The organism is Rahnella sp. CFA14(1/10), assembly GCF_004195095.1.
GTDB classification, from domain to species: domain Bacteria; phylum Pseudomonadota; class Gammaproteobacteria; order Enterobacterales; family Enterobacteriaceae; genus Rahnella; species Rahnella perminowiae.
On sequence record NZ_SEWS01000009.1, the window covers coordinates 1 to 115,343 of the forward strand.

A 115,343-nucleotide genomic window follows, 5' to 3' on the forward strand; every position below is an offset into this window, starting at 1 on the left:
CCACATTCGGCACTGAATTATCTGACGCCATCAGAGTTTGCAGCACGGTGGCGAAATGGAAAATGTGAAGGTAAACAAACCGACATTACTAACTGACGGTTGTATCTAATCCTGGGGGCAGGTCACATGAGTTACATCGGAATAGAAGACTTCAGCAATTTGCCGGAGCGGGGATGTTCCAGCCTCAAAAAGTTCGAGGTACATCCCATCACGGATGACATCGCTTCCACGGGTTAGGTTGTATTGGATCTTAGCCATAAATTTAATTTTCCATTTTTCCAATTAATGAAGCCTCTGTTCGAGCGCAATAAAACGTAAAATATGCACCAGAAGGTAACTTGCACAGATCCGCAAAGAGCGAGATATAGTCATTCGCACCCTGAGAATTACACTTTGAAGTGATTCAGGGTATGCGCTTACTGCTTACGAATATTGAGCGAGAATCATGCGATGATCGCCGCTTTTCTTTCGAGCCAGTAGGTGCTCCACGTTCGCTAACGAATACTCAGGGCATGCAGATAAACTGCTGGCTATATTTCTTTCGAAGAGCGTGGAATGCATACCAATCCCCGGTAAGAGGAGTTGGTTATGATTGCGATAGATCAGTTTGCTGCTCATGTTGGTCTGGACTGGGCGGATAAAAAACACGATGTCTGTGTTCAGTTTAAAAACGGTGAACGCGTATTCGATGTGATTGAACATACAGCAGAAGCGCTTGATGCCTGGCTCAACGCGTTGCACAAACAGGTGAAAGGCAAAATAGCTATCGCCCTTGAGCTGAAGAAGGGCCCCGTGGTATATGCTCTTCAAAAATATCCGTTTATCACCGTTTTCCCCGTCCACGCTTTGTCACTGGCTCGTTACCGGCAAGCCTTTTCGCCCAGCGGCGCTAAAGATGATCCGCAGGATGCCGAGTTAGCATTAGAGTTAATGCTACGCTATCCCCAAAAGATAAAAGCCATTGAACCCGACAATGCGGATATCCGGTTACTCCAGCAACTGGTTGAGCAGCGCCGACTGCTGGTCGAAGACAAGCGTCGCTTTGTAAATCGGCTCATCAACACGCTTAAACAGTATTACCCTCAGCCACTGGAGTGGTTCTCACATCGGGGTAGCTTACTATTGTGTGAGCTGATTATCCGGTGGCCCAGTCTGCAACAACTGAAACGCGCCAGGCGCGACACGATCCGCAACTTTCTGAATGCCAAAGGCGGTCGCACAATAGCCCTTACCGAGCAGCGTGTAGCGAGTATTGATAACGCGATCCCATTGACGACAGACCCGAGTGTTATAGAGGCTAATGCTTTGATGGCAACCGCACTGGCGACACAAATTAAAGTCGTGAGTGAAATCATCAAAACCTATGACGAACGAATCGAAACGCTGTTTGACACATTGCCAGATGCGGGGCTGTTCAAATCACTTCCGGGCATGGGCCCACGTATGCTTGCTGCACTGGGTGATAACCGAGACCGGTTTAACAGCGCTGAAGAAATTCAAAACTACGCAGGTATTGCACCGGTGACAGAACGAAGTGGCCAGAAATCCTGGGTTCACTGGCGATGGCAATGTGCGAAGTTCGTCAGGCAGACCTTTGTTGAATGGGCTGCCAAGACGGTTAACTCATCATACTGGGCCAAATTGTATTATCAGGGGCAGCGAGAAAAGGGAAAATCTCATCAATCCGCGATCCGGGCTCTGGCATTCAAATGGCTAAGGATCATTTACCACTGCTGGAAGACCAGAATCCGCTATGACGAAGCGAAATATTTGCTGGCACTGGAAGAGCGAAAATCGCCCTTACTGATGCCGTAAAAAACTTGTCGAATGTCTCAGGGCGTGAAGCGGAAGTTAACTCGCCGCTGACGATGATAGAGGTTTGTTGTGAATTTATTCGGTTGAAGATATAGCTAAATTACTAGGTGACTGCAGATACTATGAATTGTGCACAGTATCAATAAATTTTATAAAAAATTACCGCGTAGTATTGAATTACTACGTTGTTATGCCAGAATTTCATTAACTAGATTTTCTATTACAATACTACGCAGTGTAAGGATTAGCATGAGAACATTTACCCTTGCTATTTGCACACTTCTTTTTGCTTGCACAAACCCTTATCCTGTATCCGTACCTAAGCCAGGTAACTATCATGGTATTACTTTAAATGCAGACTACGATGCACTTGTAAAAAATGTACACGACTACGGTGAAGAACTGAGTCAAAAGTCACATAAATTACAGTCTCAGAAATATGCCTATACTGATTTTGGCTACCTTGGTTCAATTGTGTCAGTTATTGCCGCAGCAAGCGGTACTTTAACGACTGCATTATATAGCGGAGGTGCTGCTGTTGGAGGAGGAATGGCTGCTCAGCACTATAATTATGACTCCCAGATTCAAAATTATAGTGTAGCAAGGAAAAAAGTTCAGTGCATATACCGAAAGCTTAATGAAAGAACTGTGAATGAATCTTTGTTAATAAAGTTTGATACCCATAGCGATATCGCCAGGATTCTAACCCCTTCTATTAATAATGCTTTGGATGATATTTATTTTGAACTTGATAGTAAACAATCTTCTATCGATCTTAAAACGCCTGATTTAAAGCTTTTAGCTGATGCATTCTCTAAACAAAAAGAAATATCCCCAAAAATAGCCAGCCTTAACAACGGACCATTACCTATTAATAACTATGAGAATAAGTCAAAAAATGAAGAGGATAAAATAATTCTTGCTCAAAATATACAAATGGCAGTATCTATATGTAAGATTTTAGGTGATGCCCCGCAGGGGGAGTAGAAGATTCATGTTTAGTTTAATTTTTGTGTTTTATTTTGTAAGATTAAAAGAGTGGTTTTTAAATCGATATTTTCACTTGAAAGACATGTCCATAATTTAATTTTTTCAATCATTTTTACGAGATATACACCCAAGGGCATGGAAATTATTTTCATGGATTTTATGACGGCCAGTGTGAAAAATAGCAATCATTCCATAAAACTAAATATTAGGAGCGTAAAATGAAACAGGTGATTAATCAAAAATGGTCAAATGGATATGATAATAAAAACGCACCAACAGTTGAGGTGTTAGACAATAGTCATATATTAATCATTTCCGACGCTGAAATTATTGATCCAAAATTTGGCACTTTACAGACAAGCCTAAGTCATGAAAATGGGTGGAAAGATAAAGGAAAGTTTGTCAATGCTCGAATTATACCCTATTTTGTACTTCCTAGTAATTGGTTTAAGGTTACTGGAATTAAGATTTCGCTAGGTGACATTGCAAGGCTGAGTTATAAAAACGCCTCCATCTATGCTATTTATGCAGATACTGGACCAAAAGAAATCATCGGTGAGGCATCGATCTCTGCAGTCGAATCTCTTGGCGTTAACCCTTGGGGAAAGAATGGAAAAATAGTTAGCGGGATAGATTATGGAGTCAGTTATGAAATTATTAAAAATTCTGCAAATCTCGAGATAACTGTAAACTTCGAAACAATACAGTCTTATGGCAAAGAATTATTTGGTGAAAAAACAAATTTAATTTCAACAAGCGAATCATTGAAATTAGATAACATTTTATCCAATCAAAAAAATGGGAAGGCAGAAACCTTTGTCTCATTCTTTTCTTCCAATTATGGTGATGTTAGGGATGAAGTTTTGAGGTGGTTCGCCCCTATAAATAACGGTAGCCCTACCCACAATGGTTGTGTTGCACATTTAGTTAGCTGTCTGAAGTTGTGCAATTTTCCATATCCTGATTTGGATTCCCCTGCCGCCGTCAATGTCGACTATTTTTCAGAATGGGCTGTTGCCAATAATTGGTCGCGTATAGACGATCGTAGCAATATGGAACTAGGAGATATTTGTATAAGTGGACCTAAATCAGAGCCGCATGAATTTGATCATGCTTATTGCTTTGTAGCATTTGCTGACTCTGGCTATGCGTACGTATTACATAACCAAAATGTTGGAATTGCAAAGCGCTCACTTGATGGTGTTGGATGTGGGGTATGGCGCTACGCACTTCGGATGCCGTAGGCCTTGGTTCATCATGTCCGCTTTTGGCACAAAGCGGTCAGATTGAACTCACAGCGAAGAGCGGATATCGCTACTCATAGTAAAACCGGCATCGTTAGCAGATCAGTGGTTTTGAGAACATCAAAGCATTTTTACAGTGTTATCTAACCAGGCGGGAAGATTTTCTCTGTACCCGTTGAGATAGAAATGAAAATCATTTTTCTGCCGTTCATTAAGCAGTACGACTACCTCAGTAACAATCCATGCTTTGGCAATTGCTATTTCTTTAGCCAAATCATTAGGCTTAGAAAGGCAAGATATACAGTTATAGCGATCTGCAAATTCAATAAATTTTTGTACAGAGCCCATTCTCTTTATTTGTCGGAAGCTCTCTAAGAGCGGGCTGTTCGGATGACAGGAATATTCAGATTTCAAGCGCAGTAAGGATTACGGCTTCCATTTTTTCCGGGGTGGAGATCGGAGCAAAACGCTTGAGCGGTTTGCCGTCGCGTCCGATCAGGAACTTAGTGAAGTTCCACTTGATCCGTCCACCCAGCACGCCGGGCAATTCGTTTTTCAGATACCTAAACACAGGGTGCGTAGCAGTTCCGTTGACCTCCACTTTCTCAAACATCGGGAAGCTCACTCCGTAGTTAATGTGACAAGTCTGTGCGATTTCGTCGGCACCGCCGGGTTCCTGCTTACCGAACTGGTTGCAGGGAAAACCGAGCACCATCAGCCCCTGTGCAGCATACTTCTTGTAGAGCGCTTCAAGGCCTGCGTATTGTGGTGTGAAGCCACAATGGCTGGCGGTATTCACCACCACAACCAGCTTGCCAGCGTAGTCGGCCATAGAGATAAGCTGACCACCCAGACTGGTGGCGGTAAGTTGATGAAAGGTGGTCATGTCGGGATCCTCAGAACACATTTGCAAAGTCGAACGAAAAGAATAACAAACAGGCGACCTTTAACCTGCTCGCCATCGGTTAACACACCATGATGATAGCCAGCCGTGTCCGCTTCTGGTAAAGCGCTACTGAAGCAACACCAAGGGACTGCAATGAGCAATGAGCGAGGAGCTGGTTTGGTTTATTAAAACGAATGTCTGCGCTTCCACTCATTTACAACATCACCCAAAGTTTTTGGATCATCATTACGTATCCACATCATAAATTCACGATCGAATCGAAAATCTTCACCACACTCCTTAATCATGAAACGACGAACGTTTTGTGTATTTTTATAGTTTTTATCAATGCTGGTGGTACTGGTCAGTGATGAGCTATGCCAATCGGTTTTCAATTTACTCACTCCTAAGATGAAAAGGTTGACTAGAAATTAAGATACTCACTGGCATAAGATGCCGAAATTTTGCGATAGCGTTGCATCGATCGGTTGAACTCACAGCAAGGAGCCGGTCAGGAACCGCTGCCCGCAAAACCAGTGCCAGCGGGGCATCCCGGCACTCTGTAGATCTCAGATATCACCTGCCTCGTTGCGTCTTCGATCGTTCCTTCATTACGGCATAAAACCCAGCCCTGATGTGCAATTTCTCGCTCGAACGCTTCGGTACAAGCGACATGCTCTTCCAGCTTATGAATCACCGTACTACTCAGCCCGCGTGTTCGGGCTGCGGCTCTCGCCCATGAAATATCAGGCGCAGTTACAACCCCGACATGCAGGTCTGGCACTCGCACGTTTCGTTCCATATTAAGCTGTAAAATCTGTGCGAATGGAACCCTGCGGCGAAACGCAGCATCCGACGGGTACCAGCGATCCATCAAGATAATGCTGTCAGGTGGCTGCTTAGTCAGAACGTGCCGGGAAATCCAGGCACGGCTGTCAGCAAAGCGCTCACAAATCTCCAGTTCCAAATCCAGGGTGGGATTTCTGACGAACCTGTTCACGAGGGCCATTGTTTCCCCCCTGCTGGGATCGCTTTTTTTCTCGCAAAGTCGGATCACCTTCTTGTTGTCTGCCCTGAGTACTTTCGTAATGGCTTCCAGCAGTGTGGTTTTACCGGCTCCCTTCGGCCCGTCCAGAGAAACAAACACCTGACGGCTCATTCTTTAAATGACGATTGATATGCGGTTGTTGTAAAGCTTGAATCTGACAAAAGCATCGTACTTCCTTCGTATGTACAGCTGCTCACCCTCTCCGCTCGCCGGAGCCGCTTAATGCGTCAGCGCGAGCCCTATGGAGGGCTTTTATAAACAGACACTGATGAACATTCAAGCAATGTTTCTCACTGGATAGGTTCAGGATCATATTGCTGGCGATAAAGAAGCACGTGACCTGCCTGACAGGCTGGGAAAGCCAAAAGGCCCGCTTAAGTTGCCTTAGGCGAGCCTTTTAAAATTTAGCTCATCGGACTGGGATTACCCTGGATATGAACTGAATGATACATAAGCCGAATATGAGTGTTGGTCAGCCAGGCTTTTTTCTATCGGTATAAATATCAGGTCGGGTAATTGTCCATGCATAGTTTTCCCGATTTACGGGCTCGTAGCCAAACTTTTCATAAAGCCAGGGTGCTGTTGTTGTGAACAGCATGATCCTCCGAAGCTGCCCGAACACAGGGTGATTATGTATGCATTCCATAACCCATCTTCCCAGCCCTTCTCCATGATATTCTTCAAGAATATACACATCGCAAAGATAAGCAAATGTAGCATAATCGGTTATCAGGCGAGCGAAACCTATCTGGATTTCATTATGATAAACGCCAAAGTTAAGGCTGTTTTCTATTGATGCGAAGACAATATCCAGATGAATACCTTTAGCCCAGGTGGACCTTGTCAGATACCGGTGGATAGCCTGTACATCCAGTTTTTCTCTGTCTGTACTTACCAGGTAGTCATTCTTATGCCATTCATGTTTCTCTGAAATACTCACTTTAATTCCTGTCTCAGGGATTTAGGGAAATCTGGCTTTATCATTCGATGGAATAATTATACTGCCTGAATCGCTCCGGGTTAGCCGGACCTCAATCTGTTTTTCATAATGGAAACTTGTTGTCAACCTATTATATTTAGGATCCACGAGCAAAGGCTTTACCTATAGATGGCGCGCAGGTCTGTCTGTGATAACAGGTTATCACTGTGGATATGAAGAGGCGTTAATCTGCCGCGCCGTTTTGCTCCTTCAGGAATACATTTAGCAGTAAGTCCTCTCTGTCACGTAAGGCGAGAAGCTCCAGCCCAAGCGGAAAGCCTTGTTCGTCAAATCCTACGGGAAAAGTCAGCGCAGGTGTCCCGCTGGTCGCTGCAAACAAGGCGTTGCTGCCCGTTTGAGTTTCTCCGTGTTTGACCGGCGGATGACGCATGACCGGATAGGCGAGAAGATTGATATCGTGGTCGGCAAACAAGGCTTTCAGTAAATTATAGAAATCACGTTGCCGCTGCTGTACACCACGATATTCAGGGCTATTTGTCCCGGCGTGCTCTGCACGCGCCCTGAATACGGCGTCAAGTTGCGGATGGTGAATATTGGCGGCCACGATTTCCTGAAGCGATGTAAAACTGGCCTGCGGTCTGGCACTCAAAAATGCGTTTAATGACTCTGCAAACTCGTAAGCGATAATATTGGCCGCCTCAGCGAGCGAATCTAAAGAGGTAACACCGACCGTTACGACTTCGGCACCGATATTCTGCACAGCGGCCCGCATTTTATTTCTGCTCGTGTCGCTGATATCGTTAAAAGCACTGTCAAGCCAGCCAATACGTAATTTTTCCCCCCGGGGCGGGAAACTTTTACCCGTCATAACTTCAGTCACCCACCGCAAATCTTTGGCATGGCGTACCAGCGGGCCAGCAATATCCTGTGTTGGAGACAACGGCACAATGCCTGCCATCGTAACGCTGCCCCGTGTCGGCCGCAGGCCATAAAGCAGATTAAAAGCGGCAGGAATTCGCACCGACCCTGCTGTATCCGTACCGACAGCAAAGGGAACATAACCTGCTGCGACTGCGACCGCGGAACCACTGCTTGAGCCGCCAGGGTTATAGCCCGGTCGGTAGGCGTTATGGGTATAACCGCTCAGTGATGAGGCGCCCGTAATGCCAGCCGCCAGTTCATGCATGGCCGTTTTACCCAACAGGATTGCCCCTTCTTCACGCAGACGTTTCACCAGAGGTGCATCATGGTCCGCAATAATCCCCAGCAGCGCTTTTGATCCCGCCGTTGTCGGCCATCCTGCAACATCAATATTGTCTTTAACCAGCAGAGGGATACCTTCCAGCCTGCCGCAGGGATGGCCGCGCCGCCGTTTTTCATCGCTCGCGATGGCAGCCTGTCTTGCCTCATCAGCATAGAGCCAGGTAATGGCGTTCAGGGCGGGCTCGCGCTCAGCAATAATCGCCAGTGCAAACTCCGTCAACGCCGCTGCACAAGTCTCACCATGCTGCAATTTTTGCAGTAATTCAGTGACGGATGCTTTTGCATAATCCTCTTGTCGGAACATTATTCTTCCTCCGGCGTTTGCCACTGATAACGCTGACTCCCGTCATACCTGACCCTGCCGAAAGAAGCACCTGCAAAGTGCGAACTGAACCAGATTGCCTGATGCTCTAATGCCCAGTCGATTGCTTTACGGCGTGAAAGGGATGCCTGCGGTTTATTTTCGCAGAAAACCGAATTCCAATGCGGATGTTCAAACTGCACTTCATGGTGCATCAGATCCCCGGTAAATATGGCGTGCTGTTGGTCTGAAACCAGGAGTAAAGAGCCATGGTCATCACTGTGACCGGGCGTTGGCATATAGCGCAAGACGCCGGAAAATAACGGCGACTGTTCAATGTCGATAGCATCCAGCTGGCCGCTTTTTATCAGCGGCAGAATGCTGTCGCGATACAGCTCCTGCCTGCCAGGATCGGCCTGACACTTCGCGAGCTCCCGGGCCGAACAAACATAACGTGCATGTGGAAAAAGGGGCTGCCACTCGCCTTCATTCCAATGCGTATTCCAGCCAACGTGATCGGTATGGATATGCGTCATTAACACTAACGAGACCTGTTCCGCAGCGATCCCGGTCTGTTTCAGACGTTCAAGATAATCGCTGTTAAGATGGTCAAATAAAGGGATGCCCCCTCTGTTCCTGCCATTTCCCGTCGCCGTATCTATCAGGATGATATCTTTCGGGGTTTTCACCAGCCAGCTATGAATGGAAAGCCCGACCGCAGCATCTTCAGGATAATTTATCATCTCATCAATATGGTCGGGAAATAGCTGCCTCAGGGGAAAGGAAGTTGTTTGTTCCGTTATTTTCTCAACCTGACATTGCCCTACGGTTATTCTCATTTATTCCTCCACTTCATTACATCGCCGCGAATGCCTGGCGGCTTGTCCGCTCAGAATGAGAGAACTATACTCACGCTTCGTGAATTAATTAAATTGATTAAAATAATGACCCTCATTAATCCAAATGATTTTAGTCGCATAGATCTTAATTTACTCGTGGTGCTCATCGTGATGTATGAAGAGCGCAACGTCACCCAGGCTGCACACAGGCTGCACCTTGGACAACCAGCAGTGAGTGCAGCCCTCAGGCGGTTGCGCAGCATGTTTAACGAAGCGTTATTTGTGAGAACGACTCAGGGCATGATGCCTACGCCAAGGACCTGCGAGCTAATACAAGCGCTGACGCCCCTGATGGCACAATTACAGGCCGTGGTTCTCAATCCACCCCGCTTTAATCCGGAAAAGGATAAGTTAACCTTCCATATCGGTATGAGCGACTGGATTGAGCACTGGCTGATGCCGGATCTGCTGGCCGGGATTATGCGCGAAGCCCCACAGGTTTCGATCAATGCTGTGGCCACTGATCCGTGGAAGGTGGTGAGTGCGCTTGAGCAGAACAAGGTCGATTTATCCATCACTGTCGGGCAGGAAACATCTCGTGATTTGCGGCGGGAAAAGCTCACGTGTGCCGGATTTAAAACGCTCTGGGACCCAAGACAAATCGACATAACCAAACCGCTGACGGTTGCGGAATTCGTTCATTATGAACACTTGCTGATTTCCTACCGGGGGGCCAGTCAGAGTGCGATGGACAGTAGCCTGGAAAAAGCAGGGGTAGCACGGAGAGTACGCTATGTTTCCAGCCACTTTTCCACATTGCCGCTCATGCTCAGTCAGATGCCCTTGTTCGCCACGGTCCCCATGATGCTGGTAGATGACTGGTGCCGGCGGTATGGTTTCCAGTCAGACTCTGTGCCGGTACATATGCCGCCCTTTGAACTCGCCCTGTTATGGCATCGCAATCGTGACAGTGATGCTGCAACCCTGTGGATGCTAAATAAAATTCGTCAGCTAATTGCGAAAAAATTATCTGTTATCCGCTGATCGTTGCCAGAGTGCAGCTTACCGGGCTGGCGGGTACCAGAAGCTGACAGCAACGGGCAGGTTACACTGTTCGCTTATACGTATAATAAATCACACTGAGATTATTCTTATAAAAAATTCCCAACTGTGAAGATAATTTAATGATGAATTAACGATTGCGGCAATACCTGTCAATCAGGATTGTTACCGCCCCACTCAAAATGACATCGTCATTTTATTTACCCGCAGGATAAGGTCTGGCGTTCCGGTCATTTCGGGAGAAAGAGACAATATATGAAAGTTCATCATCTTAATTGCGGGTGTATGTGCCCGGTAGGTGGCGCACTATTTGATGGTTTCAGTAAAGGTATTTATGCGCATCTGGTCTGCCATTGTCTGCTTATAGAAACTGACCGGGACGGACTGGTACTGGTAGATACAGGGTTCGGGCGGGATGATATCCGTCAGCCGGAAAAACGGCTGTCGGGCTTTTTCCGGCTGATGAATAATATTCAAAAACGGGAGACGCTGACCGCCCGTTCACGCATAGAGGCGCTGGGGTTCAGCGCAGAGGATGTCCGTCACATTATCCTTACACATCTTGATTTTGACCATGCGGGCGGGCTGACGGACTTCCCTGCTGCGCGCATACATTTACTGCAAACTGAAATCGATACTGCACAGCAGCGACACAGCTGGCTGGCCCGTGAGCGCTACCGGCCCGGCCAGTGGAGCGGTATGTCTGGCTGGACAGGCTATCAATGCCGGGGAGAAAAATGGTACGGCTTCGAGGCGGTTACGGCTCTGCAAGGATTGCCACCGGAAATCCTGCTGGTGCCGCTGGCGGGTCATACGCGGGGGCATGCAGGCATTGCCGTAAGCCAGCCGCAAGGCTGGCTGCTGCATGGGGGTGATGCCTGGTTCTATCGGGGCGAAATGGACCTGCAAACGCCCCGCTGTACACCCGGCCTGCGTTTTTACCAGTGGATGATGGCGGTGGATAACGGAGCCCGACATCGTACCCAACAGCAATTACGGGAACTGTTTAGCCGCTATAATCAAGAAATTACTTTCTTTTGCAGCCATGACGCCAGAGAATTAAATGCCTTCATCTCAGACGGAGAAACTAATTAACTCCGCTGCATTTATTTTGCCATTCAGGAGGATTGTTTTTTCTGATACCTTCTGCCACGGAAATACTCTTCAAGGTAAGGAAGAAGCTCAAACAAAATTATGCCTGAAAAAATCACAACGATATAAGTAACGGGTAAAGGATCGGCACGCAACCGTATATCAAAACTCCCCGCCGCGTCGTTAAGGCCCATAAGGGCAAGGAATTCATTCCAGTATCGGGAAATAATTAATAACAGTGCCATCAGAGGGAGCATTTCCAGGAAACTGTGAATATGTTGTTCTACTGGCGTAACCTTACGGGCGCTGACCGCATAACTTACATCCCACAAAGCGGTTATTTCATGCAGAAAAAACATCACTATCATAAAGGCAATGATCAGCGCATTGACGTCGAGGAATAAAGCGGCGAGCAGGGGTAAACCCATCTCCAGAAACATCAGAATATGAATCCAGGTTTCTTTTACACCCGTTGTTCGCTCGATCCCCGTCGCACGGTGACATAGCCAGTCGCAAAAACCAGCCGCCAGCCAGACAGGCAGAATGAACCAGAGCAGTATAATCAATTGCGGATCGGTGTTATGCATATTCCTTTCCCGTCGTTATCCGGATAATCAATTACAAGCTTAGTACAGAACTAAATGGCGTAAACTCACCCACTTTCATCGTCAAAAAACTGAGCGGACTCTGCCTTCGTGATTAAAAAATCATCTCAGTAAGGTTGAAGAAAAATGGGTATTTTACTCCCGTTTTTCTTCACCTTATCGATCCGCTGATTCTCATCCGCAGATGCTTATACCAGTACCTGCCTTTACTGAGATGGCTGATTGTCAGGACGTATCCTGAACCAGATGGCATACATTGCCGGCAGGAACACCAGTGTAATGATGGTGCCGCCAAACGTCCCGCCAATCAGGGTATAGGCCAGCGTGCCCCAGAATACCGAGTGCGTCAGCGGGATAAAGGCCAGAATAGCTGCCATCGCCGTCAGCAACACCGGTCGGGCCCGCTGCACCGTCGCCTCCACCACCGCATCGAATGGCGCCAGCCCTTCCTGTTCATTGTGATGGATCTGCCCTATCAGAATCAGGGTGTTACGCATCAGAATGCCCGACAGCGCGATTAAGCCTACCAGCGCATTGATGCCAAACGGCTGGTTGAAAAGCAGCAGCGTGGGCACCACGCCAACCAGCCCCAGTGGCGCGGTGAGGAATACCATCACCATGGCCGACATCGACCGTACCTGCAGAATAATGATCAACAACGTCATGGCAATCATGATAGGAAACAGCGGTGCCATCGCCTGGGTGGCTTTTCCGGATTCTTCAATCGACCCCGCCTGCTCAATGCGGTAACCCGCCGGAAGCTTATCAATGACCGGCTGCAAGGCTTTGGTCATTGCAGTGGAGACATCCGGCGGCTGCAGGTTTTCGGCAATATCCCCCCGCACGGTAATGGTCGGCGTACGATCGCGACGGCGCAGAACAGGATCTTCCATTTGCACCTCAACTTCACCGATCTGAGACAACGGAATGCGCTGACCGGAAGAACCTACTAAGGTAAAGCCCGCTATTTTTGCCGGGTCGAGCCGGATATCTCCCGCCGCGCGCCCCATGACCTGCACCGAACGGATATCTTCACGCACCGAGGTGATCGGAACGCCTGAAAGCAGGAACTGAAGCTGCTGCGCGACCGCATTCGATGTCAGCCCCACCGCCTGCAGGCGGTCCTGATTGAGCGTGAAATGCAGCGCCGGCACCCGTGGTCCCCAGTCGGTGTTGACGGTCCTCATCATCGGGCTGGCCTGCATCACCTTTTCGACCTGGTCTGCAATTTCACGCAGCCTGGTGGGATCCGGCCCCATGACCCGGTAGGCCACCGGATAAGGAGAATACGGACCAAACACCAGCTGGGTCACGCGCACGCGCGCCTCCGGTGCCAGCCCACCGGCCGCCGCTTCACGCAGTCTGAACTTGAGCGCCTCGCGTGCTTCCTGACTGTCCGTCAGCACGACAATTTTCGCAAACGACGGATCGGGCAGCTCAGGCGCCATGGCCAGATAAAAACGTGGTGACCCTTGCCCGATGTAGGACGTAATGATTTTTGCCTCTTTCTGCTTTCTCAGCCAGGCTTCAATTTTGGCCGTGGTGGCACTGGTCTGCTCAATCGCGGTGCCATAAGGCATCTGCACTTCAACCAGTACCTCCGGGCGATCGGAGGTCGGGAAAAATTGTTTTTTCACCAGCCCCATGCCAAGGATAGCGACCGTAAATATGGCAATAACGGTACCGGCGACTATCCACTTGCGCGCGATGACACGGGTCAGTAGCCGGCGAAAACGGTTGTAATGACGGGTGTTGTAAATCGCCGCATGCCCGCCCTCTACCGTTTTGATTTTCGGCAGCATTTTCACGCCCAGATAAGGCGTAAACACCACCGCCACGACCCAGGAAGCAATCAGGGCAATACCGACAATCCAGAACATATTGCTGGTGTATTCACCGGCGGTGGACTGGGCAAAACCGTTGGGCATAAAACCGACGGCGGTGACCAGCGTACCGGCGAGCATCGGTGCCGCCGTGTGACTCCAGGCATAGGCGGAGGCTTTGATGCGGTCGTAGCCTTCTTCCATTTTCACCACCATCATTTCGATGGCGATGATGGCATCATCGACCAGCAACCCGAGCGCCAGGATCAGCGAGCCCAGGGTAATGCGGTCAAAGTTTTTGCCGGAAGCCTCCATCACCACGAAGACGATCGCCAGCGTTAACGGCACCGCTGCGGCCACCACCACGCCCACGCGCCACCCCATACTGACGAAGCAGACCACCATCACCACCAGCAGCGCGACAAAGAATTTGATCATGAACTCATCAACGGCGGAGCTGATATTGACTGACTGATCCGTGACCTTGGTCAGGGTCATGCCCAGCGGCATACCCTCATTGATTTTGGCCGTTTCCGCATCCAGCGCCTTACCCAGATCCAGACCGTTCCAGCCGTCCCGCATAACGATGCCCAGCAGCAGCGCCGGTTCACCCTGATTGCGGATCATGAAGGTCGCCGGGTCCTCATAACCACGTTCAACCGTTGCTATGTCAGAAAGCTGCAGGGTTCTGCCCTGAACAACGATGGGCGTTTGGCGGATTTTCTCCAGTTTGTCGAAGGCGCCATCCAGGCGGATAAAGACCTGCGGCCCGTGGGTATCAATCGAACCGGCAGGCGTCAGGACGTTCTGGCTGTTAAGGGCGGAGAAAATATCCTGAGGCGAAATGCCCAGCGTGGCCAGCCGGTCATGTGAGAACGAGACAAAGATACGTTCAGCCTGTTCACCGATGATATTGACCTTTTTGACCCCCGGCACATGCAGAATTTGCTGGCGCAACGCTTCCGCATCGCGAACCAGCAGCCGCTGTGGCTCCCCTTTCGCCTTCAGCGCAAAGAGCGCAAAGGTCACGTCGGAGAATTCATCATTGACCATCGGCCCGATGACGCCTGCGGGCAGGTTTTTAGCCTCATCGCCCAGCTTTTTACGCGCCTGATAGAATTCTTCCTGCACCTGTGAAGGTGGCGTACTGTCCTGCAGTGACAGCATGGTAAAAGCCAGTCCGGGACGTGTGTAGGTCTCACTCCGGTCATACCACTTCAGTTCCTGCATACGCTTTTCAAGCGGTTCAGCCACCTGATCCTGCATCTCCTGCGCGGTGGCACCCGGCCAGGCGGAGATAATCGTCATCTGCTTGACGGTAAACGGCGGGTCTTCAGCCCGCCCCAGTTCGAAAAAGGAGAGAATGCCCGCGACCGTAATCAGGATAATAAGAAACAGGGTAATTGAGCGCTCGCGCACGGCAAGCGCTGAAAGGTTGAACCGCCCCCCGCTCATGGCTGGCTCCCGGCGACGCTGGCATCGCTCTGTTCAGCCATGCGTACGGTCTCACCTTCATGCAGCAGATGCGCACCCAGCGCGACCACCTGTTCACCCGGCTTAAGGAAACCGGTCACCCTCGCCGCATCGTCACCCAATCCCTGTACCTGAACGGACCGCCATGACACTTTGGCGGGCTTACCCGAAATCTCCCAGACACCCGGCCCCTTGCCAGGATCGTAGAGGGCCGCTAAAGGCACCTGCATCACCTGATCCGGTAATTTATCGTCTGCAATATGCAGCGTAACGGTGGATCCCAGCGGCGCATTTGCCAGTGCGCCCTCAAGCACATATCTCGCCTCGAAGGTGCGTGTTACCGGATCCGCCGCATCGGAAAGGAGCCGCAGTTTCGCAGGGACTGTCTGCTTACCGGTACCGTACAACGTGGCCTGCGCCTCGCTTCCGGCCGCCGGGCGTAACGTCTCGGGCAACTGCACGATGGCTTCGCGCAGCCCTGCCCTGGCCAGCCGGACCACAGGCTGCCCGGCACTGACCACCTGACCGGGTTCAGCCAGCGTCTCCATGACCACGCCGTCGGCATCGGCCAGCAGTACGGCGTAACCCGTCGCATTTTGCGCCACATTGGCCTGTGCCTGAGCCGCGCTGAGTTCAGCTTTGGCCGTGTCGGCGGCGGCCTTTATCTGATCGTAAGCCGATGCCGATACGGCGCCGGCCGCGACCAGACCGCGATAGCGCACCTCGTCGTCAGTCGTTTGTTTTGCACGGGCCCGCGCAGCCGCGACGGCCTGTTGCTGAGCCTGCGCCTGCAGGCTCAGGTCAACCGGATCCAGACGCATCAATGGCTGGCCGCGTTTGACGGTCTGACCGGTGTCGACCAGACGTTCAAGAATTTTGCCCTGCACTCTGAAACCCAGGTCGCTTTGAATCCGGGCGACAACAACGCCGGTAAATGCGCGGGAGGCACCGGCAGCACTGACTACGGTCGCAGACCTGACCAGAGGAGGCTGAGTACGGGGATCGTCGGTACCGGAAGAGTCACCGCAGCCCGCAAGGGCAAGCGGCAACAGGCAAACAGCAAAGGTGGCAGGATTAAGCCTGAGCATGGGTTCCCTTATTGATTTAACAGGACAGTAACCGCATTTTCAGACTAGTGACCAATAATGTCAATAGTCACCATTCAGGGTGACAGACTTCTCAGTATCAGCGAGGACAGAAGCGCAGCCGCTGCCGGTGCCGTTTCCAGATTGTATTGCAACTGCACCGGGCTGATGTAAGGTCGCATGACCAGATATATCGCATGCGCCGCCTCGTCCAGCGGCGTTTTTCGCTCAAACTCCCCGCTCTGCCGCCCTTCAACAATGATGTCCTCAATCAGCTGTCGCAACCGTTCTTCATGGGCTTCTGCCGACGGCCACTTATCACGCGCCGCGACGGCGGCAATGTCGTAAAGCCTGCGATCGTGAAAAAACAAATCACTGCCGGCTTCCGTCAGTGCCCGGAATAAACGCCGCAATTTTTCGGAGGCCGACGGGGCATCTGCAATCGCTGAATTGACAATCGCCATGATCATCGCCAGCCGGTTGCTGCAGATCACCTCACCGATCGCCTGCTTAGAGTCGAAAAATTTGTAGATATAAGATTTTGAAAATCCTATAGATTTAGCCAGCTCGGACACCGTGGTTTTCTCATAGCCAAAATGCCCGAAATGCTCGGTGGCCGCATCAACAACCTGATCGCGGACGCTGTGATCCGAAGGCCCCCGCGGGGGATGTACATTTGTCTGTTTAGTCATTTTTCCAGCTTAGCTCAATTGAGCCCTGATTGACAACGAGTGACCATTTGGTAATGTAGTCACACTTCAAAACTCACTCAAGGTATATCAATGTTCCCCCTACGTACTCTTGCGCTGGTGGTGAGCACCGGCTTGCTGGCGGGTTGCGCCGTCGGTCCGGATTATCATCGCCCGGCGGTGTCACTTCCGGAACACTATCAGACTCAGCCTGCCCTCCGGGAGAGAAGCGTATCCCCACCCGCCAGTTTTACCGTCTGGTGGAACGGCTTTGCCGATCCCCTGCTGAGTCAGTTCGTTTCGGACGCCCTCGCGCAGAATCTCGATCTGGCGCAGGCCACTGCCCGGATGAACCAGTCCCGCGCCGGACTGGGCGCGGCCACAGCAGCGCTGTTGCCCTCAGGGAACATCAGCGGACAAGCGGCACGCGCGTATCAGTCAGCCGAAACCCCGCTGGGTCAGGTTCTCAGCGCAACGCCGGATTATAATCGCTACGGCAATAGCTATGAAACCGATCTTAACGCAAGCTGGGAGATTGATGTTTTTGGCGGGCTGCGACGCGGTCGCCAGGCTGCGCTGGCTGACTATCAGGCCTCTGAAGCGGGCGTCGCCGCGACCCGCCTTGCTGTCGCCGCTCAGACTGCCGATATCTATATTACCCTGCGCGGATTACAGGCCCGTCTGGCCATCGCGGATAAACAGGTCAGCACGCAACAGGAACTGCTGGAAAAGGTACAGCTCCTGAACGCTAAAGGACTCGCGCCGGCGTATCAGGTTCGCCAGACCGAAGGGGAACTGGCACAGGTTGAGGCCACCGTACCGGTTCTGCGCACGGGGATAGATGCGGCCATGAATGCATTAGACGTTATGCTCGGCACGCCGCCCGGCACCCACCGGGCTGAGTTAGCGTTGCCGGGGGCCATACCGCAGGTACCCCAGATAACCTCAACGGGTACACCCGCCGACCTGTTGCGCCGCAGACCCGATATTATCGTGGCGGAACGTCATCTCGCCGCCTCAAGTGCGCGTATCGGCGTGGCCGTCAGTGAGTATTATCCGAAGTTTTCACTCACGGCACTGCTCGGCAGTGCAACGGCAGTCTCAGGCAACAACCTGTTCTCCGGCGGTGCCAGCCAGTCGGCCGGCGTGCTGGGGCTGCGCTGGCGGCTCTTTGATTTTGGTCGCATCAATGCTCAGATAGAGCAGGCGAAGGGCCAGGAACAGGAGGCGCTCGCGGCCTATCGCCTGTCGGTATTACGCGCGACTGAAGATGTCGAGAATGCCTTCTCCGCCCTGGTCAATCGTGAAACACAGACAGCCACGCTGACCCGGGGAGAATCTGCCCTGGCCAGCGCCCGCCAGTCATCTTTTATCGCTTACCGGCAGGGAACGGCCAGCCTGATGGACGTCCTTCACAATGATGAGACCCTGTTACAGGCTTCCGATGCCAGAGCGCAGGCCCAGACAGAATCCGCACGCGCCGCTGTCGCGACGTTCAGGGCGCTCGGCGGGGGCTGGCAGCCGCCCGGTTAACAGATAAGGGTTCATCAGGTTGCTTATTTATCAACCCATGACGGGCAGAGGCCATCCCGGTCAGAAGAACTCAAGACAGAAAAGCCCGCTTACAGACATCTGAGCGGGCTTTTTGCTTTCACGATTGAAACCGGGCACCGGCGGCAAATCAGGATATGTCAGTCAAACCTGACCATGTCCTTAAAAATCAGCTGCCCCCAGTGCTTTCCGCGTGCCTGTACAAGCAATCCGCCCTGTGAAAGACCGCCCAGTTTGACCGGTGAGAATCCGAGAGTTTCGGCAAGCACACCCACTTTATCAGCTGCATCCTCATCGTCGCTCGCCAGAAAAACGACTCGTCTGCCACCCTGTACCGCCGGATCCTGGCCGAGGACACCTGCGCCCAAATGATTAAAGCCCTTGACCAGTTTTCCTCCCGTGAAAGCCTGCGCGACTACGCAGGAGGAAGGCTGGTCACCCAGTTGCTCAGGAGGAATGCCGTAGGCATTGGTGACATCAATGATGATCTTTCCCTTCCAGTCCGCTAGCACCTTCGCGACATCCGGGTGAGACTCGAAACGGACAGCCAAAAAGAGGATGTCTGCCCTGACGGCGTCCGTCAATTTTTGGGCAATGATCCCCGGTCCGATCGCGGCGGCATCGGCTGCAAAACTTTCAGGGTCGCGTGTGGTCGCCACGGATACGTCGATACCGCTGCGGGCAAATGCCCTGGCAAGGGCCTGTCCAATCTGGCCGAAGCCAATAATGGCGTATGTCATATTTACTCCTTTGGTGAATACAGTCTGGCCCGCTCCGGTTGATCGAATCGAACAGCCAGGCGTGGTATATCAGAGTTGCGCCAGGCCGCCATCAACGGCGACCTCGCTGGCTGTCATGAAACTGCTGTCCGGCGAGGCAAGAAAGGCCGCCACCGCGCCGATCTCTGCAGGTTCGGCCATGCGCTGGAGCGGCGTCATCGCGGCGAACGCTTTCTGCCCCTCCTCTCCCAGTGCGTCCCTGGCAAGTTCGGTCGCGGTGGCGCCTGGCGAGAGTACATTTACCCGGATACCGGTTCCCTTCAGATCTTCCGCCCAGCTCCGCGCGAGGTTTCGTACCGCCGCCTTGCTCGCGCTGTAGGCGCTGAATGCCGGGGCACCGGTGGTGCCGGCGCTTGAACCGGTCAGGATAACTGAACCCCCCGGGCCCATCAGCGGCAGTGCCTTCTGTACCGTAAAGATCGTACCCTTGACGTTAGTCTCGAAGGTTTCGTCAATATGCTCCGCGGTGAGCTGGCCAAGCGGAAGCGGTCCTCCTGCACCGGCATTGGCGAAAACAATGTCGAGCGTTCCGCGTTCGGCCCGCACGGCGGCATAAAGCCGATCAAGGTCAGCCTCATCGGAAACCGAGCCTTTCACCCCGCGGGCATGACTGCCAAGTTCCGCCACTGCGGCGTCAAGCTTTTCCTGCCGGCGGCCGAAGATGAAGACGAAAGCGCCCTCTTCAATGAAGCGTTTTGCTGCGGCAAAGCCGATGCCGGTCGCGCCGCCGGTGATCACGGCAGTTTTTCCATTCAGTCTGTTCATGTCATGAATCCTTCTGGTGAGTGGTACGCAAGCAGTAAGCAGCTTGCTTGCGGGCCAGTGTGCGACCGTGGTAACCTGTGGTCAAGTATGCACCTTTTGGTAACCACCTAAAATGACAACACAATTTCAAACTGAAATTTGCGGCACCGGCTGCGGGCTGAACACAACACTGCGTATCATCTCGGGCAAGTGGAAGCCGCTGGTTCTTTTTTTTCTGCGCGACGGGCCGAAGCGTTATGGTGAGCTCAGGCGTTTGATAGCCGGCGTCAGCAATAAGGTGCTGATCCAGCAACTGAAGGATCTTGAGGCTGATCAGGTACTGGCAAGGACTGATTATCAGGAAATCCCGCCGCGCGTTGACTACGCACTGACCCCGCTCGGTCGCAGTCTGGCCGAAGCCATCATGCCGCTGTGTGCCTGGGGAACGGCGAATAGTGAAGAAATGGCCAGCATCTATGCCAGCCGCGATCCTTCCCCCCTGAAGGATGCGGAAAGTCTCTGAGCCGGACTGCCTTTAATTAGTCGGATTTTCTGGATTGTCTATTCGGCGTTGGGGTGCTTATTTCAAGGGGATTAATGTCTAGACTCAGCTTTCTGACAGAAACCTAAGGAGCACACCATGGCAGACCATTCTATCAAAGGCAAAATTGTGATCATCGCGGGCGGGGCTAAGAATCTCGGCGGACTGATCGCCCGCGACTTAGCCGCTCAGGGGGCGAAAGCCATCGCCATTCATTATAACAGCACCTCCTCAAAGACAGATGCCGATGAAACCCTGGCCGCCATCGAAGCCGCAGGTGCGCAGGCTGTGGCATTTCAGGCCGATCTGACGACCGCTGCCGCCGTCGAAAAACTCTTTGCCGATACCATTGCCGCCATTGGCAAGCCGGATATCGCGATCAACACCGTGGGCAAAGTTCTCAAAAAACCCATAGCGGAAATAAGCGAAACTGAATACGACGAAATGGCAGCCGTAAACGCGAAAACCGCCTTCTTCTTCCTCAAAGAAGCCGGTAAAAATCTCAACGATAACGGTAAAATCTGCACGGTCGTCACCTCGCTTCTTGGTGCCTATACGCCGTATTATGCCGCTTACGCGGGCACGAAAGCCCCGGTAGAGCATTACACACGGGCGGCTTCCAAAGAATTTGGCGAGCTTGGTATTTCGGTCACGGCAGTAGGACCGGGCCCGATGGATACACCTTTCTTTTATCCTGCAGAAGGCGCTGATGCTGTGGCGTATCATAAAACTGCAGCCGCGCTCTCTCCTTTCAGCAAAACGGGACTGACCGGTATTGAAGATGTGGTGCCTTTTATCCGTCATCTGGTGAGCGAAGGATGGTGGATCACCGGCCAGACAATATTGATTAACGGCGGCTACACCACTAAATAGCCGGTGGCATGCGCATATCGTACTGAAACAAAGAGGGGGATATTCCGTGGATCAGGGAATATCCCCCCTCTGCCGGGGATACACAGCAATAGCGATTTTTAGCCTATAAAACAACGAGACAGGAAAGATGGACAGGTTCAACCAATATCGCATCTTCGCGCAGGTAGCAGACATGGGAAGCTTTGTCCGGGCCGCCGGCGCACTCTCTGTGCCGCGAGCCTCCGTTTCTGCCGCCATCCAGCAATTAGAGTCGCAACTGGGGGTAAGACTGTTGCACCGTACCACCCGCACGGTGCGGCTGACGGCTGACGGGGAGCTGTTACTCGAACGTATACGCCCTTTACTGGCAGAAGTGGAGGATATCGACCAGTCATTTCAGCTCAGTCAGCACCAGGTTTCAGGGAAGCTTACCATCGATGTGCCGAGCCGCATTGCCCGACGCCTGATTGCTCCGGCTCTGCCGGAATTATTGCGATGCCACCCCCGGTTACAACTGGTCCTCGGGTCATCGGACAAGGCAATCGATCTGGTCCAGGATGGTGTGGATTGCGCCATTCGTGTGGGCGTATTGCATGACAGCAGCCTGGTCGTTCGTACCCTGGGACACATCACCCTCATCAACTGCGCCAGCCCTGCCTATCTGAGCGAACACGGACTCCCCTCCCAGCCGGACGATCTTGCCGGAGGGCATCAGGCAATCGGTTATATTTCATCCAAAACGGGTAAAGAGTTGCTATGGGAGTATCAGTCAAAGGACGGCCACATACACAGTGTCAGTATCCCCAACCAGGTTACGGTGAACACTGCAGAAAGCTATATTGCCTGCTGCCTGGCAGGTCTTGGGCTGATACAAATCCCCCGCTTCGATGTGCAACATCTGCTGGCGACCGGGGATTTGGTGGAGGTCATGCCAGATTACCGGGCGGCTTCCATGCCGGTATCCTTTATCTATCCGCATCGCCGTCAGCGCTCCCGGAGGCTGGCTGTCTTCCATTCATGGTTTGAGATACTGATACACCCCCATCTGGATAATTGAACCATCCCGTTTCATGCTATAAACGCTCCGTTTTACTTTATATTCATGTTGGAACTGATTATTCGCCGACCGGCGCTTTACAATGCTTTCTTGATGAAACATACGTGGATAAATAAATACCGCCCCCTAATAAACAACATATTATCAGATAGCCCGTCAGCGCCATCTCCAGAGACCCATGATCCATCATTACGCTCAGGGAGAACGGGAGCCAGTTACCGACATACCCCACGATATAGAGCAGATTTATTATGTGTACCCGCTGACGCTGTCTGGCCACCCTATTGACGATGGTTGCCGCACCGACCAGTATGGCCCCGTAGGCGAAGCCTTCCAGCATGACTGAAATGAACAAAAGCCCGGGACTTATTGCATAAACACTCATAAGTGCGAGTAAGACAGCTGCAAGCTGGGCAGTAACGCCTGTTCTTAGCGATGAATAGTGGTGCCTCTTTCTCATTATTAACTGGGTGATACCCGCCACAACCAGAAACGCAGAGAGTGAGTAGCTCACCCGTTGCACGCTGGTAATATGGAAATAGCTATGTGCCAGAGTGGGGCCCTGGGACATAAACGTAGAGGCCATGGCCCATGAAAGAAATATGGCCATGCAGCACACGGTAACGTCTCGCAAAGTAAGCCCCGGTGTCTGAACCGTGATTTTTTTCGATACATTCAGTACGGGGGGAGGCTTTTATTTATCTGTAAACGATTATTCCAGACTCCGGCCACAGACATTACCACCAGAATAAGAAGGATAATGTAAGGGGCTTTAAGGGTATAAAAATGATGATGTACGATATTCCCTGTGACTAATGGTCCGATAGCCTGCCCCAAAATTAATGAAGCTGCGGCAGTCAGTGCCGCCGTGTTACTGACCTCCGTATCGAATGTTTTAATCAATGACCGGTTAATATATGCCATTAAAATACCGGAACCCAATCCGGTTATAAATCGGGCAGAAATAAGCATGAGAATATTATCTGCAAACATCATAAGAATCGCTGAAAGCAGTACACACCCCAAACCTGCATATATCGGTCTGGTATATAACTCAGCCCTGATATTAACTTTAGCCGTCAATAATAATGCGAACAGAACGCCGGCGGCGTATACGCCAAATACTGTCATTATTTGTGACGCACTGAATCCATATAAACGAATGTATACGGGATACAGAGGAGTAGGCAAACTGCTGCTGAGCATGCCGGAAAAAAAGGCCAGTGCCAGCCCTGCCCGTGATGATTGTCTGTCTGACATAGTAATTTCTGCTATTTGTGATGAATGGATACATTCTGTGAAAGTGAACAAAACGGTACCATAAACCCTCAGGCAGGGGATTCGGGGCGCAGGCAAACCCACTGTGAATCCGGTTCACAGGAGATAAAGGAAGAGGGAGAAACAACGAATGCCAGGCGGACCGGCAGGTTCCTCAGAGACGCCACGGATGCCGGGCTATCTGTTTTTCCATGAATTCAATAAAACAGCGGATACGCGGGCTGAGATGCTGCCTTTGCGCGTAAATGACATAAAGAGGTTCCCTGAGCGGAGACCGGAATGCCTCCAGAAGCGGAATTAACCGCCCCTCTTTCACATCCTGGTGGATGTGAAAGTCTGCCAGCCGGACGATTCCTTCCCCCCGGATGGCCAGATCACGAAGCAAATCACCCTGCGACAGTGAGGCAACGGGTTTGACCGGGAAGATAAGACTTTGCTGGCCTTCGGCGAACACCCAGTGATTCCAGTGGCTTTCAAAATTAAAGTGAAAACAGCGGTGGTCGATCAGTTCGCGCGGATGAGCAGGTGCGCCGTATTTTTCAATATAGGCAGGCGACGCACAGATAACCCACTGGCTCTCACCGATACGACGGGCAATGCGGGAAGAACTGGCCAACACTCCCCCATATATGGCCAGATCCAGACCTTTATCAAAGTCGTCACGGTAAACCGGCCCCGTTTCAATATCTACGCGTAAAGCCGGGTAAGCCTCTATAAAAGCAGGCAACCACGGCAGTATCTGATAGCGGGCAAAGGTGTTCATGGTCCGGATTTTAAGTTGCCCGCGGATACGGTTTGGCATGTTCTCAGCCAGCGAGTCCGCCCCGGCCATTGCATCCACCACGGCGCGGGCACTCTTCAGATAAACCTGCCCCTCTTCTGTCAGTGTTAACGTCCTCGTTCCACGAAAGAAAAGTCTGACCTGCAACCGGGTCTCCAGCCGTCTGATGAGTTTGCTCATCGCTGAAGGGGTCAGCCCGTTTGCCCGCGCAGCGGCAGAAAAGTTGCCGTATTCATAGGCCCATATGAATGCCAGTAGCTGATTGTAATTATCCATCTTGTCCCAGTTACCGATGTGATCCTTTTGAACTGCCGGGGAAAACGAAACTACCACATCAAATCATCAGGCACTTTGAAATCAGCATAAGGATCTTCTTCATCCTGCTCTTCCTGACTCAGCGCACTGTTTAATACAATACTGCTGGCATCGCGCTGGGCAATCTTATCCGCCACGCTGGCAGGAATAATGGCGTACTGACTCTCGCCGCTGCCATCAGCAACCAGACGCGCGATGGCGAGACGGCCGCTAATCAGCTGAGACTGCGTGGCCTTATCCACCACCATTTTTTTAATCAGGTTATTATCGGTAAAGTTAAAATCTATATTCCCTTTTGGAATGAGAATTTTATTCATTTCAATCAGTTGCTTCACCTGAGCTTTATATTCTTTCGATAACGCGGCCTGTTTTTGTTGTTCGCTCAGTTGCTTATCACGCTCCATCTGCGCTTTTTTATTTTCTTCCACCGCTTCTCTTGCCTCACGCGCCTGAACACGTGATTTTTTCGCCGTTCTCTGGACTTTGGCCATTTTTTTACTGGTCACTAATCCCGCTTTCAGCAGTTGTTCTTGTAAGGAGAGTTTTGTCATTTTCGTTTCTAAACCGGTTGAATAATGCGGGGGATTATAACCGTAATTCCTGAGGCTATACAGGTTACAGCACCTTTTCATCTTCCGGCCGGACGTCGGCGGTTCTTTCTGTGGCGGCGTCAGTCTTATTTTTCTCTCAAGTTATGCCGGAAATTGCCGATACCTTTTCAGTTCTACGCCCGGATCAGTTCCTTTTATGTTGTACCGAACAGGAGAGCAAAATGGATGTATCGCAAATTGCATCGCTGGCAACCAGCCTCAATAGCCTGGATACCAGTAATCAGGTGAACAATATCCTGCTGAAAAAGTCACTGGATACTCAGCAGACGGCAGTAGCCAGTATGATTGATTCGATCCCGCAGTTGCCTGCTAACCCGGCGATCGGACGCAATATCAATACCACTGCCTGACCGGCGATCGGTTGTTGAACTTTGCCCAATAAAAAAGCCCGCCGGAGCACACCAGGCGGGCTTATTGCTTTTATATGCCTTTATCCCTTCGCGAAATTGGCCTGAATACGCTGTTGCAGATAATCTTCAGCGCTGATGGCCGGATATTTGGCCTGCGGCCCCAGAATTTCGACATCTTTGTTGGCCTGGCAGAAAAACGCCAGGCTGTAGCGCGCGCCCTGATATTCACCGGGCAGCGGACTTCTGACCCGGTGGAAATTTGACGGCAACTGATCGTCGCTCCAGCGCATCAGCATATCGCCGATATTGCAGGTGATCACGTCTTCACGCGGTTCGATACTGGTCCACTGCTGGCTTTCGCGATCCTTGCCCGGACACACCTGCAAGCCGCCCTGACCGGGACGCTGGAAGAGCAGCGTCAGGCAGTCGAAATCGGTGTGCGCACCGGCACGCCACATCCCCTGCTCTGATTGTTCAGTAGCGTAGTAATGCAGCATGCGCAGTGTACTCTGATAGGTTGGCTGATAAGGATCATGTGCCTGTTCGAAAAAGTGCTCCGGAAAACCCAGCCTCAGCGCAAAACAAGACAGCAATTTCATGCCCAGTTGCCAGCACTGTGATTCAAAACTCAGCATGGTATGTTTAAACGCAGGCAGTTCCTGTTCGTCTGGCCACAGCGAAGCCATCAGCGGCCGGGTAATCTGATAAGATTCCTTTTGATCCGGCGTTTTGGTTGACGGACGCACCTGAGATTTATTTTCCCAACCGGCGTTACGCGCCAGAGGATACTGAGCTTTCACGTCCTCAGGCAGCGCAAAAAAATCCTCTGTCATGCTGAATGCCTGGCGGATATCGTCCAGTGCGATACCGTGATTACTCACCTGAAAGAAACCGATTTCCACGGCGGCCAGCCAGAGTTCATCGGCAATTTCGCTTTTCCGGTTTTCGAAATCTGCAAGATCAATGCAGCGAACTTCACGGGCAAACGTCTCTTCGCCCATCGCGCCCATTCCCGCTTCTTTTTCCAGTTCCTGTAAGGCATAGCCTGATGTTGATGTGGATTGTGTCATGATTTTTATCCTTCTGAATCAATAAGGTTAGCCCGCAGCACGCTGTTGCAGGATACGAACGGCAGACATGGCCTCATGGCGCATTGCCTCCAGGTCAAGCCCGGGGATGACATCGTTTTCGACGATAACGCGGCCGTTGACCATCAGCGCCTTAAGGGACGCCCGGCCGCCGCAGGCCACCGGCCCGATGGCCATGTCATGCAGGCCGAAGTAACGCGGGTCATCCAGCCGGTAAATGGCGATATCAGCCTGCATGCCCACCTGCACGGTGCCGCTCCGTTGCAGTCCGAGGATTTGTGCCCCGCCCGCGCTGCCCCAGCGCACCACGTCTTCAATGGAAGCGGCGTCACCGCCCCCCTCAAACGTTCCGCCGTCATAGCGCGGTTTCGCCAGCATGCCTTTTCTGGCGCGCTGTAAAAGCCACGCAGCATGTGCTTCACTTTGCATATCTGCGGCCTCGTTTGATGCCGCGCCGTCCACCCCCAGCGAAACCGGAACACCCGCCTGTTCCAGCGCCAGCAGGTCAGCAATGCCGCTGCCCAGACGCCCGTTGCTTTGCGGACAATGCGCAATACCGGTGCGGGTTTGTCCCAGCAGCGTAATCTCCTGCGGCAATAACTTCACCAGATGCGCGAACCACACGTCATCGCCCAGCCAGTCATGTTCCGCGCAAAACTGTACCGGCGTCATGTTGAATTTCTCGCGTGCCGCATCGAGATAATCCACGGTTTCTGACAAATGACTGTGCAGCCGGATACCTAAACGGCGTGCCAGTTTCGCCATTTCGCGCAACTGCGCACCGGGTGCCGAATGCAGCAACGTGGTCGGTGCCATCACCACGCGGCGCAGCGATGTCGGTTCAGGGTCGTGATAGCGGTCAACCAGCCGCTCCATGTCCGCCATGTAATGGTCGAAGCTTTCCGGACGCAATGCCTGCGGCAAATCCTGCTCAATCGCCCGCCCCTGCGTTGCCCCGCCCCGGCACAATACAATGCGCATGCCCAGCGCCTCTCCCTCACTGAACAAAATGTCCGAGGTATCAAACGGCATATCCGGCCAGTAGAGATAATTGTGATCCGCCACGGTGGTGCAGCCTGAACGCAGCAGTTCGGTCAGGCCGATACGCACGGCGAGGCGAAAGGTGGATTCGTCAAACGTGGCGCGAAAACGGTAAGGCGTGGCACTTAACCACGCGGTCAGACTTTTGTTCAGCCCCTGCGGCTCGCCTTTGAGCAATGACTGAAACAGATGATGGTGAGTATTGACCCAGGCCGGATAGACCACGCAGTCACGCGCCTCAATCAGCCGTTCGTCGGGCAACGGGGTCAGAGTACCGATCGCCTGGATCACGCCATTACGGACACGGATATCCGGTCCGGCGTGACGCGCGTCTTCTCCCGGCAGACCGGTCAGGATGGCGTGCGCATTTTTAATCAGCAATGAACAGGATGACATCGCAACGCTCCTCAAGGTTTAACCTGCATGTGCTCAACAAACTCAGTGGTATACGCCTGCTTCCAGTCGGTATCCGCATTCAGCAGTTTGGCACTCACCATGAAATCACGGGTTTTTTGCCAGCGGGCCTGTGTCATGGTGCCCCAGCCCTGTGTCGTCGCATCACCACCGTCAATCAGATGATGTGCTTTGATTTGCTCAACGCCCCAGTCCAGCAGGTCGTCGGTCATTTTCGGATTGTCTTTTTTGATCAGCGCATTGCCCGGTGCCGGGTTTTGCAGATAACTCACCCAGCCTTCCATCGAGGCGCGCACAAATTTCGCCATCGCGTCTTTACGGCTACTGATGAGGTCCGGACGGGTGATCAGAATCCCGCCGTAAGGCGGATAGCCGTGCTCCGAGAAAAGGAAGAAATTGGATTTCACCCCGGCCTTCTGCGCCTGAAACACTTCAGAGCTGACGTACGCCTGCTGCGCCACATTTTCGTCAGCAACAAACGGCTGAATATTGAAGGTATAGGGGCGAACCTGCGCATCGCTGAGCTGATAGCGCGCCCTGAGCCACGGCCACCAGGTGGATTGACCGGAACTGGACACCAAAATGGTTTTATCTTTCAGGCCATCAAGGGAGGTGACGGAGGCATGGGTCAGTAAACCCTGCGGGTCGTACTGAAAGGGAGCAGCGATCGCTTTGGCCTGAAAACCGCGCTGCACGGATTCGAGCAACTGGAGGTCATAACCGATGATCACATCAGCGCGTTTCGACAACAGAAGCTGCATGCCGTTGATCTGCGGGCCGCCTGACTGAATACTGACATCCAGCCCGTAACGTTTGTAGAGACCGGTCGCCAGCGCCTGATAATATCCGCCCTGCTCGGCCTGGGCGTACCAGGAGGTCAGTAAGGCGATTTTCTCATCTGCCTGTGCCGCCAGGGAAAATGATCCCAGAACCAGCGTGCTCAGTACACAGCAAGACAGGGGAATGCGGGATATAGACTTCATTGCTCCTCTCCTAATCATCGCCGGAGGGAGGATAAGCACATGCGGCTCAGCCCCCCTGACCGGCTCAAAATAAACCGCGAAATGGTTGCTGAGCAATGTCCCGCGCCGTTGCCTGCGCTGACCGCTTCTACTCACATTGATCTATACAAAAAGGATGCCAACTTCGCCGATGCGCTTCCCCGAGGCTTTGTGAGGGGATCGGGCCTGCGGAGCCTGCAACCTTTGATTCATCGCAGAGCGCGGAGCACCAGAACAGTGCATATCATTGCCGGTTGCGCCCCGGGGTCTGGATCTGACTGAACAACATCTCCAGCTGTTTGAGCATCATTGAGGCGGCCAGGGAAAGTTGTCTGGCCGGCGCAACGCACAAGGAGAGCGTGAAAGCTTTTAACTGAGGATCGGTCAGCGGAATAAACTGCAACTCGTGGCTGTGCACCTCATCCATAATATCGAGCCAGCACAGGATACCGATGCCGATTTTTTCTTTTATCAGCGAGCGGATCATATGGATGTTATTCGATACCGCAACTTCATGGACCCTATCGCCATTGATATTCATCAGCGCCTGAACCGGCTCAGCCAGCATCAGCGGCGCTGAGGGCAGGATAAACGGATATTCCATGCACTGATTAAACCGTATACCGCTTCTGCCCCCGAGCGGATGCCCTTTCGGCACCACTACGCCCAAATCGATTTCGGCAAAAGCCCGCACCTGCAACTCACGGGAACTTTGCGGATTCAGCATCAGTCCGAAGTCGGCATCACCTGACATCAGCGCCTGCTGAATATCCACGTTGTTCATGGTCGTCAGTGTGAAGGAGATGTTCGGATAATCGAGATGGACCTTTTTCAGCATCGATGAGAAAAACTGCCGGTTAATGGCATCGATGGTGGCAATCCGCACATGGCCCCGCCGTAATCCCCGCAAGTCGTCGAGCTGTTCGCAGACGCGGGAGAAATCCTTTTTCCAGTTATTGGCCGCATGCAGCAACAGCTCACCGGCCGCCGTCAGCCGCAATCCGGTGGGATGACGCTCAAACAGCGGCATGGCTAATTCTTTTTCAACCCGCAATATCTGCCGGTCAATCGACGATGCGGCAACATGCAGGGTTTCGGATGCCTTACGGAACGATCCCTGGCGGGCAACCTCAGTGAAGTACAGCAAAAACCGGGAGAATGCGAACATAATGAGTGCTCTCTTTTATGCAACGGGACGTGCGAATCAAAGCGCTGGACGCAACAGCTTTATAACAATAACGTAGCTTTCATTGCAACGGGAACAATCGTTTCACTGCTTATCCGCCTGACCCGGTGCGGCAATGCGCATCAGGCAGCGGATGATGCGGCGAACACATTGACGCCGTTTTTTATCAATGATCCATCAGCACAAGTACGGTAAATGACGATGAAAGATGCCGGATTAATCCCTGTTACCATTAAAACTGTCGATGTCAACGGTGTCGGGAATATGTCCTTACACCTGGTTGCGCAGCAAGGAAGCCGGTTACCGGCTTATTTACCGGGCGCTCACATTGACGTTTTTATTCCGCAACTGGGGCCGCGACAATATTCTTTATGCAGTGAACACAATGACGGGGAATATTATGAGATCTGCGTAAAACTGGCGGAACCTTCCACCGGCGGTTCGCACTTTATTCATCATCATTTCGCCCCCGGTGATCACCTGACAATTTCGGCACCGCGCAATCATTTCCCGCTGCCACAGGCCGGGCGATATTTACTGTTTGCCGGCGGAATCGGCATCACCCCACTGCTGGCAATGGCGGAAAAAATCACGCAGCAACAGATTGAATTTGAACTGCATTATTATCTCTCCGACACTGAAAAGGCGGCGTTTCTGCCGCGCTTAACCCGGCCTGCATTAGCACAGCATGTATTTTTGCATGACAGCAGCGCAAACGATTCCCTGCGCCACAATACGCCGCTGAGTTTGTGTCATCCGGAAGAGAATACGCAAGTGCTGGCCTGCGGCCCGGACGGCTTTATTGAGCGCCTTAAAGATATTATGCGCACGCATCACTGGCAGGAAAATCAATTATCTTTTGAGCGTTTCAGTAATACGAATCTGAATAATGAAACAGACAGTCAGCCATTTCATATTCAGCTGGGTTCCGGCGGGCCGCGTTATTTAGTCGGCCCGCGACAGACCATTGCGGAAGTCTTATTAAGCGCCGGCGTCGATATTATGCTGTCGTGCGAACAGGGTATTTGCGGTTCCTGTATTACTGACGTGATCGACGGTATTCCCGATCACCGTGACTGCGTACTGACTGAAGAGGAGAAAGCGGAGAACACGCAGATAACACTGTGCTGTTCGCGTGCCAAAAGTCCTGTTCTGATCCTCGACCTGTAATGTTAACGCGGAGCCTTATGATGCATATTCCCCCTCCCGCTTCGGCACTTAACGGTATTGCCAACGTTCGCCTCCCCGCATGGCTGCTGCCGGGGAACTGGCCTGTGAAAAATGGCGAGCCGGTCACGGCAGATATGCGCTTTCAGGCGGGCAAAATTTCATCACTGATGCCCGCCGCTCCGTCTCAGGACGATCTGTGGAATGTGCACGGTACGCTGGCGTTACCGGGGCTGATTGAACCCCATGCGCATCTCGATAAAACCTTCACCCTTGCCCGCAGCCGCCCGGCAAAACCCGGTCTGCTGGCAGCCATTGAAACCCTGCATCAGGATCGTCAGCACTGGACGGCGGCAGACCTTCGCCGGCGTGCCGGCAAGGGGCTGGCCTGGGCGGCCGCAAACGGTGTGACCCGTTTGCGCACCCACATTGACTGGTTCGACGTGGTTCCCCCGCTGGCCTGGCTTGAGCTGGCCGGGATGGCCCCTGCGGATATCACGCTGGAACGGGTGGCGCTGGTACCGCTGAGCTTTTTCGCGGATGCCGAAGCGGCTGACCGCATTGCCTGCGCGGTTGCACAAAGCGGAAAAGACTGCCTGCTGGGCGGATTTATCCACTCTTCAAACTGGGATCCGGCGGCGATGACCAACCTGATGCGCAGTGCCTCACGCTGGCAACTGAATCTGGATTTACATATTGATGAGGAGCTTTCGCCGGTGGCGCATGGCCTGAGCTGGCTGGCGCGTTACCTTTCAGATAATGAATTATCAGAGCATGCCTTCAGCGGCCATATCTGTTGCAGCCACGGCTGCGCACTGGCCTCGGGCAGTGACCAACAGGCGCAGGATGTGCTGAGTTTGCTGGCGGCGCAGCGCGTCACGCTGATTGCACTGCCGATGACCAATCTGCTGTTACAGGACGCCGTTACGGGCCGCACGCCGCGCCAGCGCGGCATTACCCTGATTAAAGAAGCGCAAGCCTCGGGCATTCCGCTGCTGCTCGGCTGCGATAACGTGCAGGACGCTTTTTGTCCGGCAGGCAGCTATGACCCGCTGGATACGCTGAGCTGCGCCCTGTTCGCGCTTCAGCTGGAAAACGTCTTTGACCAGCAGTCACGGCTGATTTGTGATATCGCCGCACTGACCGGTGATATTCAGCCGGATCTGCCACTCGCACCCGGCAGCGATGCCAGTCTGGTGCTCTTCCCGGGCAGCGACAGCATCACCTGGCCTTTACACAGTCCGGCCCGCCTGGTTATCCGCCACGGCAGGCTAACCCATCAGCGCACCTGGAATCAGGAGTTATCCCATGAGTCTTGACGCGGGAGCGGGCAAACCGCTCGCCAGATATGCCGCATGGCGTCGTGCCGGCGATTTCATCTTTCTCTCCGGCATTATTCCCGTCAATCCGCAGACGGCGACCATCGTGCGCGGTTTTCAGGATATCCCCGCCGAAGCACGCCTGCTACTGGGCGAAACCGGCGAATTCTCGACCGATGCCAAACAGGGGCCGGTTCTGGCGCAGAGCTGGTATGTGCTCGAAAGCATCCGCCACACGATTGAAGAGGCTGGCGGACAAATGAGCGATGTGATCAAGCTGGTGCAATATTTTCGCAATCTCGATCACTTCCCGTATTACAGCCGGGTGAGAAAACTCTTTTACACCGGGGAACCGCCGGTCTCCACCGTGGTGCAGGTCAGTGAAATGCTGCCAAACGCCGACGTGCTGATTGAAGTGGAAGCTACCGCCTGGTTGCCCCTGTCCCGCTAACCCCATAATTTCCGACTCAGAGGTACAGCATGATTAACGGTTATATTCCCGCAGCACGTTTTCTTCCTTTCCTGAGCTGGACGGCGATTGCTGCCCTGCCCGACAAAGCCAATACCGTGATCGTCTTGCCAACCGGTGCAATCGAGCAACACGGTCCGCATCTGCCGTGTTCGGTTGACAGTGTCATCTCCTCCGGCGTGGCAGGTCATGCGCTGGCGCGGCTGCCAGAGACGATCCCGGCTTATGCTATTCCTCCCGTCACGTATGGCAAATCTGACGAACATCTGAATTTCCCCGGTACCCTGACCCTGACCGGTGACACACTTTTGCAAACCATTTTAGAAATTGCCGAATCCCTTTACCGCGCCGGATTCCGCAAACTCTTAATGATCAACGGTCACGGCGGCCAACCACAGGTGTTGCAAATGGCATCGCGGGAAATGCGTCTGCGTCACGGCGACATGATCATGATCCCTCACGATGTGTTCCGCGTACCCAGCGTGGAAAATCAGTTCCTCAGCGCACAGGAGCAGAAGATGGCGATGCATGCCGGTCACAGCGAAACCGCAGTCATGCTGGCGCTGGCACCGGAATGCGTCCACCTCGAACAGGCGGTCGCCAATTATCCGCCGGAGTTCCCGTGTCCGACACTGTCATCAGGTCGCCCTGCCGCTGCCTGGGCTTCTTATGATTTTGGTCCGAGTGGCGTCATTGGCGATCCGACCGGCGCGACCGCTGAACAGGGTCAGGCCATTCTCGATTCACTGGCGGCAAGCTGGGCGCAGGCAATCACCGAAATCCACCACATGCAATGGAAAGTCCGCAGCGAACCGACCTGGGGAAAACACCACTGGAACGGTTTTGTGCAAACCAGCTTCACCCCTCCTTCGTCTTCTTGTGTCTCTAAATAAGGGAATTCTTATGATGAAAATACGGCGTAAACCGGCTTACACCCTGCTGGCCCTGTTGCTGGCCGGAGTTTCCGCTTCAGTCATGGCGGAAGAAAAATTCACCTTCCTGACGAACTGGTACGCGCAGGCGGAGCACGGCGGTTTTTACGAGGCGCAGGCCAAAGGGTTGTACAAAACCGCCGGTCTGGATGTCAGCATTAAAATGGGCGGCCCGCAGGTCAACGTCATGCAACTGATGGCCGCCGGACAGGCTGACTGCACACTCGGCGACAACGGCCAGGCGCTGGAAACCTGGCAGGCCGGGGTGCATGCGGTAACGGTAGCGACGGTGTTCCAGCACTCGCCGACGGTGTTTATCAGCCATGACAAAGTGGAAAAAGGTCAGGAACTGAAAGACAAAACCTTCCTGCTGGCCACCGAGGCTTATACCTCTTTCTGGCCGTGGGCGAAGAGTGAACTGGGACTGGCCAGCGCAAAAATCCGTCCGTACACCTTTAGCGTACAGCCCTTCCTCGCGGACAATAATCTGGTGCAACAGGGTTATGTCACCTCCGAGCCTTTCTCCGTTGAAAAAGGCGGCAAACCGTTTTACGTCTACATGCTCAGCGACTGGGGTTATCCGCCGTACGGCAACTCTGTTATCTGTATGGCCGACACTGTTAAAAAACGCCCGGCTGCGGTGGCTGCTTTCGTGAAAGCCTCGATGCAGGGCTGGAAAGACTATTTGCAGGATCCGACCGCAGGTAATGCACTGATCACCCAGGCCAATCCGCGCATGGGTGCCGACCAGATTGCCTTCGGCATTGCACAAATGAAGAAATATGAGCTGGTGACCGGCGGCGATGCACAAACCGGCGGTATCGGTATCATCACTGAACCACGGCTGAAAAAAACCTGGGACATGCTGGTGAAAAACAAGCTGATTGACGCGGATAAAGTGCCGTTTGAGCAGACGTTTACCCTCGATATGATCAAAGACGCGAAGGTTATGCCATGAATTCAGCCCCTAAACTGACCGTGATGAGCGATGTCCGCTCAGCCAATCCTCCGCCTGTACCCGCCATTGACGTGCTGTCGGCGGAGAAAATCTACAGCAACGGCACGCGCGCCCTTTTGCCGGTCAATCTGACCATTAATGAGGGTGAATTCGTCACCCTGCTCGGTCCGTCGGGCTGTGGCAAAAGTACGCTGTTGAAAATGGTTGCCGGACTGACGGAACCCAGCGACGGAAAACTGATGCTGTGGCGGCGCGACAGTCGTGAAAAAACCCAAGTGCCGCTGTCTTTTGTCTTCCAGGAAGCCACACTGATGCCCTGGAGCAATGTGCAGAACAACGTGCGCCTGCCGCTGGATCTCGCGGGCGTGCCGCGTGCCGAAGCCAATACCCGCGTCAGTGAAGCGCTGGAACTGGTGGGGCTGGGTAAATTTGCCCACGTTCTGCCGCGCGAGTTGTCGGGCGGCATGCAGATGCGCGTTTCGATTGCCCGCGGGCTGGTGACGCGTCCGAAACTGCTGCTGATGGATGAACCCTTTGGCGCACTCGACGAAATCACCCGCAACAAGCTCGACAGCGACCTGCTGCGCCTGTGGCGGGAACAGGGTCTGACGGTGGTGTTTGTCACGCACTCGATTCATGAAGCGGTATTTCTGTCGCAGCGGGTGATCATGATGGCCGCCCGGCCGGGACGCGTGGTAGAAGATATCGCCATTACCGAACCCTTCCCGCGCAACGAAGATTTCCGCGTCAGCCCCGCGTTTTCACGCTATGCGAAACAGTTGCAGGACAGTCTGCTGCAAGCCAGCCAATCGGGTATGGAGTAACAGTATGCAAACTCAAAAATCCACTCCGTGGATCAATAACCCAACATTTCGTAAAGTCCTGTATCCGGCTGTCGTGGCCGTCGTGGTGATTATGCTGTGGCAGGGCTGGGTGAGTTATTTCAAAATCCCGCAGTTTCTGGTGCCTTCGCCAGTGGTGATGCTGGAAAGCCTGTGGACTAATTTCGGCTCGCTGACGATGTCGCTGCTGTTTACGCTGAAAATCACCCTGATCTCGTTTCTACTGTCGATAGTGATCGGCGCGGCGGTGGCGTTCGTGCTGGTGCAAAACCGCTTTGTTGAAACCGCGCTGTTCCCATACATCGTGTTCCTGCAGGTGACGCCGATTGTGGCTATTGCGCCGCTGATCATCATCTGGGTCAAAGACACCACGCTGTCGCTGGTGGTGTGTTCGACGCTGATGGCGGTATTCCCGATCATTTCCAATACCACGCAGGGGTTGCGCAGCGTGTCACCGGGTTTGCTGAGTTATTTTCAGCTGAACCGCGCCAGCCGTTTACAAATCCTGATCCGTTTACGCATTCCTTCTGCCCTGCCGTATTTTTTCGGTGCGCTGCGCATTTCCAGCGGCCTGTCGCTGATTGGTGCGGTGGTCGCGGAATTTGTTGCCGGTACCGGCGGCAATAACACCGGCCTGGCCTACCAGATATTGCAGGCGGGATACCAGCTGGACATCCCGCTGATGTTTGCCGCCCTGCTGCTCATTTCGCTTACCGGAATTGCGCTGTTTGGCGTGATGTCGTGGATTTCGAGACGAGCCCTGAGCGCCTGGCATGAAAGCGAAGCCGTGCAATCTCATTAACCTCATTCATTTTTAGGCAGGAAGAATATGGACAATGAACAACGTCAGAATGCGCTTGCCCTGATTCAGCAGGCGCTCCCTGATCTCGACTGGACGTTGCAGGCCCCCAAGGTCAAACGCCTTTCGCGCGATTTTCACTGGTTCAGTCCGGTGCTGAAGCGGCAACTGGAAGACAAACAGGCTGATGCCGTGGTCAGGCCGCGCAGCGAAGAAGAGCTGCGTTTACTGGTAAAAGCCTGTGTCAGGCACCGGTTACCGCTGATTTTGCGCGGCGGCGCGACCGGTAACTACGGCCAGCTGGTACCGCTGGAAGGCGGAATTCTGGTGGATATGACCGGCTTTAATCAGGTCTGTGAACTGGGTAACGGCGTGGTGCGTGCCCAGGCAGGGATCCGTCTGGCTGAAATTGAAACCCTGACCCGTCCGGCAGGCTGGGAACTGCGCTGCATGCCCTCAACGTACCGGCTCGCCAGTCTGGGCGGGTTGTATGGCGGCGGTTTCGGCGGTATCGGCTCAATCAACTACGGCCCGCTCGGCGCGCCGGGCAATGTGCTCAGCGTTAAAGTCATGACCATGGAAGCCGAACCGCGCATTCTGCACGTCCCTGCGCCGCAGGCGCTGCTGCTGCATCACGCTTACGGCAGCAACGGGATTGTGCTTGAGGTGGAACTGGCGCTGGCACCGGTTCATCAGTGGATCGAACGGCTGGACGTGTTCGACGATTTTACCGATGCGCTGGATTACGCCAACGCCTTTGCCCGCTCACCGGGGCTGGTCAAACGCCAGCTGGCGCTTTTTGCCGCGCCAATCCCGTCATACTTCAGCCATCTGAACGGACATTATCGGGCCAGCCAGCACGCGGTGATCAGCGTGATTGCGCAGGAAAGCGAAGGTTTTTGTGCCCATCTGCTGAAGAAGTACCGCGGCCACAGCGCCGTGCGCCAGTCCGCCGGTGAAGCCCGCGAGGCTAATGCGTCTCTGATGGAATATTGCTGGAACCACACCACACTTCATGCGCTGAAAATCGACAGCACCCTGACCTATTTGCAGACGGCGTTTAATTATTCGAATTATCGCCAGCAGATTATCGACATGGCGAATTTATTTGGCGATGAAGTTATTTCGCATATTGAGTTCCTGCGTGACAATGACGGAAATATCACCGCCAGCGGTTTACAAATAGTACGTTATTCCACCGAAGAAAGATTGAACGAAATAATGACAATCTTCCGTAATAATGACGTAAAAATAAATAACCCGCATGTTTATCACATTGAAGATGGCAAACAAGGCGAAATTAAACCTGACGTCGTTTCGGTTAAAAACTGCCTTGATCCTAATGGATTACTCAACCCCGGCAAGCTGCGTGGCTGGGATGTCCGCGACACTCTGACATTAGATAACAATCCTCTTTTATTGACTGACCGGTAAAAATAACTATTAGCCACCCGGCCTGTAAACAGACGGAGTGGCAACCGTTGCGTGCGCCCTCATAAAAACCATTACCGGCAGTTTTTCTGCCGGACAAAATCTATTACATTTTGACAGGATGGCATTAATGAAAAATAACACATTCAGCTTTGCGCTGAAGCTGAGCGCTATTGTCATTTCACAAGCGCTGCTAATAAACCACGCTGTTGCGGCCATACCGGTCACGAGTGGCTGCAGCACAGACGCGGCGGATTCCCTGACCGAAATGTTCACCTGCGGATCGGTCAGCGGCAGCCTGCGTACCTTATATTATTCCACTCACAACGCGTACTTCATACCGGGCTATTCTCAGGACACGGTGAGCTACGGCGGCAGCGTGAAATATGCCACGGCGGAATATTACGGCCTGAGTCTGGGCGTCAGCGGTATTCTTCAGCGCGGAATTTCACACAACGACGACCATCTGATCACCGAACTGGGCTCTAACCAGACCGGCGTGGGCGAAGCTTATCTGAGTTACCACTATCAGGACTTCCGCATCACCGCCGGGGATCAGCGTATTAATATTCCGTTCATCGGCGACTATGACTGGCGCATTACGCCGATCCTGTTCCGGGGTATCGACAGCAGCTACGGTGACAGTGACAACTTCCTGCACGCCACCAAAATTACCCGTTACAAACCCTGGGGCGACGACCAGTTCCTTAACACCACCGCTTATACCGACGCCGACGGCACCACCAACGGCATGTGGGGGATTGGCGGCGGTCGTGCCCTTAAGTTTGATAATCAAAAACTGAACAGTCAGTTGTGGTACGAGGAGTATCACAACTACACCAAAATGGTGTACGCGGACAGTTTCCTGTCGTGGACTGACAGCCCTTCCCAGCCGAAAATCGGCATTCAATTTATTCGTGGTGTCAGCGAAGGCAAAGCGCTGGCGGGCGATGTGAACAGCACCAGCTACGGCGGGCAGTTCGCGATGAATTTCACGCAGGCATTAAAATGGTCGCTCAATTACAACCATATCGCGGCCAATGGCGATGCTTACGGCAACGGCGCACTGGTGACGCCTTACGCGCACAATACCTCTTCCGGCCCGTACTTTGCGCAACCGTTCTTCACCAGCACGCAGGATCTGGGCAGCGGTAACGCCTATTCCACCGACCTGAACTGGAGCGCCACGGACAGCATCTCGCTGGGCAGCCGTTACTCGTTTATGGATCTCACGCCAGCCAAAGGCGCATCGAGCAGCAATCAGTCTGAATATCTGGTGTACGGCACGTATAACTTTGGCGGTGTGCTGAAAGGCCTGAGCATAACAGATTTTGCCGGTGTGCAGACGACGTCTACCTCCGGCAAAGACTTCTGGCAGAACCGACTGGCGCTGGAATACGATTTTTAACGACACATCAGTTCCCGCATACATCAAAGAAAAGCCCGCCGGAGAAGACTCAGGCGGGCTATTTGCTTTCAAACTGCCAGTTCACATCAGAAGTCAGATCAGAGCTCGAATCTGTCGAGATCCATCACTTTGCTCCAGGCCGCGACAAAGTCTTTCACGAATTTCTCTTTGGCGTCACTGCTGGCGTAAACCTCAGCGTTGGCACGTAATACGGCATTCGAGCCAAACACCAGATCGGCACGCGTGGCAGCAAACCTGACTTCTCCGCTGACACGATCCCGCCCTTCGAAACGTTCACCGGATCCGTCAGTGGCTTTCCATTCGGTGCGCATATCCAGAAGATTCACGAAGAAATCGGTGTTCAGTTCACCGGTTTTTTCAGAGAAGACCCCGAGATTACTGCCGTCGTAGTTTGCCCCCAGCGCACGTAATCCGCCGACCAGCACCGTTAATTCCGGCACCGTCAGGGTCAGTTGTTGCGCCTTGTCGATCAGCAGATTTTCAGTCGATGCATTGGCTGAATCACTGCGGTAGTTGCGGAAACCGTCTGCTTTCGGCTTCAGCAATTCGAACGACTCACTGTCCGTCTGATCCTGACGCGCATCCACCCGGCCCGGCGTGAAAGGCACTTCAATATCAATATTTGCAGCTTTCGCCGCCTTTTCAACACCCACCACACCGGCCAGAACGATCACATCCGCCAGAGACATTTTCTGCAATGACTGCTGGATGGATTCCAGTGCAGGCAATACGCGGGCGGCAATGGCGTTAACCTCCCAGTCTCTTTGTGGCCGCAGTGCCAGACGCGCACCGTTCGCGCCGCCGCGTTTATCACCGCCACGGAAGGTAGACGCCGACGCCCACGCCACCGAGACCAGTTCGCTGACGCTCAGGCCGGAAGCGGCGATTTTTTCTTTCAGCTGCGCGATATCGGCAACCGTCGGGTGATATACCGGAACCGGCAGCGGATCCTGCCAGATTAAATCTTCTTTTGGCACTTCCGGGCCGATATAACGCGCTTTCGGCCCCATATCGCGGTGGGTCAGCTTATACCATGCACGGGCAAAGGCTTCGTTGAAAGCCTGCGGATCACCGAGGAAACGACGCGATATTTTTTCAAACTCCGGATCAAAACGCAGGGTCAGATCGGTCACCAGCATGGTCGGTTTGCGTTTTTTCGTCGCGTCGAACGGGTCAGGAATGATATCCGGCGCATCGGCAGCTTCAAACTGAATCGCTCCGGCCGGGCTGCGGGTCTGCACCCATTCATATTTGAACAGGTTTTCGAAGAAGTAATTGCTCCACTGCGTCGGGGTTTGCGACCAGATCACCTCCAGACCTGAGGTGATGGCATCCGCACCGGCACCGGTTCCGTGACGGTTTGCCCAACCCAGACCTTGTGATTCAATCGGTGCAGTTTCAGGGTCAACGCCCACATTGCTGGCATCGGCTGCGCCGTGGGTTTTACCCAGCGTGTGCCCCCCGGCGATTAACGCGACAATCTCTTCATCGTTCATGCCCATATTGCCGAAAGTGGCACGGATAGCCGGGGCCGCTGACGCCGGATCACCACTGTGATTCGGACCTTCGGGGTTGACGTAAATCAGCCCCATTTCCGTTGCGCCCAGCGGCGATTTAGCCAGTTCTTCAGGATGACGGTGTTCCAGCCAGGTGGTTTCGTCACCCCAGTTGATGTCCAGATCCGGTTCCCAGACGTCTTCACGCCCGGCGCCAAAACCAAAGGTGCGGAAACCGGCGTTTTCCAGCGCGACGTTCCCCGCCAGAATATACAAGTCGGCCCAGGAAATTTTCTGGCCGTATTTTTGTTTCACCGGCCATAACAGGCGACGCGCTTTATCCAGACTGACGTTGTCCGGCCAGGAGTTGAGTGGTGCGAAACGTTGCTGGCCGCGGCCTGAACCGCCGCGTCCGTCAACGGAGCGATACGTTCCGGCGCTGTGCCACGCCAGACGGATGAAAAGACCGATATAGCTGCCCCAGTCGGCTGGCCACCAGGGCTGTGACGCCGTGAGCACCCCTTTGAGGTCGGCTTTCAGTGAGGAGTAATCTAATTTGGCAAATTCTTTACGATAATCAAAGGATTCGCCCAACGGGTTTGAGCGATTTGAGTGCTGATTCAGCAGGTCAACCCTGAGCTGGTTGGGCCACCAGTCACGATTATTTGTCCCGCCACCTGACGCTTTATTGGTGTTGCCTTCATGAAAAGGGCATTTGCCAGCACCGGCTTCTCTGTTTGCTTCAACAATCGGCTTTGCGTCTTTTGCTTCTTCATCAATAGAACTGCTCATGCTCACACTCCTGTTATGTAGTCTCATTGCTACTCTATACGCAGATTAAAAACCGTCACATCTGTATCACCCTATATCTTTGATAGTTGTTCCCTTCGGAATCCGGCGCTATTTCTGCGCGTTTTCATAACAACATTATTTCATCCCTGATGATAGGGTAGCCATGTCACAACAGGGGTTTATCTGTCTGGATCTCAAAATGCAAAAAGCCCGCCGGAGTTTCCTCAGACGGGCCTGGGGTTTTTAAAACTTTCTTCTGCAGTTACTCACGCCAGCCCATTTCAGGGGCCACATATTTGAGGATCGACTCAATCACATGCACGTTGTAATCCACACCAAGCTGATTAGGAACGGTCAGCAATAAGGTATCGGCTTCGGCGATCGCTTCATCCTGTTTCAGCAGTGTGATCAGCCGGTCCGGTGTCGCGGCATAGCTGCGGCCGAAAACAGCGCGGGTTTTCTCATCGAGGAACCCGACTTTATCGCCGTCATCGCCGCTGCCACCAAAATACGCGCGGTCGCGGTCATCCATCAGGGCAAAAATACTGCGACTGACGGAGACACGCGGTGTGCGCTCATGCCCCGCCTCCGCCCAGGCCTTGCGGTAAGCACGAATTTGCTGCGCCTGCTGAATATGGAACGCCTCGCCGGTTTCATCATCTTTCAGCGTGGAACTTTGCAGGTTCATGCCCAGTTTCGCCGCCCAGACTGCGGTGGCATTCGACCCCGCGCCCCACCAGATACGTTCACGCAGCCCTTCTGAATACGGCTCAGGGCGTAACAAACCCGGCGGATTGGCAAACATCGGTTGCGGATTCGGTTTCGCAAAACCTTCGCCACGCAGTACATCCAGCAGTTTTTCTGTATGACGGCGCGCCATATCGGCTTCCGTTTCGCCTTCTTCCGGCTGATAACCAAAATAGCGCCAGCCGTCAATGACCTGCTCCGGAGAGCCACGGCTGATACCCAGTTGTAAACGCCCCCCGGAAATCAGATCCGCCGCGCTGGCGCTTTCCGCCATATACAGCGGATTTTCATAACGCATATCGATAACGCCGGTACCGATCTCAATCTTGCGGGTTTTCGCGCCGATGGCGGCCAGCAACGGAAAAGGCGATGCCAGCTGGCGCGCAAAATGATGCACCCGGAAATACGCACCATCGGCGCCCAGTTCTTCGGCAGCGACCGCCAGATCGATAGATTGCAATAAGGCATCAGCCGCCGAGCGCGTGCCCGACTGGGGTGACGGTGTCCAGTGTCCAAATGATAAAAATCCAATCTTTTTCATCGCGTCTTCATCCTCATAATCCGTGAACCGATGCGCTGTCTCTGTCATGCAGGACAGGGCGTAGTGATGGGTTTACTTTACGCGACTCAGGATGAGAATAAATATCATTTGTTTAACATAAAGATTCAGTTTATTTGATTAACCACTGCGAGGCTGGCAGATTTTGGTATCCCAACAATCACCAGCCGGAGCGCATTAAACTTCAGCATACGGGGAAGCTATCAGGTTTATTTCCTTTCACTAAAATAGAGCGCAGGCGTGCAACTGACAGACTTCTTAAACATGGTGATAAACGCATTGACTGACTCATAGCCTAATTCATGAGCCACATTTTGCACGGACTCACCGCTGGCAAGCCCCCGCAGCGCAATAATCAAATGAAGTTGCTGACGCCAGCGTCCGAACGAAAGGCCGGTTTCACGCACCATCAGTCGCGCCAGGGATCGTTCACTTAATGCCAGACGTCTGGCCCACTCATTGAGCGTACTCCGGTCCTGCGGATGACTGACCAGCGTTTCGGCCATCGCCTGTATTTTGGGATGTGCAGAGACCGGCAAATTAAAATTCTGCCGGGGCATATTAACCAGTTCATCAAGCGTGACCCGGGCCAGCCTCGCGGCATGGCTGTCCGGCGGATAGTCATTATCTTCCCTGACCAGACGATTCATCAGTTCGCGGATAAGGGGCGAAACAGCAAATGTGCAGCATTGCTCCGGCAGTGCGGCCGCGCCCGGCTCAATAAACAAATAGCTCAGGTGCGCATTCCAGGTTGCTCTCGCACTATGCGCAATGCCGCCGGGGATCCATACGCCGCAGTAAGGCGGCACAATCCATATCTCATTTTCGGCCCGGCACGTTACCGCGCCGTAGAGGGCAAGAATTAACTGTCCCTTGCGATGCGTATGAACCGGCACCTCCGCTTCGTACTCGGTAAAATCAAGCAGGCGTGCTACTGCCGCACAGCGAGTGGAATCGGGATCAAAAAGAGAAGTCACATCACGGGAAGCATTCATATTGGCAGGATTTAGGTATTTTTTGGCAGTATACTGCATTTCCTCTGCTGAGTAATCTGGCAATAATTGCCGGTATGCGCAAATGAATTTTTTGCCACCACCGCTTGCCAGGGACCATTACTCTCATGTTCAACCCGTTACGCAGGGTCTTCCCCTCCTCCTCTCTTCTTAACGATGCGAATGCGTTGTTATATTCAGCCAAGACGTTTACCGCCGCCATGCTGGCATATTACATCGCGTTGTCTATCGGTCTGGAAAGGCCTTCCTGGTCCATTATTACTGTCTATATTGTTTCGCAGACCTCTGTCGGCGCCTCACTTAGCCGGAGCATTTATCGCCTGGCCGGGACGATAGCCGGAGCAACGATGACGGTGGTGATTGTGCCTGTTTTTGTCAACACCCCGATAATTTGCAGCCTGGTCCTCACCGGCTGGATAACAATTTGTCTTTATTTTTCGCAGCTTGATCGCACACCCCGCGCTTATGCCTTTGTGCTGGCAGGCTACACGGCGAGCCTTATCGGCTTTCCTGCCGTGTTCGGGCCCGGTGCAATTTTTGACATCGCCATCACCCGGGTACAGGAGATCATGATCGGGATACTGTGCGCCAGTGTGATCCACCGGTATGTCATACCAAAACGCATTACCGGTCTTTTTAACAGCACACTCTCGGCAACGCAGCGTGATGCCCGCCGGCTGGTGGCTGAAACGCTGCAAAGAGCATCAGGCGGGAAAGAAAAACAGCTTCAACTTGCGCTGACGTTACAGTCTCTTGAGGGGGTGGGTCACCATCTGCCCTATGACTTCGCTATCTCAAAACCATCCCGTAAAGCCCGCCAGTTAATACATGACAGATTGTCGCGGCTTTTGGTCCTCAGTAACCAACTGCATGATTACCTGCAGGTATTAAAAACCTTACCTGAAGAGATTACGACACTGGTCAGTGAGATCACGGCGTGGCTCACCTGTGACGATCCCGCCGCACGTAAAGCCGGTGCCGAAACGCTACTGCAACGTTGCGTGTGGTTGCAACAACGGTCATGTACGGACGAATTAAAGGTAGAAACAGAACTTCACGTTAATTTTGTCAACCGCCTGCACGAGACCATCATGCTTTTGCAGCAATGCGAACAGCTTTCTCATGCCATCCTTTCCGCGAAGTCTGAGCACCTGGCTGATGACGCCCGGAATGCCAAAGGTTACGTTTATCACCGGGATCACTTTACCGCCGCGCGCGCCGCGCTGGGGGCATTTGCAATCATCTTCAGCGGCTGTCTGCTGTGGATTTACTCCGCATGGCCCGACGGCGCCACAGCCGTATCAATTCTCGGCGTCTGCTGCACATTATTTGGCAGCTTCGACACCCCGGCGCCTCATATCGTTAAGTATATTGCAGGCTCCGTCTACGGGGTCATTATCAGCCTGCTTTATAGCTTCGTCCTGCTCCCTCAGGTGACCGGGTTTACTGTGCTGGTTGCCGTACTTGCCCCTGCCTATTTGCTGGCCGGTTCCCTGCAGGCCAGGCCACCCACCACATTCATGGCCATGGGCATCACCTTAACGCTGCCTGTATTGTCTGAATTAGGCGCCCGCTACAGTGGTGATTTTGCCGCTGCAATAAACACGTCGGTCGCCTTATTTGCCGCAACCGGTTATGCCGTGATCAGCATGAGTTTATTACAGACCGTACAGGCGGATTCTGCTATCCGTCGCCTGCTGGACCGATGCCGACGGGATATCCGGTCCCGCGCAAAAGGTCTGTCATCCGTTCATGATGTGGCCTGGGTGAACCTGATGATAGATCGGACCGCACTGATCCTGCCCCGGCTGCGGCGTAGTAATCAGGCGGCCGACCAGGTGCTTAACCGTCTGCTGAATTACCTCAATATCGGCCTTGCGGTGACGTATTTACGACGCTCACTGAATCAGCTGGAAGGGGAAACCGCCTTACAGGTGAATCACCTTCTCAACCTGCTGGCCCGTGGTGCACAACCCAGTGAATTGCAAAACAGTATTAGCAAGATACTCGCCATGAACGCTCAGGTTTCACATCAACCAGCGCACGCGCTTATTGAACATATTATTGACCTGCACTGTGCGTTAAAAAACTTTACGCAAGAGAGGGATAAGGAACAGGCACATGATGACTGATATTAATATTGGTGGCGTCTTTTTACCTGGCTTATTAGTCATGGCTTTGGTGGCATTCTCCGGCACGATTTTAATCACTCCTTTTTTAGCTTTCAGCCGGTTTTACCGGCGTTTGCCCTGCCGGCCGCTCATTGATTTTACGACTTTTATCATTATTTTCGCCTTGTTAATGCAGGCTCTGAACGCGTTAGGATTATTAGTATGAAGCCATTTTTTTCTCTCTTAGCCCGTTATGTGTTTACCTTAAGCGCCGTCATTGCCGCAGCCATTATTGCGTTCATGATGTGGAAGCATTATGCACAAACCCCCTGGACGCGTGATGGTCGTGTACGGGCAGAGGTGGTGCAAATCACGCCGGATGTGTCCGGGCCGGTAAGCTATGTCGCCGTAACCGATAATCAACGGGTTAACCGCGGAGATATTCTTTACTCCATCGATCCGCAATGGTTAAAACTGGCGGTGATCAGCGCACAGGCTGAGGTTGACGCGAAGCGAAATGAAATGCAGATGCGTCAGGATGCGGCCAGACGGCGCAGTCAGATTAGCGGGGTTATCTCTAAAGAGGATATACAAAATACCCGCAGTGCGGCGGGCGTAGCGACGGCTGAATATCAGGGAGCACTGGCCGCGCTGGAACTGGCGCAGCTCAATCTTTCCCGCGCGACCATTCGTTCTCCGGCCGACGGTTACGTCACGCATCTGAGACTGCGGCCCGGAGATTATGCCAGCGCAGGAGTCACAAAAGTTGCCGTTATTGATGCCAGCAGCTTCTGGGTTGTGGGCTATTTTGAGGAAACCAAAATGCAGCATATTCATGTGGGTAGCGCGGCAAAAATCGTGCTGATGGGATATAAACCTGCACTGACAGGCCACGTGGAAAGCCTGGGGCGCGGAATAGATGATAGCAATGACGCGCCCGGCAATCAGGGCCTTCCCGACGTAGAGCCCACATTCAGTTGGGTGCGGCTTGCCCAGCGTGTGCCGGTGCGCATCCATATTGATAAACTGCCAGCAGGGGTCGAATTAGTGGCCGGTATGACCGCCAGTATCGCCATCACCCCGACAAAGCCTGCGGATGTGGAAACAGAGCGTATCGCGCTGTTGTCTTCTGACCGGTGAATATCGGGATAACACATTTGTCAGAAAAACCGGCGGCAGGATGGCATTCATCCTGCCGCCGGATAACACATCTACTCTGCCCGGGATATTAACGGTGCAGGCGTAGCATACTGGAGACAGACGATAGCGCAGAGATAAGACAGGCCAGCCCGAAGACATAGACGGCGAACTGTGCCCCCGCATGTCCCGTCAGTCCGTTCAACAGGGCAATAACCATGGCGACCAGTGCCGCGCCAATAGATTGCCCCGCTGTTCTGGCGGTGGACAAGACGCCCGAGGCGGTTACCGTTCGGTTCGATGCCACATTCGAGAACATCTCTTTGTTGTTCGGCGGCAGGAATAATCCATAACCTATCCCGCACACTGCCACACGCCAGAGAAAATCATTCACCGTCGCAGCCTCCGGTAACAGAGCCAGAGAACCTAATCCCAGGCTAAAAATCACCACGCCGACTGTCGATATCTGGGTAGGATTTAAACGATTGGACAACCGGCCAGCCACCGGGGCACAGATTGCAACGGCCACCGGCCAGGGTGTAAAGATAAACGCCGATTCCAATACCGAATAGTGATAGGCGTGCTGCAGTACAAAAGGCAACCCCACCAACGCCATTCCCTGTGCCACAAACATTGAAACGGAAGAGATCACCGCGAAGGTATACCGCCGGGAACGGAATATATCGGGAGGCAGCAACGGGCTCTTTGAACGCGTCTGCACGTTGACGAAGATGGCCAGCAGCACCACTGATGCGACGCCGCAAAGCATCAGCAGGCGGCTGTCCCAGCGCCCGATTTGATCGACAGCGATAACCATCAGACCCAGGGCTGCGGCTGAGGTGACAGCACCTCCCCAGTCGAAGCCTTTTTCTTTCTCCGTATCAACGCCCAAAGAGATAAGCGAGAACACAATGGCCAGTGCGCCCAGCGGGAGATTAATGTAGAACAGCCACGGCCAGTCCAGATAAGAGATGATCAGGCCGCCTAACGCAGGGCCAATCGCCGTACCCACCGCAAATGCCAGTGCATTCAGCCCTAAAATAGTTCCCAGCGCATGTGGCGGAAAGATAACCCGGTAAAGACCCAGTCCGACGCTTATCATAACCGCATAACTCACCCCCTGGAGTATGCGCATGGTAACCAGCATGCCGAAGGTCGGGGAGAGGCTACAACCCAGCGATGCCAGCGTAAACAGCACCATGCCTGCGGTGTAAAAGCGCCGCTCCCCTATCCTCGAACCCAGCGATGCACAGATCAACATGGTTGCAGCGCTGGCCACCTGATAGCCGTTGGTAACCCAGATGATAGATGCTGAATCTACCTGTAAAGCCCCGGCAATAGAGGGCAAGGAGATATTGACGATGGAACTGTCCAGCGCCGCCATAATCACGCCAATTAAAATGGCCGCAGCCGCCAGATAGCGCCTCGGGGTCTCAAATCCTTGTTCTAAGGGACTACTGCTTACCAATGACATATCCTTAACGTCCTATAGTGAATGGGAATTACGCGCAGAGGCTTTCAGCCCCGGCATCCGGCCCTTCGAGGTAGGCCAGCAAACCCAGCATCAGCACTTCTTCCGGGCTGGCCACGACGGGAGACCGCGGGACTTTCCAGGGTTGTTTACTGCCGTTAATACGGATACTTCGCAGGAAACAATAGGTCGTGAGAACATAGAAGCGGTTGCGCATACTTTCTCCCATCAGCGGCAGCAGACCGGAAATACCGCCTAACTCCGGGATCTCGCTAAGAATGCTGCCATAGTCTGACTTCGCCAGCACGAACATCAGGGCATCAGGCATCGGTACTATTTTCACAGCATCCTTTACCTCTGCCGCAAGCTCATGCCAAAACGAAAAGGCAAAGCGGGAAAAACCGAAAAGCGGATCGAGTCCCCGTACCGAGAAATCAGGGTCAATAAAGCGGGTCTGAGCATGTTCTTCGTTATAAAGCACATTACCAAAGTGGAAATTGAAATGGGCTTTTTCAACTGATTTGAACTCTTCGGTCCGGGCCAGCGCCAGCGACTTTTCAAACACTTCCCGTGCGGTAATGCTAAAGGGTGCGCCGTTAAGCAAAACAGGTTTTTCAAACAGTTCATGTGCGAAACGCGTGCCTTCCCACTCTTCCAGGAGTCGGGCTGGCATATCGTGGGTCATCGCCGACGGGGTCTCTGATTCCAGGCTGATCGCTTTCTGTACGTTTTCCAGTGCGTTTCTCACGATCACCCTGCGTTCAGCAAGCGACCGCTGGTCGTCAAAGACAATTTTGGACAACGGCAGGGAATCCATCTTCTCAAGAATATAAAATTGCCGCCCGGCAGCCAGCCCGTCATGTAAGACCGGGACCATCAGTTCCGGGTAAATATCATGCAATGCGCGTATCTGATCGACTTCAGCTTTCAGTTTGCCATTGAACATTTCGGACATAGCCGTCTTCACCACAAAGCCTGAACTCAGAAAATCCACTGTATGAGAGCTTGTCATTTTTCAATCCCCTGGAAAGTTGCCAATGGCAGGCCAAGCGCGATGCTACGCGCGACGGCACGCACAACAGCGCTATAGCCGACGGTGTTGTTAACAAACGACTGGATGATGACCTCACTCAACCCCTGGCCCGCCAGGTAGGCCGGCCGGAGAATAAGCAAGTGATTGTGATCAGAGAGAATCGTTGAGCACCTGCGCTCGAAAGCATACGCCCGGCTTCCCAGAGGCGACCGGGATGCCCTGACAACATGAGGGTGGGTCCCGCTCACCCGCTCAATTGCCGCCTCAATGATATCCGGGGTTAATGCCCCCTCATCCCGGACGATGAAACGGTTAATCTGATAGCCAGGTGCGTGCACAGGGGCACGTAATGAAACGGTATTCACTAACGGTGCCCAGGGCATAACCTTGTCCTGACTCATGGCTATTTGTGAGAAGCTCGGGCGGAGATTGTCGCGTGCATCCTGCAGACGGCCCTCAAACGAGCGGGTGCCAAGTACGCCGTTTGGCGTATCGGGATGCACGATATCGGTTTCAACCGACAGAATATGCGAGGTGTTGCAACTGATGGTTCTCAGTGCTTCGGTTAATACGCGCAATGAAGCATGCATCCCGTTGGTCTGACAGGACCCGAGGCAATACAGGCCAGAATCGACCACCTGACGATGTAGGGTACTGATATCATCACGGGTCAGATCCTCCAGACAACCATAGATACTCGGCAACTCGTTTGCCTCTGCAACCCCCAGCACCACATCAGCGAGTTCTTGCATATTGCGTGCTACAGGGCTGTTCTTGTCCATATCCAGCTTGCTGGTCGCGATAAAACCCATGTCAAAACGGCCAGCCTGCGGGGGAAGCTCACGGGCAAGATCGCCAAAGAAAAAGCGGACCTCGCGGCCGTCAATTTGCAGGGTATCGCTGTTGATAATCTGGATATGGGCCTGCACACCAGGGAGCGCCATCGCCAGACGAGCAACGATGCCATCTATCGGACGCAGTTCAGGATAATGTTTATCTAAAGAAGGAGGATTCGTGACGACAGTCTGAATGATAAAACCATCCTTCGCCGGATCGTTCTGAATCAGCAAATTCGCACCAATTTCCGCTCCGCAGCCCACCAATATTGCTTTTTTCACTTCATCACCTCGCATTAAATGAATATAGGTAAGTGTTTTTGATGCGACCTAATCCCAGGAGAACATTTTCAGGAGGTCAGTGACGGACATAGCATCAAGCTTCGATGCCGAAATCAGGGTGTCGGCCAGAATACGGGACCGGTCACGCAGCGGACTCTGCGAAAGATTCTGATGGAATTTCGTCAGCAGTGCTTCGAAACACTCTTCACGGCGACGAACATGGCCCAGCGGATATTCAATGGTTTCAACGATTTCTTCGCTCATTCCATGGCACTTCACAAAGAGCGTATTAGGGATGGCGCGTTTATCCGGGTCGTAGTAGCTCCCGGTAAAGGAAGGACGTTCAGTGCAGGTAATTTTCAATCGCAGCGCATCAAGCTGAGGATCGCTGGCGAGCGGTTCGTGGAAATCCTTAATGGTCAGGTTTCCGGTCTGGAGGCCTACCGCAACCATGTACTGGAGACAGTGATCGCGATCGGCGGCGTTATTAAGCGGCCCTGATTTATCAATGATCTGCATCGCCGGTCGGGTTGTTTCGACCCGCACATACTCGATACTCTCAGGTGTAAACCCGGCGGCCAGTATCCGTTCCCGGAGGTTAATGGCCGCTTCGACAGCCGTCTGGGCATGGTACTCCGCAGGATTGGGGACTTTGAACAGGATATTCTTAATGACAAAATCTGACAGATTACGCGACAGATTGAAGGGTTTGCCTCTCAAAACAGCATCATTGAATCCCCACCGGCTGACCGTCAGCGCCGTCGGATATCCCATCTCGCCGGTTTGTGCGAACAATGCCAGCTGCAGACCACGCGCCGTCGCATCCCCGGCGGCCCATGATTTACGCGTCCCCGCATTGGGCGCATGCCGGTAGGTTCTGAGAGAATGACCGTCGATAATCGCGTTGGACAGCGCATTCAGGGCCTGGTCTTTTGACAGGCCCAGGAGCTGAGCTGAGGCAATGGCAGAAGCCACTTTAACCAACACGACATGGTCAATACCCAGCTCGTTGAAACAGTTCGACAGGCACAACACACCGTGGATCTCGTAGGCACGAATCATTGTATTCAGGACGGCGTTCATATCCGTGGGTGTCTGATTACCACCACGCAGACTGTGCCATGCCGCCGCTGCCAGAATAGCCCCCAGATTATCAGACGGGTGCCCCCACTCTTGCGCGAGCCAGGTATCATTGAACTCCAGCCAGCGAATCATCGAACCCAGATGAAAGGCCGCCTCTATCGGTCCCAGTCTGAGCCCGGTACCGGCAACCGGAACCCCCTCCCGGCTCTTGCTGAACTGAGCGCTGCCCATTAGCCTCATACAATCAAGGTCAGCAGAGGCGGCAATGGCGCAACCTATCGAATCCAACAGGCAAAAACGTGCCAGACGTAAAGTCTCATTATCAAAGGTTGCCTGCTCATAGGCGTAGTCAACCAGTTCAGTCATTACTTTATCAAACTCTGCGTGCGCCATATTTCACCCTCCGGAAACTAAAATGAATTTTCTTAAATACACCCAGCTGAGATTGGGTAATATATATATTCAAATAATAGAAATAGACAAGCAGTTGATTTATATGAAGTTACATGACTTCACTTCTAAAATCGTAATTGGCATGACAATAAAAGACCAGCGAATAAAATCGAGGCACTCATCGAAAGTATTGATACCCTGAAAAAATGCCTGTTGCGGATGACTGATTGTTCGGGGAAATGTGCATGAGTTACAGAGCAGAAAAATAAGCACAGTCTGTTGTTGTAATTCGTAATTCAGAATTAATGTCTGCCCGGAGGGTAATAATACTGACACGTCTCCTGAACTGGCCAGACAGAGCCTGTGGTGGTATCCCGGCGCGCGGGTGTTTAAAACATAGTGACAAAATCATTAATACAGAATATAAATAATTGTTGTGACGGTGAACTAATTTTTAGCATGAGGTCTCAAATGAAGCTAAGTGAACTTCTTGCGTTCGTGACAGTCGTGGAGACAGGGAACATAACCCAGGCAGCCGAGCGTCTGAATCGCGTGCAATCGAGTATTTCCCACCGGATCAGGAGCCTGGAGGATAATCTGGATGTCACCCTGTTAGACCGGAAAACTGATGGTTGCTCACTGACGGCACAAGGTCAGATACTTTATGACTACGCCCTTAAAATATTGAACCTGGCGGATGATTGTAAAAACAACCTTTCCCACTCCAAAAATAGCCAGCTGAATATACGTATTGGCATAATTGAATGTTTACCCCCCTATATTGTCAGCTCGCTCATCGATCTGGGGCATGATTTGGGCTGGAACATAGACATTTCGATAGGTAATACTCTCAGCTTACTCAATGCCTTTGACCAAAATGAATTCGATGCAGTAATAATCGGTGCGGGTTTTTCAAACACCCAGCATTCACGCTCAATATTACTCTCCAGCGAACTGGTTATTATTACCGAAAAAGATTACCCAACCATTAAAGACATCTCCAGCCTTGACGGCGAAGTTTTTTTGCTCAGCAGTAAAAAATGTGCAACCACGACCCGCAATTATAATACTCTTTTTAATGAAGGGAATATCACACCCAAACGGGTTGTGGAATGCGGATCATATCCCGTGCTGTTCTCCAGCATTGCCGCCGGTAAAGGCGTATCTTTAGTTTTACGCTGTTCGATCAGTGGCGAGGTACAAAATAAGATTAAAATTCACGAACTCAGTGGTCAGTTCAATGATTTCAAGATAGAGCTTGTTTATCGTACAGATTCACCTTATCTGGATAGCACAAAATTCCGGGGCATAATGACCTCACTTTTTCAGGATCCCCGGCTGCACAACATCGGCTATTAAGGCATCTGTTATTAAGGCATGGGTAGTAAGCCCTTAGGCGTTCCCCTTTTCAGTAAAACCCCTCATCAAATACAATCGGGAGAGCATATGACTGATATATGCTCTCCCATTCAGTAAGCAGACTTTCCCGACGCATCCTGTTCTGACAACGAAAGGAAGCATACTCTATTTACGTTATGCAGATTTACGCAGAACGACTAACGACCTGGTACGACATTTCTCCAGAATTAACTTCATCATGGGTACTTCAAAGTATTTATATAAAAAGGAGGCACAGGAGACAGATAACACTAGCGCAACGGCGATAAGTGCAATCCCTTCCGGCAAGCTAAACTTTCTTCCTGCCGTGAGGTTCAAAAAATAAAAAAGCACTAAAAAATGAACCATATAAAATGAATAAGATATCTCCCCTAACCATACAGACATTTTAGTGTTCAACCATGTATTTCGGTTTTTTAAATCATCACCCGCAATTGAAACGATTAACAAGCTAACGGGGATAATGAATACCACACTCATACTAAACTGGTATGGGATATACATAGATCCCAAGTAACTGGCGGCAAGCAGGGCAAACGAAGCCGTTTTCGACAGCACCAGCATGCGCCCGTGCATCATAAGCCGCGCTGCAAACATACCGGCCAGAAATTCAAATATGCGTGAGGGAGGAAAAATATATGAAACCCAAAAATGTTGCTGCGAAATCGGAAACGCCCCCATCATCTTATTCGGCTCAACCCACAGGTAAATGTACGTTTGAACCAACAAGGATCCTGCCGTTACAATCGTTAAACCGAGCAGATCGAATTTTTTAGGTATTGTCTTCATTACTCTAAAAAGATAAGGGAAAGAAAGATAAAACATCGCTTCTATACACAGAGACCAACTGGGTCTGTTACCCACAAAAAAATAATGCACATCATCAACCCAGGTATTCAGTAACAGAAGGTTTGATGACCATAATTTATATTGATATATGCTCATAGCACCAATAACGAACGCCACGGCCCAGGTCAGACAGTGCGTGGGATAAATCTTCGCAAAACGCCGCAGGTAAAAATCCCCCACGGTGTCGTTATCTTTTGCAGACCACACCATGATGAATCCGCTCAGTATGAAGAAATAAGAAACGCCAAGCCAACCCGCTTTGCCTACGATAACCGTAAAAATATGCTGTATGGTGGGATCTGAAAAGGGTGCGAGATCGCTGGGTAATGATGAGTGAAATAAAAAGACTAATAAAGCAGCCCAGAATCTGCTTCCGGTAAGCGATGGAAGTTTGGGCTGGGAGGGTAATTTCTCCGCCGTGACCGACTGACTCCCATCCTGTTCATTTACATCAGTGCGAATAGCATCAATATTTATTTCTCTGTTGATTGCAGGATTCATTTTGCTCCCCCCCGAGGATAGTATTTTAAACCTGAGAATTTATTCAGTAGCATAGCGACAATGTTACACAGTAAAAAAATTAATAACGGCAAAGCAACTTAAGCAGAGCCAGACAGGTTGCCCCATTTAATCGTTGCGCTGCCGGTCAGGAAATACATTATTTACAGAGCAGAATGTTCTGATAATAGCTTTTAATTAATTGAAACCGACGATCCCATATCCGGATTCACGTTTTTCAATATAACCGAATCCTTGCTCGCCAAAATGCATACCGCCGACAAGAATTCTTTCCGAGCTCACCTTCTCCAGCATGTGGGAACGGATCTCTGCCGCCATGTGAGGATCGTAGTCAAAGGCGATCGCAACTTCCGGTTTTAGCAGTTGAATATGGGGGAAATGAACAATGTCCCCCCAGATTAATACGCTACCTTTGCTACCTTCAATCCGGTAACCCGTATGCCCCGGCGTATGTCCCTTTAGCGGGATCGCAAAAACACCAGGAAATACCTCGCCATGATCGATGAGACGAAGATTTTTCTGATACTTTTTGAATATACTTCGCGCCAGCAGGAAATTACCTTTTACGCGGTCACTGACGGCTGCGAAATTCTCATCATCTTGCAGATAATTGAATTCATCGCTGTTTATCACCAGTTCAGCATTAACAAATACAGCGTCGCCTTCTGCGGTGAGCAATCCACCGATATGATCGGGATGGGCATGGGTGAGAAGTACAGCGTCAATATTGTCAGGTTGTATCCCCAACCGGTCCAGATTGGCAATCAGCCTGCCCCCCCATCCCTTAACTCCCCCTGCTCCGCTATCAATAAGAATATTTTTATCCTGCCGGCGGATTAAGAAGGTATTAATATGAACCGCATTGAGTTCACTGATTTTCGCACTGCGCTGAATGGTTTTGCACTCTTCCTCGTCCACATTTGAAAGCATCCCGAAGTCGACGTGCAGATAGCCATCGCTAACCGCAGTAACCGATATATCGCCGAGATCTCTTGTTGGAAAACTAACATTCATAATCTGTTCCTTAGTTCTTTGCATAAATATTACCTGCTTCAAAAGAGAAACAGCGAATTCTTGCTGTGACTCCTGTTTTCTCCTTAATTAATAAATCAACCTGATGCATGAATTCATCCAACACGGGCACGGTTCGGAAAACTTCCTGCCTTAGTTTTGCTTCAAAATAGACCGGCGTACCGAAACCTATCTCTGCGGTGAGGTAGCTGATGTGAATATTATTTTCTTTCGCTTTCAGAATCTCTTTGGCAAGACGGGTTAAGGTGGTTGAAAATTCAGCAAAAACCCCGGCATCTAACCGGTGACTGGCTGAGGTATAGAGAGTAATGCTGGGCATATGACATCGACTCCTTCGGCGAGTTATTTAGGCAGTCAGAGAGCCTTATACTGTTCTGACAGGGGATAATCGCATGCTTTTTATGACATCGGGATTAGCCACCGTGCCCGTGTCCGAAGCCCCCCGGCGGAGTTGATCAATTAACTCTATGCCACTCGTGACCTTCCCAAAAGCCGTGTAGTTCTGGTCTAAAAAACCTGCTCTGGCGGAGGTAATGAAAAACTGATGGCTGGCACTGTGCGGATACCGTGATCTGGCCATGCCGAGGGTACCGCGTTCAAAAGGCATGCGGTTAAACTCTGCGGCCAGCGCCGGTAATCTCCGGTAATCCAGACCAGGATCTTTTATCGGGTCACCCGTTTGTGCCATAAAACCTTCTATAACCCGGCTAAACGGCATGCCGTCATAAAATCTGGCCTCTACCAGCGATTTTATGCGTTCAACATGCCCGGGTGCCAAATCAGGAAATAAACGGATGCTCACTGTTCCATTCGCCAGTTGCATCTCGATAACATCCCTCTGTGCCATAACCCCTTTTAACGCAGCCGGAAGTATTACAGCACCTGCGCACAATCCCAGGCTTCCACCAATAAATAACCGACGATTCATAGGATTTACTCCGTTCGCGCTTCAGATTTTTTCATCATCTGCCCTGCAAAATTGACTCATTAACGACGCCCGTGCGCCCCTGACCCGCGCTGAATACCTGCTCCGGGTGTTAATGCGTATTCTTGTTCTCAATGAACGAGATGATTTCATCAGTGAGCGCTTCGGGTTGCTCAAAATTCGGTAAATGGGCTGCGCCGGGTATGATATGCAATGGGGCGTTGCGCTTTTCAGCCAGACGTTGCGCGTAGTCCTGGGGCGTAAGCTGATCTTCACTCCCTCTCACCACCACAGCCCTTACCCCCGGAATATCCATATCTGTCAGATCGGTATCAGCGATGGCGTAGGAACAACCTGCGAAAGCTTCAACCGTTGTCCGACGCAACATCTGCTTCAGGCCGTCTGCGTCTGGCGTATCGATAAATTTCGGTGTCACCCATTTACTTAAAATCCCCATCTCAAGGTGTTCAACACCGTGGTGAAAGACATCTTCAGCCCGTGCCCGCCAGAGCGAAGGCGGAGCGGCATTCACCAGTGCCGTATCGACAATAATCATTCCCTGTACTCGTTTGGGTATCTTGAATCCAATCCATTGCGCAATTGTTCCGCCGATTGAAACCCCGGCAACATAGAACTGATCGATTTGGAGATGATCGAGTGCCGCCACGACATCGTCGGCCAAATCTGCCATGGTAAATCGCAAAGAATCGACCGCGCTTAATCCGTGCCCGCGGATATCCAGGCGGATCACACGATAACGTTCCGTCAGACGCGGCATTTGCAAATCCCACAAGTGCAAATCCGTTCCCAAAGAATGCAGAAGTACCAACGCAGGCGCTTTTTCTGAACCCTGCACATCGACGTGCTGAGTTAATTTAAGTGGCCGGATAAACATTTAATACTCCCTATTCTTTTTCAGCTTCATGGAAATAAACATTCCCGTTACGATGGCAAACCTTAAACACGCTGCTAACGTTATTAATAGAACAATTGCTATCTTTGCTCTAATGGATAATTTCGATGCGACTATCGAAATTGTAGATACGAGGCGGATAATATTAATTTTGAAATGTGTAAGGACTTCGGGGCAGCTATTTCAATGGGTGTGCTTAAAGCCCGCGCGCGTAAAAATTTAAGCGGCGGTTTCTGATGATTAATTCTGTCCATAAAAAAACCCGCACAACGGGCGGGCTTTGGCAGTTACAGGCTCAGGAGCGGATTACACATGTGCGATTTTCTTCGCCTCCAGCGCTTTATGAATAGCCGCTTCCAGCTCGTTGATTTCGAACTTCGCCACATAACCGTCAGCACCCACTTTACGCACGTGATCTTCATTGGCGCTGCCGGATAAGGAGGAATGAATAATGACCGGGATATTTTTCAGGAATTCATCACGCTTGATATTGAGCGTCAGGGTAAAGCCATCCATTTCCGGCATTTCCAGATCCGTTAATACGAAGGAAATTTTATCGGCAATGGGCAGTCCCTGGGCTTTGCATTCTTCAGCCATTTTACGGATTTTATTCCAGGCTTCCAGACCGGTGACATGCATCTGCGCCGGGATTTCCATCATGTTAAGCCCTTTCTCCAGCATCTGACGGGCGACTTTAGAATCTTCGGCCACGATCGCCACCGTGCCCGGCTTGAGTTTAAATGCGCTGGTTTTCTTTTTATCCATGTCGATATTACTGTTCGGAATAATGTCATGGAGGATTTGTTCAACGTCGAGCACCAGCGCCAGACGGTTACTGGATTTATCGTTATCCAGACGCGCAATACTGGTGATGTTACGGCTTTTCACACCCGCCTCGGCAGCCAGCACCTGACTCCATTCAAGACGCACAATGTCATCAACGGATTCCACCGCAAACGCCTGGGTACTGCGTGCATATTCGGTGACCAGCAGAATGTTCAGGCCGGTTTTGGGCACACAACCGACCACAGCAGGCAGGTCGATGACCGGAATGATTTCGCCACGGATGTTGGCCATACCCATCATCGGGGAGGCCATACCCGCCGCTTTAGTCAGCGTGGGCATCGGCACGATTTCGCGCAATTTAAAGACGTTGATACCAAAAAGCTCAGATTGCTCGTCATCCGGCGATGTCCCCAGACGGAACAGCAAAAGCTCAAACCGGTTTGATGAAGTGAGATTGGTTCTCTCATCAATTTCTTTCTGAAAATTATCCATACTTTCCCCATGCCTGTCGTTATTCGTTTTTGATTGTGTTCGCGCGGTGCGTCATTCGGAAAATAAGGAATTCCATTCTCTTTGTTCTCAGAGGGACGTTCTTTTTATCGGCCGGTCAGGGGTAATTCTTTATAGCGGGGAAAAAATTGAAGTAAAGCACCCGGTATCACGAAAATACCGGGCAGGAACGGTCAGCCGCCGATTTTCACCAGCGTCCGGCCCTGGATTTTATTGTTCAGGAAATCGGCTGCAACAGCCGGAGCTTGTTCCAGCGTAATTTCCGTCGCAGCCTGCTGATAAAAATCGTCCGGCAGCGTATTCAGTAAACGCTCCCAGACGGCAGCGCGACGTTCAGCGGGAACTGAAACCGAATCCACCCCCTGCAAACGCACATTGCGCAGAATAAACGGCATCACGGTGGTCGGCAGGTTGAAGCCCCCCGCCAGACCGCAGGCCGCCACGCAGCCGCCGTAATTGGTTTGCGCCAGCAGTTTTGCCAGCACCTTGTCGCCGACGGTATCCACCGCGCCGGCCCAGAGTTGTTTTTCCAGCGGACGGGTTTCGGCAAAATCATCACGGGAGAGGATTTCGCCGGCACCCAGTTTACGCAGATAATCATGTGTAGATCCACGCCCCGTCACGGCCGCCACGGTGTAACCGAGCGTATGCAACAAGGCCACCGCCGTACTGCCGACGCCGCCGCTGGCACCGGTCACCACTACGGTGCCGCTTTCCGGTGTCACGCCCGCCTCTTCCAGCGCCATGACGCACAGCATGGCGGTAAACCCGGCGGTGCCGATGATCATGGCATTGCGCGCAGCCAGACCTTCCGGCAGGGCGACCAGCCAGTCACCTTTAACACAAGCCTGCTCAGCCAGACCGCCCCAGTGCGTTTCGCCGACGCCCCAGCCGGTCAGAATGACAGATTGTCCGACGGAGAAACGCGGGTCGTTGCTGCGGCTGACATGGCCGGCGAAATCAATACCCGGCACCATCGGAAACTGCCGGATGATTTTACCTTTACCGGTGATGGCCAGGGCATCTTTGTAATTCAGCCCTGACCAGCTGATATCCACCCGCACATCGCCTGCCGCCATATCCGGCAGCGCAATCTCTTTCACTTCGGCCAGCGTGGCCTTATCTTGTTGTTCCAGGACCAATGCTTTCATTTTCTTCCCTTTATATTTCAGGTGATTTGAGTTTTTTGTCGTGAGGTATGCGATGACTCACGTAATGATTGCAGGTGCTATTTTTAGATTCAGGATTGAACAGGTGACACAAGGGTATGACGGAAATACGCCCAGAACTGATCCAGCGGCCCGGCCGAGCGAAACAGTTTTGCCCGCATCACCGCCCCTTCCCAGCCGGACCAGAAAATCTGTGCCAGTGACGCGGTCGGCATGGTTGATACGATATCGCCCGCCTGACGGGCTTCTTCCAGGCAGAGGGCGATACGACTTTCCCAGTCATACAAAATCGTTTTGAGTTTCTGCAAAAAATCATCCGGCAGCTGCGGGGATTCCTGCAATAAATTACCGACCAGACAGCCACGCCTGAACTCAAACTTCGCCATTGCCTGACCGGCATGCGTCACAAATGCGTCAATGCGTTGCAGCGGTGACAATTCAGTGCTGAGCAGAAACTTGTCGAGTTTGTGGGCGAAAAAAGCGCCGTAAGCCGTCAGCACGGCCATGCCGAAATCCTGCTTATTTTTGAAATAGTGATAGAACGAGCCTTTCGGCACGGCGATGTTTTTGATCACCGCCTCGATGCCTGCCGACAGGTAACCCGTTTCTGTGATCACTTCCAGCCCCGAACGGATAAGGGCTTCGCGCGTATCCTCAAACTCCCGGGCCGTTCTCGGCGGACGTCCGCGGCGCGGTTTGAGTGGCACCTCAGGTACAGGGGAAAACGCACTACACATGATTTAGACCGATCGTTTTTTAATTGCGAAAAGCCTACGCCTAATTTTTTATGCCGGCAAGCCTGCCGCGGTTGCCGAACCGTAAAAACCTGCCCGTCCGTCAGCCCTGCAAAGCAAAAAGCCCGCTCGGGGCTACCGTGGCGGGCCTGGGAAAAACCTTAGTATGTTGTAACTATTTTTCGCTCACTGTTTCACGCCGGGTTTCATGCACGCTGTAACGGTTGGCCGGGAACGGAATATTCAGACGCTCGCGCAGCGTCGGAGCCTGTGAGGGATGCCAGTAACCCCGCGCTTCCAGCACCGGCAATACCAGACGGGTAATGTCATCCAGCGCTTCGGTCAGTACCGGCCCGCTGATGATAAATCCGCTGGCACCGCCCTCTTCCACCCAGCGGATCAGACGGTCGGCGACCTGTTCCGGCGTGCCAAAGAATTCACCACGCGGCAAGGTGGTCTGATACGCGATTTCCCGCAACGTCAGGTTTTCCTCACGCGCCAGTTTCTTGATACTGTCGGTGGTGGAGCGGAAGGTGTTTTGCCCTAAATCACCCAGTTCAGGGAACGGGCCGTCCGGCGGATACTGGCTGAAATCATGGTGATCGAAGAATCGTCCGAGATAGGCCAGCGCATCGTCGAGAGACAACAGTGACAACAGATATTGATATTTGGCCTCAGCTTCCTCTTCAGTTCTGCCGACAACCGGGCTGATCCCCGGGAAAATACCCACCGGATGGCGGCCATTTTTGCTGACCTGTTCCTGTAATTTTGCCGCATACTCCTGCGCTTCTTCCAGCGTACGGGCGTTAGTGAAAACGGCATCGGCAGATTTACCGGCCAGTGCGATACCGGCATCCGACGCGCCGGCCTGGAAAATCACCGGCTGACCTTGTGGCGAACGCTGAATATTCAGCGGGCCTTCCACCGAGAAAAACTGCCCCTGATGATTCAGTCTATGCAGCTTCGCCGCGTCGAAAAACACACCGCTTTCACGGTCGCGCACAAAAGCGTCGTCTTCCCATGAGTCCCACAGCCCCTGCACAACGCTGATATATTCTTCCGCAATCTGGTAGCGCAGCGCATGTTCAGGATGATCTTTACCGAAGTTTTTCGCCGAACCGGCCAGCGGTGAGGTCACCACGTTCCAGCCCGCCCGCCCCTGACTGATATTGTCTATCGAAGCCAACTGACGTGCGACGGTAAACGGATCGCTGTACGAGGTCGAAATAGTCCCCGCCAGCCCGATGCTGTGGGTCGCGGAGGCCAGCGCTGACAGCAAGGCCACCGGTTCGAAACGGTTGAGGAAATGGGGCAGCGATTTTTCGTTAATGTGCAGGCCGTCGGCCACGAACAGGAAATCAAAACCGGCTGCTTCCGCACGCAGGGCTAAATCACGGAAATACGGGAAATTGACACTGGCATCTGCCGGCGCTTTTTCGTGACGCCACGAGTTCATATGCCCCCCGGCACCGTGCAACATCAGACCCAGCTTGATACTTTTTGATTGGCTCATGAAATCTCCTTACCGCTGGCCAGCCAGCAATTCGATGGACTTCAGCCGCGCACCGGCTTCAGTCAGTGGAGTGTGAATGACAAATTCGTTCACGCACAGGCGGCGCTGAATATCGCGCAGTTGCTGATGGATGTCGCCGGGTGTGCCGTGCAGTATGCTGATTTGCTGCTGTTCGATATGGTATTGCGTCGCGCCGGACTGGCGCACAAAGGCTTCAGCCTGTTCGCGGGAACCGACCGTGACGTGCCGGTCGCCCACCGTGACACGAAAATTATGTCGCCCGGCCACCCGCTCAGCAGCCTGCTCCCGGGTTTCCGCCGCCAGCGCAGCCAGACTGACCAGCGCCTGCCCTTGTCCGGCCGAATATTCATGGAAAGCCAGCACGGATTCTGTCATCACCTCAGCGGAAGCATTGATAAAACCGGCGAAGACAAAGTTCCAGCCCAGCGACGCCGCCAGACGGGCGCTCTCTTTGCTGGCACCGAGTAAAAACCGCTGCGGTGCAACCGGCGGACGCGGCAACGCACGGGCTTCAGTGCCCGCCAGATGGTCATCCAGATGGGTCAGATAATGCGTCAGTTGTTGTAACTGGGCGGGGAAACCGGGAGCTGATTCAGCCGGGGCATGGGCGCGCAACGCTTTGGTCGACAGCGGTAAACCGCCGGGCGCTTTGCCGATGCCGATATCCACACGATCCGGCGCCAGCGATGATAAAAGATGAAAATTCTCCGCCACTTTATACGGACTATAATGTTGCAGCATCACCCCGCCTGAACCTATCCGCAGCCGGGAGGTATGTGCCAGCAACCAGGCGATCAGCACTTCCGGCGAGCTGCCCGCCAGTTTTTCAGTATCGTGGTGTTCCGACACCCATAAGCGGTGATAGCCCAGCTTTTCTGCTGCCAGCGCAAAATTCAGCGTCGCGTCTAGCGCCTGCGCAGCCGTCTGCCCGTCGTTGATCGGGCTTTGATCTAATAAACTCAGTCGGTAATTCACCTGCGCATCCCTTTTTATCCGTTGTGATAAAAAAGAGTTCCACGAAATAAGGTTAAAGCTAAATAATAAAATCACGTTTCTATAGTCAGTATTTTGCTATGCAGGCCACTGTGCAAAACGACTATAAATTATAGCGACTGAGTATTTCGTTATTCCCGCTGGCCTGACTAGCATGAAATGAATGGCTCCATCTGTTTAACTCTCTCTGTTCAGACAATAAGGTTATTTCGCCATGAGCATTTCACTTGCACAAGAAACACAAAATATTTCATCCGGCACCCCGTCCGGATTATCCGGATTAGAAGAAAAACTCATCGCTTACCGTCGTGAATTACACCAGCATCCTGAATTATCCAATCAGGAGTTTGTGACAACACAAAAGATTACCCAATGGCTGAATGCCGCCGGGATCCGCATTTTATCGCTCGGGCTGAAAACCGGCGTTGTGGCTGAAATCGGGCCGGAACAGGGACCCGTTGTGGCCCTGCGCGGGGACATTGATGCCCTGCCGATTGAAGAAGCCTCCGGCGTGACGTTCAGTTCGCAGCAACCCGGTGTAATGCACGCCTGTGGCCACGATTTCCATACCTCAGTTATCCTCGGTGCGGCATATTTGCTCAAGGCGCGTGAACAGACCTTACCCGGACGCGTACGGCTGTTTTTCCAGCCCGCTGAGGAACGCTTTGGCGGTGCATCGCAGCTGATTAAAGCCGGTGCGCTGGAAAACGTTGATGCGATTTTTGGCCTCCATAATGCGCCTGAACTGCCGGTCGGTACCTTCGCGACCAAAGGGGGAGCATTCTATGCCAACGTGGATCGCTTTCAGATAACCGTGACCGGTAAAGGCGCACACGCCGCACATCCGGAAGAAGGCACCGACAGCATTGTCACCGCCAGCCATATCGTGACCGCGCTGCAAACGGTGGTCAGCCGCAACGTCAGCGCACAGGACGCGGCGGTGGTCAGCGTCACCCGCATTGAAGGCGGCAATACCTGGAACGTCTTACCCCAAACCGTCGAACTGGAAGGCACGGTGCGCACCTACAGCAGCGAGATCCGCGAATACCTTCCGCAGCGCATCCGCAAAGTCATCACCGGCGTAGCCGATGCGCTGGGCGCGCAGGCGGAATTGCACTGGTATGCCGGGCCACCGGCGGTGGTGAATACGCCGCGCTGGGCAGAGTTTGCTTTACAGGCCGCCGCAGAATTTGGCTATGACGCGCAGGTGGCGCAGGCACAAATGGGCGGAGAAGATTTTGCTTTTTATCTGCATCATGTGCCGGGTGCGTTTGTCAGCATCGGCTCTGCCAGTCACTTCGGCTTGCATCATCCGCAATTTAACCCGGATGAATCGGCTATTTACCCGGCCGCAAATTATTTCCAGCAACTGGCGGAAAAAGCGCTGGTGGAATTAGCCGGAGAGTAACCATTTCATTCCTGATTTTATTTTCTCACGCCCGGATATTCCGGGCATTTTCCGTGGAAAATTTCCGTCGCGAGGCATTTCTATTTTATCTCTTTGATTATTTAATTTTGTTCTTTTACATCCCGGCAACACTCGGGAATAGTGAAAACGTCACCTCACGGTTCTCACTCCATAAAATAAGATTGCAGGATAAAAAATAATAATGATGATGAAGCATAGCGCAACCCTTACAGCGACCGCCATCGCGGCAATATTAAGTTTTTCATCAGCCGCATACGCCGCACCGGGTATTGATCTGGTTGCCAATGAAACGCCGGTAAATACACCCAAAAGCCCGGAGGCTGTGGCGAAAATCCCGGCCAATTTTAAGTTTGTTGAACCGGGCACGCTGACCGTTGCACTGGCCGTGCTCGGCAGCGCACCGCCGTTCGGGCTGTACGCCCGTGATAATAAAACTGTGATCGGCAGCGAGGCGGATATTGCCCGTCTGGTCGCCGACGGTTTAGGCCTGAAACTTAAAGTGGTTCCGGCTTCCTGGGAGGACTGGCCGCTGGGCGTGACTTCCGGCAAATACGATGCGGCAATCTACAACATCACGGTCACCAAAGATCGCAAAACCAAATTTGATTTCGCTACTTACCGCGAAGATACCCTCGGTTTTTATGTGAAAAGTGACAGCAAAATCACCTCCATTAAATCCGCACCCGATATCGCCGGTAAACGCATTATTGTCGGCTCAGGCACCAATCAGGAAGCCGTGTTGCTGGCATGGGACAAAGAGAATCAGGCCAAAGGCTTACCGGCGCTGAAACCGCTGTATGTCACCGATGACGCTGCCGCGACGCTGGCGATCCAGTCCGGCCGGGCTGACGCGACGTTCGGCCCGAACGTGACCGGCGCGTATAAATCCCTGCTGACCGGCAAAACCAAACTGGTCGGCACCGTGCCTGGCGGCTGGCCGAAGACTGCCAATATCGCCGTCACGCTGAAAAAAGGGAATGGTCTGGTGGATGCCGTACAGGCGTCGCTGAACAGCGCCATTGCCAGCGGGGCTTACATCAAAGTGCTGGATCGCTGGGGTGAAAGCGTCGAGAAGATCGATCACTCTGAAATTAACCCGCCGGGACTGGGCGACTGATCAGGAGCAGAAACGATGAGCGAAGATATTTTCATTCAGACCGTGCCGGAAGACCCGCTGATTGCACCGGTCATCGACGGATTATTCGGTGAATACCGTGAACGCTACGGCGATTTCTTTTCGAGCCAGCCGCCGGAAGATGACAGTGTTTTTTCCGCCCCCGATGGTGCCTTCATTGTTCTGCTGAGAAACGGCGAGCCCGTTGCGATGGGCGCGTATAAACGCTACGACGAACAGACCGCCGAGCTAAAACGCATCTGGACGCACCGCGCGCTGCGCCGTCAGGGACTGGCGCAAAAAATCCTGCATGAACTGGAACGGCGTGCTGCCGCGTATGGTTACCGGCGGGTCTTTCTGACCACCGGATTCCGCCAGCCTGAAGCGGTCGGATTGTATCTGTCACACGGTTACCAGCCGCAATTCGATACCCGTCTCGACCCGGAAGTCTATTCCCGGCCGCCGTATGACGGGCGACTGCCGTTTACCAAAACACTGAAAGCGCAGGTGCCGGTCACCTCATCTGCGACATAACGACAAGGGAACTCCATGAGCGAAAATACCCCTTCAACTGTGAATCATCCGCCGCTGAAAGTGGTACCGGCGCGCTATCCGTGGCGACTGGCCGGTGCGGTATTTTCGGCATTTATTCTCTTAGGTATCATCCAGTCAATCGCCACGAATTCCCGCTGGGAATGGGGCGTATTTCGCCAGTGGTTTTTTGATCCGGTGATCTTGTCCGGGCTTGGAAAAACCCTGTTGCTGACACTGCTGGGCACGCTGTTCGGCGTGATTTTCGGCACCGCACTGGCCCTCGCCCGTCTGTCTAAATCTTATTTGCTCAATGCGCTGGCCTGGGGGTATATCTGGCTGTTCCGTTCATTGCCGCTGCTGCTGGTGCTGATCATTCTCTACAACTTTTCCTATCTCTACGACAACCTTTCGCTCGGCATTCCGTTCACCACGGTTTCCTTTTTCAGCACCCCGACGGTTAATTTGCTGGATCAGTTTTCCGTCGCCGTGCTAGGCCTTTCCCTGGTGCAATCAGCCTATACCGCAGAGATCATTCGTGGCGGGATTTTGGGCGTAGAACACGGCCAGCACGAAGCCGCCGCCGCGCTGGGATTACCGGCCTACCGCCGCACATTTCGCATTATTTTGCCGCAGGCTTTGCGTTCAATTCTGCCAACCGGTTTTAACGAAGTGATCAGCCTGGCGAAAGGCACATCGATTGTTTACGTCCTGTCGATGCCGGAACTGTTTTACACCGTGCAGGTGATTTACAACCGCACGCAACAGGTGATCCCGTTGCTGATGGTCGCTACCGTCTGGTATCTGCTGATCACCACCGTGCTGTCGGTTTTACAGTATTACGTCGAACGTTATTTCTCCCGCGGCACTGTGCGCCAGGTCGCTCCAACCCCCTTGCAGCGCCTGCGTCAGTGGCGCGTCGCCCGTTCTTAATAAAGGGAAAGCACTATGTCTGAAGCCTTTGATTTATTCGTTAACCGCCCAAGGGAAGCCCCGGTTGAACAGCTGTTCCCGCGCAAACCTCAGGCAGCCACCGTCGGGCGTATAGAGATCAATAATCTGAGCAAGTACTACGGCGCGCACAAAGCGCTGGATAACGTCAGTCTGAGCATTGAACCCGGCACCGTGACCGTGATCCTCGGCCCGTCCGGTTCGGGAAAATCGACACTGTTGCGCACGATTAATCATCTTGAGCGCGTCGACGAAGGTTTTATTCAGATCGATGGTGACTACATTGGTTACCGCCGCAAAGGCGATACACTGTATGAGCTGAAAGAGCGCGCCATCCTCAGGCAACGCAGACACGTCGGTTATGTATTCCAGAATTTCAATTTATTCCCGCATATGACGGTGCTGGATAACATCATCGAAGCGCCGGTAGTTCACGGCCTGATGAGTCGCAAAGACGCCATCATCCGCGCCGGTGAACTGCTCGACACCGTCGGCCTGCGTGAGAAAGCCCACGCCTGGCCGCGTCATTTGTCCGGCGGACAGCAACAACGTATCGCCATTGCCCGCGCGCTGGCGCTGAATCCTAAAGTCATGCTGTTTGATGAACCGACATCGGCGCTCGACCCTGAACTGGTCGGCGAAGTGCTGGATGTAATTAAGAAACTGGCGCAATCAGGCGTAACACTGGTGGTCGTTACTCATGAAATCGGCTTCGCGCGCCAGGTCGCGGATCAGGTGGTATTTATGGTCGATGGTCGCGTCGTTGAAAGCGGCGCTGCCGAACAGGTGCTGGAACGGCCGGTTCACGCCAGAACCCAGGCTTTCCTGGAGAAGGTGCTTTAGCTGCCACACACATGTGACAAAGGTTTTGCTTTACTCCTTCCCCGGCAAACACTGCGCGATTTTGTTTTTGCTCCTTCCCCTCTCACGAAGGGAAGGAGTGTGGGTTTGATGGCAACTCATACAATTACACCACCATTAATACCCCACCCCAACCCTCCCTTTCGCAGGGGAGGGAGCTTTGCGGCTGTCGCTGTAGCGCGCCAAACAAATCGTGACACATTGTCATGTGAAATTAGATCGCGAATTGTCCCCCCTATTTTCCCCGTTTACCAAACGTCATTTTGGAATACACTTCATTCCTAAATTTCATACTTCGTTTTGTGGCACAGATCACATCTTAATTGTATGATGAATACATTATTCAACTGGGTGAAACACCATGGGCACCTCAATCTCTCTGGCATTCCAATATATCCGGGCGTTTATTCTGATTTATCTCTGTTTATTCGCCGGGAATGCGATTTCATCTCTGTTACCGCTCACCATTCCCGGCAGCATCATCGGCATGCTGATCCTGTTTGGTCTGCTTTCCACACAAATTTTGCCGTTCAAATGGGTTAAACCGGGCTGCAATATTCTGATCCGCTATATGGCGTTGCTGTTCGTGCCTATCGGGGTCGGGGTCATGAATTATTATGCGCAACTGCGCACGCAGTTCGGGCCGCTGGTGGTGTCATGCCTGGTCAGTACCCTGGTGGTGTTGCTGGTTGTCGCCTATTGCTCCCACTATATCCATGGGGAACGCGGTGTGGTGACGGATAAAGGGGAGGATAAAAATGATTGATATTTTGTGGTCGCTGCCGCTGACGCTGGTGGTTTTTTTCGCCACCCGCAAATTAGCCACCAGGCTTAAAATGCCCCTGCTCAACCCGTTGCTGATGTCGATGGTGGTGATTATTCCGCTGTTGCTGATCACCCATATCCCTTACGCACGTTATTTCGCAGGCAGCAAGATCCTCAATGACCTGCTGCAACCCGCTGTCGTGGCGCTGGCTTTCCCGCTGTACGAACAGCTGCATCAGATCCGTGCCCGCTGGAAATCCATCATCAGCATCTGCTTTATCGGCAGTGTGGTAGCGATGGTGACGGGGACCGCGATTGCATTATGGATGGGTGCAACGCCAGAAATTGCCGCATCGGTATTACCGAAATCGGTCACCACACCGATTGCAATGGCCACCGCGCAGTCGATTAATGGCATTCCGGCCATCAGCGCCGTATGCGTGATTTTCGTCGGGATCCTCGGCGCGGTCTTTGGACACACGCTGTTGAATATTCTGAAGATCACCACCAAGGCCTCACGCGGACTGGCGATGGGCACCGCATCACATGCACTGGGCACCGCCCGTTGTGCAGAAATGGATTATCAGGAAGGCGCATTCAGCTCACTGGCGCTGGTGATTTGCGGGATTATTACTTCCCTGCTCGCACCTTTTCTGTTCCCCGTATTACTGGTCATATTTGGCTAAACAGTTTGGCGGCGGCTGTGTTTGCCCCTGTAAAATAAAATGCCCTGCCCGCAAGCAAGCAGGGCATTTTATTAACCTTCGTTCTTATCAGGTACGGGATTTCCCCCGGCAGCAGGCACACTGATGCGCACCGGCCGGGCTTTTTTAACCTCAGCGTTCGCCACCGGTGCCAGTAGCTTGTCAGGGCTACAATCGCGGATAACCTTTCCGTTCTTCATCACCAGTACACGATCAAAATACTTCAGCAGGTAACGTCGGTGAGTGACCATTAACAGCGTTTTTCCCGCAACAAAATGCTCCAGATTGTCAAAAATTCGCTGTTCCGTTTGTTCATCCAGACAGGACGTCGGTTCATCCCACAAAAAAACTTTCGCATCACTGCTCAGGCTGCGTGCCAGCAGTAATTGCTGATTTTGTCCTGATGAAAGATTCTTCGCCATAAAGCTGATGGGATAACGTAATCCCATCGGATGTTGCAGCACGAAATTACAGTTTGTCACGCCCAGCGCCTGCACGGTTTTCTTACGATCTTCACCGCTCTTTAGGGCGAAGTTACTTTCCACCGATCCTGTAAATAACGCATCGTGAGTGGTGATAACACTGATGAAACGCGAGAAAAAATGCTGGGCAAGATGCCGGGTGTTGTAACCGTCGTACATGACGCTGCCTTGTAAAGGCATACTGAATCCTGAAAGCAGTGAGATCAGCGAACTTTTGCCTGAACCGCATTCCCCGATAATGGCGACCCGCTGTCCGGCAGGAATATCCAGGGTAATGTTTTCAAGTATCACCGGCAGCTGAGGATCATACTGGTAGCTGGCCCCTTTCAGGGAAATATGCCCTTCACAATGTGAGAGTGATTGTAAGACCTCACGGGGGGCTGTATTTTCAGGGACAAACATTTTCAGCAGATCGGTGATGGTTTTATTAGTGGTAAATATCGATAATAAAGTCGATGAAAAACCTGAAATAATACCCGACATACGCCCCGAAACGATGACGGAAGAAACAATCGCACCCGTGGTGATTTCCCCTTTCGTCACCAGGAAGAAGGCAAACAACATGAGCAGGATCTGGTTAAGGCTTGAGAGTGTAGATAACGCAGACTGATAATAAACGTTTACTTTGCGGATCTGTAAACTGAGCCAGGACTGCTGATCGGCATTATTAACCCAGTCCCGCATCAGGTTCCGGTTATTCAATGTGTGGATCATTCTTAATGCATAGAGTGTTTCCGTAATGAACATATTCCGGTTACTTTGGCCTTCTTTCACACGTTCCATCAGGACATTGGTGTAGCGGAAATTAACATAAGCCAGCCCCAGTGAAATCAGCATAATTGTGATCGGAATTAACACCAACAGCCCCAGGTTGATATAGATAACTATCACAAAGACAATAAATAAAGGTGCATCGGCCACGCGCTGAAAAACCGAGTTAAGTAGCACAGGTTTTATTTTTTGAAATTCAGTCCATAGAACAAATGCTGAAGACATAGACGTGTTTTTTTTATCGCCGTAAAGCAGCGCCTCGAGAAAGGAAACATCGATATCAATATCTTCCCTGCGGGAAACTATCGACTGATAAATGTCACGCGAGGATTTGAGCAGAAACTCAAAGATAATGAACACCAGCACGATGCCTGCCACTCCGAAGAGAGATGCGTTCGATGAGCCTGGCACGAGTTTGTCATAATAGAGATTACTGAAAACAGGAATTGTCAGCGCAAACATCGCCATAAACAATGAGGAGATAAAATATTTTGAGTAAAATATTTTATTATTTTTAAGGCCATTTTTTAAAATCTGGCTGATGCGAATGGAATCAACCACCTCACTGATCGGCTGCAATGAGAACGCCGACATCTGCTGGAGTGCAGAACGTTCTATTTCAATCTGTCCAATATCATTTTGCATATTGACCAGTTTAAGTTTGTTATCGATACAACCAACACAAATGAGCCACTGCATTTCAGCCGTCAGCAGCAAAAGCGGCATGCTTTCATTAAGCAAATCATCTGGCTGGCTAAATTGCACTGCAGAAACTGACAACCCTAATGAAAGGAAATAATTTTTAATTTGTGTGTCATGTTCAACATCATTTTTATGATATTCGGTCAGTGATATTTCTTTATCACCTTCTCTTATTTCAATTTTAGCGCCATAGTTTCGCGCAATATACGTTAATGCACCGGACAGCCCTAAATCATACTGTTCAAATTCAGCTTTCATGGTTTGTTACTCAAAAAACCTCTGCTGTACCCACAGCAGAGGCATGTTAATTACGGGTGATCGACCTGCTGATCATCATGTGTCGTATTATCAATAGGTGTGATTGTCATTATTTCAGCACTCATGACTGCAGCAGCCTGATCATGACTTACTGAATCGTTTGTATCGCTTTCAGGTTCATCCTGCATCGTTGCCATGAGCAGAGCCGACGACGTATCGACGGTAACGCTGTACTCGATCTGTTGTGTGTTACCGGCCTTGTCCACAATGCCCAATTGCAGTGAGTGCGTACCATCGGCAATGTCACTCATCTGTAATGACCAGTCCCCTTGTTCATCCACCTGAATATGGATGGCTTCACCGCCATCAATGCTCGCCGATACCGTCGCCCCGGCTTCACCCTGTCCGGCAATGTCGAGCGTATGACTTTCACTGCGCCATTCATCAGGCTGATCGCCTTCATTGTTAACCAGCCGGGCGTCAAAAGTGTCAATCTGCGTATCGATAATGAAATCAAAAGGTTCGCTGTGGCTAACGTTGCCTGCTACATCGGTCGTTGTTATCACTAATTGATACTCACCGTCTGTCAGAGGCTCAGGTGGCGTAAAGCTCCACTCGCCGTCATCACTTTTAAGCGCATCATAGTTGTTACCATTAACGTTAACCGTCACGCTGTCGGCATCGGCATCAACGTCAGTCAAAATAAAGCCTGGCGTGTTGTCATTCACAATATGATCACCGCCGGTATCGGATTCCATCGCTGCCACAGGCACCGAGAGCGACTGGTCAACCGTCAGTTCAGTCACGGTGGTCTGACTGTTGCCCGCGTCATCCGTCACCGTGACCGTTACCGGCCAGGTGCCTTCTGGCAGCGCATCCGGCAACGTCAGGCTCCACCCGCCTTCTTCCCCCTGCACCGTGTTATAGGTCTGGCTGTTGATGGTCACGATAACCTGCGTAACATCCGCATCAATGTCCTGCAACACCAGTGTCGGTGTCGCGTTATTGGTGAGCATATCGCCCACGCTACCCGTGTCAGACATTCCGTCCAGCACCATCTCCGGTAATGACAGAGAGTGATCAATCTCCAGTATCACTGTCGCAGACTGGCTGTTACCGGCGGCATCCGTTGCGGTGACCATGACGGACCAGCGGCCTTCCGGCAGCGGTTCGGTAAATGTCAGGCTCCAGATGCCCTGACCACTTTGTACCGCGTTATAACTCTGTCCGTTTAGCGTGACCACAACCTGGGTGACATCACTTTCGATGTTTTGCAGCAACAGCGTCGGCGTAGTGTTGCTGGTGATCATGTCGCCGATAATGCCACTGTCGGAGGCAATATCCAGCGTCAGGGCTGGCACCGCACGCATCTCATCAAAAGTCACGTCCGGGCTGATGTTACCCACCGCATCTTCAGCATGGAGGGTTACTTTCCCGCCATCAGGATAATTAAACACCGTGCTCCAGTTGCCGTTGCTGTCCGCAGTGACGCTGGCGATAACCTTCCCTGTTTCATCTTCAACCACTAACTTACTGCCCGCTTCAGCAGTCCCGGACATGACCCACAGACCACTGCCGTCAATAAAGGCCGAGGTATCAACCACCGGCACAGCCGGTGCCTGGGTATCAATGGTGACATCGTGACTGATGATTTGGGTATTGCCTGCGGGATCTTCAATTTTAAAGCTCAGGGAATAATTCCCGTCAGCCAGCGAGGTCGGCTCCATTGCCCATGTGCCATCGGCCGCAACCATCACGGAAGCAACCGCTACACCCGCCAGGAACACAGTCACCGTCGAGCCAGCCTCACCGCGACCAAAGAAGGTAACGTTTTGGTTGTTCAGCGCCCATTTGTCAGCGGTGGTGGATTTATTGTCTTCAACATTGACGCTGAATGCGTCAATGCGGGTATCAACAACAATCACCATGCTGGTTTCTTTCCCATTACCGGCTTTGTCGGTCGAATTGAATTTAATATTCAGTTCACCATCCTGAAGCACCATTTTATTGATGCTGGCCGTCCAGTTGCCATCTTCCCCGACCCAGAACTGATTAACCGTTAACCCGTTCACCGTAATACTCAGGTAACTTCCGGCTTCGGCCTTCCCGGTCAGGGTGGCGTTGGTGGTGATATCCGTCAGATAAGTCACGTCCCCGACGGTGATTGTCTCAACAGGCTGACCGTTGATCGTCGTCAACACGATTGGCGTATCATTGACGGTATCGATGGTGAAATTACGGGACTCGGTCGACGCCGTATTCCCTGCCGCATCTGTTATTTCAAAACGAATAGAATGCGAACCATCGTCCAGATCCGCCGGCACGGTATAGGTTGAATTGATCGAACCCGGCGTAATTGTTTCTACATACTCACCATCAATGTAGACCGATACTGGCTGGTTTTTTTCGCCGGTGATATTAAAGGTCGGCCGGGTAGAATCGGTATAATAGTCGTTGGCATAGTAACCCCCGTCGTTGGCCATTCCCTGGATTTGAATGTCTGTCTCGGTATCAATTGTCACCAGGATACGGGCTGACTCGGCGGTATTTCCCGCCACATCCTCTGCAATAACACGCACAGAGTATTCACCGTCATTCATGGTGCCGGGGTAGGCCCATGACCAGTTTCCGTCAGCGTCAGCGACTATGGTTGCTACCATCACTTCATCAACCAAGATATTGACTGTCGCGCCCGCTTCCGCCGTCCCGTGGAAGGCAGGCGGGTTAATATTGGTGATATTGTCGCCCTTCGATGCGGAGTTAGTCTCATCATTAAGCGAAATGGTGGGATAATCGGTATGGCTGTCCAGCGTCACCGGATAATCTTCACCCGCCACAACATTCCCTGCGATATCGGTCAGGGTAGCCGAAATAATATATTCACCGTCTTCCCCCAGCACGACCGGCATATTCCAGTTACCTTCGGCATCAACCGACGCACGGCCGATAACCGCACCGTTCACCCGTATCGTAACCGTTGAGTTAATTTCCCCGGTCCCGGTCAGTTCCAGAGCACGGGAATTAATCAGCTCCGGTGGCGCAGTCATCTCGAACCCGCTCACCGCGGTATCAATCACCACAACGGAGGTGGCACTGGTGACGGTGTTTCCTGCCGCATCGGTGGAGATAAACGTCACGTTGTAGTTGCCGTCCTCGCTTTCCGGCAAGGTATAACTGGCCAGCCCAGAGGCGTCAGCGACAACCGTGGCGACTTTCACCTCATTGACATAAATATCCACCGAAGCGCCCGGATCGGTCATGGCCGATAAGGTTGGCGTCTTATCGTTGGTCACCATATCACCGATATCGCCACTGTTGCTCTCACGGGCCAGCGCCACATCACTGATACTGTTATGCGTGTCACACTGAATAATAATGTCTTTTTGGACTTTGTTACCTGCACTGTCCTCAGCTATCGCAATGAACGTATTGGCCCCTTCACTCAGTTCAACGCTATAACTCCACTGTCCGTCGTCTCCCACCGTTAATGTGGTCAGTACCGAGCCATCCTTTCCGTAAAGAGTCAGCACCGCACCGGCCTCGGCCACCCCTTCCAGATTCACCGTGGTTTTATTGGTGATCAGGTCGGTTGAACTGCTGCCCGTATCGTCACTTTCCCGCAGGGTAAGGGTCAGCGGAGAGATATAGGAGTCCAGAATAAGGGGCGTCGGGTCGATCTGCATCGTATTTCCCGCCAGATCATTGACGGTAAAAGCAATCTCATGCGAACCGTCGTTGCCAATGACAGGAAGCCTGACCGACCAGGTTCCGTCACTGGACGTCGAAGTTTCAATGACAAATTTGCCATCAACATAAATTTTAATTTTCGCCCCAGGCTCGGATATCCCGCTTACCGTCGGGGTGTTGTCGCTGATATAGCCTTCATCGGTCATGCCGGAAATCGACCATTCCAAAGGTTCTACGTGCGTATCAACCACCAGGTTTGCACTGTCTGAAAGCAGCGCTTCCTGACTGTTCGGGTCGATAATGCTTGCCTGCAGGCTGTAAGTGCCTTCAGCCATTACCGGTAGCTCATAGCTGTAACGACCTGTGGAGTCACTTTGTGCTGCGCCAACGACCACGCCATTGATATAAAGCGTGACTGTCACGCCCGGCAGGGTAATCCCCGTGATCACGGGCTTCGTATTATTGGTGATAAAATCACCCAGTGAGCCGCTGTCTGTATCATTGCTTAACATCACCGTCGGTGGATCAAGATCGACCACCGGAATAATGAAGCTAAAGGATGTTTCCGAGGAAATATTTCCGGCTTTATCTGTGGCCGTGACGGCAATCACGTGGTCCCCGGAAAGGAAGGAACTTGGCGGCGTCCAGGCCCAGGTCCCGTTTGCCGACACCGTGACACTGGCGACTGTCATGCCATCAATTTTAATCGACAGATTTGAGCCCGCCTCTGCCATGCCGCTGAATTCAGGTGCCAGCCCCAGCGCTTCATGGGAGTTATTGGCATCAGATTCCGTCAGCCCGAGAGTCGGCGTGGCAACCAGCGTATCAATGACAAAATTCATACTTTGTTCGGTCGAGTTACCGGCGACGTCAGTGGCCCGCACACTAATCGTATACTGCCCGTCAGCCAGATCAGCCGCAGTGAAACTCCAGCTACCGTCCGCATTCGCCTGCTGCTCAACGGTCTGCATGACAGTCCCGCTATTGTCTTTGATACTGATGACTATCTGCGCATGGCTTTCGGTGTTGCCTGAAAAAGTCGGGGACACATCCTTGGTCAGATGATCAGTGTATGAAACGCCGGTATCTGACGCCGGATCCATTTCCATCGACAAGGCGATCTGCGTATCTATCACGAAACTGATACTGTTTTCAGCCTGGTTACCCGCGTTGTCGGTCATGATGGCCGTGGCGGTATACTCTCCATCCGGCAGGTTATTGGGGCGAACGGTCCACTGGTCAGCGCTATTCATGGTGGCGATGTAGCTCGTACCATTAATGTTCACCCTGATCGAATCAACATCATCCGGTACGTTGCTGATCACAAAGACAGGCTGAGGATCGTTGGTAATATTATCTGACGCAGAGCTACCTGAATCACTGTCCGTGTTCAGATCGATCACCGGCGTTGGAATTTGCGTATCAACCGTGAACGTCAGATCATCCGTCACATGGTTACCCGCAATATCAACCCATTCGACCTGCAGGGTATAGCTGCCATCGGCAAGGCTTTCTGCCGTATATATCCAGCGGCCATCCTGTTGCTCTACATTGACCGTAATACCGTTAAGCGTGGCCCTGACTGAAACCAGCGGTTCCGCTGCCGTAATTTCAAATCTCGGTGCGGTGACATTGGTCAGGTTATCGGTCACATTGCTGCCGGTATCATCGAGCAGCACCAGCCCCGGTGACTGCACGGTGGTATCGACGACAAAACTGTAGGTCGTTGAACTGGTATTGCCGGCTTTATCGGTGAAGCTGACCACGGCGGAATAGGTTCCGTCTGCCAGACTTTGCGGGACATCCCAGCCCCCCGCCTGCGGCTCGATTTGCCATGTTTCTCCGCCCAGCGTCACGCTGACCTGATAAATATCTCCAGGCATGTCGCTGATGATCAAACGAGGTTGCGCAACATTAGTGATGTTATCACCCTTATCACCACTGTTGTCGGCATCACTCAGCGAGACAACCGGTGAAGGGCAAACCGTATCGATAATGAAGTTTAACGAGCCTGAACGCGTATTACCGGCCTGATCTTCGATTCTTACTTCTGCCACATAGTTGCCATCACTCAGTGCATCGGCATCCGGGATCTGGCATACCCATGTTCCGTCCACGCGGCTTGCCGGATAAGATTTGCCATTGAGCAAGACCACCACGGACCAGACATCGCTATCCACGTTGGATATTTCAAATTTCGGCGTGGCATCATTTGTCAGATTGTCGTTAGTGAGGTAACCGCTGTCACTGATCAGATCAATCAGTGGCATATTCAGTGTCGTATCCACCGTAAAGTCGAGCGTAGTCTGGGCGGTATTACCGGCTCGATCGGTCACCGATACCACGATGTTGTGTACCCCATCAGTGAGCACCGGCGTAGTGAATAACCATTTACCTGAACTGTCTTTCAGAATGGACGTCTGCGTACCGTTATCTAACGCCACCAGAACGGTGGTGACATCTTCAGGCACCGCAATATCAAAGGTTGGCATATTCTGCGTTGTGCAGTTGTCATTATCTGAGCGACCGGTGTCATCACCGGCAGCAAAATCTACACTCACCGATGTTTGTGTATCGACGTTGAAGATGATGGAAGACTCTGCGGTATTACCGGCATTATCCGTCAGCTCCACCTCAAGGGTGTAGCTGCCATCCTGCAGCGAGGCTGGCGGCATAAAGCTCACCGGCGACAGTGACAGGTCGATCTCGTAACGTTGCCCGTCGAGGACTGCCACCATACTGTGCGCATCCGCAGGAATGCCCTGGAACAGAAAGACCGGCTGAGTATTACGGGTATAGTTATCCACGCTGCTGTTGCCTGAATCATCCTCATCACGTAAATCGATGGTGACCGGCATGAGCGTGGTATCGACAACAAAATCAACCTGCTGAGATGCTGTGTTCCCTGCGGCATCAATGACCTGAACGTTGACCGCGTGCGCGCCATCTGAGAGTTCAGCCGGACATGAGAAGATCCACTCGCCATTAGTTTTGGTCAGTTCAACCGGCGTGGTGCCATCCAGAGAAACATAAACGTGTGAAACATCGTCAGAGACCTGAATAGTAAAATCAGGACGGGGATCGTACGTCAGGTGATCGTTGTCAGCGTAACCGGTGTCAGCAGACATCTGGATACTGTCGATTTGTACGTAATTATCAATGACAAAAGTCATCGACTCCGTACTCTGGTTACCCGCTCTATCAGTCACGATCGTGCTTAATGTATACGTACCTGCCGCGAGTTCCGGTGCGGTCCAGTGCCAGGCATCCTTCGGATCTTTGCTCACCTCATAGGTCGTGCCATTAAGCACCACCTGAACTTTGTAGACGTCTGCATCAATATTGGTGAAGGTGAATTCAGGGGATCGGTTATTGGTGAGGTGATCGGTCTGGCTGTCACCCGTATCCGATTGCTCATCCATCGTAATGATGGCTTTCGCGACCGTGGTGTCGACCGTAAAGGTAAAATCTTTGCTGCTGGTATTACCGGCACGGTCATGCAGATTGACGGACAGTGTGTAGGTTCCGTCATTTAGTACCTGGTCTGGTGTGAATGTCCAGTTTCCGGTCCCGTCTGCATAAATCTGGGTGGTTTTACCATTGAGAACAACGCTCATACCGGTGACGTCATCATCAATGTTTGTGATAACAAATCCCGGGCGATTTTTGCCCGTCAGATGGTCATTCGTATCATAACCGGTATCATCGCCGGTCACGAAAGAAACCACGGGTTGCGATAACTGGTTATCAAACGTAATGGTTTTAGTCGATGTTGTCTGGTTGCCCGCCACATCAGTCACATTGACTGTCAGGGTGTAATCTCCCGGAGTAGTCAATACCGGGGACGTGACTGACCATATCCCCGTGGCCGTTTGCGTGACATTGCAGGCAATGCCATTAATGGTTGCCGTCATGGTGACTACGTCGTCCGAGGTGGCGACGTTAAAATGCGGCTGTCCGGCATTGGTAATACTGTCGGTAGAAGAATCCCCTGTGTCGTTGAGCAATGTGATGTTGTCGATAGAGACTGAAGTATCAATAACGAAGCTGAACGAGGTGGTACGCTGATTACCCGCATTATCCGTGACAACCGCTAAAAGCTGGTATTCGCCGTCATCCAGTGCGACCGGAGGCATAAATACCCAGCTGCCATCGGACTGAGGTGTCACGGAATAACTGGCACCATTGAGACTTACGGTAATACCGAATACATCTTCCGGTACTCCTGTCAGGCTGAAGCGCGGGGTAGTCACATGCGTAATGTTATCGTCAACTGTACCGGAGTCGTCCTGATTCAGCATATCCACACCCAGCGGTTCAAGCGTGGTATCCACAGCAAAAATCTGGTCCCTCTGCGCGGTGTTTCCGGCCTTATCCGTTACCGTGACCTGCAGTGTATGCTCGCCATCGCTTAACCCGTCAGGCAGATTGATAACCCAGCCGCCTTCACTGTAGGTAGCCTGGATTGCTGCACCACCATCGACTGATACCGCCACGGTTTGTGCATCTGCCGGGGCGGAAAGGGTAAATGTCGGGCCGGTGACATTCGTCAGCCAGTCATTGAGTACACCGGTGTCATCATTGAGTGCAATACCCTCAACGCTTGTCACGGTATCAATCTGCAGCGGCGTGGTAATGATTTTTTCATTACCCGCATCATCCGTCACCGTTAACTGCACGCTATACGAGCCATCTGCCAGTGCTTCAGGCAGCGTGAAAGTACCCGCGCCCTGTGAAATGGTCACAGGCCAGCTTTTGCCATTAAGCGATATCACCACGCTGACCACATCCGCATCAATATTGCCAATAGCGAACGTCGGGCGGGTATTATTCGTCAGGTTATCCGTATTACTGAAACCGGAATCATCTTCACTGTTAAGGGCCAACGTTGGCACTGACAGCTGGCTGTCGATGGTGAAATCCAGTGAGTTGGCGCTGCTGTTACCGGCCAGATCAGTGACCGTCACTGACAGGCTATGGTTACCGTCCCCGAGCGCGGATGGCACCGTAAAGTGCCACTGCCCGGCGGCATCCTGCACCGCCGCCTGTGCTACACCGCCGTCCACGCTGACCATCACCGTCGCGGTGTCGCTGTCGGTAACAATCGCAAAGCCCGGCGTGGTGTCGTTGGTCTGGTTATCCCCTGATGTACCGGTATCATCACTTAGCGTAATGACCGGTGCATTAATCGCCGTATCGACGGTCATGTTCAGTGCCACGGAAGTGGCGGTATTACCTGCATTGTCAGTTACCCGCACCTGCACACTGTAATCGCCGTCTGCCAGTACCGGGGCGGTAAAGCTCCAGAGGCCGCCCTCTTTGGTCGCCGGATAGGCCGTGCCGTTGATCAGAACTTCTGCGATCATCACGTCGGCATCGATACTGCTCAACACAAAGGCCGGGGTGGTATCGCGGGTAATATTATCTGTCGAATACCTGCCACTGTCGGATGCTTCAGCCAGATCAATCACGGGGACGGTCAGTTGGGTATCCACCGTAAAGCTGACCGGGCTGGATGCCGTATTGCCTGCGACATCGGTAATCACTGCGGTTGCTGTATAAACACCGTCTGCCAGAGAAGCCGGCAGCGTAAAACTGTTCCCGTTGCTGAGATCAATGATGTATTCAGCCCCGTTACTGAGCACCAGTGTCAGGCTGGCCATATCTGCCGCAATATTACTGAAGGTAAACGTCGGGGTGGCATCATGTGTCACGCCGTCGCTGTTGCTGGCACCTGTATCAGACCCGGCGTTTAGTACAAGCGTGACCGGTGCAACAGCGGTATCCACCGTCATGTTAAGCGCCCCGGAAGTCGCCACGTTGCCCGCGTCGTCGGTGACCTGCACCTGCACGCTGTGCTCACCGTCCGCCAGCTCCGGCGCGGTAAAACTCCAGACACCGGCGGTCTGCGTGGCCGGGTAGGCCGTGCCGTCGATCAGCACGCTGACCGCCACCGCGTCCGCGTCGATGTTGCTCAGGGTAAACGCCGGGGTAGTGTTGTTGGTGATGTTGTCGGTGGTGCTGGCACCGGTATCTGAACCATCATTCAGATCGATAACCGGCAGGCTCAGCGTGGTGTCGACGGTAAAGGCAAACGCCTCGCCGGCAATGCTGTTGCCCGCAATATCCGTCACCGTGACTACCAGGTTGTGCTCACCGTCACCGAGTGCGGATGGCACCGTAAAGTGCCACTGTCCGGCCGCGTCCCGCACCGCCGCCTGCGCCGCGCCGCCGTCCACGCTGACCGTGACCGTCACCACATCACTGTCGGTCGCGATCGCAAAGCCCGGCGTGGTGTCATTGGTCTGGTTGTCGCCCGCCGTGCCGGTGTCGTCGCTCAGCGTGATAACCGGGGCAGAAATGGTCGTATCAACCGTGATATCCAGCGCCGCCGAGGTCGCGGTATTGCCCGCGTCGTCGGTCACCCGCACCTGCACGTTGTAGTCACCGTCCGTCAGTTCCGGCGCGGTAAAGCTCCAGACATCGCCCTCTTTTGTCGCCGGGTAGGCGGTGCCGTTGATCAGCACCTCGACCGTCACCGCGTCCGCGTCAACGTTGCTCAGGGTAAAGGCCGGGGTGGCGATGTTGGTAATGTTGTCCGAGGCGAGTGCGCCGGTATCCGAACCGTCAGTCAGGTCGATAACCGGCACGCTCAGCGTGGTGTCCACAGTAAAGGCAAAGGCGTCGCCGGCAATGCTGTTGCCCGCAGTATCCGTCACCGTCACCACCAGATTGTGTTCGCCGTCAGCGAGGGCGGCAGGCACCGCAAAGTGCCACTGCCCGACCGCGTCCTGCACCGCCGCCTGCGCCGCACCGCCGTCCACGCTGACCGTCACCACCACCACGTCCGCGTCGGTAACAATCGCAAAGCCCGGCGTGGTGTCGTTGGTCTGGTTATCGCCCGCCACGCCGGTGTCGTCGCTCAGGGTAATCAGCGGCGCGGATATGGCGGTGTCCACCGTCACGTCCAGCGCCCCGGAGGTCGCGACGTTGCCCGCGTCGTCGGTCACCCGCACCTGCACAGCATAGTTGCCGTCGGCGAGTTCCGGGGCGGTAAAACCCCAGATCCCGCCGGTCTGCGTGGCCGGGTAGGCCGTGCCGTCGATCAGCACCTCGACCGTCACCGCGTCCGCGTCAACGTTGCTCAGGGTAAAAGCCGGGGTGGCGTTGTTGGTAATGTTGTCGGTGGTGCTCGCACCGGTATCTGAACCGTCATTCAGATCGATAACCGGCACGCTCAGCGTCGTGTCCACGGTAAAGGCGAATGCCTCACCGGACGTGCGGTTACCGGCAGTATCCGTCACCGTCACCACCAGGTTGTGTTCGCCGTCAGCGAGGGCGGCAGGCACAGTAAAGTGCCACTGTCCGGCGCTGTCCCGCACCGCCGCCTGCGCCGCGCCGCCGTCAATGCTGACCAGCACCGTCACCACGTCCGCGTCGGTCGCGATCGCAAAGCCCGGCGTGGTGTCATTGGTCTGGTTATCCCCCGCCACGCCGGTGTCGTCGCTCAGGGTAATCAGCGGTGCGGATATGGCGGTGTCCACCGTCACGTCCAGCGCCCCGGAGGTCGCGACGTTGCCCGCGTCGTCGGTGACCCGCACCTGTACGTTGTAGTCACCGTCGGCGAGTGCCGGCGCGGTGAAGCTCCAGACATCGCCCTCTTTGGTGGCCGGATACACGGTGCCGTTGATCAGCACCTCGACCGTCACCGCGTCCGCGTCAATCTGGCTCAGGGTAAAGGCCGGGGTAGTGTTATTGGTGATGTTGTCGGTCATATCCGCGCCGCTGTCGGACGCATCGGTCAGATCGATAACCGGCAGGCTCAGCGTGGTGTCCACGGTAAAGGCGAATGCCTCGCCGGACGTGCTGTTACCGGCAGTATCCGTGACCGTCACCACCATGTTATGTTCGCCGTCAGCGAGGGCCGCCGGCACAGTAAAGTGCCACTGTCCGGCCGCGTCCTGCACCGCCGCCTGCGCCGCGCCGCCGTCCACGCTGACCGTGACCGTCACCACATCACTGTCGGTCGCGATCGCAAAGCCCGGGGTGGTGTCATTGGTCTGGTTGTCGCCCGCCACGCCGGTGTCGTCGCTCAGGGTGACCCCCGGCGCAGATATGGCGGTGTCCACCGTCATGTTAAGCGCCCCGGAAGTGGCCACGTTGCCCGCGTCGTCGGTCACCCGCACCTGCACAGCATAGTCACCGTCGGTCAGTTCCGGCGCGGTAAAGCTCCATATCCCGCCGGTCTGCGTGGCCGGATACACGGTGCCGTTGATCAGCACCTCGACCGTCACCGCGTCCGCGTCAATCTGGCTCAGGGTAAAGGCCGGGGTAGTGTTATTGGTGATGTTGTCGGTCATATCCGCGCCGCTGTCGGACGCATCGGTCAGGTTGATAACCGGCAGGCTCAGCGTGGTGTCCACGGTAAAGGCGAATGCCTCACCGGACGTACTGTTACCGGCAGTATCGGTCACCGTCACCACCAGATTGTGTTCGCCGTCAGCGAGGGCCGACGGTACAGTAAAGTGCCACTGTCCGGCGCTGTCCTGTACCGCCGCCTGCGCCGCGCCGCCGTCAATGCTGACCGTGACCGTCACCACATCACTGTCGGTCGCGATCGCAAAGCCCGGCGTGGTGTCATTGGTCTGATTATCGCCCGCCACGCCGGTGTCGTCGCTCAGGGTGACCCCCGGCGCGGATATGGCGGTGTCCACCGTCACGTCAAGCGCCCCGGAAGTGGCCACGTTGCCCGCGTCGTCGGTGACCCGCACCTGCACAGCATAGTCACCGTCGGTCAGTTCCGGCGCGGTAAAGCCCCATATCCCGCCGGTCTGCGTGGCCGGATACACGGTGCCGTTGATCAGCACCTCGACCGTCACCGCGTCCGCGTCGATGTTGCTCAGGGTAAACGCCGGAGTAGTGTTGTTGGTAATGTTGTCGGTGGCGAGTGCACCGGTATCTGAACCGTCATTCAGGTCGATAACCGGCACGCTCAGCGTGGTGTCGACGGTAAAGGCAAACGCCTCGCCGGCAATGCTGTTGCCCGCAGTATCCGTCACCGTCACCACCAGATTGTGTTCGCCGTCAGCGAGGGCGGATGGCACCGCAAAGTGCCACTGCCCTTCGCTGTCCTGTACCGCCGCCTGCGCCGCGCCGCCGTCCACGCTGACCAGCACCGTCGCGGCGTCGCTGTCGGTCGCGATCGCAAAGCCCGGCGTGGTGTCATTGGTCTGGTTGTCGCCCGCCACGCCGGTGTCGTCGCTCAGGATGACTACTGGCGCAGAAATCGCGGTGTCCACCGTCACGTCCAGCGCCCCGGAGGTCGCGACGTTGCCCGCGTCGTCGGTGACCCGCACCTGTACGTTGTAGTCACCGTCGGCGAGTGCCGGCGCGGTGAAGCTCCAGACATCGCCCTCTTTGGTGGCCGGATACACGGTGCCGTTGATCAGCACCTCGACCGTCACCGCGTCCGCGTCAATCTGGCTCAGGGTAAAGGCCGGGGTAGTGTTATTGGTGATGTTGTCGGTCATATCCGCGCCGCTGTCGGACGCATCGGTCAGATCGATAACCGGCAGGCTCAGCGTGGTGTCCACGGTAAAGGCGAATGCCTCGCCGGACGTGCTGTTACCGGCAGTATCCGTCACCGTCACCACCAGATTATGTTCGCCGTCAGCGAGGGCGGCAGGCACCGCAAAGTGCCACTGCCCGGCCGCGTCCCGCACCGCCGCCTGCGCCGCGCCGCCGTCCACGCTGACCGTGACCGTTACCACATCACTGTCGGTCGCGATCGCAAAGCCCGGCGTGGTGTCATTGGTCTGGCTGTCGCCCGTCACGCCGGTGTCGTCGCTCAGGGTGACTACTGGCGCAGAAATCGCGGTGTCCACCGTCACGTCCAGCGCCCCGGAAGTGGCCACGTTGCCCGCGTCGTCGGTCACCCGCACCTGCACGCTGTAGTCGCCGTCGGTCAGTTCCGGCGCGGTAAAGCTCCATATCCCGCCGGTCTGCGTGGCCGGGCAGGACGTGCCGTTGATCAGCACCTCGACCGTCACCGCGTCCGCGTCAACGTTGCTCAGGGTAAAGGCAGGAGTAGTGTTATTGGTGATGTTATCGGTCATATCCGCGCCGCTGTCGGACGCATCGGTCAGGTCGATAACCGGCAGGCTCAGCGTGGTGTCCACGGTAAAGGCGAATGCCTCGCCGGACGTGCTGTTACCGGCAGTATCGGTCACCGTCACCACCAGGTTATGTTCGCCGTCAGCCAGTGCCGCCGGTACAGTAAAGTGCCACTGTCCGGCGCTGTCCTGTACCGCCGCCTGCGCCGCGCCGCCGTCCACGCTGACCGTGACCGTCACCACATCACTGTCGGTCGCGATCGCAAAGCCCGGCGTGGTGTCATTGGTCTGGTTATCGCCCGCCACGCCGGTGTCGTCGCTCAGGGTAATCAGCGGCGCGGATATCGCGGTGTCCACCGTCATGTTAAGCGCCCCGGAAATGGCCACGTTGCCCGCGTCGTCGGTGACCCGCACCTGCACGCTGTAGTCACCGTCCGTCAGTTCCGGCGCGGTAAAGCCCCATATCCCGCCGGTCTGCGTGGCCGGATACACGGTGCCGTTGATCAGCACCTCGACCGTCACCGCGTCCGCGTCAATCTGGCTCAGGGTAAAGGCGGGAGTAGTGTTATTGGTGATGTTATCGGTGGTGCTGGTACCGGTATCTGAACCGTCGGTCAGATCGATAACCGGCACGCTCAGCGTGGTGTCCACGGTAAAGGCGAATGCCTCGCCGGACGTGCTGTTACCGGCAGTATCGGTCACCGTCACCACCAGGTTATGTTCGCCGTCAGCGAGGGCGGCAGGCACCGCAAAGTGCCACTGCCCTTCGCTGTCCTGTACCGCCGCCTGCGCCGCGCCGCCGTCCACGCTGACCGTGACCGTTACCACATCACTGTCGGTCGCGATCGCAAAGCCCGGCGTGGTGTCGTTGGTCTGGTTGTCGCCCGCCACGCCGGTGTCGTCGCTCAGGGTAATCAGCGGTGCGGATATGGCGGTGTCCACTATCACGTCAAGCGCCCCGGAAGTGACCACGTTGCCCGCGTCGTCGGTCACCCGCACCTGCACAGCATAGTTGCCGTCGGCGAGTTCCGGGGCGGTAAAGCTCCAGATCCCGCCGGTCTGCGTGGCCGGATACACGGTGCCGTTGATCAGCACCTCGACCGTCACCGCGTCCGCGTCAATCTGGCTCAGCGCAAAGGCCGGAGTAGTGTTATTGGTGATGTTGTCGGTCATATCCGCGCCGCTGTCGGACGCATCGGTCAGGTCGATAACCGGCACGCTCAGCGTGGTGTCCACGGTAAAGGCGAATGCCTCCCCGGACGTGCTGTTACCGGCTGTATCCGTGACCGTCACCACCAGGTTGTGTTCGCCGTCAGCGAGGGCGGCAGGCACCGCAAAGTGCCACTGCCCGGCCACGTCCTGCACCGCCGCCATGTCCGCGCCGCCGTCCACGCTGACCGTGACCGTCACCACGTCACTGTCGGTCACGATCGCAAAGCCCGGCGTGGTGTCGTTGGTCTGGTTGTCGCCCGCCACGCCGGTGTCGTCGCTCAGGGTGACTACTGGCGCGGATATGGCGGTGTCCACCGTCACGTTAAGCGCCCCGGAAGTGGCCACGTTGCCCGCGTCGTCGGTGACCCGCACCTGCACGCTGTAGTCACCGTCCGTCAGTTCCGGCGCGGTAAAGCTCCAGACGTCACCCTCTTTTGTCGCCGGGTAGGCGGTGCCGTTGATCAGTACCTCGACCGTCACCGCGTCGGCGTCAATCTGGCTCAGGGTAAAGGCGGGAGTAGTGTTATTGGTGATGTTGTCCGTGGCGAGTGCACCGGTATCTGAACCGTCGGTCAGATCGATAACCGGCAGGCTCAGCGTGGTGTCCACGGTAAAGGCGAAGGCCTCGCCGGAAATGCTGTTACCGGCAGTATCCGTCACCGTCACCACCAGATTGTGTTCGCCGTCAGTGAGTGCCGACGGTACAGTAAAGTGCCACTGCCCTTCGCTGTCCCGCACCGCCGCCTGCGCCGCGCCGCCGTCCACGCTGACCAGCACCGTCACCACATCACTGTCGGTCGCGATCGCAAAGCCCGGCGTGGTGTCGTTGGTCTGGTTATCGCCCGCCACGCCGGTGTCGTCGCTCAGGGTGACTACTGGCGCAGAAATCGCGGTGTCCACCGTCACGTCCAGCGTGCCCGAGGTCGCACTATTACCCGCAAGATCGGTAACAGTGGCAGTAATGGTATGAATGCCATCCGCAAGCTCAACAGGGCAAACGAGTGACCAGACGCCATTATTCAGACTTGCCGGGTAGTCAGTGCCATCAATGTTAATCAGAACATGTGTGACATCACTATCAACACTATTGAGTACGAAAATAGGACTTTTAGTATTCGTAATATTATCTGTGGCTGAAGCTCCGGAATCGGATTCATTCAGCAGGTCTACAGAAGGTATATTCAGGGATGTATCGATAGTGACATGGATTCTTTCGGAGGTAGCAATATTGCCTGCAACATCAACGACACTCACATGAAAGGCATAGCTGCCTTCCGGCAGAGATTGTGGATAGGTAAATTGCCATTGGCCTTTTGCATCAGCACTGGCTTTACCCGCTATGTTGCCGTCGCAGTATAATGTGATACTGGCAAAAGGTTCCGCCGTACCCGCGAATGACGGTAAATTAACGCTGGTAATATGGTCATCCGGATTGTCACCACTGTCACTTAATAAATCGATAGTAGGAATATCAGTATGTAAGTCGATAATAAGCGGGATAGAAACCGAGTTCGCGCTATTACCTGCAATATCGACTGCCGTAACCATGACGTTATATTCGCCTTCGGCTAAGGTTTTATCTGCCGGGATACGGAAACTCCAGTTACCATTTTTATCCGCAATAGCACTGCCATAATAGGTGCCATTTATCATCAGGCTGATTTCAGCTCCGGCTTCCGCTACACCTTTGAATAATGGCTGCGGGTCTTTAGTAATCCCATCTGTATGTGTAATACCGGTATCAGAATCAGCATCCAGCATGATAGTGGGTGTTGAAGTGACGGTATCAATAATAAGTTCATACGTTGAACTGGAAATATTGCCGACTTCATCCATGGCGATGATCTCAACACTATAATTATCATCGGCCAGGCCAGGGTTGGGATTTATTTCGAAAGACCAGTGCCCCTCTTCATCAGCGGTCGTTTTCCCCATTTCCTTGCCATCAAGCATGAGGGTAATTGTGACGTATTTTTCAGCGACCCCTGTTACCAGTAAATTATCATTATGGTTGGTAATCCAGTCATTTTGGCTGGATCCTGTATCATCATCGGTATCCAATGCAGCAACAGGCTTTTGAGTCATGGTATCGACAGAGAATATGTATTCCTCTGAAGGAAGCGAGACGTTACCCGCGATATCCTGAGCCTCCACCACTATTTTGTGTTCACCCTCTTTCAACCCCGGGGCGACATCAACTGACCACGTTCCTTCAGCAGTGACCGCCACAGTGGCGTATTTTTTGCCATCAATATAAACGCTGACATGACTCCCCGCCTCGCCGGTTCCCACTAAAAGAGGTGTCGTATCATTTGTCAGGGTGGCACCGGATTGTGAGATAACATAATCGTCAAGGGCAATAGTCGGCGTTACAGGTGCGATGGTATCTATCGTGTAGCTAAAATCATAATCCTGCGCATTACCCGCAAGATCCACAACGGTGATAATAAGCTGATTTACCCCTTCTGCGGATTCGCCAGAGAATCTGAAGGTATAATTTCCGCTTTGAGAAGCGTCGGTTTCAAGGGTTTCACCCGTGGTCGTATTGGTAATGCTGATATGGCTGAATGAGTCTGTTTTACCCGTAAATATCGGGCTGGCAACATTCGTATAATTATCGGCAGCATTGCCACTGTCACTGCCCGCTTCGATCTGAATAGAAAATGCATCGATATTGGTGTCAATTTCAATATCAATCGCATTCGATGCTGTATTCCCGGCACGGTCCGAGGCAATGACCTGAACGTTATAGGTGCCGTCCATAAAAATAACGTTACTGTCGAGGGTATAACTCCAGTCACCTTTGCTATCAGCGGTAACATCAGCGATTTTATATCCGTTAACATACAACTCTACAATAGAGTCCGGTCCGGCTTTACCGCGAAAACCAGGCGTGACATCATTTGTTATTTTGTCATCAGAATAGAGGCCGGTATCACTGTTTTCATCAAGAATAATGGTGGGCGTTTCAGGGGGAATGGTATCAAGCGTAATAATACCTGTTGTACTGGCACTATTATCCGCTTTATCAGTCGCCACTACCGTAATATCATTAATGCCTTCCTGAAGTTCATTTCCGCTAAACTGATATGACCAGTTACCTTCAGCGTCCGTTTTTACGGTCGTCAGTAAAATATCATTGATATAAATATCAATGCTCACACCGGCTTCAGCCGTACCTATAATTTTGGCATTGGTAAAGCGCGTTAAGTTTTCATCAGGGATCTGATCTTCTACTGGAATAGAATATTGTGAACTCAGTTCAAAGGTAGGAATTTCTGTCACGGTATCGATGGTAACCAGAATTTTAGCACTACCGCTTCCACCCTGACCATCCTCAACATCGGCCTGGATCGTATGCTGACCATCCGGGAGTTCTGAGGCAACATCAGCAACAAAATTCCCCATGTTGTCTGATTGCACAACCGCCACAACAATCCCGTCAATTTTTAAGATAATCTTTGCATTAGGCGCGGTCGAACCGATAAATGAAGGGGATGCGATATTGGTGATATTGTCATTTTTTGTACCGCTGTCGCTTTTGTCATCAAGCTTTAAAGAAATATCAACCGGCTTAACAATAACTTCATCGCCCGTCTTTTCAGACGTTTTGCTACTTGAAGAAGAAGATGAGGAATTATTATCTTCCAGTTTAAGCCGCTCTGACTCTGCAACGCCTTCTTCATCATATTTTTTCTTTTTGAAGGATGCGGCCTCCTGTTCTTCGCCGGATTCATTAGAAACGCCGCTGCCATTGGTGGAAACTTTATTTTTAGCTTTATTATCCAGGAATTCCTGCAATTGTTGTTCAACTTCATTGGCCGCTTTTCGGGCTTCTTCCGCTTCTGCGCGTAAACCTTCTGCTTCTTTCCTGAGTTTATCCGCCTCTTTGTTCACCTCTTCGAGACGGTTTGCCTCATCTTCTGTTTTCGTATCGGCATTTTCTTTGATGACGCGCGCCTGCCGGTCTTCCGATAATGATGAATCAAGTCGTTCCAGCTCTAAATTACTCAGATCAATGGATTTAAGGAGATTTTGCCCGGAAATATCACCATCAGTAAAAGAAAACACCACTTTACTGTGTTCAAGACTCGAATATAAAGCACCGTTGACAATATTTACGGTTGTACCATCGGAAAAAATAAACTTTAAATCGGTACCGCTAATGATGAAATGCGCCTGTTCTTTATTGCCAAACTGTTTTAAATCGACAACTGAGCTGTCATTGATGAATATTGTTTTGTTAGCCATTTTGTAATCCTTTCAATTATAATTCAGGCGCATTACGTTGTGCAGGGGATAAAGGTTCAGAAAACATTTGTCTCATCCCTTTAGTCAGTGGTGACATGAGATATTTCATAATGCTGTGCCGGCCGGTAATAATATTTGCGTCCACCGTCATACCGGGCATTATTTTAATTAAGTCCTGAGGGGGTATTTCAAATTTTACAATGACTTTGTAGTATCGGATCATAGAACCGTTGACAGACTCCTCATAGGAATCAGGACTGATCTGTTCAATAGTCCCTTTATAGGGTTTGGTGCCCGACATCATGAAGGACAGGACATTGATATTGACCTTGCCCCCGATGAACACCTGATCACGATCTTTAGGCATCACTTTGACTTCTGCCTGCATCAGGGTTGAAAAAGGTTTTATTTCGAACAAAGAATCCGCCGGCTGTATGACGCCGCCTTTCGTAGATGCGCTTTTATTGATCTGATAGATGACGCCATCAATCGGAGATTTAACATTCGTCTCCTGTAACTGACGTGATAATATTTTAATCGTCGACTCACACATCGCCAGTTCTTTCTGAGCTTCGGCAAGATCTTTCGAAAGTGAATTACGCAGTTCATAGTCTGCGTTATTCATTTCACTGTTAATGAAATCAACTTCATCTTTTTTTGATGAAATCTGGTTATCCAGGTCAATCAGCTCAGAATTCAGCCGCACTGCGGACTGTTTTTTATCTAAAAGGTTGGTGTAGGAGCTGATGCCTTTTTTGACCAGAGGAGACAGAATATTAATTTCTTCCTGCAGCAACCCCAGTTCACTCTTCTTACTGATTTTTGACACATTCAGTCCATTGATATCTGAAGACAGTCCGGTAATTTTGACTTCCTTAGTTCTGATCTGGCTCTTCACCATCTGAATATTACTGATAATGTCTTTATTGATCAGATCACTTACGTTAAGCGCAGTGATTTTATTTTCACTGGATAAAACGCTGGTGAGTTCTTCAATACTTTTTTTCAAATATTCAGATTGGGTAAAGTAGCGGTCATATTCTTTCTGCACATCCAGGTTTGAGACCCTGGCGAGAATCTGGCCTTTTTTAATGACATCACGTTCGGAGACAAAAATCTCTTCTATTGTCCCACCTTTAGAAAGGGAAACGATTTGAGTATTATCTTTCGTGGCAATAATACCCTGCCCATGTACAACGGAGTTTACTTTTACCAAACTGAAAAGAATAATGATCAGGAACGTCATGATCATTATGACCATCATCAGATGGTCACTTTGTTTTCTGTTCATCGCAAAAGAGACCTTGATCCCGGTTTTATGACATCATCTTGCAGTTGCAATACTTTGAGCAAAGTCGAAATCTGCGACATCTGTTCAAGCTTGGACTGGTAGATACCGTACGTCGATTCAATCATGGATATGTGAGCCTGGAAAAGTTCATTGCGACTGGAAATAACATCCAGCAATGATTTTTGCCCAAGGTTGAATTCTTCTTTGTATAACTCCGTCATTTTACCGGCGTTATCATAGGAGCGCTTTGCAATATCAAGGGCTTCCAGATTGGATCGATATTTCGACAATGACACATCAATACTATTACGACTTTTTAAAATAAAATCATCTGATTCCAGTTTTGACTGACCATAGCGAGCAGCAAACTTGCTTTCTTCTGACTGATTTTTGAAACCATTGAAGATATTGAATCCTATTTTCACGCCAACTCTAACTTCATCTCGATAATCTTCCGGCTCAGCATCTCCGGAAGGATTATTGTCGGTATAGTTGATGTTCGCATCTATAGTCGGATAGTTGGCAGCTTTAGCTGCTTTAATATCAGAATATGCCGCATCAGTATTTTTTTGCAGAGACTTCCAGGTCGGATTATCCCGCATTACCTGTTTAATCACGCTTTTACTGTCAGTATCAAATTTGTAACTGTCAAAAACATCAGGTAAACGGGAAATATTTTCCAACGTGACTGCATCACCTGTCATATTACGGATTTTAGCCAGTTCGGTGTCTGCCTGCGAACGATACGTTAATTCCTGCGTGCTTAACGCATCGATGGATGCCTGGACTTTACGTAAGTCTGACTGCATCGCCACCCCTGAATTGATGAGTTCAGAAAAATCATTCAACATTTTTTTGTAGAAAATCTTTTCTTCATCAATACTTGCCAGGATATTTTTTAGTTTTTCAATATTGAGAAAAGCATCTGTCGTTTCTTTCGCAGTCGTGTTCATGCTTTGCAAGAAATCACTGGCACTGCTTTCTTCAATACTTTCAGATTTCTCAATATTGTTACTCCTCACACCAAAATCGGCGATCCGATAGGCAAGACTGATTTTATTTTCGATATTATTCTCGTCTCCGTCGCTTTTATTTTTTTGCGAAGTTTCCGATGTTGCATCTAATGTCGGATAAAGGGAAGATTTGCTCATATTCGTTTCCTGATGCCGACGTTCGATATCAAGAAAAGAAATAGCCACAGAAGGCTGAGCTTCCAGCGCGTGTTTTACCAGGACCGTAAGAGGATAGGCTCCGCTGTCCTGAACCGCGCGCTGTGAAGCGAAAGCCGGCACAGACAATACGGAAATACCGATCATTAATGAGATTATCGAGATTTTCACGGGTTTTTCTTATCCTTCAATACCAGCACATCTTTTTGCAAAGAACATTGCATATCGGCAATTTGGGAGAACAGAGGTGCGAACGTTTTCAGATGTCCCTGGATATGGCTCTGAGTTTCACTGTGCAGGTCGGTATTTTTCAATTCATGAAGAACAATGTGTTCATCCATTTTGTTCAGCTGCAGATGATTCTTTTCATGAATGATTTGTGTGGTGGCATGCAGGTCGGTGAGCGAGTTTTGTAAACTGCTTGTCTCTTGCAAAAGCGTTTCCTGACTGCGCCCGATGTCTTGCTGAGAAAGGTTTAACGCTTTTAGCTGACCTTCCTGAGCATCAAGCTGTTCATGCTGACTGACCAGAAGAGCATGCTGACCGGAAACCTGCTGCTGTGTGGCAGTGATGGCTGTGTGCTGATCGGTTAATTGCAGATTTGCTTTCATGACACCCTGATGGATTTCATTTAACTGGCCCGCGCCCCTTTCGCAGACGGTCAATAATGACGTTTCAAATTGTGCGCGCTGTGCATGGCTAATGTTGTCCTGCTCGACCATGCTGTGCAGGGTATTATTCGAGTCTGCGCACATATTCAGTAAACGATCCTGGAAGCTGAGCAGCGTATCTTTAATGTCACTGACCATTTCATCCAGCGATGAAACAATGCGCAGAGTGCGGGTCTTTGCGGGTTGATGTTTGCGCTTCATTTCACGAATGAATTCGAGCTTAGTATCACGCAGCGTCACGTTGAGACGGACAAACGCATTGCGAACCAGTGAGCTCATGACGTTCAGAAGAATGGCGCTTACCACACCATAAATTGAAGAAACAAACGCCGTATTCATACCCCGGAGAGGTTCAGACAAAGAAGAGACGACGTTCACGATGATCTTCAGAGTATCCGCATCATTCCCTCCCCCTATTTGTGATTTATCAAGCAAGGAGATAACCGACGCAATGGTCAGCGAGAGACCCGCAAACGTGCCCAGCAGACCAATCATGGTGGAAATATTGGCGCAACTTAAAATCGCAGACATGCGTTGGTTGTGTTTACGGTTCACACTTTCATCAATGTTTTCATACACTGACAGTAATGTGTCATCGTCAAGACCGTGCTCTTTTTTAAAGACAATTTTATTCGCATCCCCTAACAGGTGAGCTGTTTTTTTATCGTCTTTTGTTTTTAATACAATGTCGCATCTGTTTATTTCAATAAATGATGATAATACGATCACACAACCGATGGCATACACAATGATGACGACAGTATTATAAAATGCTGCGACGGCATAAGTGCCGATAATATAACTTCGGACACCAGGAACGATCATGAGTATCAAAGGGATTAAGGCAATAAATAAAGCCCCCAAAAAACCCATTTTATTCTTCAGGAAAATACCACTTTGTTTAATGTAATTCATTATGTTACTCAGTTTTTGTAATGACAGCGCTGTTATTCATAACAGCAGCATCGTTGATCACTGAAATAGCGACGTCCTGATTAGTTTCAGTCTCTTTCACAATTTTCAAAAGAATAATTCCCCGCTGATAAGCAAGTCGCATAGCATCGGAGACGGAAATAGATTTTTCGACATTGGTATATACCTTGACAGAAGCAGCTTTATTATCAGCCTTTAACCATTCATTCAATTTATCTATAATTTCAGGGGAATAACCCTGCTCCATTTTTTTAAAATGAATAATAAATTGATTACCTTTTATCTCATATGCCGGATTTTCTTTTTGCACATCAAACTTGCCGTTAGCGCTTTGCACCGGCGTGCCTCCTTGTTGTGCCAGCGTTATGACTGTCTGGTTTTCCTTTTGCTCTTCAGTTTGAGCCGGAGATTGTTTCCCCCCGGTTGCTGCTACGTCGGTGGAATTATTTTCCGGGACATTTTCAGCAGATTTGCTCATATTTTTTTGCGACTCTACGGGCTTGGGTAATGCCGTTTGTTCAGGTAATCCTTTTGCGGTATATGTCGCCGAGGGGGTTTCAGGAACATAATGTTTTTTAGCGCTTTCATACATCGTCAACATGCTGTTGAGAACAAATACCAACATCAGAAAAATAAATATGCATAAAACCGTTGAGAAGGCGTCCACAAAAGTGGGCCAGGGGTTACTTTCTTCCATATATCATCCAGACAGTGAAACGATTAAATAATCTATTCAGAAATTGTATATTTCCCAGGCCAGGATATCCTCTTACTTAAGTATTAAGCATTGCTAAATATCTTGTATCCTATTGAAAATATAGAATTACCCCCCCCATCACCGGATGATATTTCAGTAAACCGAAAGCGTAAGTGACAGGGGTTATAAACCAAAATACATATTGAAAGTTGTAGATTACGGATGGCTGACACGTCAGCTTCCGCTCAGCTATTGATCTGATGATTTAAAGACAATAAGCCTGTAAATATATTTTCAGAGGGAATATTTGGAAGAAAATAGGATCAGAGGGAGTGAAAAAGAGTATGTCGCCAAACCTTAGAAAGACGACATACAAAGCTGAAAGTACCCGGTTTAAGTACAGTCAGAAAAATGTCTGCATACCTGCGGTAAAGGCAGGCAGCGATAATGAAGAGTGAAGGTTTGGCGCGTAAATTTACGCGCCGGAGAGTATTACGAATTCATCTGGAACAGGGACATCCCCTGCATGGCGCTGTATGTCTTATACGATGCCTGAAGCGCGACCTGCTGCAATGTATAGGTTGAAATGGCGGAGGTCCACTCTGTATCTACCAGGTTACTGAGTTTGGTGGAGTTCGCCACGTCACGGTTGTCGCCCAGCGTATCGAGATTGTCCAGTTCATCCATCTGCGTACCCAGCTCTGAACGCACGGAAAGTACGTTATTGAGTGAGTTACTCAGGCCACGGTTGGCTTTATCAATGGCATCGGTGTATTGCGTATCGGTGGTGTAATCAGCCGAAGGCGTTTTCAGCGCGGTCAGTGCACCGTCGATGGTTTTGAACACATCTGTCTCGCTCGGCGAGCCGTCCGGTTCGGCTTTTGCATCACCGGTTAATGAATCAAAAATCTGGTTACCGGTATGGTTGATGGTCATCGTCCGGCTGGCATCAACCTGCTGCGTAATGGACGTCGTGCCCCCGGAATAGGTCACCGCACCCGTTGTGGCGTCCTGCGTATACGGCGCGGTATCACTTTTGTAGCCGGCGAAAATGAAACGGCCGTTACCGTCAGTGCTGTTCGCGAGGTTCAGTAACTGCGATTTCAGGCTTTCCAGTTTGGTCGCCAGAGAAGAACGGTCATCATCGCTCAAAGAACCGTTACCGGCCTGAACGATCAGCGTATGCGCATCCTGAATGGTCGAGGTCACGCTGCTTAAAATCGACTCTTCCTGACTCATGCTCTGGTTAGCAAAGGTACGGGCTACGGAAAACTGACTGTTCTCCGATTGCGCCTGACGCACCAGCACCGCCTGCGACGCCGCCAGCGGATCATCCGAAGGTTTGCTTACTTTGCTGCCGGTGGACAGCTGTAAACCTGTCGCCTGAAAGCGGTTCTGACCATCCAGCACCGCATTCATGTTTTGGTCGTAAATCATATTGGTACTAAGGCGCATGGCATCAGTTCCTTATCAGTTCTGGGATCAGCGAATGTTTATGATCGCATCGAATATTGTCGAAGCCGTCTGCACGACCTGCGCGTTCGCCAGGTAATATTGCTGGTAACGTTGCAGATCGCCGTATTCTTCATCGAGGTTGACCCCGGAGATAGACTGCTGCTGGCTGGTGAGCTGCGTGACAATATTGGCCTGCGAAGTACTGGTAGTTGTCAGGGTGGCAACCTGGTTGCCCACGTTACTTACCATGCTGGCGTAAGCGCCTGACAGGGTGGATTTACCTTCTACCAGTTTTGCCGTTTGCAGATTCAGCAATTTCTGCGCGTTGGTGTTGTCACTCACACCGCTGTTTGCCGCGCCCGCAGCGGCGATCAATGAAGAATCACTGATGGCCACATTCATGCTGCCTGCCACGTTACTGACCGTTTTGATGGTCACGCTGTCATTGGTGTCCGGCGTACCGCTGACGGAAACCGACAACCCGTCGAAATTCATCGTCGGATTACCGCTGCTGTCGGTGCCTGCTGTCGGGGTGATTTTTGCTCCGTCTGAGACGCGTGTCACATCCCAACTGCTGCCATTGTAAGCCATGGTGTAATCGCTGGCCTTCACTGCTGCCGTGTCGGTATACGCCACGCTCACTTGTGCACTGCCGGTGTTTTTGGTGTTGCCTACGGTAGTGGCACCGGTGAAGGAGAAGAAGTTCGTTCCCGCATCACCGTTGAGATCAAAACCGGCTTTGTTGGTGGTGTTGAAGCTGTCAGACAATGCCAGCGCCAGTTGCCCGAGCTGGTTGATGGCCGGGGCCAGGTTGTCTTTTCGGAAAGCCAGCGTACCGCCAAGCGTACCGGTGGTCAGACGGCTTTCCTGAATTTCAGAAACGGAACCGTCCGGCTGGGTCATACCGACCGTCAGTTTAGAAGGATCCGCACTCGAAGCCATGGCAACAACCGTTTTAGCATTGCCGCCACTCACCAGCGGCGTGCCATTGGCGAAGGAAATATTGTAGGTGTCGCCGTCCTGCTGCGTCACGGTTACACCGGTGATGTTGTTCAGCTGACTGACCAGTTGGTCACGCTGATCAAGCAAGGCGTTAGGTTCCTGTCCGGTACTGCCACGCGTTGCAGTGATCTGATTATTCAGTTTGGCAATCTGCGTCGCAAAAGTGTTGATCTGGTCAACATTCTGCGAGACCTGCTGGTTCACGGCGGTATTCATGTCGTTCAGGTATTTAGCTGAACTGTTGAACTGCGCGGTTAAACCCTGCGCTTCCCCCAGCACTGCCTGACGTGCCGAACTGTCACTGGCATTGCTGGTGAGCGTTTGCAGGCCTTTAAAGAAAGTCGACATGGTAGCATCGATACCGGTGGAGCTGTCGCCAAGCAGGTCATCAATAGAACTGGCCTGATCAAGCTGCGTTGACAGTGCGCTGCCGGTTGCGCTGGCACCCAGAAGCTGCTTGACCACAAAAGAGTTGTACTCACGATTCACACCCGTCACCGTCACACCGTTACCGATATAACCGGCAGGCGTCGAGGTACCATTACTTTGCGTAATAATGGCGGTCTGGCGGTTATAACCTGCCACACTGACGTTAGCGATGTTGTTCCCGGTGGTACTGAGCGCCGCCTGCGCTGCATTCAGTCCGCTCATTGCGGTATTAATTAAGCTACTGGACATGAGTGACCTTTTGGCTGCCGGTGACTTTTACCACCGTGTAATTAAGGGAACTGAAACGGGGGGTTATCCCCTTTTCCCATTCTGATCGTATTATCGGCCTGCACCGCTAAAACTTGAGAAAAAAAACGAGGATTTGCAGGACTAGAAGATATCTTTTAAATCATGGCTATAGGCCTTCACGGCCTGCTCGCCCGCGCCTTTAATTTTCTGGATCACACTCACCAGTTTGTCGGCGTAATTCGGGTCAGTTGCATAGCCGGCACGTTGCAGCGCATGTGCGGCTTGTTCAGGGGTGTTAGCTGAGGCCACCTGCGCGTAACGCGGATTATTGGTCAGTAATTTGATGTAGTCACTGATGGCTTCCACATAAGAGCCGTACACACGGAAACTGGCCTGCACTTTTTTCGCCACACCGTTGGTGTATTCCGTGGTGGTAATATTCGTGGTCGGACCGTCCCAGTTGCTGCCCGCTTTGATACCAAACAGGTTGAAGCTGCGTTTACCATCTGCGGTCGGGATTTCACGCTGGCCCCATCCGGATTCCAGTGCAGCCTGCGCCATGATCAGCTGATGCGAAATCCCGCTGTCTTTACTGGCGACCTGTGCCGGAATGGTCAGGCTGGACACGAACTGGCCGCTGTCGGCTGGCAACGGTGCGCCGCCGGTGGTGCGGTCCGGCGCAGTCGGAATAGCTTTACGCAGATACTGCTCCATCGCCTGAACCGGCAGAGTTTTCAGCACTTCACCGTCCAGCGCCATCGGCACCGTTCCCGCCAGTTCGGACGGTTGCTTGCTGCCACCGGTCAGTTGTTCAACCATCATATCGGCCATGCCCAACCCCTTGTCGGACATGTCCTGGGCAATTTGCTGATCGTACATCGATGTATAAAGTTTGGTGGATTCGTTATCCAGAATGCCACCCTGCGGCAGAGCCTGACGCATGCTTTTCAGCATCATCTGCACAAACACGCCTTCAAACTGCTTCGCCACTTCTTTGATATGCGCCTGAGGATCCTGCGCCACATCCCGCTTCAGTTTGTTAAGGGACTGCGTGTCATACGCCGCCCCTGACATCGACATCAGATCGCTCATCAGATAATTTCCAAATCAGCACGCAGGCATCCGGCGGTTTTCATCGCCTGCAGAATGGACATCAGATCGATAGGCGTTGCGCCTAACGCGTTCAGGGTGCGGACAACATTGTTCAGGCTGGCACTGGAGCGTACCTGCTGAATCGACCCGCCGGACTGGCGGACGGAAATATTAGTGTTCGGCGTGACTACCGTCTGACCGCCGCCAAACGGCGTGTTCGGCTGGCTGACATCGTTCTGGCGATCGACCACCACGGACAGATTGCCCTGGGCAACCGCACAGTTATCCAGCGTCACATCGCGGTTCATGACCACGGAACCGGTACGGGAGTTGATGATCACTTTCGCGTCCATCGGCCCGACATTCACTTCGATATTTTGGATCTGCGCCAGAATGCGCACCTGAGACGTGTTGCCACGCGGTACGACCACCTGAATATTGCGGGAATCCAGGGCAGAGGCCATGCCCATCCCCTGACGGTTGATCGCGTCGCTGATCTGCTGCGCCAGGTTAAAATCTTCATCATTGAGTTGCAGATTGATCACGCCTTCGGTACCGAAAGTGCTCGGTAATTCACGCTCAATCGTCGCCCCGCCGGTGATACGCCCGCCCGAAACCTGGTTAACCGTCACGCTGCTGCCACCGGCAGACGCGCCCGCTCCGCCGACCAGCACGTTACCCTGCGCCAGTGCGTAAACCTGATTATCCACCCCTTTCATCGGCGTCATCAGCAAAGTACCGCCGCGAATACTTTTGGCGTTACCCATAGAAGAAACCACGACGTCAATCGCCTGTCCGGCGCGGGAAAACGGGGGCATTTTGGCCGTGACCATGACGGCGGCGACGTTTTTCAACTGCATGTTGGTGCCCGCCGGTACGGTAATACCCAACTGGGACAACATATTGGTCAGCGTCTGGGTGGTAAAAGGCGTTTGTGTGGTCTGGTCACCGGTGCCGTCAAGGCCCACCACCAGACCATAGCCGATCAGGGCGTTATCACGCACACCTTGTACCGTCGTCAGATCACGAATACGGTCGGCGGATGCGGGCAGTACCACCAGGGCGGACATCGCCAGACAGATAATACCGGAAAGTAGTTTTCGCATGATTGCCTCGTTATAACGGCGATAAGTTTAAGAAGAACCGCTGCAACCAGCCCATGTTCTGCGCTTCATTGATGTAGCCATTCCCCACGTACTCGATGCGTGCATCAGCCACCTGGGTGGAGATCACGGCGTTCGCACCGCTGATGGTGCGCGGGTTGACCACACCGGAGAACCGGATGAACTCAGTTCCCTGATTAATTTCGATTTGTTTCTCACCGACAACTTTCAGGTTGCCGTTGGCCAGCACTTCCGCCACCGTCACGGTCAGGGTGCCGCTGAAGGTGTTATTGGCCGCTGCGCCGCCTTTACCGGCAAAGGTATTGGCACCGGACATATCCAGATCGGCACGGGCATTGCCGAACAGGCCTTCCAGATAACGTGGCGCTGTCGCAGCACCAAAGGTGGTTGCGCCGTTACGACTGGCGTTCGCCGAGGAGCTTTTGCTCGCACTGACATTCTCCTGCAAGACAATGGTCAGCGTGTCACCCACGTTACGTGGACGGCGGTCTTCAAACAGAGGCTGATAACCGTAGTTCATCGGCTGAACTGACTGGAAAATCGAACCGTTAGGAACCGGCGGTGCCGCTGGCGCAGGGTTCGCTGTGGTTGCTCCGGGTACCAGCGGGGTATGCGGCATATACGCGCAACCATTCGCCAGTAACGTGATTAACAGCGGCAGCACCAGCTTGCCTGGTCGGTCTTTAGAAAAAGTCATTACCGACGTTATTTTTTTGGTCACCACAGTTATCGCCTTTAAAAAATCGACCTGGTAGGGATCTGAACCGGTTCAGGACAGAAGCGTTTCCGCCCCTGTCCTCTTGTTTTCAATCAACCGCTAAACGTTACAGCTGGGAAAGTTTCTGTAGCATTTCGTCCGACGTGGACACGGCTTTACTGTTAATTTCGTAAGCACGCTGAGTCTGGATCATGTTGACCAGCTCTTCCGCCACGTTGACGTTAGACGTTTCCACATAACCCTGATACAGCAGACCCGCGCCGTTCAGGCCCGGAGTGCTTTCGGTTGGCGCACCGGAGCTCTGGGTTTCCTGGTACAGGTTTTCACCCAACGATTCCAGACCGCTGTTGTTGATGAAGGTGCTCAGCGTCAGCTGCCCCACCTGCTGGGCGGCAGTCTGACCTTGTGTGGTCACACTGACGATACCGTCACGCCCGACGGTCATGCTCAGGGCATTGGCCGGGACAGTGATAGCAGGAATCACCTGATAACCGCTTGAGGTCACCAGCTGACCGTTCTGGTCAACCTGGAAAGAACCATCACGGGTATAGGCCGTCGTGCCATCCGGCAACTGAACCTGGAAGAAACCTTCCCCTTTAACGGCGATATCTTTGCTGTTGCTGGTCTGCGACAGGTTGCCCTGCGAGAATAAACGTTCCGTAGAAACCGGACGCACACCGGTACCAATCTGTAAACCGGATGGCAGATTGGTTTGCTCAGAAGACTGCGCACCAGGCTGACGGACTGTCTGATAAAGCAGGTCTTCAAATACTGCACGCTGGCGTTTAAAGCCGTTGGTGCTGACGTTCGCCAGGTTGTTGGCGATTACATCCATATTGGTCTGCTGGGCATCCAGACCGGTTTTCGCAATATACAGCGATGGGATCATGTCATTACTCCTCTGCCATCATCAGCTCATTGACAGCAGATTGTTGGCACTCTGTTCATTTTCATCGACACTGTGGATGACTTTCATCTGCATCTCAAAGCGGCGGGCGTTAGCTATCATGTCAACCATGGTGGAGACCGGATCCGCGTTACTGCCCTCAAGCGTTCCGGGCATAACGTGAATGGTCGGGTCAGCCTGTAAAGCAGCACCCCGCGCCTGAACGGTCGCCGGCGTTGGCCGGAACATACCGTCATCGCCACGGGTGACTTCATTGTTGGCCGCTTTCACCAGCTTGAGCTTACCGAGCTGACCCATCGTGTTAGGATCAGCACCGGCTTCAAGCACGGCAATCGTCCCGTCCGCAGAGACCGTAAGCTGAGAGTTCGGCGGAACTTCAATCGGGCCGTTATCCCCCATAACCGGATGACCCTGAACGGTCAGTTGGTTAGTCGGTGACACTTGCATGTCACCGTTACGGGTATACGCTTCAGAGCCGTCAGGCATCTGCACCGCAAGGAAACCGTCCTGCTGTAAAGCCACATCCAGCGGACGCCCGGTGTAGTTCAGTTTTCCCTGCGTCATATCTGCGCCCGGCGTGGACGCCGTGACCAGCGTGCGGGTTTGCAGGCTTTCACCGTCCACCGGCACTGCGCGCATCGCTAAAAGCTGCGAACGGAATCCCGGTGTATTGGCGTTAGCCAGGTTACTCGACGTCACCGACTGCTGAACCAGCGTCTGGCTGGCTGCGCCGCCTGCGGTGTAGATAGCGTGATCCATAATGCTGCCCTGTTTTCAGGTGATAGAACGCGTATTAACGCAGGTTAACCAGCGTGTTCAGGATGGAGTCCTGAGTTTTGATGGTCTGCGCATTCGACTGGTAGTTACGCTGCGCAACAATCATGTTGACCAGTTCCGCACTCAGGTCGACGTTGGAAGATTCCAGCGCACCGCTGGTCATTGACGCTAAACCGCCCTGACCTGCAATGCCGGTCACAGCCTGGCCGGAAGAAGACGTCGCCGTCCACACGTTGTCACCTTCAGATTTCAGGCCTTCCGGGTTAGAGAAGTTACTCAGCACAATCTGACCCAGCAGTTGGGTTTTGTTGTTGGAGTAAGTGCCGGCAATCGTGCCGTCGTCATTGATGGTATAACCGGTCATCTGACCCGCTGCATAACCATCCTGATTCTGGGAACCGATGCTGTCGCTGCCGGTGCTCTGCTGGATACTGCCGGTGAAATCAAGAGACACCGTTTGCGGCGTTACGGTACCGTTAGTGGCGGTGTTCATTGGCAACGTCAGTGCCAGACCGGCATTGGCCGTGCCTGCCGCATTGGTTGTGCCGACCAGCGCACCACTGGTATCAAACTGCATAGCCCCAATTTTGGCGGCCGCTGAACCGGCCACGCTGCCGTCCTGTGCATAAACATCCCAGTTGTTGGCAGAAGTTTTCACGAAGTAGACGTTGTTATCGTGGGCATTACCCTGTGAGTCATAGGTGGTGATGCTGTTGACGTAGTTGTAGCTGGTATCATCACTGCTGCTGAACGTTTTGGTGGCCGGAATAGCCTTGTCCGTTGAGTTCAGGTTAGCCACCATCGTGGCAGAAGTAGACGCTTTCGCGCTCATCATGGTGGTCGGGATGTTCAGGGCAACCGGCTGCGCACCCGCCGCAATAGTAGGCGGCGTACCTGTCGCCGGATAACCGGTGACGCTCAAACCTTGCATGTTCACCAGGTTACGGTTGGCATCCAGTGAAAACTGACCGTTACGTGAGTAATAAATGGCACCGCTGCTGTCGGACAACCGGAAGAATCCGTTGCCGCTCAGCGCGACATCCAGACCGCGGGAGGTGTTGGTGGTGGTACCGTCATTGAAGTTCTGAGTAACAGCGGCGACTTTAACGCCCATACCGGTTTGGGAACCGGCGAACATATCGGCAAAAGAGGCGGTCGCTGTTTTAAAACCGACGGTCGCGGAGTTGGCAATGTTGTTACCAATCACATCGAGGTTAGTCGATGCCGCGCTCAGGCCGCTGACTGCTTGGGAAAAGCTCATATTAGCTCCATTTTACTGTGGGTAGTGTTTACAGCTCCTCCCCCTTCGCAGGGGAGGGAGCGGTCTGAGTTGCTCGCTTACAAAATCTGGCGTACAGAATCAACTTTCGCGGTTCCACGCACGCCCAGATCCAACGCGGTATTCCCGGATGAATCTGTCGTCACACCATTGACCAGCGCATAATTCAGCGGTGTTGCCACCATTTGCTGATTATTTTTCAGGGCATTGATGCTAAAGCTGTAACTGCCATTCGGTGCTTTGGTGCCATCGTCCTGTGTACCGTCCCAGGTATAGCTGTGCACGCCGGCAGTCTGTGCGCCCAGCGTAATGGTTTTCACCACTTTACCGGTGGAATCACTGACCGTGGCGGTGGTGGTATCAGAGGCCGTTTCCAGCTCAAATCCGAATGGCGTGGTGCTGACCGTGCCGTCAGTGTCGCTGCCGACCAGAATTGCGCTGCCGGACACCATCACGCCGTGGCCGATCAACGAACTGGCCTGAACCGATGAACCACTGGTGATTTGCCCGGAAATGCTGCCCAGCGTGGTATTGAGTTTTTCAATCCCGCTGACCGTGCTGATTTGTGCCAACTGACTGGTCAGCTGACTGTTATCCATCGGATTGGTGGGATCCTGGTTTTTCAGCTGGGCGACCAGCAGGGTCAGGAAACTGCTGGACAGATCATCCGCTGAACTGGTTCCCTTCGTAGACGAGCCGCCGGAGCTGGTACTGCTGATCGTCGTGTTATCAGTGGTGTCATTAATTGACGTGGTAATTGCCATGATTCGCTCCGCTATTGCCCCAGAGTCAGGGTTTTCATCATTAACGACTTAGTGGTGTTAAGCACTTCGACGTTAGCCTGATAACTGCGGGAAGCGGAGATGGTGTTCACCATTTCGCTGACCACATCTACGTTTGGCATCTGCACATAGCCTTTTGCATCCGCCATCGGATTACCTGGCTCATACACCATGCGCATCGGTGCCGGGTCATCCACCACCTGCGCCACTTTCACGCCGCCGGTTTCCTGACCCGGTGCAGCATCCACCTGGAAAACAACTTGCTTTGCTTTATATGGCTTACCATCCGGGCCGGTGACACTGTCGGCGTTGGCCATGTTACTGGCACTGACGTTCAGACGCTGAGACTGCGCGGCCAGCGCAGAACCGGCGATATCAAAAATACCAAGCATTGACATGGGCTATTATCCTTGCAGCACCGACATCATCCCTTTGATCTGGCCGCCGAGAACGGTCAAATCGGTCTGATAGCGCACGCTGTTATCCGCAAAATTGGTACGTTCACGATCCATATCGACCGTGTTGCCATCTGCCGATGGCTGGTCCGGGATCCGGTACATCAGATCCATATCAGCAGGTTGGACGTTGGACGCCGCGATATGGCGGTCAGACGTCAGAGACAAAGAAATGCCGCTGCCACTCGCACGCCCCTGCTCCATCACCTTTTGTAACTGACTGGCAAAATCGATATCGCGAGCCTGATACCCCGGGGTGTCGGCGTTTGCGATATTGGCTGAAAGAATTTCTTGCCGCTGGGCGCGCAGGTTGAGCGCTTCCTGTTGAAACTGTAGTGCGGCGTTCAGTTTGTCGAGCATGCGCCCTCCGCAAAGTGAGATTTTGGAGTCGACAGCATAAATGCGAGTGTCAACTGGCTATCGTCTGAATAAGCATGAAATCGGGCGCTATTTGTCCCTTTAGGAATATCAAAGTGAGCGTAGACTTGTCGGCAGTAGTAGGCTGGCACAAAGGTAAAACGCGAATGAATATGCTGAAAATCCGTCGTTCAGGCATTACGCTGGGTTGCATCCTGATAGGTGTAATGTCTGGTGCGATGAGCTATGCCCAGCCTTTGCCCGTCAAAAGCGTGCCGGCCTCATCCAATAGCGATACACTGTTGTCCTCGCAAATTCAGCAGTTCTTCCGGCAGCAATATGCCGACAGCGGGATGCAGGTGACCGTTGTCGTAAACACCCCGGCTGCGCGCCAGCCACAATGTTTATCACCACAATTTATGCTTTCACCGAACAGTCGCACCTGGGGCAATGTCTCCGTGGCGGTGAACTGCAACGGTCAGAAAAGTTACGTACAAACTAAAGTGCAGGTCAGCGGTACTTACTGGATCGCGGCAAAGAACGTACCGGCAGGCTCTCACCTGGCACAAACAGATATGCAACAAAAAACCGGGCGACTGGATCTGTTGCCGCCGAAGGTCATTCTCGACAGTCAGCAGGCTGTGAATGGCATCACGCTGCGCAATATCAGCATCGGGCAACCGTTGACGTTATCGATGTTGCGCCGGCCGTGGATGGTTCACGCGGGGCAGGAAGTTCAGGTTCAGGCAACAGGCAGTGGTTTTAATGTATCAAGCGCCGGTAAGGCGATGAACAATGCTGCAGCGAATGAATCAGTGCGGATCAGAATGCCGTCAGGTGCAATTGTGAACGGGACGGTAGGCTCAGATGGGTCTGTGACAGTGACGATATAATCCTAAATGCAGCCGTAGCTCTACAAAAAGCTGCAATAAAGGTTAAAGTTATTGCGCCACATGTCGATAACAAACGTATCAGAGTCGTCCCGTGACGGCATTTTTAGGGTTTTCATGAGATTTTCTAAACCCTGAGTCCTCATACTGGAGAAGAAATTTATGGCTATCGATCGTACTCAAGGTGTCTCACCTTTAACCCCGATCCAGCAGCGCGAGCCGTCTGAAGCGTCAGTACAGAACGCGCGTAAAGAACAGTCTGTTTCTGGCACCACCACCAGCGGTACGGCGGTGACACTGAGTTCAGCGCAAGCGTCTCTGACGCAGTCAAGTGCACAGGACATCAACACGGCACGTGTCGACGAACTGAAACAAGCTATCCGCGACGGTAAACTGACGATGGATACCGGCAAAATTGCTGATGCTTTGTTACAGGACACGCAGGATTATCTCAAAGGTCTTTAAGCTGAAAATATCAGTGTAAAGACAAAAAGTTGGAAGGTAATAAGGCCCGATGAAGAATTTTATCAAGACCATGACTACCTTGGTTGAAACGTTGCAAGCGCTGGATCAGGTGATTAATCACGAACAGACGATACTGTGCTCAGGACGCGTGAATGGTGCAGCCTTGCAGCATATAACCGAGCAGAAAAGTTCATTGTTAGCCACGGTAGACTATCTTGATAAACAGCGTCGTCAGCATGACGAGCGCCTCAGGCAAACAGCCCCCTATTCCCGACAGCCGGAAATCTCCGCGATGTGGAAAGATGTGGTGCAACTGACCACTAAACTGAGTCAGATTAACCGTCACAACGGCATGTTACTGGGCAAGCAGATTGCCTATAACACCGAAGCGCTGGCGATCCTTAACGCCAGTCAGACGCAGAAATTCTACGGGCCGAACGGGCAGGAAACCGTTTCGGGGCAAACCGTACGCAAGATCTCGGTTTAAACCGAAACGGGGGCGGTTTTCAAACCTTGCCATGTTTGATGCTGGCTATGTTTCAGATGCCACCGTGAAAGGCGCGGAATCTTGCCGCTCCGCGGTTCCCTCATTTCGGTGTTCGAGCCTTACGTCTCGAAACTCTCACTCGGCAAGCTTTCTGAAAGCGCCCGCAGCATCTTGAACCCCTACTGCCAATGCGTTGCAAATCCCGGTTGTGGATATTGCCGCAGCGGGGAAATATCAACTGTGTATCCATACCGATAAAATGAGCAAACATTGAGAATGGGAGACGGCTTCCGGAAGGTTTTTAGGGGTTGCATTAAAAAACCGCACATGGCGGTTTTTATTATCTGAGGTTTTATCTCTGTATTTCAAATGTCACCTGATCTACACCACTCGCCATATTTATGAATCGCCCGCTGTAATTAACTGTTACGCGATTTTTATCATCAATATGAATATCATTTCATAGTCCCATGGGCCACCATTTCTAACCTTTTGATAAAACCAATAATACGTCCAGGCTGTCGCCATATTGCGAGACATTCCATGTTGTCGGGCTTCCCTCATATGATCACTGACAATATTGGAACCCGGGTTTGATAGTGGTACAGACGCCATAAAGTCAATCTCCCTGTTAAGCATTTTTCTCTTCCTGCAAACAGGGAAATATTTTACCCGTTTACCGGCTCGCTTTTGTTAACTCCGTAACGCTGCCGGAAAATATCAGCACTATAGAAATATGCAGATGTGTCTTTAAAAATGCCCACTGGCATGCTCAAAAATGGCACCAAATCAAGGGTGCGAGACCCGAGGCTCGCAGGCTGAAATTCGGGAATCGCGGACCGATGACATTTTACGCCACCCATAGCGGTAACAGAACATGTCTGTCGAACCGGCGACAGCGCGGAGTAGAATAGCGTGGGGGATACAAGGGAGGAAAACCGGCGATTTAGCGATAGTTCACGATCACCTGATTACTCATCACCCGCAGCGGCGTATTCATCGCGCCACCGCCGGGAACAAAGTAAACAAACCTTAATGGCGAAGTGGCGGTCTGGCCGTAAAATGATTTTGTCACCCCGCCTTCGGCTTCCAGACTCACGCAGTGATTCAGGGTGTTGCAGAGTTTTACCTGCAGACCGGCGGGTCTTGCGCCAAGCACTTCGTATTTCCAGCTTAGCGTTGTGATGGTGGCGGAGCCTGAACTGCGCACGGGCGCGGAGGCCGGCGGGGCTAATGCACCCGATGACATCATCACGCCACGGTTTTGCAATACCACACCGCGCTGCGTATCTGACCATGTGCCGGACGCGGCAAGCGCTGGCAGGCTCAGTGCGGTCAGTAACCACAGTGCGGCGCGGTACATCTTATTCACCGCCGATGGTGGCCGTCATGCGAATCTGGCGGCTGTCGGTCATTTCCAGATTCGACATCACGACGATATTTGGCAGTGAACGGCGCAGGAAACGGGACAGCAGCGGACGCAGCGCGTGATTCACCAGCAGAACCGGCGGCGCGCTGAGCATATCCTGACGCTGTAATGCGGCCTCGGACTGGGTCAGCAGGCGGTCAGCCAGACCGGGTTCCAGACCACCACCGCTTTGCAGCGCCTGTAATAACAGGCGTTCCAGGGAGGTATCCAGCCCGATAACCTGCACTTCGCCATTGCCCGGGAACCATTGCTGCGTGATAGCCCTGCCGAGCGCAACACGCACCACGGAGGTCAGTTCGTTAGGATCCGGCTGGTTCGGCGCGTATTCCGCCAGTGTTTCAACGATGGTGCGCATATCGCGGATCGAAACGCGTTCAGATAACAGGTTCTGCAACACTTTGTGCATGTTGGTCAGCGAAATGATGCCCGGAATGAAATCATCCGTCAGCTTCGGCATTTCTTTGGTGACGCGCTCCATCAGCTCCTGCGTTTCCTGACGGCCAAACAGTTCTTTGGCGTGCAAACTGATCAGGTGGTTCAGGTGTGTGGCGACGACGGTACTGGCTTCCACCACGGTATAGCCCTGAATTTGTGCCTGCTCGCGCATAGCCGGTTCAATCCAGAACGCCGCCAGCCCGAATGCCGGATCAACCGTCGGTTCGCCCGGCAGTTCGCCTATCGCGCTGCCCGGGTTGATCGCCATCCAGCGGCCGGGATGCGCCGTACCGGTGCCGATTTCCACACCTTTCATCAGAATACGGTAGCCCGCCGGCGGCAGTTCGAGGTTATCGCGGATATGAATCACCGGCGGCAGATAGCCCATCTCCTGCGCGAATTTTTTGCGGATACTGCGGATACGCCCCAGCAGCTCGCCGTTTTGGGCAAAGTCCACCATCGGGATCAGACGGTAGCCCACTTCCATACCCAGCGGATCTTCAAGCTGAACGTCCTGCCAGCTGGCTTCTACCATTTGTTTACCGCTGTCTGCCACGGCTGGTGCGGTCTCTGCAGCGGATGGTTTTTTCTGCTCCTGACCGCGAGTCCACCATGCCAGCGCCAACAACCCGGCGGTGAACATCAGGAAAACGAAGTTTGGCATGCCGGGCACCATACCGAGCAAACCCAGAACACCGGCACTCAGCATCATGACGCGCGGATTGCGGAACAGCTGGGTAACCATCTGCTCGCCCACGTCTTCGTTGGTGCCGACGCGGGTGACGATAACACCGGCCGCCGTGGAGATAACCAGCGCAGGGATCTGTGCGACCAGGCCGTCACCGATGGTCAGCAGGGTATAACTTTCAGCCGCATGGCCAAGATCCATCCCGTGTTGCAATACACCGACCAGCAGGCCGCCGACGACGTTGATGATCATGATCATCAGACCGGCAACCGCGTCACCTCGCACAAATTTACTCGCACCGTCCATTGAACCGTAGAAGTCGGCTTCCTGCGTCACTTCGCTGCGGCGTTTTTTCGCTTCATCTTCGCCAATCAGACCGGCGTTCAGATCCGCGTCAATCGCCATCTGTTTACCTGGCATACCGTCGAGCACGAAACGCGCACCGACTTCAGCAATACGCCCGGCACCTTTGGTAATAACCATAAAGTTGATCAGCACCAGGATGATAAACACCACAATACCGATGGCGAAGTTACCGCCGACCAGGAAGTGGCCGAAGGCTTCAATCACCCGGCCCGCTGCCGCGCCGCCGGTGTGCCCTTCCAGCAGGATCACACGGGTTGAGGCAACGTTCAGCGACAGACGTAATAACGTTGAAAACAGCAAAATGGTGGGAAATGCCGCGAAATCCAGCGTGCGCTGGGTAAACATCGCCACCAGCAACACCATGATGGACAGCGCAATGTTAAAGGTGAACAGCAGATCAAGGATGAATGGCGGCAACGGCAGCACCATCATCGACAGGATGATCAGGATAAGAATGGGTCCTGCCAGTACCTGCCATTGTCCGGACTTAAAGTTGGCGGGTAAACGCAGTATCTCGGCCAGATTAGCCATGGGTATCACTCTCTCCTGCTGCAAAATCCAGCCCCTCAGGGACCGGCAAATGTTGAGGTTTTTTCGGGATCAGTCCGCCTTCACGCTTCCAGCGTTTCAGCTGATACACCCAGGCCAGAACTTCAGCCACGGCGGCATAGAGCGTCGCCGGAATTTGCTGACCAATTTCACTGTGCCGGTAAAGCGCACGCGCCAGAGGCGGTGCCTCCAGCATCGGAATTTTATGTTCGGCACCGAGTTCCCTGATGCGCAGTGCCACTTCCCCTGCGCCTTTCGCCAGGACTTTCGGTGCACTCATTTTATTTTCACTGTATTGCAGTGCCACAGCGTAATGTGTCGGGTTGGTTACGATGACATCCGCTTTTGGCACATCTGCCATCATACGACGCTTGGCCATCGCACGTTGCTGCTGGCGGATACGTCCTTTGACATGCGGGTCACCTTCCTGACTTTTATGCTCGTCGCGGATATCCTGCTTGCTCATGCGCAGCTTTTTCAGGTTGCTCCAGATCTGCCAGAACACGTCAAAACCGACCATCGGCGTTAATCCAAGCACCACCATCAGGCCGCAAAACACCACCATATTCAGCGCTTCACCGAGTGCCGGAATGGTCGGTTGTGCCATCAGCCTCATCATGTCCGGCCATTTATGCCACAGATAAATCCCGGCGACGGTACCGACCAGCAACGCCTTCAGGATAGCTTTCAGCAACTCCGCCAGTACCTGAGCGGAAAATAAACGCTTAAATCCGGCAATCGGATCCATACGGCTGAACTTGGGCGCAAAAGATTTGCCGCTGAACATCAGGCCGCCGAGTAACAGCGGCGCAGCGAGTGCGATCAAAATCAGGCCGCCGATCACCGGCAGTAACGCCCAGACCGCGCGCCCCAGCAGCGTCGCCATCTGCTGTAACACCTGCCGGTCATCGCTGACCATGCCGTGATCAAACTTGAGACCTTGCGAAATCATCACGCCAAGTTGCCGTGCCATAGACTCACCGGACATCCACAACAGCGTTAAGCCGCCCCCCAGCATCAAAATGGAGGTCAGTTCGCGCGAGCGCGGTATCTGCCCTTCTTCACGCGCTTTTTCAAGCCGGTGCGATGTGGGAGCTTCTGTTTTTTCGAGATCGCTTTCTTCAGCCACCGGCGGTTCCTGTCAGGGTTTACCCGGCATGTAAAACACCACGGGCACAGATTCAATGACGCAGGGATAGCATGACAAAAGCGGCGCAGTCTGATGGGTGAATTAGAGAGGGAAAATGGCGGCTATTCAGCAGATGAATTTATGTAAAAAAATTCCAGATAAGGAAAACACCCCTCAGTGCGATACGGAAGGGTGTTTATGGCGGACTGGCAGACACATTAAAAACCTAATGAGTCCAGCAGATCGTCTACCTGTTCTTGTGAGGCCACCACACCGACACCGTTGGAATCAAGTTGCGGGCCGTTCAGCAGGCTGTCGTTTTCACGTTTCGCTTTAACCTGTTGTTCAGGAATATTTTCCATCAGCACCATTAACAGCTGATTTTCGATTTCCTGTACCACGGTCATCATACGTTTGATCACCTGACCGGTCAGATCCTGGAAGTCCTGCGCCATCATGATTTCCATCAGCTGAGCGTTGGTGAAACTGGTGTGCTCAGGGATTTCTTTCAGATAGCTGCGGGTGTCAGTGACCAGCTCGCGGGCATCCGAGAGTTCAATCGGATTTTCAAACCATTCATCCCAACGCTTATCGAGTTTCTTCGCGGCAGATTCAAGTTTATTCTGGCGCGGCTGCGCGGCCTCCACACAGTTCAGGGCACGTTCAGCCGCCTGAGCGGTCATGGTGACCACATAATCGAGACGATCGCGGGCATCCGGGATCGCTTCGGCTGCCTGAGCAATGGCCTGATCCAGGCCAAGTTCACGCATGCTGTCACGCAACATACGGGTCAGTTGCCCAATGCGGGCGATAATATCGCCCGCGGTTGCTGCATCATTTGCAGGCATTGGTATCTCTGCCATATACGGACTCCTACATGCCCAGTTTTTCGAAGATTTTGCCCAGTTTTTCTTCCAGCGTGGCGGCGGTAAAGGGTTTAACCACATAACCACTGGCCCCGGCCTGTGCGGCGGCAACGATGTTTTCTTTCTTCGCTTCTGCGGTCACCATCAGCACCGGCAGTTTGGACAGCGCACCGTCAGCACGGATGGTTTTCAGCAAATCCAGACCGTCCATGTTGGGCATGTTCCAGTCGGATACCACAAAGTCAAAACCCCCGGCGCGCAGTTTGTTCAGTGCATCAACACCGTCTTCCGCTTCTTCAACATTGTTGAAGCCCAGCTCTTTTAGCAGGTTGCGCACGATACGACGCATGGTAGAGAAATCGTCTACTACCAGAAATCTCAGATTTGGATCGGCCATGTTTTATCTACTCCTAAGGT

General features: G+C 52.7%; 92 protein-coding genes and 1 pseudogene. 33 read left to right on the forward strand and 60 right to left on the reverse strand.

Annotation, left to right across the window (positions count from 1 at the left end; translation table 11 throughout):
- Window positions 1–588 precede the first annotated feature (588 nt).
- From EVX52_RS17805 to EVX52_RS17815, 3 genes are all read left to right on the forward strand, one after another.
- The gene (locus EVX52_RS17805; protein ID WP_129991781.1) at window positions 589–1,815 is read left to right on the forward strand and encodes an IS110 family transposase; all 1,227 of its coding nucleotides are present in this window, start codon (window positions 589–591) and stop codon (window positions 1,813–1,815) included.
- 249 nt (window positions 1,816–2,064) lie between these two features.
- Window positions 2,065–2,802: a hypothetical protein gene (locus EVX52_RS17810; protein WP_129991782.1), complete on the forward strand. Its 738-nt coding sequence runs from the start codon at window positions 2,065–2,067 to the stop codon at window positions 2,800–2,802.
- 221 nt (window positions 2,803–3,023) lie between these two features.
- Window positions 3,024–4,049, forward strand: a complete 1,026-nt coding sequence (locus EVX52_RS17815; RefSeq protein ID WP_129991783.1) for a glycoside hydrolase family 75 protein — start codon at window positions 3,024–3,026, stop codon at window positions 4,047–4,049.
- Between the two features lie 120 nt (window positions 4,050–4,169).
- Here EVX52_RS17815 and EVX52_RS17820 read toward each other — a convergent pair whose 3' ends face one another.
- The 7 genes from EVX52_RS17820 to EVX52_RS17850 form a co-directional block, all read right to left on the reverse strand.
- Entirely contained in the window at window positions 4,170–4,397 is a 228-nt protein-coding gene (locus tag EVX52_RS17820) for a hypothetical protein (RefSeq protein ID WP_205952691.1), read from the reverse strand.
- Between the two features lie 55 nt (window positions 4,398–4,452).
- On the reverse strand, window positions 4,453–4,935 hold the full coding sequence (locus EVX52_RS17825) for a glutathione peroxidase (protein WP_129955532.1): 483 nt from the start codon (window positions 4,933–4,935) through the stop codon (window positions 4,453–4,455).
- Between the two features lie 185 nt (window positions 4,936–5,120).
- A complete protein-coding gene (locus EVX52_RS17830; protein ID WP_129955531.1) occupies window positions 5,121–5,330 on the reverse strand; it encodes a DUF6434 domain-containing protein in 210 nt (69 codons plus the stop codon).
- 116 nt (window positions 5,331–5,446) lie between these two features.
- Window positions 5,447–6,094, reverse strand: a complete 648-nt coding sequence (locus EVX52_RS17835; RefSeq protein WP_129991784.1) for a dTMP kinase — start codon at window positions 6,092–6,094, stop codon at window positions 5,447–5,449.
- A 361-nt stretch (window positions 6,095–6,455) separates the two neighbouring features.
- Entirely contained in the window at window positions 6,456–6,923 is a 468-nt protein-coding gene (locus tag EVX52_RS17840) for a GNAT family N-acetyltransferase (RefSeq protein WP_129955529.1), read from the reverse strand.
- Between the two features lie 223 nt (window positions 6,924–7,146).
- On the reverse strand, window positions 7,147–8,490 hold the full coding sequence (locus EVX52_RS17845; protein WP_129991785.1) for an amidase: 1,344 nt from the start codon (window positions 8,488–8,490) through the stop codon (window positions 7,147–7,149).
- Window positions 8,490–9,230, reverse strand: coding sequence for an MBL fold metallo-hydrolase (locus tag EVX52_RS17850; protein ID WP_240783484.1), 741 nt, complete (start codon window positions 9,228–9,230; stop codon window positions 8,490–8,492). The genes EVX52_RS17845 and EVX52_RS17850 overlap by 1 nt, the downstream gene beginning before the upstream one ends.
- 48 nt (window positions 9,231–9,278) lie before the next feature.
- Here EVX52_RS17850 and EVX52_RS17855 point away from each other — a divergent pair, with 48 nt between their 5' ends.
- Together EVX52_RS17855 and EVX52_RS17860 are read left to right on the forward strand one after the other, a co-directional pair.
- Window positions 9,279–10,370: a LysR family transcriptional regulator gene (locus tag EVX52_RS17855; RefSeq protein ID WP_240783485.1), complete on the forward strand. Its 1,092-nt coding sequence runs from the start codon at window positions 9,279–9,281 to the stop codon at window positions 10,368–10,370.
- A 273-nt stretch (window positions 10,371–10,643) separates the two neighbouring features.
- Window positions 10,644–11,483 carry an MBL fold metallo-hydrolase gene (locus tag EVX52_RS17860; protein WP_129991787.1) on the forward strand — a complete coding sequence of 280 codons (840 nt, stop codon included), beginning with the start codon at window positions 10,644–10,646 and terminating at the stop codon, window positions 11,481–11,483.
- 23 nt (window positions 11,484–11,506) lie between these two features.
- Here EVX52_RS17860 and EVX52_RS17865 read toward each other — a convergent pair whose 3' ends face one another.
- The 4 genes from EVX52_RS17865 to EVX52_RS17880 all read right to left on the reverse strand — a co-directional run bounded on the left by EVX52_RS17865 (window position 11,507) and on the right by EVX52_RS17880 (window position 17,158).
- On the reverse strand, window positions 11,507–12,067 hold the full coding sequence (locus EVX52_RS17865) for a diguanylate cyclase (protein ID WP_129991788.1): 561 nt from the start codon (window positions 12,065–12,067) through the stop codon (window positions 11,507–11,509).
- 224 nt (window positions 12,068–12,291) lie between these two features.
- Window positions 12,292–15,363 (reverse strand): efflux RND transporter permease subunit, encoded by a 3,072-nt coding sequence (locus tag EVX52_RS17870; protein ID WP_129991789.1) that lies wholly within the window; start codon window positions 15,361–15,363, stop codon window positions 12,292–12,294.
- Window positions 15,360–16,469 (reverse strand): efflux RND transporter periplasmic adaptor subunit, encoded by a 1,110-nt coding sequence (locus EVX52_RS17875; protein ID WP_129991790.1) that lies wholly within the window; start codon window positions 16,467–16,469, stop codon window positions 15,360–15,362. The genes EVX52_RS17870 and EVX52_RS17875 overlap by 4 nt, the downstream gene beginning before the upstream one ends.
- Before the next feature lie 74 nt (window positions 16,470–16,543).
- Window positions 16,544–17,158 (reverse strand): TetR/AcrR family transcriptional regulator, encoded by a 615-nt coding sequence (locus tag EVX52_RS17880; RefSeq protein ID WP_129955522.1) that lies wholly within the window; start codon window positions 17,156–17,158, stop codon window positions 16,544–16,546.
- A gap of 90 nt (window positions 17,159–17,248) precedes the next feature.
- Here EVX52_RS17880 and EVX52_RS17885 point away from each other — a divergent pair, with 90 nt between their 5' ends.
- Complete coding sequence (locus tag EVX52_RS17885; protein WP_129991791.1) at window positions 17,249–18,688, forward strand: efflux transporter outer membrane subunit; 1,440 nt, start codon at window positions 17,249–17,251, stop codon at window positions 18,686–18,688.
- 158 nt (window positions 18,689–18,846) lie between these two features.
- Here the strand turns inward: EVX52_RS17885 and EVX52_RS17890 are convergent, their stop codons facing one another.
- Both EVX52_RS17890 and EVX52_RS17895 read right to left on the reverse strand, forming a co-directional pair.
- Window positions 18,847–19,446, reverse strand: coding sequence for an NADPH-dependent F420 reductase (locus EVX52_RS17890; protein WP_129955520.1), 600 nt, complete (start codon window positions 19,444–19,446; stop codon window positions 18,847–18,849).
- 69 nt (window positions 19,447–19,515) lie between these two features.
- Window positions 19,516–20,250, reverse strand: coding sequence for an SDR family NAD(P)-dependent oxidoreductase (locus EVX52_RS17895; protein ID WP_129955519.1), 735 nt, complete (start codon window positions 20,248–20,250; stop codon window positions 19,516–19,518).
- A 112-nt stretch (window positions 20,251–20,362) separates the two neighbouring features.
- On the opposite strand from EVX52_RS17895, the gene EVX52_RS17900 reads away from it, so the two are divergent.
- The 3 genes from EVX52_RS17900 to EVX52_RS17910 all read left to right on the forward strand — a co-directional run bounded on the left by EVX52_RS17900 (window position 20,363) and on the right by EVX52_RS17910 (window position 22,679).
- Complete coding sequence (locus EVX52_RS17900) at window positions 20,363–20,752, forward strand: helix-turn-helix domain-containing protein (protein WP_129991792.1); 390 nt, start codon at window positions 20,363–20,365, stop codon at window positions 20,750–20,752.
- A 117-nt stretch (window positions 20,753–20,869) separates the two neighbouring features.
- Window positions 20,870–21,643 (forward strand): SDR family oxidoreductase, encoded by a 774-nt coding sequence (locus tag EVX52_RS17905; protein ID WP_129991793.1) that lies wholly within the window; start codon window positions 20,870–20,872, stop codon window positions 21,641–21,643.
- A gap of 127 nt (window positions 21,644–21,770) precedes the next feature.
- A complete protein-coding gene (locus EVX52_RS17910; protein WP_129955516.1) occupies window positions 21,771–22,679 on the forward strand; it encodes a LysR family transcriptional regulator in 909 nt (302 codons plus the stop codon).
- Between the two features lie 58 nt (window positions 22,680–22,737).
- Here EVX52_RS17910 and EVX52_RS25325 read toward each other — a convergent pair whose 3' ends face one another.
- The 4 genes from EVX52_RS25325 to EVX52_RS17930 form a co-directional block, all read right to left on the reverse strand.
- A complete protein-coding gene (locus EVX52_RS25325; RefSeq protein ID WP_165385188.1) occupies window positions 22,738–23,289 on the reverse strand; it encodes a hypothetical protein in 552 nt (183 codons plus the stop codon).
- A gap of 65 nt (window positions 23,290–23,354) precedes the next feature.
- Entirely contained in the window at window positions 23,355–23,939 is a 585-nt protein-coding gene (locus tag EVX52_RS17920) for an MFS transporter (RefSeq protein ID WP_129991795.1), read from the reverse strand.
- Window positions 23,940–24,111: 172 nt separating this feature from the next.
- Complete coding sequence (locus EVX52_RS17925) at window positions 24,112–25,014, reverse strand: LysR family transcriptional regulator (protein WP_129991796.1); 903 nt, start codon at window positions 25,012–25,014, stop codon at window positions 24,112–24,114.
- A gap of 50 nt (window positions 25,015–25,064) precedes the next feature.
- Complete coding sequence (locus EVX52_RS17930; protein ID WP_129955514.1) at window positions 25,065–25,604, reverse strand: DUF2058 domain-containing protein; 540 nt, start codon at window positions 25,602–25,604, stop codon at window positions 25,065–25,067.
- Window positions 25,605–25,825: 221 nt separating this feature from the next.
- Here EVX52_RS17930 and EVX52_RS17935 point away from each other — a divergent pair, with 221 nt between their 5' ends.
- Window positions 25,826–26,014 carry a YjfB family protein gene (locus EVX52_RS17935; RefSeq protein WP_129955513.1) on the forward strand — a complete coding sequence of 63 codons (189 nt, stop codon included), beginning with the start codon at window positions 25,826–25,828 and terminating at the stop codon, window positions 26,012–26,014.
- An 80-nt stretch (window positions 26,015–26,094) separates the two neighbouring features.
- On the opposite strand, the gene EVX52_RS17940 is transcribed toward EVX52_RS17935, so the two are convergent.
- From EVX52_RS17940 to EVX52_RS17955, 4 genes are all read right to left on the reverse strand, one after another.
- Window positions 26,095–27,084: an isopenicillin N synthase family oxygenase gene (locus EVX52_RS17940; protein ID WP_129955512.1), complete on the reverse strand. Its 990-nt coding sequence runs from the start codon at window positions 27,082–27,084 to the stop codon at window positions 26,095–26,097.
- Between the two features lie 27 nt (window positions 27,085–27,111).
- The gene (locus EVX52_RS17945) at window positions 27,112–28,539 is read right to left on the reverse strand and encodes an amidohydrolase family protein (RefSeq protein ID WP_129991797.1); all 1,428 of its coding nucleotides are present in this window, start codon (window positions 28,537–28,539) and stop codon (window positions 27,112–27,114) included.
- Window positions 28,540–28,550: 11 nt separating this feature from the next.
- Window positions 28,551–29,540, reverse strand: a complete 990-nt coding sequence (locus tag EVX52_RS17950) for an ABC transporter substrate-binding protein (RefSeq protein WP_129991798.1) — start codon at window positions 29,538–29,540, stop codon at window positions 28,551–28,553.
- Window positions 29,541–29,802: 262 nt separating this feature from the next.
- Window positions 29,803–30,726 carry a LysR family transcriptional regulator gene (locus tag EVX52_RS17955; RefSeq protein WP_129955509.1) on the reverse strand — a complete coding sequence of 308 codons (924 nt, stop codon included), beginning with the start codon at window positions 30,724–30,726 and terminating at the stop codon, window positions 29,803–29,805.
- 213 nt (window positions 30,727–30,939) lie between these two features.
- Here EVX52_RS17955 and EVX52_RS17960 point away from each other — a divergent pair, with 213 nt between their 5' ends.
- The 9 genes from EVX52_RS17960 to EVX52_RS18000 all read left to right on the forward strand — a co-directional run bounded on the left by EVX52_RS17960 (window position 30,940) and on the right by EVX52_RS18000 (window position 40,069).
- On the forward strand, window positions 30,940–31,914 hold the full coding sequence (locus EVX52_RS17960) for a PDR/VanB family oxidoreductase (protein ID WP_129991799.1): 975 nt from the start codon (window positions 30,940–30,942) through the stop codon (window positions 31,912–31,914).
- A 20-nt stretch (window positions 31,915–31,934) separates the two neighbouring features.
- The gene (locus EVX52_RS17965) at window positions 31,935–33,230 is read left to right on the forward strand and encodes a cytosine deaminase (RefSeq protein WP_129991914.1); all 1,296 of its coding nucleotides are present in this window, start codon (window positions 31,935–31,937) and stop codon (window positions 33,228–33,230) included.
- Window positions 33,220–33,681 (forward strand): RidA family protein, encoded by a 462-nt coding sequence (locus EVX52_RS17970; protein WP_129955507.1) that lies wholly within the window; start codon window positions 33,220–33,222, stop codon window positions 33,679–33,681. Before EVX52_RS17965 ends, EVX52_RS17970 begins: the two co-directional genes overlap by 11 nt.
- A 29-nt stretch (window positions 33,682–33,710) precedes the next feature.
- The gene (locus tag EVX52_RS17975; RefSeq protein WP_129955506.1) at window positions 33,711–34,592 is read left to right on the forward strand and encodes a creatininase family protein; all 882 of its coding nucleotides are present in this window, start codon (window positions 33,711–33,713) and stop codon (window positions 34,590–34,592) included.
- A 13-nt stretch (window positions 34,593–34,605) separates the two neighbouring features.
- On the forward strand, window positions 34,606–35,589 hold the full coding sequence (locus EVX52_RS17980; RefSeq protein ID WP_129955565.1) for an ABC transporter substrate-binding protein: 984 nt from the start codon (window positions 34,606–34,608) through the stop codon (window positions 35,587–35,589).
- Window positions 35,586–36,413: an ABC transporter ATP-binding protein gene (locus tag EVX52_RS17985; RefSeq protein WP_129955505.1), complete on the forward strand. Its 828-nt coding sequence runs from the start codon at window positions 35,586–35,588 to the stop codon at window positions 36,411–36,413. The genes EVX52_RS17980 and EVX52_RS17985 overlap by 4 nt, the downstream gene beginning before the upstream one ends.
- Window positions 36,414–36,417: 4 nt before the next feature.
- Window positions 36,418–37,233 (forward strand): ABC transporter permease, encoded by an 816-nt coding sequence (locus EVX52_RS17990; RefSeq protein ID WP_129955504.1) that lies wholly within the window; start codon window positions 36,418–36,420, stop codon window positions 37,231–37,233.
- A 27-nt stretch (window positions 37,234–37,260) separates the two neighbouring features.
- Entirely contained in the window at window positions 37,261–38,664 is a 1,404-nt protein-coding gene (locus tag EVX52_RS17995; protein WP_129991800.1) for an FAD-binding oxidoreductase, read from the forward strand.
- Window positions 38,665–38,791: 127 nt separating this feature from the next.
- Complete coding sequence (locus tag EVX52_RS18000) at window positions 38,792–40,069, forward strand: TonB-dependent receptor (RefSeq protein WP_129991801.1); 1,278 nt, start codon at window positions 38,792–38,794, stop codon at window positions 40,067–40,069.
- Between the two features lie 98 nt (window positions 40,070–40,167).
- Here EVX52_RS18000 and katG read toward each other — a convergent pair whose 3' ends face one another.
- From katG to EVX52_RS18015, 3 genes are all read right to left on the reverse strand, one after another.
- Window positions 40,168–42,378 carry a catalase/peroxidase HPI gene (katG, locus tag EVX52_RS18005; RefSeq protein WP_240783486.1) on the reverse strand — a complete coding sequence of 737 codons (2,211 nt, stop codon included), beginning with the start codon at window positions 42,376–42,378 and terminating at the stop codon, window positions 40,168–40,170.
- 262 nt (window positions 42,379–42,640) lie between these two features.
- The gene (locus tag EVX52_RS18010; protein WP_129991802.1) at window positions 42,641–43,666 is read right to left on the reverse strand and encodes an LLM class flavin-dependent oxidoreductase; all 1,026 of its coding nucleotides are present in this window, start codon (window positions 43,664–43,666) and stop codon (window positions 42,641–42,643) included.
- A gap of 227 nt (window positions 43,667–43,893) precedes the next feature.
- Window positions 43,894–44,679: a helix-turn-helix domain-containing protein gene (locus EVX52_RS18015; protein ID WP_129991916.1), complete on the reverse strand. Its 786-nt coding sequence runs from the start codon at window positions 44,677–44,679 to the stop codon at window positions 43,894–43,896.
- A gap of 125 nt (window positions 44,680–44,804) precedes the next feature.
- On the opposite strand from EVX52_RS18015, the gene EVX52_RS18020 reads away from it, so the two are divergent.
- From EVX52_RS18020 to EVX52_RS18030, 3 genes are read left to right on the forward strand one after another with little or no spacing between them, the layout of a single operon-like run.
- Window positions 44,805–46,829 carry an FUSC family protein gene (locus tag EVX52_RS18020; RefSeq protein ID WP_129991803.1) on the forward strand — a complete coding sequence of 675 codons (2,025 nt, stop codon included), beginning with the start codon at window positions 44,805–44,807 and terminating at the stop codon, window positions 46,827–46,829.
- Window positions 46,819–47,034 (forward strand): DUF1656 domain-containing protein, encoded by a 216-nt coding sequence (locus tag EVX52_RS18025; protein WP_129955499.1) that lies wholly within the window; start codon window positions 46,819–46,821, stop codon window positions 47,032–47,034. The genes EVX52_RS18020 and EVX52_RS18025 overlap by 11 nt, the downstream gene beginning before the upstream one ends.
- Window positions 47,031–47,948 (forward strand): HlyD family secretion protein, encoded by a 918-nt coding sequence (locus EVX52_RS18030; protein ID WP_129991804.1) that lies wholly within the window; start codon window positions 47,031–47,033, stop codon window positions 47,946–47,948. Before EVX52_RS18025 ends, EVX52_RS18030 begins: the two co-directional genes overlap by 4 nt.
- An 88-nt stretch (window positions 47,949–48,036) precedes the next feature.
- Here EVX52_RS18030 and EVX52_RS18035 read toward each other — a convergent pair whose 3' ends face one another.
- From EVX52_RS18035 to EVX52_RS18050, 4 genes are all read right to left on the reverse strand, one after another.
- The gene (locus EVX52_RS18035; protein ID WP_129955497.1) at window positions 48,037–49,419 is read right to left on the reverse strand and encodes a DHA2 family efflux MFS transporter permease subunit; all 1,383 of its coding nucleotides are present in this window, start codon (window positions 49,417–49,419) and stop codon (window positions 48,037–48,039) included.
- A gap of 28 nt (window positions 49,420–49,447) precedes the next feature.
- Complete coding sequence (locus EVX52_RS18040) at window positions 49,448–50,428, reverse strand: hypothetical protein (protein WP_129955496.1); 981 nt, start codon at window positions 50,426–50,428, stop codon at window positions 49,448–49,450.
- Window positions 50,425–51,549 carry a hypothetical protein gene (locus tag EVX52_RS18045; RefSeq protein ID WP_235173990.1) on the reverse strand — a complete coding sequence of 375 codons (1,125 nt, stop codon included), beginning with the start codon at window positions 51,547–51,549 and terminating at the stop codon, window positions 50,425–50,427. Before EVX52_RS18045 ends, EVX52_RS18040 begins: the two co-directional genes overlap by 4 nt.
- A gap of 66 nt (window positions 51,550–51,615) precedes the next feature.
- On the reverse strand, window positions 51,616–53,043 hold the full coding sequence (locus EVX52_RS18050) for a bifunctional 2-methylcitrate dehydratase/aconitate hydratase (protein WP_129991805.1): 1,428 nt from the start codon (window positions 53,041–53,043) through the stop codon (window positions 51,616–51,618).
- Between the two features lie 471 nt (window positions 53,044–53,514).
- Between EVX52_RS18050 and EVX52_RS18055 the strand changes: the two genes are divergently transcribed.
- Window positions 53,515–54,402: a LysR family transcriptional regulator gene (locus tag EVX52_RS18055; RefSeq protein WP_129955493.1), complete on the forward strand. Its 888-nt coding sequence runs from the start codon at window positions 53,515–53,517 to the stop codon at window positions 54,400–54,402.
- Window positions 54,403–54,576: 174 nt separating this feature from the next.
- Here EVX52_RS18055 and EVX52_RS18060 read toward each other — a convergent pair whose 3' ends face one another.
- From EVX52_RS18060 to EVX52_RS18105, 10 genes are all read right to left on the reverse strand, one after another.
- The gene (locus EVX52_RS18060) at window positions 54,577–55,791 is read right to left on the reverse strand and encodes an acyltransferase (protein ID WP_129991806.1); all 1,215 of its coding nucleotides are present in this window, start codon (window positions 55,789–55,791) and stop codon (window positions 54,577–54,579) included.
- Between the two features lie 195 nt (window positions 55,792–55,986).
- Entirely contained in the window at window positions 55,987–56,823 is an 837-nt protein-coding gene (locus EVX52_RS18065; RefSeq protein ID WP_129991807.1) for an MBL fold metallo-hydrolase, read from the reverse strand.
- 10 nt (window positions 56,824–56,833) lie between these two features.
- Complete coding sequence (locus EVX52_RS18070; protein ID WP_129955491.1) at window positions 56,834–57,160, reverse strand: hypothetical protein; 327 nt, start codon at window positions 57,158–57,160, stop codon at window positions 56,834–56,836.
- Window positions 57,161–57,205: 45 nt separating this feature from the next.
- Window positions 57,206–57,769 (reverse strand): peptidylprolyl isomerase, encoded by a 564-nt coding sequence (locus EVX52_RS18075; protein WP_129955490.1) that lies wholly within the window; start codon window positions 57,767–57,769, stop codon window positions 57,206–57,208.
- Window positions 57,770–57,878: 109 nt separating this feature from the next.
- Window positions 57,879–58,661: an alpha/beta fold hydrolase gene (locus tag EVX52_RS18080; protein ID WP_129955489.1), complete on the reverse strand. Its 783-nt coding sequence runs from the start codon at window positions 58,659–58,661 to the stop codon at window positions 57,879–57,881.
- 324 nt (window positions 58,662–58,985) lie between these two features.
- Entirely contained in the window at window positions 58,986–59,957 is a 972-nt protein-coding gene (locus EVX52_RS18085) for a chemotaxis protein (protein WP_129955488.1), read from the reverse strand.
- Window positions 59,958–60,148: 191 nt separating this feature from the next.
- Entirely contained in the window at window positions 60,149–61,126 is a 978-nt protein-coding gene (locus EVX52_RS18090) for an oxidoreductase (RefSeq protein ID WP_129955487.1), read from the reverse strand.
- An 89-nt stretch (window positions 61,127–61,215) separates the two neighbouring features.
- A complete protein-coding gene (locus tag EVX52_RS18095) occupies window positions 61,216–61,881 on the reverse strand; it encodes a TetR/AcrR family transcriptional regulator (RefSeq protein WP_129955486.1) in 666 nt (221 codons plus the stop codon).
- Between the two features lie 172 nt (window positions 61,882–62,053).
- Window positions 62,054–63,391 (reverse strand): LLM class flavin-dependent oxidoreductase, encoded by a 1,338-nt coding sequence (locus tag EVX52_RS18100; RefSeq protein WP_129955485.1) that lies wholly within the window; start codon window positions 63,389–63,391, stop codon window positions 62,054–62,056.
- 9 nt (window positions 63,392–63,400) lie between these two features.
- The gene (locus EVX52_RS18105) at window positions 63,401–64,387 is read right to left on the reverse strand and encodes an MsnO8 family LLM class oxidoreductase (RefSeq protein WP_129991808.1); all 987 of its coding nucleotides are present in this window, start codon (window positions 64,385–64,387) and stop codon (window positions 63,401–63,403) included.
- A gap of 232 nt (window positions 64,388–64,619) precedes the next feature.
- Here EVX52_RS18105 and EVX52_RS18110 point away from each other — a divergent pair, with 232 nt between their 5' ends.
- The 7 genes from EVX52_RS18110 to EVX52_RS18140 all read left to right on the forward strand — a co-directional run bounded on the left by EVX52_RS18110 (window position 64,620) and on the right by EVX52_RS18140 (window position 70,742).
- Window positions 64,620–65,813 carry an amidohydrolase gene (locus EVX52_RS18110; protein ID WP_129991809.1) on the forward strand — a complete coding sequence of 398 codons (1,194 nt, stop codon included), beginning with the start codon at window positions 64,620–64,622 and terminating at the stop codon, window positions 65,811–65,813.
- Between the two features lie 208 nt (window positions 65,814–66,021).
- On the forward strand, window positions 66,022–66,951 hold the full coding sequence (locus EVX52_RS18115) for an ABC transporter substrate-binding protein (protein WP_205951635.1): 930 nt from the start codon (window positions 66,022–66,024) through the stop codon (window positions 66,949–66,951).
- A 15-nt stretch (window positions 66,952–66,966) separates the two neighbouring features.
- Window positions 66,967–67,482 carry a GNAT family N-acetyltransferase gene (locus EVX52_RS18120; protein ID WP_129955482.1) on the forward strand — a complete coding sequence of 172 codons (516 nt, stop codon included), beginning with the start codon at window positions 66,967–66,969 and terminating at the stop codon, window positions 67,480–67,482.
- Between the two features lie 15 nt (window positions 67,483–67,497).
- On the forward strand, window positions 67,498–68,412 hold the full coding sequence (locus EVX52_RS18125) for an amino acid ABC transporter permease (RefSeq protein ID WP_129955481.1): 915 nt from the start codon (window positions 67,498–67,500) through the stop codon (window positions 68,410–68,412).
- A gap of 15 nt (window positions 68,413–68,427) precedes the next feature.
- The gene (locus tag EVX52_RS18130) at window positions 68,428–69,273 is read left to right on the forward strand and encodes an amino acid ABC transporter ATP-binding protein (RefSeq protein WP_235173987.1); all 846 of its coding nucleotides are present in this window, start codon (window positions 68,428–68,430) and stop codon (window positions 69,271–69,273) included.
- A 379-nt stretch (window positions 69,274–69,652) separates the two neighbouring features.
- Window positions 69,653–70,057, forward strand: a complete 405-nt coding sequence (locus tag EVX52_RS18135) for a CidA/LrgA family protein (protein WP_129955681.1) — start codon at window positions 69,653–69,655, stop codon at window positions 70,055–70,057.
- On the forward strand, window positions 70,050–70,742 hold the full coding sequence (locus EVX52_RS18140; protein WP_129955680.1) for a CidB/LrgB family autolysis modulator: 693 nt from the start codon (window positions 70,050–70,052) through the stop codon (window positions 70,740–70,742). Before EVX52_RS18135 ends, EVX52_RS18140 begins: the two co-directional genes overlap by 8 nt.
- Window positions 70,743–70,813: 71 nt before the next feature.
- Here the strand turns inward: EVX52_RS18140 and EVX52_RS18145 are convergent, their stop codons facing one another.
- The 17 genes and pseudogenes from EVX52_RS18145 to flgB all read right to left on the reverse strand — a co-directional run bounded on the left by EVX52_RS18145 (window position 70,814) and on the right by flgB (window position 107,625).
- A complete protein-coding gene (locus EVX52_RS18145; RefSeq protein WP_129991810.1) occupies window positions 70,814–72,973 on the reverse strand; it encodes a peptidase domain-containing ABC transporter in 2,160 nt (719 codons plus the stop codon).
- A gap of 50 nt (window positions 72,974–73,023) precedes the next feature.
- Window positions 73,024–92,235, reverse strand: coding sequence for an Ig-like domain-containing protein (locus EVX52_RS18150; protein WP_129991811.1), 19,212 nt, complete (start codon window positions 92,233–92,235; stop codon window positions 73,024–73,026).
- Between the two features lie 16 nt (window positions 92,236–92,251).
- Window positions 92,252–93,526, reverse strand: a complete 1,275-nt coding sequence (locus EVX52_RS18155) for an HlyD family type I secretion periplasmic adaptor subunit (RefSeq protein WP_129952770.1) — start codon at window positions 93,524–93,526, stop codon at window positions 92,252–92,254.
- Window positions 93,523–94,866 carry a TolC family protein gene (locus EVX52_RS18160; RefSeq protein WP_129952769.1) on the reverse strand — a complete coding sequence of 448 codons (1,344 nt, stop codon included), beginning with the start codon at window positions 94,864–94,866 and terminating at the stop codon, window positions 93,523–93,525. The genes EVX52_RS18155 and EVX52_RS18160 overlap by 4 nt, the downstream gene beginning before the upstream one ends.
- Entirely contained in the window at window positions 94,863–96,281 is a 1,419-nt protein-coding gene (locus EVX52_RS18165) for a MotA/TolQ/ExbB proton channel family protein (RefSeq protein WP_129991812.1), read from the reverse strand. Before EVX52_RS18165 ends, EVX52_RS18160 begins: the two co-directional genes overlap by 4 nt.
- A gap of 603 nt (window positions 96,282–96,884) precedes the next feature.
- Window positions 96,885–96,996, reverse strand: a pseudogene (locus EVX52_RS25785) (hypothetical protein); the annotation flags it as partial.
- A gap of 492 nt (window positions 96,997–97,488) precedes the next feature.
- On the reverse strand, window positions 97,489–98,451 hold the full coding sequence (flgL, locus tag EVX52_RS18175) for a flagellar hook-associated protein FlgL (RefSeq protein ID WP_129952766.1): 963 nt from the start codon (window positions 98,449–98,451) through the stop codon (window positions 97,489–97,491).
- Window positions 98,452–98,478: 27 nt separating this feature from the next.
- A complete protein-coding gene (gene flgK / locus EVX52_RS18180; RefSeq protein ID WP_129952765.1) occupies window positions 98,479–100,131 on the reverse strand; it encodes a flagellar hook-associated protein FlgK in 1,653 nt (550 codons plus the stop codon).
- Window positions 100,132–100,272: 141 nt separating this feature from the next.
- Window positions 100,273–101,223, reverse strand: coding sequence for a flagellar assembly peptidoglycan hydrolase FlgJ (flgJ, locus tag EVX52_RS18185; protein ID WP_129991814.1), 951 nt, complete (start codon window positions 101,221–101,223; stop codon window positions 100,273–100,275).
- Window positions 101,223–102,329, reverse strand: coding sequence for a flagellar basal body P-ring protein FlgI (locus EVX52_RS18190; protein WP_129952763.1), 1,107 nt, complete (start codon window positions 102,327–102,329; stop codon window positions 101,223–101,225). Before EVX52_RS18190 ends, flgJ begins: the two co-directional genes overlap by 1 nt.
- A 10-nt stretch (window positions 102,330–102,339) precedes the next feature.
- Complete coding sequence (locus tag EVX52_RS18195) at window positions 102,340–103,044, reverse strand: flagellar basal body L-ring protein FlgH (RefSeq protein WP_129991917.1); 705 nt, start codon at window positions 103,042–103,044, stop codon at window positions 102,340–102,342.
- A gap of 127 nt (window positions 103,045–103,171) precedes the next feature.
- Window positions 103,172–103,954 (reverse strand): flagellar basal-body rod protein FlgG, encoded by a 783-nt coding sequence (gene flgG, locus EVX52_RS18200; protein ID WP_013575168.1) that lies wholly within the window; start codon window positions 103,952–103,954, stop codon window positions 103,172–103,174.
- A 21-nt stretch (window positions 103,955–103,975) separates the two neighbouring features.
- Window positions 103,976–104,731, reverse strand: a complete 756-nt coding sequence (locus EVX52_RS18205; protein WP_129952762.1) for a flagellar basal body rod protein FlgF — start codon at window positions 104,729–104,731, stop codon at window positions 103,976–103,978.
- A gap of 34 nt (window positions 104,732–104,765) precedes the next feature.
- Window positions 104,766–106,010: a flagellar hook protein FlgE gene (flgE, locus tag EVX52_RS18210; protein ID WP_129952761.1), complete on the reverse strand. Its 1,245-nt coding sequence runs from the start codon at window positions 106,008–106,010 to the stop codon at window positions 104,766–104,768.
- A gap of 77 nt (window positions 106,011–106,087) precedes the next feature.
- Window positions 106,088–106,792, reverse strand: coding sequence for a flagellar hook assembly protein FlgD (flgD, locus tag EVX52_RS18215; protein WP_129952760.1), 705 nt, complete (start codon window positions 106,790–106,792; stop codon window positions 106,088–106,090).
- An 11-nt stretch (window positions 106,793–106,803) separates the two neighbouring features.
- A complete protein-coding gene (flgC, locus tag EVX52_RS18220; RefSeq protein ID WP_013575164.1) occupies window positions 106,804–107,208 on the reverse strand; it encodes a flagellar basal body rod protein FlgC in 405 nt (134 codons plus the stop codon).
- A 6-nt stretch (window positions 107,209–107,214) separates the two neighbouring features.
- Window positions 107,215–107,625 (reverse strand): flagellar basal body rod protein FlgB, encoded by a 411-nt coding sequence (gene flgB / locus EVX52_RS18225; protein ID WP_129952759.1) that lies wholly within the window; start codon window positions 107,623–107,625, stop codon window positions 107,215–107,217.
- A gap of 113 nt (window positions 107,626–107,738) precedes the next feature.
- Here flgB and flgA point away from each other — a divergent pair, with 113 nt between their 5' ends.
- From flgA to EVX52_RS18240, 3 genes are all read left to right on the forward strand, one after another.
- Window positions 107,739–108,515 carry a flagellar basal body P-ring formation chaperone FlgA gene (gene flgA / locus EVX52_RS18230; protein WP_129991815.1) on the forward strand — a complete coding sequence of 259 codons (777 nt, stop codon included), beginning with the start codon at window positions 107,739–107,741 and terminating at the stop codon, window positions 108,513–108,515.
- 159 nt (window positions 108,516–108,674) lie between these two features.
- Entirely contained in the window at window positions 108,675–108,977 is a 303-nt protein-coding gene (gene flgM, locus EVX52_RS18235) for a flagellar biosynthesis anti-sigma factor FlgM (protein WP_129952757.1), read from the forward strand.
- Between the two features lie 49 nt (window positions 108,978–109,026).
- Complete coding sequence (locus tag EVX52_RS18240) at window positions 109,027–109,464, forward strand: flagella synthesis protein FlgN (RefSeq protein WP_129952756.1); 438 nt, start codon at window positions 109,027–109,029, stop codon at window positions 109,462–109,464.
- Window positions 109,465–110,410: 946 nt separating this feature from the next.
- On the opposite strand, the gene EVX52_RS18250 is transcribed toward EVX52_RS18240, so the two are convergent.
- From EVX52_RS18250 to cheY, 5 genes are all read right to left on the reverse strand, one after another.
- Window positions 110,411–110,827, reverse strand: a complete 417-nt coding sequence (locus EVX52_RS18250; protein WP_129952755.1) for a flagellar protein FlhE — start codon at window positions 110,825–110,827, stop codon at window positions 110,411–110,413.
- Between the two features lies 1 nt (window position 110,828).
- A complete protein-coding gene (gene flhA / locus EVX52_RS18255) occupies window positions 110,829–112,913 on the reverse strand; it encodes a flagellar biosynthesis protein FlhA (RefSeq protein ID WP_129991816.1) in 2,085 nt (694 codons plus the stop codon).
- Window positions 112,906–114,060, reverse strand: a complete 1,155-nt coding sequence (gene flhB / locus EVX52_RS18260) for a flagellar biosynthesis protein FlhB (RefSeq protein WP_129952753.1) — start codon at window positions 114,058–114,060, stop codon at window positions 112,906–112,908. Before flhB ends, flhA begins: the two co-directional genes overlap by 8 nt.
- Window positions 114,061–114,278: 218 nt before the next feature.
- Window positions 114,279–114,923, reverse strand: coding sequence for a protein phosphatase CheZ (gene cheZ / locus EVX52_RS18265; protein ID WP_129952752.1), 645 nt, complete (start codon window positions 114,921–114,923; stop codon window positions 114,279–114,281).
- 10 nt (window positions 114,924–114,933) lie between these two features.
- Complete coding sequence (gene cheY / locus EVX52_RS18270; RefSeq protein WP_095922326.1) at window positions 114,934–115,323, reverse strand: chemotaxis response regulator CheY; 390 nt, start codon at window positions 115,321–115,323, stop codon at window positions 114,934–114,936.
- Window positions 115,324–115,343 lie beyond the last annotated feature (20 nt).

Coding starts and splice junctions, on each gene's coding strand:
- EVX52_RS17805 (WP_129991781.1), top strand. CDS start 589: ATGATTGCGATAGATCAGTTTGCTGCTCATGTTGGTCTGGACTGGGCG.
- EVX52_RS17810 (WP_129991782.1), top strand. CDS start 2,065: ATGAGAACATTTACCCTTGCTATTTGCACACTTCTTTTTGCTTGCACA.
- EVX52_RS17815 (WP_129991783.1), top strand. CDS start 3,024: ATGAAACAGGTGATTAATCAAAAATGGTCAAATGGATATGATAATAAA.
- EVX52_RS17820 (WP_205952691.1), bottom strand. CDS start 4,397: ATGGGCTCTGTACAAAAATTTATTGAATTTGCAGATCGCTATAACTGT.
- EVX52_RS17825 (WP_129955532.1), bottom strand. CDS start 4,935: ATGACCACCTTTCATCAACTTACCGCCACCAGTCTGGGTGGTCAGCTT.
- EVX52_RS17835 (WP_129991784.1), bottom strand. CDS start 6,094: ATGAGCCGTCAGGTGTTTGTTTCTCTGGACGGGCCGAAGGGAGCCGGT.
- EVX52_RS17845 (WP_129991785.1), bottom strand. CDS start 8,490: ATGTTCCGACAAGAGGATTATGCAAAAGCATCCGTCACTGAATTACTG.
- EVX52_RS17850 (WP_240783484.1), bottom strand. CDS start 9,230: ATGATAAATTATCCTGAAGATGCTGCGGTCGGGCTTTCCATTCATAGC.
- EVX52_RS17860 (WP_129991787.1), top strand. CDS start 10,644: ATGAAAGTTCATCATCTTAATTGCGGGTGTATGTGCCCGGTAGGTGGC.
- EVX52_RS17865 (WP_129991788.1), bottom strand. CDS start 12,067: ATGCATAACACCGATCCGCAATTGATTATACTGCTCTGGTTCATTCTG.
- EVX52_RS17870 (WP_129991789.1), bottom strand. CDS start 15,363: ATGAGCGGGGGGCGGTTCAACCTTTCAGCGCTTGCCGTGCGCGAGCGC.
- EVX52_RS17875 (WP_129991790.1), bottom strand. CDS start 16,469: ATGCTCAGGCTTAATCCTGCCACCTTTGCTGTTTGCCTGTTGCCGCTT.
- EVX52_RS17880 (WP_129955522.1), bottom strand. CDS start 17,158: ATGACTAAACAGACAAATGTACATCCCCCGCGGGGGCCTTCGGATCAC.
- EVX52_RS17885 (WP_129991791.1), top strand. CDS start 17,249: ATGTTCCCCCTACGTACTCTTGCGCTGGTGGTGAGCACCGGCTTGCTG.
- EVX52_RS17890 (WP_129955520.1), bottom strand. CDS start 19,446: ATGACATACGCCATTATTGGCTTCGGCCAGATTGGACAGGCCCTTGCC.
- EVX52_RS17895 (WP_129955519.1), bottom strand. CDS start 20,250: ATGAACAGACTGAATGGAAAAACTGCCGTGATCACCGGCGGCGCGACC.
- EVX52_RS17900 (WP_129991792.1), top strand. CDS start 20,363: ATGACAACACAATTTCAAACTGAAATTTGCGGCACCGGCTGCGGGCTG.
- EVX52_RS17905 (WP_129991793.1), top strand. CDS start 20,870: ATGGCAGACCATTCTATCAAAGGCAAAATTGTGATCATCGCGGGCGGG.
- EVX52_RS17910 (WP_129955516.1), top strand. CDS start 21,771: ATGGACAGGTTCAACCAATATCGCATCTTCGCGCAGGTAGCAGACATG.
- EVX52_RS25325 (WP_165385188.1), bottom strand. CDS start 23,289: ATGGCCATATTTCTTTCATGGGCCATGGCCTCTACGTTTATGTCCCAG.
- EVX52_RS17920 (WP_129991795.1), bottom strand. CDS start 23,939: ATGTCAGACAGACAATCATCACGGGCAGGGCTGGCACTGGCCTTTTTT.
- EVX52_RS17925 (WP_129991796.1), bottom strand. CDS start 25,014: ATGGATAATTACAATCAGCTACTGGCATTCATATGGGCCTATGAATAC.
- EVX52_RS17930 (WP_129955514.1), bottom strand. CDS start 25,604: ATGACAAAACTCTCCTTACAAGAACAACTGCTGAAAGCGGGATTAGTG.
- EVX52_RS17935 (WP_129955513.1), top strand. CDS start 25,826: ATGGATGTATCGCAAATTGCATCGCTGGCAACCAGCCTCAATAGCCTG.
- EVX52_RS17940 (WP_129955512.1), bottom strand. CDS start 27,084: ATGACACAATCCACATCAACATCAGGCTATGCCTTACAGGAACTGGAA.
- EVX52_RS17945 (WP_129991797.1), bottom strand. CDS start 28,539: ATGTCATCCTGTTCATTGCTGATTAAAAATGCGCACGCCATCCTGACC.
- EVX52_RS17950 (WP_129991798.1), bottom strand. CDS start 29,540: ATGAAGTCTATATCCCGCATTCCCCTGTCTTGCTGTGTACTGAGCACG.
- EVX52_RS17955 (WP_129955509.1), bottom strand. CDS start 30,726: ATGTTCGCATTCTCCCGGTTTTTGCTGTACTTCACTGAGGTTGCCCGC.
- EVX52_RS17960 (WP_129991799.1), top strand. CDS start 30,940: ATGACGATGAAAGATGCCGGATTAATCCCTGTTACCATTAAAACTGTC.
- EVX52_RS17965 (WP_129991914.1), top strand. CDS start 31,935: ATGCATATTCCCCCTCCCGCTTCGGCACTTAACGGTATTGCCAACGTT.
- EVX52_RS17970 (WP_129955507.1), top strand. CDS start 33,220: ATGAGTCTTGACGCGGGAGCGGGCAAACCGCTCGCCAGATATGCCGCA.
- EVX52_RS17975 (WP_129955506.1), top strand. CDS start 33,711: ATGATTAACGGTTATATTCCCGCAGCACGTTTTCTTCCTTTCCTGAGC.
- EVX52_RS17980 (WP_129955565.1), top strand. CDS start 34,606: ATGAAAATACGGCGTAAACCGGCTTACACCCTGCTGGCCCTGTTGCTG.
- EVX52_RS17985 (WP_129955505.1), top strand. CDS start 35,586: ATGAATTCAGCCCCTAAACTGACCGTGATGAGCGATGTCCGCTCAGCC.
- EVX52_RS17990 (WP_129955504.1), top strand. CDS start 36,418: ATGCAAACTCAAAAATCCACTCCGTGGATCAATAACCCAACATTTCGT.
- EVX52_RS17995 (WP_129991800.1), top strand. CDS start 37,261: ATGGACAATGAACAACGTCAGAATGCGCTTGCCCTGATTCAGCAGGCG.
- EVX52_RS18000 (WP_129991801.1), top strand. CDS start 38,792: ATGAAAAATAACACATTCAGCTTTGCGCTGAAGCTGAGCGCTATTGTC.
- katG (WP_240783486.1), bottom strand. CDS start 42,378: ATGAGCAGTTCTATTGATGAAGAAGCAAAAGACGCAAAGCCGATTGTT.
- EVX52_RS18010 (WP_129991802.1), bottom strand. CDS start 43,666: ATGAAAAAGATTGGATTTTTATCATTTGGACACTGGACACCGTCACCC.
- EVX52_RS18015 (WP_129991916.1), bottom strand. CDS start 44,679: ATGAATGCTTCCCGTGATGTGACTTCTCTTTTTGATCCCGATTCCACT.
- EVX52_RS18020 (WP_129991803.1), top strand. CDS start 44,805: ATGTTCAACCCGTTACGCAGGGTCTTCCCCTCCTCCTCTCTTCTTAAC.
- EVX52_RS18025 (WP_129955499.1), top strand. CDS start 46,819: ATGATGACTGATATTAATATTGGTGGCGTCTTTTTACCTGGCTTATTA.
- EVX52_RS18030 (WP_129991804.1), top strand. CDS start 47,031: ATGAAGCCATTTTTTTCTCTCTTAGCCCGTTATGTGTTTACCTTAAGC.
- EVX52_RS18035 (WP_129955497.1), bottom strand. CDS start 49,419: ATGTCATTGGTAAGCAGTAGTCCCTTAGAACAAGGATTTGAGACCCCG.
- EVX52_RS18040 (WP_129955496.1), bottom strand. CDS start 50,428: ATGACAAGCTCTCATACAGTGGATTTTCTGAGTTCAGGCTTTGTGGTG.
- EVX52_RS18050 (WP_129991805.1), bottom strand. CDS start 53,043: ATGGCGCACGCAGAGTTTGATAAAGTAATGACTGAACTGGTTGACTAC.
- EVX52_RS18055 (WP_129955493.1), top strand. CDS start 53,515: ATGAAGCTAAGTGAACTTCTTGCGTTCGTGACAGTCGTGGAGACAGGG.
- EVX52_RS18060 (WP_129991806.1), bottom strand. CDS start 55,791: ATGAATCCTGCAATCAACAGAGAAATAAATATTGATGCTATTCGCACT.
- EVX52_RS18065 (WP_129991807.1), bottom strand. CDS start 56,823: ATGAATGTTAGTTTTCCAACAAGAGATCTCGGCGATATATCGGTTACT.
- EVX52_RS18070 (WP_129955491.1), bottom strand. CDS start 57,160: ATGCCCAGCATTACTCTCTATACCTCAGCCAGTCACCGGTTAGATGCC.
- EVX52_RS18075 (WP_129955490.1), bottom strand. CDS start 57,769: ATGAATCGTCGGTTATTTATTGGTGGAAGCCTGGGATTGTGCGCAGGT.
- EVX52_RS18080 (WP_129955489.1), bottom strand. CDS start 58,661: ATGTTTATCCGGCCACTTAAATTAACTCAGCACGTCGATGTGCAGGGT.
- EVX52_RS18085 (WP_129955488.1), bottom strand. CDS start 59,957: ATGGATAATTTTCAGAAAGAAATTGATGAGAGAACCAATCTCACTTCA.
- EVX52_RS18090 (WP_129955487.1), bottom strand. CDS start 61,126: ATGAAAGCATTGGTCCTGGAACAACAAGATAAGGCCACGCTGGCCGAA.
- EVX52_RS18095 (WP_129955486.1), bottom strand. CDS start 61,881: ATGTGTAGTGCGTTTTCCCCTGTACCTGAGGTGCCACTCAAACCGCGC.
- EVX52_RS18100 (WP_129955485.1), bottom strand. CDS start 63,391: ATGAGCCAATCAAAAAGTATCAAGCTGGGTCTGATGTTGCACGGTGCC.
- EVX52_RS18110 (WP_129991809.1), top strand. CDS start 64,620: ATGAGCATTTCACTTGCACAAGAAACACAAAATATTTCATCCGGCACC.
- EVX52_RS18115 (WP_205951635.1), top strand. CDS start 66,022: ATGAAGCATAGCGCAACCCTTACAGCGACCGCCATCGCGGCAATATTA.
- EVX52_RS18120 (WP_129955482.1), top strand. CDS start 66,967: ATGAGCGAAGATATTTTCATTCAGACCGTGCCGGAAGACCCGCTGATT.
- EVX52_RS18125 (WP_129955481.1), top strand. CDS start 67,498: ATGAGCGAAAATACCCCTTCAACTGTGAATCATCCGCCGCTGAAAGTG.
- EVX52_RS18130 (WP_235173987.1), top strand. CDS start 68,428: ATGTCTGAAGCCTTTGATTTATTCGTTAACCGCCCAAGGGAAGCCCCG.
- EVX52_RS18135 (WP_129955681.1), top strand. CDS start 69,653: ATGGGCACCTCAATCTCTCTGGCATTCCAATATATCCGGGCGTTTATT.
- EVX52_RS18140 (WP_129955680.1), top strand. CDS start 70,050: ATGATTGATATTTTGTGGTCGCTGCCGCTGACGCTGGTGGTTTTTTTC.
- EVX52_RS18145 (WP_129991810.1), bottom strand. CDS start 72,973: ATGAAAGCTGAATTTGAACAGTATGATTTAGGGCTGTCCGGTGCATTA.
- EVX52_RS18150 (WP_129991811.1), bottom strand. CDS start 92,235: ATGGCTAACAAAACAATATTCATCAATGACAGCTCAGTTGTCGATTTA.
- EVX52_RS18155 (WP_129952770.1), bottom strand. CDS start 93,526: ATGAACAGAAAACAAAGTGACCATCTGATGATGGTCATAATGATCATG.
- EVX52_RS18165 (WP_129991812.1), bottom strand. CDS start 96,281: ATGAATTACATTAAACAAAGTGGTATTTTCCTGAAGAATAAAATGGGT.
- flgL (WP_129952766.1), bottom strand. CDS start 98,451: ATGCGCCTTAGTACCAATATGATTTACGACCAAAACATGAATGCGGTG.
- flgK (WP_129952765.1), bottom strand. CDS start 100,131: ATGTCCAGTAGCTTAATTAATACCGCAATGAGCGGACTGAATGCAGCG.
- flgJ (WP_129991814.1), bottom strand. CDS start 101,223: ATGAGCGATCTGATGTCGATGTCAGGGGCGGCGTATGACACGCAGTCC.
- EVX52_RS18190 (WP_129952763.1), bottom strand. CDS start 102,329: ATGCGAAAACTACTTTCCGGTATTATCTGTCTGGCGATGTCCGCCCTG.
- EVX52_RS18195 (WP_129991917.1), bottom strand. CDS start 103,044: ATGACTTTTTCTAAAGACCGACCAGGCAAGCTGGTGCTGCCGCTGTTA.
- flgG (WP_013575168.1), bottom strand. CDS start 103,954: ATGATCCCATCGCTGTATATTGCGAAAACCGGTCTGGATGCCCAGCAG.
- EVX52_RS18205 (WP_129952762.1), bottom strand. CDS start 104,731: ATGGATCACGCTATCTACACCGCAGGCGGCGCAGCCAGCCAGACGCTG.
- flgE (WP_129952761.1), bottom strand. CDS start 106,010: ATGAGCTTTTCCCAAGCAGTCAGCGGCCTGAGCGCGGCATCGACTAAC.
- flgD (WP_129952760.1), bottom strand. CDS start 106,792: ATGGCAATTACCACGTCAATTAATGACACCACTGATAACACGACGATC.
- flgC (WP_013575164.1), bottom strand. CDS start 107,208: ATGTCAATGCTTGGTATTTTTGATATCGCCGGTTCTGCGCTGGCCGCG.
- flgB (WP_129952759.1), bottom strand. CDS start 107,625: ATGCTCGACAAACTGAACGCCGCACTACAGTTTCAACAGGAAGCGCTC.
- flgM (WP_129952757.1), top strand. CDS start 108,675: ATGGCTATCGATCGTACTCAAGGTGTCTCACCTTTAACCCCGATCCAG.
- EVX52_RS18240 (WP_129952756.1), top strand. CDS start 109,027: ATGAAGAATTTTATCAAGACCATGACTACCTTGGTTGAAACGTTGCAA.
- EVX52_RS18250 (WP_129952755.1), bottom strand. CDS start 110,827: ATGTACCGCGCCGCACTGTGGTTACTGACCGCACTGAGCCTGCCAGCG.
- flhA (WP_129991816.1), bottom strand. CDS start 112,913: ATGGCTAATCTGGCCGAGATACTGCGTTTACCCGCCAACTTTAAGTCC.
- cheZ (WP_129952752.1), bottom strand. CDS start 114,923: ATGGCAGAGATACCAATGCCTGCAAATGATGCAGCAACCGCGGGCGAT.
- cheY (WP_095922326.1), bottom strand. CDS start 115,323: ATGGCCGATCCAAATCTGAGATTTCTGGTAGTAGACGATTTCTCTACC.